The organism is Hyphomonas sp. UBA4505, assembly GCF_002388685.1.
GTDB lineage: Bacteria > Pseudomonadota > Alphaproteobacteria > Caulobacterales > Hyphomonadaceae > Hyphomonas.
In genome coordinates, this window is record NZ_DGMZ01000001.1 from 56,842 (window position 1) to 168,273 (window position 111,432).

Annotated in this window: 79 protein-coding genes and 3 pseudogenes (1 of these 82 only partly in view); 29 read left to right on the forward strand and 53 right to left on the reverse strand. The window is 56.0% G+C overall.

Features of this window, described 5'->3' with window-relative positions; translation table 11 throughout:
- The 4 genes from B3527_RS00285 to B3527_RS00300 all read left to right on the forward strand — a co-directional run.
- Positions 1-135: the end of a helix-turn-helix domain-containing protein gene (locus B3527_RS00285; RefSeq protein ID WP_290479432.1), read on the forward strand. It extends 924 nt beyond the left edge of the window; the window shows 135 of its 1,059 coding nt (coding positions 925-1,059); the start codon falls outside the window, past its left edge; it ends in the stop codon at positions 133-135.
- A gap of 122 nt (positions 136-257) precedes the next feature.
- The gene (locus tag B3527_RS00290; protein ID WP_290479431.1) at positions 258-2,540 is read left to right on the forward strand and encodes a TonB-dependent receptor; all 2,283 of its coding nucleotides are present in this window, start codon (positions 258-260) and stop codon (positions 2,538-2,540) included.
- 104 nt (positions 2,541-2,644) lie between these two features.
- Positions 2,645-3,940, forward strand: a complete 1,296-nt coding sequence (locus B3527_RS00295; protein ID WP_290479430.1) for a spinster family MFS transporter — start codon at positions 2,645-2,647, stop codon at positions 3,938-3,940.
- An 8-nt stretch (positions 3,941-3,948) separates the two neighbouring features.
- Positions 3,949-4,812: an alpha/beta fold hydrolase gene (locus tag B3527_RS00300; protein ID WP_290479429.1), complete on the forward strand. Its 864-nt coding sequence runs from the start codon at positions 3,949-3,951 to the stop codon at positions 4,810-4,812.
- A gap of 19 nt (positions 4,813-4,831) precedes the next feature.
- Here B3527_RS00300 and mdoH read toward each other — a convergent pair whose 3' ends face one another.
- From mdoH to B3527_RS00330, 6 genes are all read right to left on the reverse strand, one after another.
- Positions 4,832-7,024 (reverse strand): glucans biosynthesis glucosyltransferase MdoH, encoded by a 2,193-nt coding sequence (mdoH, locus tag B3527_RS00305; protein WP_290479428.1) that lies wholly within the window; start codon positions 7,022-7,024, stop codon positions 4,832-4,834.
- On the reverse strand, positions 7,021-8,622 hold the full coding sequence (locus B3527_RS00310; RefSeq protein ID WP_290479427.1) for a glucan biosynthesis protein: 1,602 nt from the start codon (positions 8,620-8,622) through the stop codon (positions 7,021-7,023). The genes mdoH and B3527_RS00310 overlap by 4 nt, the downstream gene beginning before the upstream one ends.
- 263 nt (positions 8,623-8,885) lie before the next feature.
- Complete coding sequence (mmsB, locus tag B3527_RS00315) at positions 8,886-9,779, reverse strand: 3-hydroxyisobutyrate dehydrogenase (RefSeq protein WP_290479426.1); 894 nt, start codon at positions 9,777-9,779, stop codon at positions 8,886-8,888.
- 59 nt (positions 9,780-9,838) lie between these two features.
- Positions 9,839-10,615, reverse strand: a complete 777-nt coding sequence (locus tag B3527_RS00320; protein WP_290479464.1) for an enoyl-CoA hydratase-related protein — start codon at positions 10,613-10,615, stop codon at positions 9,839-9,841.
- On the reverse strand, positions 10,615-10,866 hold the full coding sequence (locus tag B3527_RS00325; RefSeq protein ID WP_290479425.1) for a hypothetical protein: 252 nt from the start codon (positions 10,864-10,866) through the stop codon (positions 10,615-10,617). The genes B3527_RS00320 and B3527_RS00325 overlap by 1 nt, the downstream gene beginning before the upstream one ends.
- 4 nt (positions 10,867-10,870) lie before the next feature.
- The gene (locus B3527_RS00330) at positions 10,871-12,367 is read right to left on the reverse strand and encodes a CoA-acylating methylmalonate-semialdehyde dehydrogenase (RefSeq protein WP_290479424.1); all 1,497 of its coding nucleotides are present in this window, start codon (positions 12,365-12,367) and stop codon (positions 10,871-10,873) included.
- 101 nt (positions 12,368-12,468) lie between these two features.
- Between B3527_RS00330 and B3527_RS00335 the strand changes: the two genes are divergently transcribed.
- Positions 12,469-13,362: a LysR family transcriptional regulator gene (locus tag B3527_RS00335; RefSeq protein ID WP_290479423.1), complete on the forward strand. Its 894-nt coding sequence runs from the start codon at positions 12,469-12,471 to the stop codon at positions 13,360-13,362.
- A gap of 1 nt (position 13,363) precedes the next feature.
- Here the strand turns inward: B3527_RS00335 and B3527_RS00340 are convergent, their stop codons facing one another.
- The 4 genes from B3527_RS00340 to proC form a co-directional block, all read right to left on the reverse strand.
- Entirely contained in the window at positions 13,364-15,517 is a 2,154-nt protein-coding gene (locus B3527_RS00340) for an alpha-glucuronidase family glycosyl hydrolase (RefSeq protein ID WP_349677872.1), read from the reverse strand.
- A 144-nt stretch (positions 15,518-15,661) separates the two neighbouring features.
- On the reverse strand, positions 15,662-17,224 hold the full coding sequence (putP, locus tag B3527_RS00345; protein ID WP_034811400.1) for a sodium/proline symporter PutP: 1,563 nt from the start codon (positions 17,222-17,224) through the stop codon (positions 15,662-15,664).
- 67 nt (positions 17,225-17,291) lie between these two features.
- Entirely contained in the window at positions 17,292-18,545 is a 1,254-nt protein-coding gene (locus B3527_RS00350) for a glutamate-5-semialdehyde dehydrogenase (RefSeq protein WP_349677871.1), read from the reverse strand.
- A gap of 40 nt (positions 18,546-18,585) precedes the next feature.
- On the reverse strand, positions 18,586-19,365 hold the full coding sequence (proC, locus tag B3527_RS00355; RefSeq protein ID WP_290479420.1) for a pyrroline-5-carboxylate reductase: 780 nt from the start codon (positions 19,363-19,365) through the stop codon (positions 18,586-18,588).
- Positions 19,366-19,610: 245 nt separating this feature from the next.
- Between proC and proB the strand changes: the two genes are divergently transcribed.
- On the forward strand, positions 19,611-20,774 hold the full coding sequence (gene proB / locus B3527_RS00360) for a glutamate 5-kinase (protein ID WP_290479419.1): 1,164 nt from the start codon (positions 19,611-19,613) through the stop codon (positions 20,772-20,774).
- Here proB and B3527_RS00365 read toward each other — a convergent pair whose 3' ends face one another.
- Complete coding sequence (locus B3527_RS00365) at positions 20,775-21,251, reverse strand: MarR family winged helix-turn-helix transcriptional regulator (protein ID WP_034811382.1); 477 nt, start codon at positions 21,249-21,251, stop codon at positions 20,775-20,777.
- Positions 21,252-21,382: 131 nt separating this feature from the next.
- On the opposite strand from B3527_RS00365, the gene B3527_RS00370 reads away from it, so the two are divergent.
- Positions 21,383-22,168 (forward strand): enoyl-CoA hydratase/isomerase family protein, encoded by a 786-nt coding sequence (locus B3527_RS00370; protein WP_290479418.1) that lies wholly within the window; start codon positions 21,383-21,385, stop codon positions 22,166-22,168.
- A 5-nt stretch (positions 22,169-22,173) separates the two neighbouring features.
- On the opposite strand, the gene B3527_RS00375 is transcribed toward B3527_RS00370, so the two are convergent.
- Genes B3527_RS00375 through B3527_RS00385 form a run of 3 tightly spaced genes read right to left on the reverse strand, consistent with a single transcriptional unit; the run spans position 22,174 to position 26,773 of the window.
- On the reverse strand, positions 22,174-23,520 hold the full coding sequence (locus B3527_RS00375) for an efflux transporter outer membrane subunit (RefSeq protein WP_290479417.1): 1,347 nt from the start codon (positions 23,518-23,520) through the stop codon (positions 22,174-22,176).
- Positions 23,521-23,522: 2 nt separating this feature from the next.
- Complete coding sequence (locus tag B3527_RS00380; RefSeq protein WP_290479416.1) at positions 23,523-25,460, reverse strand: MacB family efflux pump subunit; 1,938 nt, start codon at positions 25,458-25,460, stop codon at positions 23,523-23,525.
- A gap of 11 nt (positions 25,461-25,471) precedes the next feature.
- Positions 25,472-26,773 (reverse strand): efflux RND transporter periplasmic adaptor subunit, encoded by a 1,302-nt coding sequence (locus tag B3527_RS00385; protein ID WP_290479415.1) that lies wholly within the window; start codon positions 26,771-26,773, stop codon positions 25,472-25,474.
- A 425-nt stretch (positions 26,774-27,198) separates the two neighbouring features.
- Between B3527_RS00385 and B3527_RS00390 the strand changes: the two genes are divergently transcribed.
- Both B3527_RS00390 and bamA read left to right on the forward strand, forming a co-directional pair.
- Positions 27,199-30,633 carry an autotransporter outer membrane beta-barrel domain-containing protein gene (locus tag B3527_RS00390; RefSeq protein WP_290479414.1) on the forward strand — a complete coding sequence of 1,145 codons (3,435 nt, stop codon included), beginning with the start codon at positions 27,199-27,201 and terminating at the stop codon, positions 30,631-30,633.
- A 39-nt stretch (positions 30,634-30,672) separates the two neighbouring features.
- Positions 30,673-33,270, forward strand: a complete 2,598-nt coding sequence (bamA, locus tag B3527_RS00395; RefSeq protein ID WP_290479413.1) for an outer membrane protein assembly factor BamA — start codon at positions 30,673-30,675, stop codon at positions 33,268-33,270.
- A 7-nt stretch (positions 33,271-33,277) separates the two neighbouring features.
- Here bamA and B3527_RS00400 read toward each other — a convergent pair whose 3' ends face one another.
- Positions 33,278-34,690: a sensor histidine kinase gene (locus B3527_RS00400; RefSeq protein ID WP_290479412.1), complete on the reverse strand. Its 1,413-nt coding sequence runs from the start codon at positions 34,688-34,690 to the stop codon at positions 33,278-33,280.
- Positions 34,690-35,424, reverse strand: coding sequence for a response regulator (locus B3527_RS00405; protein WP_206990910.1), 735 nt, complete (start codon positions 35,422-35,424; stop codon positions 34,690-34,692). Before B3527_RS00405 ends, B3527_RS00400 begins: the two co-directional genes overlap by 1 nt.
- Positions 35,425-35,969: 545 nt before the next feature.
- On the opposite strand from B3527_RS00405, the gene B3527_RS00410 reads away from it, so the two are divergent.
- The 3 genes and pseudogenes from B3527_RS00410 to B3527_RS00415 all read left to right on the forward strand — a co-directional run bounded on the left by B3527_RS00410 (position 35,970) and on the right by B3527_RS00415 (position 37,208).
- Positions 35,970-36,509: an EF-hand domain-containing protein gene (locus B3527_RS00410; RefSeq protein ID WP_290479411.1), complete on the forward strand. Its 540-nt coding sequence runs from the start codon at positions 35,970-35,972 to the stop codon at positions 36,507-36,509.
- Between the two features lie 93 nt (positions 36,510-36,602).
- Positions 36,603-36,911, forward strand: a pseudogene (locus tag B3527_RS16880) (3,4-dioxygenase subunit beta); the annotation flags it as partial.
- A gap of 63 nt (positions 36,912-36,974) precedes the next feature.
- Positions 36,975-37,208: a hypothetical protein gene (locus B3527_RS00415; RefSeq protein WP_290479410.1), complete on the forward strand. Its 234-nt coding sequence runs from the start codon at positions 36,975-36,977 to the stop codon at positions 37,206-37,208.
- 25 nt (positions 37,209-37,233) lie between these two features.
- On the opposite strand, the gene B3527_RS00420 is transcribed toward B3527_RS00415, so the two are convergent.
- Positions 37,234-37,842, reverse strand: a complete 609-nt coding sequence (locus tag B3527_RS00420) for a TetR/AcrR family transcriptional regulator (RefSeq protein WP_290481555.1) — start codon at positions 37,840-37,842, stop codon at positions 37,234-37,236.
- 119 nt (positions 37,843-37,961) lie between these two features.
- Here B3527_RS00420 and B3527_RS00425 point away from each other — a divergent pair, with 119 nt between their 5' ends.
- The 4 genes from B3527_RS00425 (at position 37,962) to ald (ending at position 44,979) form a co-directional block, all read left to right on the forward strand.
- A complete protein-coding gene (locus tag B3527_RS00425; RefSeq protein WP_206990914.1) occupies positions 37,962-39,143 on the forward strand; it encodes an efflux RND transporter periplasmic adaptor subunit in 1,182 nt (393 codons plus the stop codon).
- 19 nt (positions 39,144-39,162) lie between these two features.
- On the forward strand, positions 39,163-42,300 hold the full coding sequence (locus B3527_RS00430) for an efflux RND transporter permease subunit (RefSeq protein WP_290479409.1): 3,138 nt from the start codon (positions 39,163-39,165) through the stop codon (positions 42,298-42,300).
- Positions 42,297-43,715, forward strand: coding sequence for an efflux transporter outer membrane subunit (locus tag B3527_RS00435; protein ID WP_290479408.1), 1,419 nt, complete (start codon positions 42,297-42,299; stop codon positions 43,713-43,715). Before B3527_RS00430 ends, B3527_RS00435 begins: the two co-directional genes overlap by 4 nt.
- A gap of 148 nt (positions 43,716-43,863) precedes the next feature.
- Complete coding sequence (ald, locus tag B3527_RS00440) at positions 43,864-44,979, forward strand: alanine dehydrogenase (protein WP_206993236.1); 1,116 nt, start codon at positions 43,864-43,866, stop codon at positions 44,977-44,979.
- Positions 44,980-44,997: 18 nt separating this feature from the next.
- On the opposite strand, the gene B3527_RS00445 is transcribed toward ald, so the two are convergent.
- From B3527_RS00445 to B3527_RS00455, 3 genes are read right to left on the reverse strand one after another with little or no spacing between them, the layout of a single operon-like run.
- Entirely contained in the window at positions 44,998-45,810 is an 813-nt protein-coding gene (locus B3527_RS00445; RefSeq protein ID WP_290479407.1) for an aminotransferase class IV, read from the reverse strand.
- Entirely contained in the window at positions 45,807-46,391 is a 585-nt protein-coding gene (locus tag B3527_RS00450) for an anthranilate synthase component II (RefSeq protein WP_206990918.1), read from the reverse strand. The genes B3527_RS00445 and B3527_RS00450 overlap by 4 nt, the downstream gene beginning before the upstream one ends.
- Entirely contained in the window at positions 46,388-47,770 is a 1,383-nt protein-coding gene (locus B3527_RS00455) for an anthranilate synthase component I family protein (protein ID WP_290479406.1), read from the reverse strand. Before B3527_RS00455 ends, B3527_RS00450 begins: the two co-directional genes overlap by 4 nt.
- Positions 47,771-47,950: 180 nt before the next feature.
- On the opposite strand from B3527_RS00455, the gene B3527_RS00460 reads away from it, so the two are divergent.
- The 4 genes from B3527_RS00460 (at position 47,951) to B3527_RS00475 (ending at position 54,393) form a co-directional block, all read left to right on the forward strand.
- Entirely contained in the window at positions 47,951-48,598 is a 648-nt protein-coding gene (locus B3527_RS00460; RefSeq protein WP_290481636.1) for a PepSY-associated TM helix domain-containing protein, read from the forward strand.
- Between the two features lie 191 nt (positions 48,599-48,789).
- Complete coding sequence (locus B3527_RS00465) at positions 48,790-49,530, forward strand: ImuA family protein (RefSeq protein ID WP_290479404.1); 741 nt, start codon at positions 48,790-48,792, stop codon at positions 49,528-49,530.
- A complete protein-coding gene (locus tag B3527_RS00470; RefSeq protein ID WP_290479403.1) occupies positions 49,418-51,142 on the forward strand; it encodes a Y-family DNA polymerase in 1,725 nt (574 codons plus the stop codon). Before B3527_RS00465 ends, B3527_RS00470 begins: the two co-directional genes overlap by 113 nt.
- Positions 51,139-54,393 (forward strand): error-prone DNA polymerase, encoded by a 3,255-nt coding sequence (locus tag B3527_RS00475; RefSeq protein WP_290479402.1) that lies wholly within the window; start codon positions 51,139-51,141, stop codon positions 54,391-54,393. The genes B3527_RS00470 and B3527_RS00475 overlap by 4 nt, the downstream gene beginning before the upstream one ends.
- Positions 54,394-54,411: 18 nt before the next feature.
- Here the strand turns inward: B3527_RS00475 and B3527_RS00480 are convergent, their stop codons facing one another.
- The 6 genes from B3527_RS00480 to B3527_RS00505 form a co-directional block, all read right to left on the reverse strand.
- Positions 54,412-55,899: a PepSY-associated TM helix domain-containing protein gene (locus B3527_RS00480; protein ID WP_290479401.1), complete on the reverse strand. Its 1,488-nt coding sequence runs from the start codon at positions 55,897-55,899 to the stop codon at positions 54,412-54,414.
- An 18-nt stretch (positions 55,900-55,917) separates the two neighbouring features.
- The gene (locus tag B3527_RS00485) at positions 55,918-56,499 is read right to left on the reverse strand and encodes a hypothetical protein (protein WP_290479400.1); all 582 of its coding nucleotides are present in this window, start codon (positions 56,497-56,499) and stop codon (positions 55,918-55,920) included.
- A gap of 12 nt (positions 56,500-56,511) precedes the next feature.
- A complete protein-coding gene (locus B3527_RS00490) occupies positions 56,512-58,689 on the reverse strand; it encodes a TonB-dependent siderophore receptor (protein WP_206990924.1) in 2,178 nt (725 codons plus the stop codon).
- 191 nt (positions 58,690-58,880) lie between these two features.
- Complete coding sequence (locus B3527_RS00495) at positions 58,881-60,008, reverse strand: Sb-PDE family phosphodiesterase (RefSeq protein WP_206990925.1); 1,128 nt, start codon at positions 60,006-60,008, stop codon at positions 58,881-58,883.
- Positions 60,009-60,066: 58 nt separating this feature from the next.
- On the reverse strand, positions 60,067-61,644 hold the full coding sequence (locus tag B3527_RS00500) for an alkaline phosphatase D family protein (RefSeq protein WP_290939892.1): 1,578 nt from the start codon (positions 61,642-61,644) through the stop codon (positions 60,067-60,069).
- Between the two features lie 81 nt (positions 61,645-61,725).
- Positions 61,726-64,395: a TonB-dependent receptor plug domain-containing protein gene (locus B3527_RS00505; protein ID WP_290479398.1), complete on the reverse strand. Its 2,670-nt coding sequence runs from the start codon at positions 64,393-64,395 to the stop codon at positions 61,726-61,728.
- 211 nt (positions 64,396-64,606) lie between these two features.
- On the opposite strand from B3527_RS00505, the gene B3527_RS00510 reads away from it, so the two are divergent.
- Entirely contained in the window at positions 64,607-65,377 is a 771-nt protein-coding gene (locus tag B3527_RS00510; RefSeq protein ID WP_206990928.1) for an HAD-IIA family hydrolase, read from the forward strand.
- Here the strand turns inward: B3527_RS00510 and B3527_RS00515 are convergent.
- Entirely contained in the window at positions 65,363-66,265 is a 903-nt protein-coding gene (locus B3527_RS00515) for a MurR/RpiR family transcriptional regulator (protein ID WP_290479397.1), read from the reverse strand. The genes B3527_RS00510 and B3527_RS00515 overlap by 15 nt on opposite strands.
- Before the next feature lie 167 nt (positions 66,266-66,432).
- On the opposite strand from B3527_RS00515, the gene B3527_RS00520 reads away from it, so the two are divergent.
- The 7 genes from B3527_RS00520 (at position 66,433) to B3527_RS00550 (ending at position 75,250) form a co-directional block, all read left to right on the forward strand.
- Complete coding sequence (locus tag B3527_RS00520) at positions 66,433-67,365, forward strand: phosphate/phosphite/phosphonate ABC transporter substrate-binding protein (protein ID WP_290479396.1); 933 nt, start codon at positions 66,433-66,435, stop codon at positions 67,363-67,365.
- A 29-nt stretch (positions 67,366-67,394) separates the two neighbouring features.
- Positions 67,395-68,183 (forward strand): phosphonate ABC transporter ATP-binding protein, encoded by a 789-nt coding sequence (locus B3527_RS00525; protein WP_290479395.1) that lies wholly within the window; start codon positions 67,395-67,397, stop codon positions 68,181-68,183.
- Positions 68,184-68,304: 121 nt separating this feature from the next.
- Entirely contained in the window at positions 68,305-69,198 is an 894-nt protein-coding gene (phnE, locus tag B3527_RS00530; RefSeq protein ID WP_290482212.1) for a phosphonate ABC transporter, permease protein PhnE, read from the forward strand.
- A gap of 320 nt (positions 69,199-69,518) precedes the next feature.
- Positions 69,519-70,118: an ANTAR domain-containing response regulator gene (locus tag B3527_RS00535; RefSeq protein ID WP_290479463.1), complete on the forward strand. Its 600-nt coding sequence runs from the start codon at positions 69,519-69,521 to the stop codon at positions 70,116-70,118.
- A 356-nt stretch (positions 70,119-70,474) separates the two neighbouring features.
- Positions 70,475-73,096, forward strand: a complete 2,622-nt coding sequence (locus B3527_RS00540; protein WP_206990934.1) for a TonB-dependent receptor plug domain-containing protein — start codon at positions 70,475-70,477, stop codon at positions 73,094-73,096.
- A gap of 112 nt (positions 73,097-73,208) precedes the next feature.
- On the forward strand, positions 73,209-74,045 hold the full coding sequence (locus tag B3527_RS00545) for a sulfite exporter TauE/SafE family protein (protein ID WP_206990935.1): 837 nt from the start codon (positions 73,209-73,211) through the stop codon (positions 74,043-74,045).
- Between the two features lie 59 nt (positions 74,046-74,104).
- Positions 74,105-75,250, forward strand: coding sequence for a pyridoxal phosphate-dependent aminotransferase (locus B3527_RS00550; protein ID WP_206990936.1), 1,146 nt, complete (start codon positions 74,105-74,107; stop codon positions 75,248-75,250).
- A gap of 168 nt (positions 75,251-75,418) precedes the next feature.
- Here B3527_RS00550 and B3527_RS00555 read toward each other — a convergent pair whose 3' ends face one another.
- From B3527_RS00555 to B3527_RS00625, 15 genes are all read right to left on the reverse strand, one after another.
- Positions 75,419-76,300, reverse strand: a complete 882-nt coding sequence (locus B3527_RS00555; RefSeq protein WP_290479394.1) for a TauD/TfdA dioxygenase family protein — start codon at positions 76,298-76,300, stop codon at positions 75,419-75,421.
- A gap of 38 nt (positions 76,301-76,338) precedes the next feature.
- The gene (locus B3527_RS00560; RefSeq protein WP_290480977.1) at positions 76,339-78,636 is read right to left on the reverse strand and encodes a TonB-dependent receptor; all 2,298 of its coding nucleotides are present in this window, start codon (positions 78,634-78,636) and stop codon (positions 76,339-76,341) included.
- Between the two features lie 212 nt (positions 78,637-78,848).
- The gene (locus tag B3527_RS00565) at positions 78,849-80,084 is read right to left on the reverse strand and encodes a CynX/NimT family MFS transporter (protein ID WP_290479392.1); all 1,236 of its coding nucleotides are present in this window, start codon (positions 80,082-80,084) and stop codon (positions 78,849-78,851) included.
- Between the two features lie 166 nt (positions 80,085-80,250).
- Complete coding sequence (locus B3527_RS00570; RefSeq protein WP_290479391.1) at positions 80,251-80,841, reverse strand: cysteine hydrolase family protein; 591 nt, start codon at positions 80,839-80,841, stop codon at positions 80,251-80,253.
- 87 nt (positions 80,842-80,928) lie between these two features.
- A complete protein-coding gene (locus B3527_RS00575; RefSeq protein WP_206990941.1) occupies positions 80,929-82,047 on the reverse strand; it encodes an LLM class flavin-dependent oxidoreductase in 1,119 nt (372 codons plus the stop codon).
- Positions 82,048-82,153: 106 nt separating this feature from the next.
- A complete protein-coding gene (locus B3527_RS00580; protein ID WP_034811307.1) occupies positions 82,154-82,474 on the reverse strand; it encodes a 2Fe-2S iron-sulfur cluster-binding protein in 321 nt (106 codons plus the stop codon).
- 56 nt (positions 82,475-82,530) lie between these two features.
- On the reverse strand, positions 82,531-83,610 hold the full coding sequence (locus B3527_RS00585) for a TauD/TfdA family dioxygenase (protein WP_290479390.1): 1,080 nt from the start codon (positions 83,608-83,610) through the stop codon (positions 82,531-82,533).
- A 121-nt stretch (positions 83,611-83,731) separates the two neighbouring features.
- Positions 83,732-84,565, reverse strand: coding sequence for an oxidoreductase (locus B3527_RS00590; RefSeq protein ID WP_290479389.1), 834 nt, complete (start codon positions 84,563-84,565; stop codon positions 83,732-83,734).
- Positions 84,562-85,494, reverse strand: a complete 933-nt coding sequence (locus tag B3527_RS00595) for a ribokinase (RefSeq protein WP_290479388.1) — start codon at positions 85,492-85,494, stop codon at positions 84,562-84,564. The genes B3527_RS00590 and B3527_RS00595 overlap by 4 nt, the downstream gene beginning before the upstream one ends.
- On the reverse strand, positions 85,491-86,786 hold the full coding sequence (locus tag B3527_RS00600) for an MFS transporter (protein ID WP_290479387.1): 1,296 nt from the start codon (positions 86,784-86,786) through the stop codon (positions 85,491-85,493). Before B3527_RS00600 ends, B3527_RS00595 begins: the two co-directional genes overlap by 4 nt.
- On the reverse strand, positions 86,783-87,274 hold the full coding sequence (locus B3527_RS00605; protein ID WP_290479386.1) for a VOC family protein: 492 nt from the start codon (positions 87,272-87,274) through the stop codon (positions 86,783-86,785). The genes B3527_RS00600 and B3527_RS00605 overlap by 4 nt, the downstream gene beginning before the upstream one ends.
- A gap of 60 nt (positions 87,275-87,334) precedes the next feature.
- Positions 87,335-88,285 carry a helix-turn-helix domain-containing protein gene (locus tag B3527_RS00610; RefSeq protein WP_290479385.1) on the reverse strand — a complete coding sequence of 317 codons (951 nt, stop codon included), beginning with the start codon at positions 88,283-88,285 and terminating at the stop codon, positions 87,335-87,337.
- Between the two features lie 101 nt (positions 88,286-88,386).
- Positions 88,387-89,592 carry an aromatic ring-hydroxylating oxygenase subunit alpha gene (locus tag B3527_RS00615; RefSeq protein ID WP_290479384.1) on the reverse strand — a complete coding sequence of 402 codons (1,206 nt, stop codon included), beginning with the start codon at positions 89,590-89,592 and terminating at the stop codon, positions 88,387-88,389.
- Positions 89,593-89,721: 129 nt separating this feature from the next.
- Positions 89,722-92,052, reverse strand: coding sequence for an acetamidase/formamidase family protein (locus B3527_RS00620; RefSeq protein ID WP_290479383.1), 2,331 nt, complete (start codon positions 92,050-92,052; stop codon positions 89,722-89,724).
- Between the two features lie 199 nt (positions 92,053-92,251).
- Positions 92,252-93,343, reverse strand: a complete 1,092-nt coding sequence (locus B3527_RS00625; protein WP_034811293.1) for an acetamidase/formamidase family protein — start codon at positions 93,341-93,343, stop codon at positions 92,252-92,254.
- Positions 93,344-93,558: 215 nt separating this feature from the next.
- Between B3527_RS00625 and B3527_RS00630 the strand changes: the two genes are divergently transcribed.
- Positions 93,559-94,380 (forward strand): DODA-type extradiol aromatic ring-opening family dioxygenase, encoded by an 822-nt coding sequence (locus tag B3527_RS00630; RefSeq protein WP_290479382.1) that lies wholly within the window; start codon positions 93,559-93,561, stop codon positions 94,378-94,380.
- Here B3527_RS00630 and B3527_RS00635 read toward each other — a convergent pair.
- From B3527_RS00635 to B3527_RS00685, 11 genes and pseudogenes are all read right to left on the reverse strand, one after another.
- Positions 94,377-95,444, reverse strand: a complete 1,068-nt coding sequence (locus tag B3527_RS00635; RefSeq protein WP_290480607.1) for a bile acid:sodium symporter family protein — start codon at positions 95,442-95,444, stop codon at positions 94,377-94,379. The two genes, B3527_RS00630 and B3527_RS00635, sit on opposite strands and share 4 nt — an antisense overlap.
- Positions 95,445-95,506: 62 nt before the next feature.
- The gene (locus tag B3527_RS00640) at positions 95,507-96,853 is read right to left on the reverse strand and encodes a CynX/NimT family MFS transporter (RefSeq protein WP_290479381.1); all 1,347 of its coding nucleotides are present in this window, start codon (positions 96,851-96,853) and stop codon (positions 95,507-95,509) included.
- A 3-nt stretch (positions 96,854-96,856) separates the two neighbouring features.
- Positions 96,857-98,251, reverse strand: coding sequence for a peptidase M20 (locus B3527_RS00645; protein WP_290479380.1), 1,395 nt, complete (start codon positions 98,249-98,251; stop codon positions 96,857-96,859).
- A 173-nt stretch (positions 98,252-98,424) separates the two neighbouring features.
- A complete protein-coding gene (locus B3527_RS00650) occupies positions 98,425-101,553 on the reverse strand; it encodes an efflux RND transporter permease subunit (protein WP_290479379.1) in 3,129 nt (1,042 codons plus the stop codon).
- A gap of 2 nt (positions 101,554-101,555) precedes the next feature.
- Positions 101,556-102,659 (reverse strand): efflux RND transporter periplasmic adaptor subunit, encoded by a 1,104-nt coding sequence (locus tag B3527_RS00655; protein WP_206990955.1) that lies wholly within the window; start codon positions 102,657-102,659, stop codon positions 101,556-101,558.
- 2 nt (positions 102,660-102,661) lie between these two features.
- On the reverse strand, positions 102,662-104,098 hold the full coding sequence (locus B3527_RS00660; protein WP_290479378.1) for an efflux transporter outer membrane subunit: 1,437 nt from the start codon (positions 104,096-104,098) through the stop codon (positions 102,662-102,664).
- A 515-nt stretch (positions 104,099-104,613) separates the two neighbouring features.
- Entirely contained in the window at positions 104,614-106,887 is a 2,274-nt protein-coding gene (locus B3527_RS00665; RefSeq protein WP_290479377.1) for an EAL domain-containing protein, read from the reverse strand.
- A 175-nt stretch (positions 106,888-107,062) separates the two neighbouring features.
- A pseudogene (locus B3527_RS00670) lies at positions 107,063-107,435 on the reverse strand (DDE-type integrase/transposase/recombinase).
- A 63-nt stretch (positions 107,436-107,498) separates the two neighbouring features.
- Positions 107,499-107,939: a hypothetical protein gene (locus B3527_RS00675; RefSeq protein WP_290479376.1), complete on the reverse strand. Its 441-nt coding sequence runs from the start codon at positions 107,937-107,939 to the stop codon at positions 107,499-107,501.
- Positions 107,936-110,536, reverse strand: a complete 2,601-nt coding sequence (locus B3527_RS00680) for an RHS repeat domain-containing protein (protein WP_290479375.1) — start codon at positions 110,534-110,536, stop codon at positions 107,936-107,938. Before B3527_RS00680 ends, B3527_RS00675 begins: the two co-directional genes overlap by 4 nt.
- A gap of 16 nt (positions 110,537-110,552) precedes the next feature.
- A pseudogene (locus B3527_RS00685) lies at positions 110,553-111,432 on the reverse strand (hypothetical protein); the annotation flags it as partial.

Sequence of the window (111,432 nt, forward strand, 5' to 3'; positions counted from 1 at the left end):
GGCACAAGCGTCGCCCAAGTTGCGGAATTTCTTGGCTATTCCGATGTGCGCGCCTTCAATCGGGCGTTCAAGAAGATGCGCGGTGTTTCGCCTGCCGTCTATGCCAGGTCCAGCATGGAAACTGCTCAAGCCTGACGCGCCTGAGCGAAAATGTTCACTTGTGTTGAGCCCTCAGGTCATCGCCCAAGCGCGCATGTTCTGGATAAATCCCGTCAAATACAAAGAATCCTCGGGAGGAAAAATTGGGAAATCACAAAATGAATACGCTGAGATTTGGTCTCGTGTCGGCGCTGGCGCTGACCGCGGGCCAGTACACTGCGCATGCGCAGGATGCGGATGATGAGGCCCCGGAAGAGGCCCGCACGCTAGGCCGGGTGACGGTTACCGCCCAACGCCGCGAAGAAGACCTGATCGATGTACCGCTGTCCGTTTCTGCGTTCAGCGCTGACCAGCTGGAAGCCACCGGCGCGGTCGATATCACGTCCATCCAACGTTCGACCCCGAACGCAACGATCGAAGTGGCACGCGGCTCCAACTCCACCCTGATCGCGTTCATTCGCGGCGTCGGCCAGCAGGACCCGCTCTGGGGCTTCGAGCCCGGCGTCGGTCTCTACGTTGATGATGTATATATTGCACGCCCACAAGGCGCGATCCTGGACATTTTCGACATCGAACGGATCGAAGTCCTGCGCGGACCGCAAGGCACGCTCTATGGCCGCAACACGATTGGCGGCGCGATTAAATACGTCACCGCCAAGATGGACGACGAGCCGGACCTGAAAGCCAAGGTCAATGTCGGCTCCTACAGCCAGCTCGACACGATCGTATCCGGTTCGGTACCGCTCAGCGACACATTCAAGGTCGGCGGCGCGATCGCCAACTACCAACGCGACGGTTACGGGGAGAACCTCTTCACCGGCGCAGACCATTACGACAAAGACGTCCTCGCCTATCGCGTAAGCGCCGAATGGGCACCGACCGACTCGCTGTTCTTCCGCTTTGCCTATGATAAATCTGAAGACGACTCCAACGCCAAGCATGGCCATCGCCTGATCCCGAGTGGCGACGGCACCCTGCCGGTCACGGATAATGTTTATGACACCCGCGCCGGTATCGGTGATGACAACTCTGTCGAAACCGAAGGCTACTCCCTCACCGGCGAGTGGGACGTCAATAACGAGATCACGCTAAAATCGATCACGGCCTATCGTGAAGGCGCAACAGTTACGCCGATCGACTTCGACGCCCTGCCCGGTCAGGATTTCGATGTCCCAGCTTACTATAATGACGACCAGTTCAGCCAGGAATTCCAGATGCTGTACAATGGCGACCGCCTGTCTGGCGTTGCTGGCATCTACTATCTTGATGGCAGTGCCGACGGCGCATTCGACCTGTTGCTCAGCGCGCTGGGCCTGACGGTCTATCAGGCTGGCAAGCAGGACAAGGAAAACTTCTCCGTCTACGGCGATTTCACCTATGATGTGACTGACCAGTGGAGCGTGTCCCTCGGTGGTCGCTTCACCAAGGATGAAACCACTGCAGACGTGACGCGTGAGCTGTGGCTCGGCATGGGCTCCGGCTCGTTCGACCCGACCAATACCAGCTCGATCTTCTTCGTCACCCAGACCGGCTATGAAGGCCTGAACCGGGAAGACGAGGAGTTCACTCCGCGCATTTCGGTTTCCTACAAGCCAACGGACGACCTGAACATCTACGCAACCTACGCTCAGGGCTTCAAGGCAGGCGGCTTCGACCCGCGGGCCCGTGCTGACCTCGATACGCTGGGACTTTCACAGGAAGGCTTCGGACCGGAGAAGGTCGACAGCTATGAACTCGGCATCAAAGGCAGCTTCTTCGATGATCGCCTTTTGCTGAACACAGCCGTCTTCTTTGCTGAATATACCGACCAGCAGATCACGGTTCAGAGCGGCGCGGATTCCGACAATGACGGCGTCAACGACACGTTTGTGTCGTCGGTCTTCAATGCGGGCTCCTCGGAATATACCGGCCTCGAGCTTGAGGGCAGCTGGTTCATCAATGACGAGTTCACCCTGATGGGGAACCTCGGCTATATCGACGCCGAAATTCAGGAAATCCTGTCCGCTGGCACCAATATCGCCGACCAGTTCGTGACGCAGAATACACCGGAACTGCAGGGCCAGCTCTCGCTGAATTACATGCGCGACTTCGGATCTGAATTCGGTGCGATCTCGATCACAGGATCGGCTTCCTATCGCGATGCCTATTATCTCTTCAACGTGGAGAACCCAGGCTTCGCTCCGGGCACGAACGTGCTGTTCCCGAATGGGGGTCCGGCGCTGGATCCGGACTCCTATACGTTGCTGGACCTCAGCTTCGTCTGGACATCGCCGTCCGAGCGCCTGCGCTTCGGTATCCACGGCCGGAACCTCACGGACGAGGAATACCGCGTCGCAGCCTACAACTTCGTGACGCCGAGCCAGCTTGGCTTCGACAGTGCGTATTCGGCCTTCTACGGCCCGCCGCGCACGCTTACCGCCTCAATCTCGGTCGACTTCTAGTCAACTGAGCGGACCGGCGACCTTTACCTCCGTGGGTCGCCGGTCCGTCCCTTCCAAACCTTGCAGATACCGGTAACCGCTTCGGCGTAGCCTGAAGGACAGCCATGACCGATCTCGCGGCCCCACCCTCTCCGACGTCCCGTAATGCATCTCGCGCCTATGTGCTGGCATTGCTTACGCTGGTCTACACATTCAACCATATCGACCGGCAGGTCCTCGTGATCCTGCTGGAGCCGATCAAGGCTGACCTGAAACTGGACGACGCTCAACTCGGCTTGCTGACAGGCCTCGCTTTCGCGGCTTTCTACGCAACGCTCGGCATTCCGATGGCAATGTGGGCCGACCGGGGCAATCGCCGCACGATCATTTCTCTCTCACTGGCCGTCTGGTCGGGCATGACCGCGGTCTCCGGCCTTGCTCAGAATTTCTGGCACTTGCTGGTCGCCCGCATGGGTGTTGGTGTGGGCGAAGCAGGCGGTACTCCGCCGGCCACATCCATCATTTCTGATCTCTACGCGCCTCACGAACGCGCCACCGCGCTCGGTATCTACACGACGGGGATTGGCTTCGGCATCCTTGGCGGTTTCGCACTGGGCGGTTTGGTGTATGAAGCGTTCGGCTGGCGCGCGGCATTCTTTATCGCGGGTATACCCGGCCTCATCCTGGCCCTGCTGGTTCGCTTCACACTGAAAGAGCCGAAACGCGGTGCCATTGAACAACGCGTCGATGATGGCGAAGCGCCATCGATTGGCGAAACCCTGAAATTCATTTCAGGCCAAACGTCATTCTTGTTGTTGTTGTTGGGCTGTTGCCTCATCTGTGTCTCGGCAAACGCCTTCCTTGTCTTCACGTCCAGCCACCTCCAGCGCACCTTCGATGTCGGCCCTGGGGATGTCTCCATTCCACTCGGCCTGTTGATTGGTGGCGTCGGCGGGGTCGGCGCAGTCGTCGTCGGCAAGATCTGTGACCGCATGTCTTCGAAGAACCTGGCCTGGCGCCCGTGGACAATTGCAGCCTGTGGCGCGCTTGCCCTGCCATTCGCGTGGCTGTTCCTTCAGGCAGACAGCATCGGTCTTGCCTATGCGTGGAACGTGGTGCCGAGCTTTGTCGGCCTGATCTATGCCAGCGTTGCCTATACAGCCTCTCAAGAATTGGTGGGTTTGCGCATGCGCTCCTTCGCATCTGCCTTCATGCTGCTCTGTCTGACCCTGATTGGCATTGGCGGCGGCCCGACCTTTGCTGGCTGGCTAAGTGTTCAGTTCTCTGATGCAGGTTCGACGACCCCGCTGAAATCGGCGCTGGAAATCATCCTCCTGCTGAACGCTGCGAGCATCCTCTTCCTGGTCCTGTCGGGACGCTATTATGCCCGCGACGCTGCCCGCGCGGCCAAGCTGGTCTGAGCCCCGCCATGGAAAAACGGGATATCTTCTACACCGCGCATGACGGACTGAAACTTTACGCCGCCGAATACGGCCCACATGACAGCGACATCACAGTGTTGTGCATGCATGGCCTGACCCGAAACCATAAGGATTTCGAGCCAATGATACGCGGTTTAGAATTACCCGCTCGGTACATCTCGGTCGATGTGCGCGGCCGCGGCCGGTCGGATCGCGATCCGAGTGGCGAGACCTATGCGCCGCCCGTTTATGTGCAAGACATGGCCACACTGATTGACCACCTGAAACTGGACAATCTGATCCTGGTCGGCACATCGATGGGAGGGCTGATGGCAATGCTGATGGCCAAGGCTTTCCCGGATAAAATCAAGAGCATCGTGATCAATGATGTCGGGCCCGAAGTAAATCCCGCGGGCCTCAAACGCATCGCCGGCTATGCTGGCGGGGATGAAACATTCGACAATCTGGACGATGCCGCTACAGCAATTGGCCGAACACAGGCGAGCGTCTACCCGGACTATAACGCAGACGACTGGCTCGAATTTGCCAAGCGAACTTGCACGGTACGCGATGATGGAAAGATTATATTCGACTATGATCCGGTAATTGTGCGGGGCATGGGCAGTACGAAGCCGAGCTGGCGCGTCAACTTCGCGATGTGGCGTATCTACTCGGCGCTCAAGGCCATCCCGCTACTGATTGTTCGCGGTGAAACCTCGGATATCCTCACAGAAAAAACCGCGAACCGCATGCTGAAACGGCATAAGGGCAGCCGATTGCTGACTGTGCCGAGGCGCGGCCATACGCCGTTCCTCAATGAGCTGGAATCGCTACATGCGATCAGGAAGTTCATCTCAACAGCGCTTAAATGACACTTCCAAAATAGAGAAGTCAGGTGCCACTTCGCTGTCCTCCGCTGGAGGTTGTCGTACGCCCGCCTGCTCGCTCGCTGGACATCAGTCTTTCATAAGCAGAGACATCCCCTGCGACCCGCCCGGCAACGGCGAACCTGAAACTGATGCTTTCAAGATCCTGTGAGGAATTCAGGATAGCCATCAATTCAGCTTTGGATATGGCCTTGATGTATTCTTCAAGCGTCAGCACGCGCGTTACACGCGCACGAGCGAGCGCCAATGGTTCGTGAACCTCATGTCGCTGCAGGGGCCAATATGGATCAATCAGCGTTCGCCGCTTCCGCTGGCTGACGCGATCACGCAACAGGGAAATCATATCGGTCTTTGGTAGCGTTGAAAAAGCCTGCACTTCCGCCCAGGACTGGCCGACGCTATCCGGTAAACGGACCTCGACAGGACTGACCAGCAGACCTGCCTGACGTGCCCGCTGCCCTGCCGACTCTTTCGCGGTCCAATAAGATAATGGAGCCGCAAGGACCATGCCGACCGTTGCCGGAGCCAGCCAAGCCGCGTAGACGGGTGAGATTGCGGTAGCCGCCATCATCAGCGCCGCACCCAGCAGCGTGGCTGGAATATTATGGCGCAGCGTCGCAAGGAAGCTGTACCCGCCCTGCGCGCGTTCCTGCGGCGACCATCCGCTATCCTTGCCCCGGAAGACATTGATAACTGCGCCCGTTTGCGTCGCCATGAGGATCGGGGCGATCAGGACCGACAATGCTGTCTCCGTCAGAGCGCCGAGAATCGTCTTGCCAACGCCCACGGACTGACGCCACTCGCGCGACACCAGTCCGTAGACCAACCCATACATCTTGGGGGCAAACAACAGTCCCATTGTGACGAAGAAGAGGGTCAGGGCACGCTCAGAGTCGATCACTGGCCAGGTTGGAAAGAGCGATGCCTCATCCCCAAAATACGCGGGTTGCATGAAGCTGTTCTGGAGCGACAACAGCATGCCAAGTGTGATGAAGACCAGCCAGAGCGGTGAGGCAAGGTAGGAAAAGATGCCAGTGATGAGGTGGAAGCGATTGGTCCAGCTGAGCCCGCCTGTTTTCAAGAGAACTGCCATGTGCTGCATATTGCCTTGGCACCAACGTCGGTCGCGCTTGACCAGTTCAATAATAGTGGGCGGCCCCTGCTCATAGGATCCGCCGATTTCGGGGCGAATTTCCACATTCCAACCAGCGCGGCGCAAGAAGGCGGCCTCGACGAAGTCATGGCTCAGGATCGAGCCGCCAAACGGCGCTTTGCCGGGCATCTCCGGCAGTCCAGCAGCCTCGGCCAGAGCTGAGATTCTGATGATGGCGTTGTGCCCCCAAAAATTGCCTTCATTCTGCGCCCACCAGGCCATCCCACCCCCAAGGATCGGACCGTAGAGCGCAGACGCAAATTGCTGACAACGTGCCAGCAGGGTGCGCCCACCGACAAGCTGAGGGATGGTCTGGATCAGCGCAGTATGAGGCGCGCGCTCCATCTCCTCCACAAGATGTACAATCGTGTCACGCTCCATATAGCTGTCAGCGTCGAAAACGATCATATGGTCGTAGCGCCCACCCCACCGCATAACGAAATCGCGAATGTTACCGGATTTGCGATGGTGATTGATGGTGCGCCGACGATAGCGAACAGGAACATTACCCCTGACCGTTTTTGACAATTCTGTATACGCCACCTCTTCCGCAAGCGCTATTTCGGGATCAGTCGTGTCGCTCAGGATGAAACACTCATAGATACCCGGCGCATCTTCGAGCATCCGCGCCGTAGCGGACACAGTTGCGAAGACATCTTCAACCGCCTCATTGTAGATTGGAAACGTAAGGACGGTGCGCACGTTTCGGATACAGACGGGGTCAGCCGAGCGCGCCGCATGCCTCGGCGTCACGGCACAGGCAAAGCCAATGGTTGCGTTCACGAAGGCAAAGCAAATCCAGCTGATATTGATTGCGAACACAAACAGCAGAACCCATTCCAGCAATGTCATTCCCGACACTGCCAGAACCTCGTACATCTCCCGCGTGGTCCAAAGGGTCAGAAGAACTGAAGCCCCCAGCACGAACAGCTTCCGCCAGACATGAGACGTGGTGCCAGCCCGCACCCTGGCAATCCGGGACTGCAAGGGCTGGTTGGGCATGGTAAGCGGAAATTCCGTCGGGCGCGGGCGAAGGTCCGTCATTTTGTGCTCCACCGATAAAGCCACGTCTCCGTCAGCGGGCGACTGCCCCGCATCACAACCGCACGCAGTTCCGCCATGTCCGCGCCTTCGGGATCGAGCTCGAAACTCATCCGGTAATTGTCACTGGAAGGGTGGCGCCGCATCACCGGATTGAGGATCTTTCCTGCTGATGTGCTGATCTCCAGTTCGGCATTCTCGAAGAACCCTTCCGGGACATCCTCGTAGTCGAGCACGAACATGCGCGCCTTGCCGCCTGGCTTACGGCCAGCACGCGTGTCCGACACGGACATGACTTCGGCCAGGGCACCCGGCCTGTGTCCCCAGTTCATCGTATAGGAAATCGAATGTGTGCCACCGGCTCGCCAACCGGATGCCGGGCGCCAGAATACGGCGATATTGTCATTGTACTCGTTCACCGTAGGAATCTCGACGAGCATCAACTGACCTTCGCCCCAGTCTCCATGTGGCTCCACCCAGACGTCCGGACGCTGATGATATGCGGCCTCAACATCCGAATAGTCATCAAATTTCCGATGCCGCTGCAGCAGGCCAAAGCCCATCGGCTGTGTTCCTGCCAGCACCGATACTTCCAGATCGGTAGGGTTCTGGAGAGGACGCCAAACCCATTCGCCGTTCGACATCTGGATCGCCAACCCCTCGGAGTCGTGCACGGCTGGGCGAAAATCATCGCCCTGCTTGATCACGTCATGTGGCGAAAAATAATACATGGAGGTGAGTGGTGACAGGCCGACACCATCGATTTCCTTTCGGGGGAAAAAAGTCGCCTCCACTTCGACTTGGGTGCGCGGACCCGCCGAAACCTCAAAGGCAAACGCGCCCGTTACGCTCGGGCTGTCCATGAGCGCATAAATGCTGACGCCCTGAGACGCAGGGTCTGGACGGACAACCCAGAATTCGCGAAACGCAGGAAATTCCTCCCCATCCGCAGATGCGGTTCCAATACCCAGCCCCCGCGCCGATGCGCCGTACACGCTGCCCGCTCCCAATGCCCGGAAGAAACTAGCGCCCTTGAAGCTGAGCACTTCATCGAACTTCCCGGCCTTGTTAATGGGCGCCAGCAATCGCAAACCTGCGAAGCCGAGTGTTTCCCGCGTCTCCTCGGAAAGGGGCAAATCCTTGAAATCAAATGCGTCGGCAGAATAAGTGTGGGGCGTGACTGTATCCCCGTCGATAATGTTAATGCGGACCTCTTGATCAAACAGGTAACCACGAGGATCGAACAAGACACGCGATCCTGTCGCAGGGTCGGACCACCCCATGTCGCCAGCAACCGGAAGGATGCGTCGGTACTGATCATAGTTCAAACGCTTCGCATCATCCGGAAGGGGTCGAGATGGCTCATATGGCTCTGCGGCCAGCCGCCGGGCCTTCTGACGTATCTCAGGCAAGCCAAATGCAGCAACGGTACTGGCTTCCGCCATATCTTCGGGCTGAGGCCGCACCGGCACAGATGCCGGCTCGGGCTGGACGCGTTCCAAGTTGTAGATAGATGAAGGTGCTGGCTGGCTCTTGGCTGGCGGCACCTGCTCGGATGGCTCTGATTCTGACGGGAGGATCGACGCCTCATCTATAGCCATCGGAGCTGATGTATCATCGGCGGGAGAACACGCAACGAGAAGCATCGCGAGTGTGAACACACGAATATATTTCGGCCGAAACAAAAATTGCCTGCTCAAGTCTCACCTATTCGCCAGCTCGCGCCCCCATGATCCCCATCATGAATGCTGCAGCGCAATACATTCCGAGACGAATGAATGAGCGAGCCTGCGAATGGTTGCAAAATGGGCCGCCCGATCCGGGATTGGTCGGATCGTGGGCGGCTCAACTTAGCCAATTGAGTCTAGTCTAGTCGTTGCTGGAGATCCTTCATGACACCTGAAAAATCGAGCCCGCCATGCCCTCTAGTGTCCAGATCCTGATAGATTTTTTCCGCCATTTCACCCAGCGTCACCTCTGCCCCTGCGGCCCTTGCTGCAGACGCCGCCAGATGAAGATCTTTTAACATCATCGCGACCGCAAAACCGGGCTGATAGTCCCGGTTTGCGGGCGAGGTGGGCACCGGCCCCGGCGCCGGGCAATAGCTCGTCATGCTCCAGCACTGGCCGGAGGCTGTGGAGGAGATATCAAAGAAGGTCTGCGCGTCGAGACCCAGCTTTTCCGCGAGATTGAACGCTTCACATGTGCCTATCATTGAGATGCCGAGCAGCATATTGTTGGCGATCTTGGCCGCCTGGCCGTTCCCGCTGCCGCCGGCATGGAAGATATTCTTGCCCATTACGTCGAGGATCGGCTTGGCCTTGGCATAGGCTTCATCGGGGCCGCCCACCATGAAAGTCAGCGTACCGGCATCTGCCGCAGCCGTCCCGCCGGACACGGGTGCATCCGCCATCAGGAAGCCTGCCGCTTCGGCCTTGGACGCCGCTTCGCGGGCATCCTCAACGGCGATGGTGGAGCAATCGAGGAACAACGTACCCGTGGCCGTATGAGACGCCACGCCATCTTCGCCGAAATAGACCGACAGGACATGCTTGCCGGCTGGTAGCATGGTGACCACAATTTCGGAGTCCTTCACCGCATCCGCAATTGTGGCCGCAGCAATTGCCCCATGGCCTTCAGCGGCCTTCACCACCTCGGCATTGAGGTCGAAGGCACGGACCTCATGGCCCGCCTTGCAGAGATTGGCACACATGCCCGAGCCCATGTTTCCGAGCCCGATAAATGCGATCTTCGTCATGCGATACTCCCTTGTCCCCGCGCTCTTGCGGCGCGGTGTTTATGCACTCCGGTGCAGGCCTATTTGTCCTTGAAGTCCGGCGCGCGTTTCTCTGTGAAGGCGGCCATGCCTTCCTTCTGGTCTGCGGTTCCAAACAGGCCCTGGAACAGGCGGCGCTCAAACTTCACGCCTTCTGCGGTCGAGACTTCCAGCGCGCGGCCAACCATTTCCTTGGCGGCCATGATGGACGGGATGGAATAGCCGGCGATTTCTTTCGCCGCGCCCATGGCCGTGTCCATCAGCGCGTCATGCTCCACAACGCGGGAGACGAGCCCGATCCGGTCTGCCTCTGCGGCGTCAATCATGCGGCCGGTGAGCACCATGTCCAAGGCTTTGGCTTTGCCGACGGCCTTGGTCAGGCGAATGGAGCCGCCCATGCCGGGCGTGACGCCCAGCTTGATTTCCGGCTGGCCGAACTTCGCCTTTTCGGACGCGATGATCATGTCGCACATCATGGCCAGCTCACAACCGCCGCCGAGCGCGAAACCATTCACCGCCGCAATCACCGGCTTGCGGCATGCTGCGAAACGATCCCAGAGGCCGAAGAAGTCCTCGACATACATGTCGGAAAAACTTTGCGGCTGCATTTCCTTGATGTCGGCACCGGCAGCAAAGGCGCGGCCCTCGCCGGTCAGCACGCTGACGGCAATGTCCTTGTCGCGGTCAATGCGCGCAAAGACGTCGGCAACTTCTGCCATGACCTGTTGGTTCAGCGCATTCAGGCTGTCCGGCCGGTTGATCGTGACCAGCGCGATGCGGTTCGAGTGTTCAAAAGTGATCGTGTCGTAAGTGCTCATCATTCAATCCAATCAGAAGCAGTGGGTTTCAGCTCGCATTCCATTCGGTGCGCCATCTGTTCCGGTGTCGGCGTATCGGCATACACACCGCGCTGGGAATAGGTACAAACACATTCCTTGGATGCCTTCAGCCATATGCCACCACCATCCGCGCAACTATCGCGTTCCATCCATCCCAGCACAAACACGGCAAAGCCAGCGACTGCCGCGATGATACCTAATCGGAAAACTAGCGAGGCGGCTTTCTTCAAATCTCTATCCCATCGTCGGAATGATAAACGCCTGGTCGCCAATGTCGCCTTCGGGCCAGCGCTGGGTGACCGTCTTGATCTTTGTCCAGAAGCGCACGCCCTCCGGGCCATGCTGATTGGTATCGCCAAAGGCCGACCGCTTCCAGCCCCCGAAAGTGTGATAGCTCACCGGCACCGGGATCGGCACGTTCACACCTACCATGCCGACAGTGACCCGCGCGGCAAACTCGCGCGCGGCGCGGCCATTTGAGGTAAAGATCGCAACACCGTTTCCGTATTGGTGATTGCTCGGCAGCGCGGCGGCCTCTTCCAGCGTCTCAGCGCGCACAACCTGCAACACCGGACCAAAAATCTCTTCCTTGTAGGATTGCATCGTAGGCTTCACATTGTCGAACAGGTTCGGGCCAATAAAATATCCGTTCTCATTGCCCTGCAACTTCAGGCCGCGACCGTCGAGCACAAGGTCTGCGCCCTCATCGACACCCATCTGGATGTAGCTTTCGACCTTGGCCTTGTGAGCGGCCGAGACCACCGGGCCATAATGCGCATCCGCATCGGTCGAGATGCCGACTTTCAGGTTGCGCGCGGCGTCCACCATGCGCTCCACGAACTCGTCGCCGGTCTTCTTGCCGACGGTGACGGCCACCGGCAGCGCCATGCAGCGTTCGCCCGCCGAGCCGTAGGCCGCGCCGACAATGTCCTTTACCGCCTGCTCCATGTTGCAGTCGGGCATGATGATGCCGTGGTTCTTTGCCCCGCCCATGGCCTGCACGCGTTTGCCGTGTGCTGTGCCAGTGGAATAGACATATTGTGCGATGTCGGAGGACCCGACGAAGCTGACGGCCTTGACGTCCGGATGCGTCAGGATGGCATCAACAGCCACCTTGTCGCCATTGACCACGTTCAGCACGCCTTCCGGTGCGCCGGCCTCGAGCAGCAATTCGCCCAGGCGCAACGGCACCGACGGGTCTTTCTCCGACGGCTTGAGGATGAAAGTGTTACCGCAAGCAATGGCCACAGCCGCCATCCAGCACGGGATCATGGCGGGAAAATTGAACGGCGTGATACCGGCCACGACGCCCAGAGGCTGACGCATGGAGTAGACATCAATGCCGGGGCCTGCGCCTTCAGTGTACTCGCCCTTCTGCAAATGAGGGATACCGCAAGCGAACTCGACCACGTCGATGCCGCGCTGAACATCACCGCGCGAATCCGCGACCACTTTGCCATGCTCGGCCGACAACAACTCAGCCAGCTCATCAATATTGGCTTCCAGCAGGCGCTTGAATTCGAACATCACTCGCGCGCGGCGCTGGGGGTTCATCATGGACCAGGCCGGGAACGCCTCTGACGCATTCATGATGGCCTGTGAAACTTCATTACTGGTCGCCAGCGCGACGCGGGCCTGAACCTCACCGGTGTTGGGATTGTAGATGTCGCCGAACCGGCTGGACGTACCGGTGACAGACTTTCCGCCAATGAAGTGGTGCACTTCGCGCATGAGAAACTCCCTTAGATTTTGACGGGACCGTAGCGCGCGTATAAATTCCGGTAAATGGACAATATCGCAGCTACGAGCTGCAAAATCGCAGGCAACAAGTAATGAACTGGGACGATCTCCGCCTCCTGCTCGATGTGAGCCGCCATCCGCGTCTCGCCGATGTGGCCACGCGCACAGGGCTTGACCCGACAACGATCAGTCGTCGCCTGAGACGGCTGGAGACCGAGTTGGGGCTCGAACTGTTCGAGCGGACACCCAAGGGCCATGTCCTGACGCCGGTTGGCCAGACCGTGGCCGACAAGGTAGAGGGGCTGGAGCATACGGCGTCAGAGATCGCCGCGCTGTCAGACAATGACGGCCCGCTCGCCGCAGGACGTGTCCGGCTCGGCGTGACCGAAGGGCTCGGCAGTCTCCTGATTGCGCCCGCCATGGCCGACTTCGCCGCGCAGAACCCGAATATCGGGCTCGACATCATTGCCGTCTCCGGCTTTGTCAGCGTGCCAAAGCGCGAAGCCGACATGTCGATCATGCTGACACGGCCAAAGACAGGCCGCGTGAAGGTGCGCAAGATGTCTGACTATGTGCTGCAGATGTACGCCCACCCGGATTACCTCGCCCGCACGCGCCCGGTCGAACACGTCAGCGACCTCAGCGAGCATGATCTCATCGGCTATGTCGACGACCTCATTTACTCAACCCAGCTGCGCTATCACGAAGACATCGCCCCCGGCCTGACGCCGCGCTTCTGCAGCCCGTCCATCGTGGCGCAATGGCAGATGGCCCGCGAAGGCGCCGGGATTGCCGTGCTGCCCCACTTCATCGCGGCTGGCGACCCGAACCTCGTCCATGTGTTGCCAGAGGAAGTCCGTATCGACCGCGCCTTCTGGCTTGCCGTCCATGAGGACGTACACGGAACAACCCGCGTGCGCGCCGTCAGCCGTTTTCTGGATGATCTGTTCGCCGCCTCAACCGAGCGGCTCACCGGCACCAGCTAACCTATTCACCCTGCCCCGGCGCATTCGGGAAAGACAGGCTCTTGTAATGGTCGAGATCATGCGCGGGCGGCTCAGCACCCTCAGGCAATGGCAGGCCGTTCACGCTCTGCCAGTAGGCGATGGAGGCGTCACGCCACCAGATAGCTTCCTGATGCTGGATTCCGAGGAAAGCCGACACCTGCGCGAAACGCTCGACATCGATCTCGTTCTCCAGGCTCGCCCACTGCGCCTGCATCACCCCCACCGCGCTGACACCTCGGTCATAGCGGTTCACGAGTTCCTGCCAGAGCGTCTGGCCGTTCGAAAGCTGGTAGTCCCACGGCACGCGATGGAACCAGAGCAGCAATTCATCCGGCACCGTGTCGAGACTCGCCCATTCCTGCGCCACCGGCCCGGCATACTGATCGACTGCGCCAGAGCCTGTTTCGGTCCGGTCAAAGCCGACCGCATCCTTTGTGGCCTTGTGATAATAATATGGGGTCCAGTCTGCCCGTCCGAGATCATCGACCCAAGGCGCGGGGCCATAATGGTGTCCGGTTCCCATGAGATGGGTGAGACCAAGCGGCGTCATATAGTTCACGACCGCCTCGCGTGAGCCCATCATCATGCCGGTAATTTCGTCGGCGACTTCTGGCGCGCGGCTGAGAGTCTGTTCCACCCAATCGCGCGCGATGGCCTCAGAGGAGGCGTCAGGATCCCAGGCAAGCCGCCCGAAAGCGTACCAGTTCGCCTGATCGAAGACTGAGCCTGACCAGTTCCGATCACTGCCGATATTGGCAACACCGGCCATGCCGGTAAGCTCGTACTCTTGCGCGACGCCATCGATCACGGAGGCAACGCTTGTGCCCTCACCCTCGGCGTGCGTATCGGCCGACAACACCTCTTCCCAGAGCGTGCCCAAATAGGCGAGATGGGTCGAGAAGCCGAGATACTCCTTGGTGATCTGGAGTTCCATCATCAACGGCGTTTCCGGCATCGCGCCGAACAGCGGATGGAAGGGCTCGCGCGGCTGGAAATCCAGCGGGCCGTTCTTGACCTGCACCAGCACATTGTCTGCAAACTGACCATCCAGAGGCACGAATTCGGTATAGGCCTGCTTCACGCGGTCTTCGGGTTCTTCGGCCGAATAGACGAAGGCGCGCCACATCACGATGCCTTCATGCGGGGCAAGCGCGGTGGCCAGCATGTTCGCGCCTTCGGCATGGCTGCGCTCATAATCCTGTGGGCCGGGCTGGCCTTCGGAGTTCGCTTTCACGAGGAAGCCGCCGAAATCCGGCACATGGGCATATATCTCGTCCACCTTAGCCTGCCACCAGGCCTGCACCTCGGCGTCGCGTGGATCGGCTGTGTCGAGCCCGCCCAATTCCATCGGCGCAGAGAAGCGCGCGGTCAGATAGATCCTGATCCCATAGGGCCGGAAAATATCTGCGAGGGCTGCGACCTTCTCTAGGTATGGCGCGGTCAGCACGGTCGCATCAGCGTTCACATTGGTCAGCGACACCCCATTGATGCCGATGGACGCATTCGCGCGGGCATAGTCGGTATACTTCGGATCGAGATAGTCTGGCAGGCGGTGCCAGTCCCAGATCGACTGACCCGCATAGCCGCGCTCGACATGGCGATCCAGATTGTCCCAATGATTGAGCAGGCGCAGCTTGGTCTTGGGACGTGAAATGACGTCGAGATCCGTGAGCGCCTCCCCGCGCGACATGCGCTGGAGATAGTCGAACGTGCCATAGAGGACGCCAAGGTCGGATTGTGCAGCGATCAGCGTTACGCGCTTCCCGTTCAGTTTCGTTGCTCGCAGGGCGAAGCCCTCGGCTCCAACGGCTTCAGTGGTTGGCAGGTCCGCCTCATCAATCGCGTCGGCGCAGTCCGCACTGGCGAGCACGAGTGTCCGGCTACGCAGCCTGTCCGTGGATTGGAGGGAATTTCCCAGCAGGGACTCCGTGGCCCGCTCGATTTCCGCAAGCGCGGCCTGAAGCGTCTCCGACGGCTCAGCGCAGGCGGCCATCACATGGCGCGGCGCGTCGGCGGGTCTGGCCTCAAGCTGTTCGTACCGAAGCCAGAGTTCGTAGCCATCCTCTGCAACAGCCGGCAACACGCCGAAACCAATTGAAATCGAAATGAACAAACTAGCGACGCGCTTCAGCAAATTCTTCACAACCCTTGACCCGTTTATGTATCGGGAAGCGACAGCCGTGCGACCTCCACCCCCCCCAAATGTTTGCGTTATCATTACTTAACGCGACAGGCAGGGTGTGTCACCGCCCCTCTTTGTCAGAGGAGCGGCACCAGATCAGGGGGCGTCGTTCATCACCTCGCTCATGTCATCAAACCCGGCGGCCACTTTCGGCTTCACCGAGCGGCCAATCACACTGACAAGATAGGCCGCGAGGCCTGACAGCAGGAAGCCGGGGATCATGGCATAGACAAGAGTTTCGAGCGGCACCGCACCGCCCTCAGCTGGCAGGAGCGGTACGTAGAGCCAGACCAGAACCGTAACCGCGCCAACAATCATACCAGCCAGCGCCCCATCACGCGTCAGATGGCGCCAGAACAGGCTAAGCAAAATGATCGGGCCAAAGGCCGAACCGAACCCGGCCCACGCATTTGATACAAGATCAAGAATGTTGCTGTTGGGATCGAAGGCGAGCGCGATGGCCACGAGGCTGACCACAACCGTCGCAATCCGGCCGATCATCACCAGCTCCGACTGCGAAGCCTCGCGCCGGAAGAAGGTCTTGTAGACATCTTCGGTGATCGAGCTGGAAGACACGAGCAGCTGCGAAGAGATCGTGCTCATGATCGCCGCGAGGATCGCCGCGAGCAGGAAGCCGGCGACGAGCGGATGGAAGATGATTTGCGAAAGCAGGATGAAGATGGCTTCAGAGTCGGTCAGCTGCGCGCCGAGGTCATGTTGCTGGACATAAGCGACGCCCACGGCGCCGACAAAGACGGCTCCGATGACCGTAACGAGCATCCAACTCATGCCGATAATGCGAGCGGTCTTGATGTCCTTGAGTGACCGGATGGCCATGAAGCGCACAATGATGTGCGGCTGACCGAAATAGCCAAGCCCCCAAGCGAGGAGGGAGACGAGGCCCACTACGGTCATACTCTCGGGCCACATGTCGAAAAACTGACTACGCGCCGGACCAACAGCTCCACTGTCAGCATCCACATACGAAGGCGCGCTTGTGATCGCACTTTCCATGCCGCTCCACCCACCAATCACGAAGTATGCGATAACGGGCACGAGGATGAGCGCGATGAACATGATGCAGCCTTGCACGAAGTCCGTCAGGCTGACCGCCAGAAAGCCCCCAACGACCGTATAGGCAAGCACGACGCCAGCGGTGACAAACAAGCCGAGCTGGTAGTTCAGGCCAAAGGCGGATTCAAAGAGCTTGCCGCCCGCGACGATGCCGGAAGAAGTATAGACGGTGAAGAAAACAATGATCACCAGCGCAGAGATGGTGCGCAAGGCGTGCGAGGAATCGTGAAAGCGCTTCTCGAAGAAGTCGGGAATGGTAATCGAGTCATCCGCCATTTCTGTATAGATACGCAAGCGTGGCGCGACAAATCGATAGTTGAGATACGCCCCGATTACCAAACCAACGGCAATCCAGGCTGCAGAAAAGCCGCTCACATAGATCGCACCGGGCAACCCCATCAACATCCAGCCACTCATATCAGAGGCCCCGGCAGACAAGGCACCGACAGCTGGGTGCAGATTGCGGCCGCCAAGCATGTATTCGGACACGTCGCTGGTAGACGTTTTGTAGGCATAAAGTCCGATGGCCATCATCAGGACGAAATACGTCCCAAGCGATATCAATTCGGGAACGCTGATTGTCATATATTTCTCGCTGTCCTCGTAAAATTACGGAAAAGCGCGCCCCCCGTGGCCGCGCGTATCATTTAGATCAAGGCCGGGTCTGGCCGTTGCCATGTACCAGATATTTGAAACTGGTCAGTTGCTCCAACCCCACCGGCCCACGCGCGTGCATCTTGCCCGTCGCAATGCCAATCTCGGCACCCATGCCAAACTCCCCGCCATCGGAGAATTGGGTTGAAGCATTGTGCATTACGACGGCGCTGTCGATGGAGGTCATGAAACGGCGGGCTGCATCGGCATTTTCGGTCAGGATGGCATCCGTGTGACCGGAGGAGTGCTCGCTCACAAAGTTGATCGCTTCCTGAAGTCCACCGACGATCTTCACCGATGCAATCGGGTCGAGATATTCGGTCGACCAATCTTCGTCGGTCGCTTCGACAAGATCGGGCGCAATACGACGTGCCTCAGTATCCCCGCGCAATTCGCAGCCTTCCATGATTTTGACCAAGCGCGGAATGACGATTTCGGCGATCGCCCGATCCACCACAATGCTCTCTGTCGCACCGCAGACGCCGGTGCGGCGCAGCTTGGCATTGCGAACAACGTCGAGGGACTTCTCGATATCCGCATCGGCATGGATGTAGCTGTGGCAGTTGCCATCAAGATGGAGCAGTGTCGGCACCTTGGCTTCGTCACGCACCAGCTCCACCAGACCGCGGCCGCCGCGCGGAATGACGAGATCTACATAGTCGACAGCATGCAGCAGCGCGGTTACGGCATTCCGGTCGGTGGTCTCAACCGTCTGAACGGCGCCTTTCGGCAGGCCAGCAGCTTCGAGCCCAGCCTGCATGCAGGCTACAATCTCGCGCGTTGAATTCTCGCTTTCCGAGCCGCCGCGCAGGATCACGGCATTGCCGGATTTCAGGCACAGCGCACTGGCATCGGCGCCGACGTTTGGACGAGATTCGTAGATCATCCCGATCACGCCAATTGGCACGGCCACGCGTTCAATGGTCAGGCCGTTGGGGCGCTCAGTGGTCGAGAGCAACCGCCCGACCGGGTCCGGCAACTCCGCAATCTGTTCCAGGGCGCTTGCCATCGCCTCGACCCGTTCGTCGGTAAGACGCAGTCGGTCGATGAAGGAGTCCGGTCGGCTGTCGCCGACACTGTCGACATCTTCCTTATTGGCGGCAAGAAGGTCCGCTTTTGCCTCACGCAATGCCTTGGCGGATGCGCGGAGAGCGTCATTTTTCTGCTCGGTCGTCGCCGTCAGCAATGCCTTTGCAGCGTCGCGGGCATTCTGGCCCAGACCGGAAATATATGCGTTCAAACGGGAATCCAATGTGGTCACGTTTCGTCCTTCATGGTTCTTGTTCAGGTGCCTAGCGCAGCTCGATTGCGCGCTTGTAGGCCGACTCGGTGGTGGCTTTCAGGAGATCTGACAACTTTCCGTCTCCATTCAGGGCCTTCAGGCCCGCTTCGGTCGTGCCATTCTTGCTGGTGACGGAATTGCGGAGATTTTCCGGATTGTCGCCGGTTTCAAGGATCATGCGGATCGAGCCATCCAGCGTGCCGAGCACAAGATCGCTGGCCTGTTCGTCACTGAAGCCTAGTTCCTTGGCCGCCTCGATATAGGCGCGGGCGATCTCGAAGACATATCCCGGACCGCTGCCAGCGACGGCGGTTACCCGGTCAATCTGGTCTTCATCATCTACCCAGACAGCCGTCCCGGCAGCCTGCATGAGGGTTTCGACAGTATCCCTTTGGTCGGCACTTGCCGCGCTGCTGGCGTAAAGGCCCGCAACGCCCGCCCCGATGGCAGATGGAAGGTTCGGCATGATCCGTATAACCGGATAGCCCGGCAGCGCAGTCTGCAGGCGCTGCACCGAACACCCCGCAGCGATCGACGCAACGGCCCCATCCGGATTGAGCACGTCCTTATAGGCCGGCAGTATCTCATCAACCATTTGCGGCTTGATCGCGACGATCAACAGATCAAACTTCTCGTCTCCAAGGGCGTTGATATCCTTGAATAGACGGGCACCTTCCACAGGTTGGTCCAAGAAAGGATCGACAATGGTGAATTCATCCTCCACCGCGCGCATCCACTGCGTCAGAAGCGCGCCGCCCATCTTTCCGCATCCAACGAGAAGTACCTTCATGCTATACTAGTCCTTTGCTCACCTGACCCGCGAGATAATGATATTTGTTTAGAATTCAAACCATCTATTACAGAAACTCAAGCTTTCGGCGGATGCCGCAAAATAGTCGAATTTCCCTGATTCGTGACTTTTCAGACTAGGTATTGAGACCTTGAAGAAAGTCTGAAGGTATTTTGTAAGCTAATTATTTGCATCGTAACCCAAACCTTCTTATGTCCGCCCCTAAGCAACCACCGGAGCCTAATTTGCCTTCCAAGAAACGCATCGTCGTGAAAATCGGATCGAGCCTACTTGCCAATCCAGACCTTCTCACACCGCGCTGGGCATTCATGCAACGGCTATTGGAAGACATCACCAAATTACGGAATGACGGCTACGAAGTTGTCCTGTGTTCGTCAGGTGCCGTGGCGCTCGGTTTGAACATGTTGAACGAGAAGCCGGAAACCGCCGGGCTGCGCGACAAACAGGCCGCTGCTGCGTGTGGCATGCCCCTGCTGCTGAACGCCTACAAACAAGTTGCCCATGAGTTTGGATTCGATATCGCACAGGTGCTCGTTACCCTTCAGGACATGGAAGAGCGCAAGCGTTTCTTGAACACCAAGAACACTGTTCACCGCCTGTTGCAGGGCGATATTCTGCCAATCGTGAACGAAAATGACTCGATCACGACCGAAGAAATCCGTGTGGGCGACAATGACCGCCTCGCCGCAAAAGTCGCCCAGATGATCCAGGCGGACCATCTGGTGATCCTCACCTGCATCGATGGCCTCTACGACAAGAACCCTGAAGAGCCAGGCGCCCAACTGGTCGAAGAAGTCCATGATGTCAGCGAGTATATCGCGGTTACGGAAGGCACCAGCAGTCTCGGTAGCGGCGGCATGCTCACCAAGATGCAGGCCGCAAACATGGCGCAGAATGCCGGATGCACGACCCTCATCGCGAATGGGGAACATGACGCGCCCGTGTCTTCAGTTCTCTATAATGAACGACCGCACACCAAATGCATCGCGCACACCAAGCCAGCTTCAGCTTGGGCGACGTGGCTGACTGATCGCCTTCAGATTGCCGGCAGTATCGTGATCCGTGACGAGTTGGCAAACACGCTGGCCGATAGCCCAGAACATGTCCTGCATGAAGACATCAAGTCAATTCAGGGTCAGTACCTCAAGGGTGACGTGATTCACGTTTATGACGAAAGCGGCGCGGAGATCGCGCGCGGCATGACCAACTTCTCGTCAGAAGAAACCATGGTACTCGCGCGTCATCCGGAAATTTCACCGAAAGAACTGCTCGGCTACCAAACTGGTGGCACGGTCATCAGTCGCGAAAATCTGATTGTCCTGGAAGATCGCCACCTCCTCTGGGACAAACCGGAAGAGGAAACAATGGTGGAAGTCTCCGAGAGCTGATCAGCCCTCTTTCTGCAAATCTCCAACCTCCAGGATTGGCGCCGCATCAAGGCTTCCCGCATTCATCATGGCAGCCAGCCGCTGCACCGATGAGATGAGCAGACTCTGCTCCCACAACTCCAGAGAGTCAAAACGCTTCAGGAACCCTTCCTGAAGCGCTTCCGGCGCATCTTCGAGGCTTCTGCGACCAGTCTCCGTAATCGAGACATCTACGGCGCGGCGGTCGGTTTCGTTCTTCTGCCGCTCGACGAGGCCCGCCGCCTCCAATCGATCCACGATGGAAGTGATCGTCGCTTGGGACAAATGCACTTCGCGGGCGATCTCCGATGGCTTGACCGATCCGGCACCGGACAAGGTCTGCAATACAATGAGTTGTGGCGCCGTGAGGCCGGTCGTTTTCGCCAATTGCTTGGAATTCAGATCGATCGCACGCGTAATCTGTCGAATTGCGGTCAGGAGGTCTTTGCGGTGGGCCATGCCCGCACCTAAAGAGACACTCGGCGCTGCGTCAATTCCCACAACTGTTCAGAAGGCCGGCTCGGGGTGGCCGAACAGCCAACGCTCGCATACAGAAATTGTGCAACAAGACTTATCTGAAGGATTAGAGCATGACTTCCCAACGCATCCGCATCGAGGTCAGTAATGGGATTGGCGAACTGATCCTGAACAAGCCCGAACGCCGCAACGCTCTGTCGAGTGATATGTGGGCAGCAATCCCCGGTATGGTGAAGCAGCTGGAGGCAGATCCCGAAGTGAAATGCGTCATCATTCATGGCGGAACAGCAGGCGCATTCGCGGCGGGCGCAGATATTTCGGAGTTCGAAACGATCTATGCCACGCCCGAAAGCGCAGAGCATTCGGCAAACCTGATTTCCGATGCGGTTACATGTCTCGCCCAATGCCCGAAGCCGATCATCGCTGCGATCACCGGCGCTTGCGTGGGTGGCGGCGTCGCACTTGCTCTGACGGCAGACATTCGCATCGCCAGCCCCGAAGCCAGGTTCGGTGTGCCTCCGGCGAAGCTGGGGCTTGTGTATCCAGTGAACGATACACGGCGCTTGATAGAAACCGTTGGTATTCCTGCCGCCAAGGACATCTTGCTGACAGGTCGTTTATTTGATTGCGACGAGGCCTATCGTATCGGTCTGGTTACACATATGGCAGAGTCCGAATCAGCCTTGGAATTGGCGCGAGAAACGGCGCGTCTGGTTTCAGCCAATTCACTCTGGTCACATAGCGCGATGAAGCGCACCTTCGATGCGATCAAGATGGGCTGGCGAGACGATAGTCCTGAAGCGAAAGCCCTGTTCCTGGAAAGCTTCGAGAATGAGGACTTCCAGGAAGGTTACAGGGCCTTCCTCGCAAAGCGCCCGGCCAAATTCAGCTGGCGCTGACGGGGTTAGAACCCGCCTCCCACTGCGACGTAGAGATCAATGGCCGCAGCCAACCGGTCCCGACGCGCCTCGAGGGCACTTTGCGTTGCAGAATAATAGTTCTGTTGTGCAGACAAGAGACTCGTCAAATCGTCCGTGCCGACACGATATCGCAGTTCAGCGGAATCCAGTGCGCGGCGACTGGCAACGAGTGCAATCTGGAGCTGTTCTTCACGTTGGGCGCTGGTATTGATGGCAGACAGCGCAACATCAACATCGCGTAACGCGCTGAGAATGGCCTGCTCATAATTCGACAGCAATGCCTCCCTTCGCGCTTTGGCACTGTCGAGCTGAGCCTCCAGCGCTCCCCCAGAAAACACAGTCTGCGCAAGTGACGCCGAAAGACTGGCGGTCGGATCAGACATAGAGGTCAGGAGTGTCGTCACACCCGCGCCAAGATCGACACTTGGCAGCATGGCTGCTCTCGCAATCTGAACATTGGCCTGCGCCGCCCGCAAATCAGCCTCGGCCTGCAACAAGTCCGGGCGCCGCACCAGAAGCTGAGATGGTAGGCCTGCTTCCGGTACTGGCAAGCCAGTCTCGTAAAGGTCTACGTCCGGCACTTCGAAATTTTGCGGCACCTGCCCTATAAGGATCGCAATCGCCGTCCGCAGAGAGAGTATCTGCTGCTCGATCTGCGGGAGTTGCGCACGCGAATTGGCCAATGCAGCTTCCTGGCTGGCAAAATCAAATCCGGAAATCTCGCCCGCATCGTACCTTACCCGCACGATTTCAAAGATACGCTCGGCAATTTCCAGATTGTCTTGCGCGACTTCAAACTGCTTACGCGCGACCTGAAGGTCAAAATAGTTCGCTGCCAGATCAGATGTAACACTCAGCTCAAGCGCTCTTTGCGCGAACTCAGCCGATTCGAGATTGGCCCCTGCCGCATCACGTGACGCTGCAACACTGCCAAACAGATCCAGCTGATAGCTAGCCGACAGGCGGGCACTGCGAGAAAAATCACTGAAGTCGGAATCACTGTCGGTGGAAACTGACGCCCCTGCTGAAACAGATGGCAAGGCGCTGGAATCGGCAACACGCAACGCAGCGCGTGCGGAGGTAACATTGGCAAGTCCAGCTTCAAGCGACTTGTTCCGCGTGAGTGCGGTGCTGACCAATGCGTTCAAGGATTCATCGCCGAAGGTTGACCACCAGAGCCCTGTGGCCGGCAATTCTGTTTCCGCTTGCATTGAGGTTTCATAGGACGCCGGAAGCTCAACCGAGGACAAAGGCGTATCGGACGATTGCGTTGCGGTACATCCTGCAAGGACGACAAGCAGACTGAGAGGAAGAAGAGGAATTCTGGTCATGATTACTCCGCCGCAAGGGCCCGGACCGGATCAAGCCGCGAGGCATTGCGCGCCGGCAGGAAGCCGAACACGAACCCGGTCAGGAAAGCTGTTGAAAAGGCGAGGATCGCGGGCATGGGCGTTACGGCGATGCTGGTGCCGAGATTGGCGAGGATTGCACAGATCGCGAAGCCCGTAAGGATACCGATCACACCGCCCAGCGCGCAGACCACGACGGCCTCCACAATGAATTGGACAAGAATATCAGACCGACGCGCCCCCGTCGCCATGCGCACACCGATCTCGCGCGTGCGTTCTGATACGCTGACAAGCATGATGTTCATCACACCGATACCGCCGACGAGCAATGAGATAGAGGCAACCGCGCCTAGCAGGATCGAGAACGAATTCTGTGTCTCCTGAACGGACTCCAGGATCGATGCCGTATTCCGTATCCGAAAATCCTGTGTTCCGTGTCGTTGAAGCAGCAGCTCGTTTGCTTCAGTCTCCGTCGTCGAGATTACGTCCGTGTCTTCCACAGCGATGGTTATACTCGACAGGTAGGAACTGCCGAACACGCGCATCATCCCGGTTGTGATGGGAATAAGCGCGATATCATCCTGGTCACGGCCGAACGAGCTGGCGCCTTCTTCTTCAAGCACGCCGGCGACCTCAAATGGTGCGCCCGCAAGAAAGACATACTCACCGACGGCTTCCGAGACATTGTCGAACAATTCCCCCGCGGTCGTTGTGCCCAGCACAACCACACCTACGCGTCGGTCGACATCTTCTGCCGTGAAGAAAGAGCCGTATTCAATATTGCGGGTGTTGGCGAGCAACCAGTCTTCCGAAACACCCTCCACGGAGCCACGATGGTCATTGCTTCCTCGCCGCAATGTTGCAGATCCGGACCGCGATGGCACCGCAGCCAGGACATTGTCCAATTCGCCCAATCTCTCAGCATCTTCGAGTGAAAGGGTTGCAATGGCGTCACCGCGCATTCGCGCGCCCCGGTCACCCCCCGGCTGAACGAAGAGCAGGTTCGCACCCATGTCCTCGAACCGGGCCATAACCTCGCGCTGGCTACCTTGCCCGACCGCCAGCATTGCGACCACCGCCGCAACGCCGATCACCACGCCCAGCAAGGTCAGTGCGGTGCGAAACAGGTTTGCTCGTAACGACCGGAAGGCCGTCTTGATGGATTCCGTAAGCTGAAGAAAGAAGGAGGGGGAGGATTTCACGGCGCGTTGCTCAAACGACTCCAGAGACCGTTCTACTGAACCGGAATCGGAAATGATTTTGCCGTCGCGAATTTCAATCGTGCGGTCTGCGCGTTCAGCGACTTCCTGGTCATGGGTAATCAGGATGACTGTGCGGCCGGAGCGATGCAGCTCTTCCAGCAATTCCAGAAGTTCTTCACTCGTGCCGGAATCGAGCGCTCCCGTCGGCTCATCCGCAAGGATGACTTCGGCATCATTCATCAGAGCTCGGGCAACAGCCACACGTTGCTGCTGTCCCCCGGACAATTGACCGGGGCGACTTTTCTCGCGCCCGCCAAGGCCAAGCCGACCGAGCAATTCCTGTGCGCGGGCCTTCCGTTCCGATTGGCGAACCCCGGCATAGACCGCAGGTATCTCCACGTTCTCCGATGCGCTGACATTGGCGAGGAGATTATAGCGCTGAAACACAAAGCCGAATGTCCGCCTGCGCAAGGAGGCCAGTGCATCGGCGTCCATATCGGACACATCCTGCCCATGAATGCGGTAGGTTCCGGAAGTCGGGTGGTCGAGACAACCAAGCAAGTTCATCAAAGTCGACTTACCGGAACCCGACTGTCCGACAATTGCAACGAACTCGCCTTCGCGAATGGTCAGGTCGACGCCATCAAGGGCGCGGACCTCTGCGTCACCCCATCCGTAGACGCGCTTTATGTCCTGCAAATGCAGCAAGGGTTCTGACATGATCTGGCGTCCTAAACCGGGGGTGGACCCATACGGCGTGGCCGGTCATTTCCGGCACGCTCGGTCGCCTGTTTCGGACGAATGCTCACTTGCCCGGTCACGACCTCATCACCCTCAGACAAGCCGAACAATATCTCGGCACTTGTACGCGTCTGAAGACCAACCACAACAGGCTGAGGGACAGCTTCGCCATTCGCATCCATTTTCAGAACCATACCCATTTCTGCGTCGGGATATTGCGCGCGTGCCTCACGGATAGCCTGGCCTCTGCCGTCGCCAACACGATCACCCTGGGCGGCTCCGCGTTCAGGTTGCGCAGGACGCCTGGCTTGTGCGCTCTCCGGGCGCTCGGGACGTGACTGCAAGGCCGTTACCGGGATCAGGACGGCATCTTCGGCCTGCCCCAGAATGAAGAAGACCTGAGCGGTCATATCACTTCGCAAAATTCCGTCGGGGTTCTCAATATCGAGCAGCGCCTTGTAGAGCACGACGTCATTGACAACTTCGGGCGTGGGAAGGACCTGACGAACTTCGGTTTGCCACTTGTGATCAGAATCGCCCAGCGTGGTGAACCAGGCTTGCTGCCCCTTTGATACGCGCAACACATCTGCTTCGGAGACATCGGCCTCCACCGTCATTATACCCAGATCCGCAATGGTCATGATGACGGGTGCGGTCTGGTTCGCATTGAGGGTCTGGCCCTCGGATGCACTGAGCGAGACGACTGTACCAGCCATCGGAGCGTAAATCTTTGTAAATTCCAGATTGGCTTCATCGGCACGGAGGCTGGAGGTCTGCTGCGCGATCTGCGCATTGATGGCGTCGAGCTTCCCTTCCGCGATCTCCAATTCCGATACCGTGGCCTCATAGTCAGCGCGCGCAATGGCATCGGCCTCAAACAGCATATGGGCGCGTTCAGACTCGGCCCTTGCAAGTTTCAGAGAAGCCGCCTGTTGACGTTTCGAGGCATATAGCGAGTTTAACTGAGCTTGTTGGGCTTCGACCGTGTTCTGTGCAATCGTGGCATCGATCTGCGCAAGGAGTTGGCCCTTCTCGACCTCGTCGCCGACATCAACGAACAACTCTTCCAATTGACCCGAGACCTGTGCGCCAACCTCAACCATCTCCTTTGGCACAAGAGTACCTGCTGCCGAGATCGTAACTTCAATATCACCCGTGCGTGCGGCCGATGTTTCATAAGTCGGCGTTGTGGAGTTCGCCAAGTTTGACTTCGCAAACCATACGGCACCGCCTGCTGCCAATACGACAATAATCGCGATGATCCAACGGGATCGTTTCCCAAAAACTCTCATTCTTGTCTCTTTCCAGCAATTCTGGCTGTGAACATGTTCCCGGGTTAAACGACCCAAGTTTCAAATTCCGTCGCGAAGATCGGCATTTTATTGTACTTTCCAGCAAACCCGGCTCAAGCCCGCTCCTTCACCACAGCTTTGTCACCAGAATGTTGCAGATCATTTGCTTGCGCATGAATCCTGAAAGCGGAAGACGACAGCAATGTCCCGCCAATTATGTCAGGCTGACAAACTCTCGCTGACAAGCCGCACATTTCGGCAAAGTTCAGACAAGACGCTCCCGTAACGCATTGGGACAGGACGATCTGGAGCGCGCCAACATGAACATTTTTTCATTAAATAACAATCTGTTAAGGATGCACGCTTCCGGTCCACAGGCATCCGCTCCTGAGGTGGTTGCACGTGGACTGATTATTGTTCTGGGTATGGCTACGGCCCTCCCTGCAGGGGCCGTCGAAATCGAGGAATCCACCGTCGCTCCCGTCGAGACCTCCACCGCGAATGACGGACAGCCCGACGACATTACAATCACTGAAGATGGGGAAATTGATCTCAGCGACCTGCCAGGTACCACCGCGATTACGGTCGACTCCGACAATACCATCACCAATGATGGCGAAATTCTCGCAGAAGACACCGACTACGTCACCGCTATTGCTGTCCGAACGGGTACGACGACAGGCATCACCCACACGGGTTCCATCGAATTGTCGGAAGACTATGACCGGGAAGACGAAGACGATGATGACGATGTGGACGGGCCACTCGCCATCGGGACGAACCGCGTGGGCATCGACGTCGAGAATGGTGGCACGATCACAGGTAATATCCTGCTCGATCATGGCTCCACGCTATACATAGAAGGCAATGATTCAGCGGGCGTACGCATCGGATCCGCGCTCGATGGCGATTACACGCAACAGGGCACAATTTCGGTTATCGGCGACAACGCCCTGGGTCTGAGCCTCGAAGATGACGTCGCCAGTGATGTATTGATCAGCGGCGCCATTACGGTTCAGGGTGAGAATGCGTCAGCTGTCACGATTGATGGGGATGTCTCCGGCAATGTGACGATTGAGAGTTCAATCAGCTCGACCGGCTTCACCAGCACCAGTTCTTCCAACTATATCGCGCCCGTCTATATCGACGACGATACTGAAGCGGTGGAGGATCGCCGCGATGCCGACGACCTTTACGACAATGCGAACGGCGTCCGCATCACGGGCAGTCTCGGACAAGGCCTGTTGATCAATGGCGCGGTCGACGACTTCACATCCGAAGAGGATGAGGATGACGAAACAAAGGATACGGTCGACGATTTCGATGAGAATCGAACTGCTGGAAGAATCTACAGTTATGGTTCAGCCCCGGCGCTCGCCATCGAAGCCAACGCTGGCGAAAACGTAGTCTTCTCGAGCGTCGTAGAAACCGTTCGCGATACCACCGATGATGATGATGACGATGACGTAGATGAAGTACTCGCCACGTTTTCTTTTGATCAGGGCCTCATCAATCGTGGGACGATTTATGCCAGTGGCGTGAATATCGGATTCGATGCGACGGCGCTCTCCATATCCGGATCAGAAGACGGAACCGGAACGGTTACAATTGATGGCGGCATCCTGAATTCCGGCACAATTCAAGGAACCGCCTACGAGGCTTCCGCCGTAGGCCTTCTGCTCGGCAACGGCACAGCAATCGGCACTCTCGAAAACTCCGGATCCATCGCCGCAACGACCTATACGTTAACGGACGACACCGCCAAAGCGTTGTTCATTTCCAACGGAAGTACGCTGGAAGCGATCCTGAATAGTGGATCCATCACCGCTTCATCAAATGGCTATGGTGGCGCAGCAACGGCGATCACCGATGAAAGTGATACGCTAAGATACATAACCAATACCGGCGCGATATCAGGCCTACTCATTTCAGACGGACGGGAAGATTCGGAAACAGGATCGTCCATCGCCATTGACCTGTCCGCACAAACGGCTGGCGCAACCATTATCCAGTATCAGGAAACTCCCACTGAAGATGTGAACGGCGATGACGAAATCGATGAAGACGATGTGACCGAACCTACAATCTATGGCGACGTCCGGTTCGGAACCGGCGATGACATACTGCAAATTCTGGACGGGGGTCTGGCAGGCGACATCTACTTTGGTGCCGGCGCCGCAACTTTCGACCTATCGGATGCCGAGTTTCTGGGAGACACCTATTTCGAGGGCGACACACTCAGCCTGTATATCGAGGAGAGTGAGATCGTGGGAGATTTCGACTTCGGCTCTGCGAGTGGAACGATCGACTTCCTGTCTTCAACGTTGCTCACGGGTAATCTGACGAGCGATGCTTACAGACTGGCCGCGACAATTTCAGATTCTGAAATTGTTCTGCTTGAAGACACGTCCTTGCAGCTTGCCTCCCTCTCCGTCACGGATGGTTCAACACTTGAATTCGAAATTGATCCTCAGAACCTGCGGACCACAGCCTTTCTGTCAGTTTCGGGAACCGCAGCACTGGGCAGCGATACTCTGGTACGCCCAACACTTACGTCATTCATCGACGGTGATTTTGCCGTCACACTGATCGAAGCGGGTACACTGATATACGACGAGGAAACCGCTGAGTTATCGACCGAAAACATTCCGTGGATATACAACGTATCACTGGAGACAGAGACGTCTGATACAGACAAACTCAATCTCGACTTTCGCCTCAAGACTGCCGAGGAACTCAGTCTCGACACGAACCAGTCCAGCGCCCTCTCCGCTATACTCAATGTTGCCACGAGTGACGATGATGTCGGATCTGCCATCACGCAGCTTTCGACCGAACATGACTTTCTAGAGGTCTACAATTTGCTGCTGCCTCAGCGCACTGAAGCCGCAACGCGCTATCTGGAATCCCAGTCGAACGCCGCTTTTGGCGCGTTGAGAAGCCATCTGGAGTTCACCCGTAGCTCCAGTGAATCCGGAAATGGAGCATGGGTGCAGGAAACCTATTCCCATGTCAGCTATGATGGGTCTGACGATGGGCCGGGATATGACGGCCGCGGTCTTGGCATCGCTCTGGGGTATGATCGCTCGCTGCTAGGCATAGATGCAATCGGCATCATGGGTACGATGAGCGACGGCAAGTTTGAGGAAAAAACTGGCGGCGAAAATCCTGTGACCATGAAAAGTCTGGGTGTCGGGGTGTATGCGACGGAGCAGATCGGGCGCGTAAACCTTCAGGCCGTTGGCCAGATCGCGAAGGTCGACCATTCCAGCTATAGAGAAATCGAGTTCGACGAGTATGTTTCAGAGGTCAGCGGCACATGGGACGGGATGACCACCGCGGCTTCACTCTTGGCATCAACCGAATTCGGGTCCGGGGCGTTCAGGATGACGCCATCAATTGGTCTGGACTACTTCAAACTTGATCAGGACGGATATTCAGAAACGGCATCAAACGGATTGAACCTATGGGTCAGCGACGCCAGCACAGACCGTGTCACCGCTGATGCCGGAATTGGCTTTGCCTATGTCTGGCGGGAAGGCGCAGACTCGTCTCGCACGGGTCCGGCCTATACCAGTTACAACAATTCCAATCGCTACCGTCCCATGGTTCGGGCTGGATTGGATATTGGCTATCGCTCCACGTTGTCTTCGACACCTTACGAAGTCGACGCTGGATTTGTCGGCTATGAGGACCGTTTTACACTCAGCGCCACCGAGGTGTTTGAAGATGCCGCCACGGTGGGACTCTCGCTACTGGCGGGGTCCGAACTCCTGAAAATTCGGTTTGGCGTGGATGGTGAGTTTTCAACCGACTCAACCGCCCTGACGGCCAACGCCGCCGTCAAACTCCGCTTCTGATCTCTCAGACACCATTTCTCTCTTCTGGATGCCGACTTCATGAGCCACAAAAACAAAACGCTCGCGCTCTCCCTGATCCTCTCTGCGCTCGCCGCTTCGCTGCAACCGACGGCGCTTGCGCAGGTGGGCGCAGAAGACAGCACAGGAAACATCGAAGCCATCATTATCAATGGCAACCAGCGGATCGAAGACCGAACCGTGATGTCCTACCTTCTAGTCGAACCTGGCTCACCTTTTGACGCGAACCGTATCGACCTTTCCCTCAAATCCCTCTTCGCAACCGGCCTCTTTGCTGATGCAAATTTTGACCGGGTCGGGAACCAGCTCATCATTACATTGGTCGAAAACCCAATTGTAAATCGGGTCATGATTGAAGGCAGCAAATCGCTCGGGGAAGAAAAGATCCGCGAAGAAATCCAGATATCGCCGCGCGGCGTATTCACCGCCGCTCGCGTGCAGGCAGACGTACAGCGCGTGATGGAACTCTACCGCCAATCCGGCCGGTTCGCGGCGAAAGTCACGCCCGAATATGTGCCGCTCGATCAGAACCGTGTGGATGTGGTCTTCTCGATTACAGAGGGACCTGTGTCTGGTGTACGAGCGATCAACTTCCTGGGAAATGAAACGTATTCAGACGACCGTCTTCGGTCGGAGATTGTCACCCGTCAATCACGTTGGTGGCAGTTCTTCTCATCAAACGACAATTATGACCCAGGTCGCTTGGAATATGACCGCGAATTGCTTCGTCAGTTTTACCAGAACAAGGGGTATTACGACTTCCGCGTAGAGTCAGCCGTGGCAGAACTAACGCCTGATCAGAAGGATTTCTACATTACCTATACAATCGACGAGGGCGAGATTTATCGCTTCGGCGAGATCAATGTCGAAACCGAGCTGGAAAAGCTCAACACGGACGCCTTGAAAGCGTCACTGGTAGCGCGATCCGGTGACCTGTTCCGAGGCGACACAATTGAAAACTCAATTGATGGCCTGACCTATGTCGCCGGGATCGGAGGTTATGCCTTTATTGATGTGCGCCCTGAAATCTCCGCCGATCTCGAAACGCATACGGTCAACGTGACCTTTCATGTCAATGAAGGTCCGCGTGTTTACATCAACCGCATCAATATTGTCGGTAATACCCAAACGCTCGATCGCGTGATCCGGCGGGAATTGCGCGTGACTGAAGGTGATGCCTTCAACCGCATCTTGCTGGATCGCTCGCGCAACCGCGCACGGGCCCTTGGCTACTTCAAAGACGTCGAAGTTACTGAGGTTCCCACCGCGGACCCTGACCAAATTGACGTGAATGTAAAAGTCACTGAGCAGCCCACTGGCGAGATGAGTTTCTCAGCTGGCTTCTCATCCTCAGAATCTTTCCTCGTAGATGTCAGCGTGGCACAGCGCAATGTGCTCGGGCGCGGGCAATCCGCGTCTGCTCGCCTGTCCACATCCAGCCTGCAGCAAATTGTGGACTTGCAGTATACGGAGCCACGTTTCCTAGACCGTGACATGTCCGCAGGTGTGAGTGCGTTTGCTACCCGCCTCGATTATTCTGACACCGATCTTGGCGGCTATACGACTGAATCTGTAGGTGTCAGCGGGCAGCTAGGTTTCCCCTTGTCAGACCGGCTGCAACTTGGCTTGAAATATACGTTGCAAAACGACAAAATCGACGTCGTCGATCAGAGCATCGTGATTGACTCGGACAGCGGCGAACGCCTGACAACCGAATACACTGTAGATGACAATGACACCCCGGGAGACACAAGCGATGATGTCGTGGGTGTCGCCTTTCTCACCGCTGATGACGTGCCATTGCCTGATGGCTCGCTGATCGTGGATGTATGCGATGCGCGCTATCTCAACAGATACTCGCTTTGCTCAAGTGAACGATCAGAAATCTCCTCGATCGTCGGGTACAATCTCCTCCTGGACATGAAGAATGACCCTATTGACCCCACTGGCGGGTTCGACCTGCTGTTTGGTCAAGACGTTGCTGGCCTGGGCGGGGACGTGAATTTCATTCGCACCAACGCATCGATGAATATCTATCAAGGCATCACGAAGGGCATAACGGCCAGTTTGCGTCTTTCGGGTGGATACATCGAACCCTATGGCACGAGCGACGCGGAATCCGAATACGGACAAACCACTCCCCAAGGCGTACGTATCAATAATCGCTTTTTCAAGGGCGGCAACAGCTTCCGCGGGTTTGATACGGCAGGTCTCGGGCCGCGCATTGTGCAAATCATCCAAAATGATGACGGCACAGAAACAGTGAAGCGTCTCAACGCCCTGGGCGGCAACGCGTTCTACCAATCCAGCCTCGACATCTCGATGCCAAACTATCTGCCGGAAGAATACGGCATCAAGACGGGGCTGTTCCTGGAAGCCGGCGCGGTTGGCTTGTTGAGCGACATGGACAAGAGCGACCCGGTCGAGTTCACGGATGCTTTTGGCCGTGTTGCCGTCCAGTTGATTGAAGACGACTTGTCCTTGCGCGCATCTACAGGCCTCAGCGTCTATTGGACATCCCCTTTCGGCCCAATCCGCTTCGACTTCAGCCATATCCTCAAGAGCGAAGAGTACGACCGCACGGAGTCCTTCCGTTTCAGCACTTCCACCCGGTTCTGATAGCGTGTCAGCCAGCGGCCTTCAGAGGCAAGGTCACCGTTACGAGCAGCCCCCCGGTTGGTGGGTTCGACAAATCGATGTGCCCACTATGGGCTTCAATCAGATTCTTCGCGATATGAAGTCCGAGCCCATGCCCGCCGGTCTCGCGGTTGCGTGACTGTTCCAATCGAACAAGGGGTTCGAACACACGCTCCAGAGCATCTTCCGGGATTCCCGGACCTGTGTCCTGGATCGTCACAATAGCCTTGCCGGCTTGTTCACTGAGACAAACGTGCGCCATGTCTCCATAACGCACCGCATTTTCAATCAAGTTGCGCAAGGCGCGTGTCAGTTCATCTGATCGACCCATGACAATCGGGCGTACATCGATTTCATTGAACGAGACAGAGAGGCCCAGATCCCGCAAGTCTTCGATAAGGCTGTCGACCAACGAATACATGTCCAGCGGCTGGAAAGGCTCATCTGACTGGCCAGCCGTCGCCGCAGCAAGTGCGGCTTCTGTGATACGCTCCAACTCTGCCAGAGCACGACTCATCCGCTCGCGCTCACTCGCATCTGATAGCATCTCAACCTTCAGTTTCAATGAGGTAATGGGTGTCCGCAAATCATGACCAATTGCTGCGAGCAGCTGGCGTTGGCCAGCCACTGTGGTCTCGAGGCGGCGGCCCATGCGATTGAAAGCACGCAGCGATTCGCGCACGTCATACGGACCTTGCTCGACCAGCGGCTCATGCTTGTAGTCGGACGCCAGCGTATTCGCGGCCTTCGCCATTTGCCTCAATGGATTGATCGCATTCAGGGCGGCCCATATGCCGATGCCAACCATCAGCACGATGAGCATGACGGCCGCCAGGAGAGGTGGACGCGGCTCTTTCACACTGATGTTCTCGGTTCTTATGTTTACCCAATTGCCATTCGCGATCTCGAGAGACACTCTTGCGCGCTGCTGGCTGGCAGATCTCCCACGCTCTGACGGCGGAGGCCTCAAACTCATTGGCCCGGGACGGCCCGGTTCTTCATCCATGAACCTGTCCGGTCGACCGGGAGGACCTGCGAGCCTGTCCCGATCACCCCACCCACTCAGGGAAATACCAATCGGCGTATCCTGCGCTAGCCCAAGATTTTCAAGAACACGTTCGGCTAGCCCCCAGGAGAAAGGCTCAATATAGGGATATTCTGACAGCGAGTAATCGGTTATTTGAAGACGCTCCAGCTCTTTGTCGGAGAGTGAATCGGGCCAATCCTTCGCCTGCAATTCCTCCAAGGCGACCGTCGCAACATGCAGCGCCGTACGTGGCTGGAGCCGTTGCGATGAAATGCTGAATTCCACAATGAAATACGCCAGTAGAAATGTAGACAGCAGAGCCGCTGTCACCAGGATTACAATCCGTGTAAGAAGCGTATCAAGCCTTGCCAGCATCACAGTTTCTTCACATCAGCTGCGAAGACATACCCCCCGCCCCAGACGGTCTGGACGATATCCGGATTCTTGGGGTCGCGTTCGACCTTTTTCCGAAATCGACTCACCTGACTGTCGACACTGCGGTCGAACACATCTGCGCCTTCGGCATGAGACAGTTCCACGATCCGTTCACGCGACAGCACGATCTGTGGTCGGGCTATAAAGATCATCAATAATTGGAATTCGCCGGTGCTTAAGGAGACGATCACGCCATCATCGCGGGTCATTGTGCGTTTCGCCGTGTCCAGCGTCCAACGGTCAAACTCAAAATAGCGCGTTTTCTCAGGCGTCATTTCTCTTTCGCGACCATTCGCGCGCCGCAGGACCGACCGCACACGCGCAAGCAGTTCCCGCGGGTTGAATGGCTTGCACACATAATCATCTGCGCCGACTTCCAAGCCGACAATCCGGTCGATCTCATCAGTTCTCGCGCTGATGAAAACGATCGGAATTGCGGTGAGCCGAACGATCGAGCGACAAAGACTGATCCCGTCCTCGCCCGGCATCATGACGTCCAACAGGATGAGGTCTGGTTCTTCAGAATGAATCGCCCGGCGCGCAGCGGGTGCATTTTCAGCCGTCGACACGCGATAGCCGTTTTCCGTGAGATAGGATTTCAAATCTTCCCGAATATCGCGGTCATCATCGATGACTAGAATGTGTTCGGGTGTCGTGGTCTCTGGATCAGGCATCTCCGCAGTCTCCTGAATATGTATCGTCGATCTGATGATTACAAATAGGATAAACTTGTTGCCAAGGTGTGTCGTGACTGCAGTTAAACTGCGCTTCGAACCCCACCGCTCCGGATCATCCCGAATTGCTGGTGTCGCCACCGAAAACCCATACCTTTCAAGTCGGTAATGTCATGTTGCAGACTGCCATATATTGCCATCACTTTCGTCCTAACCGGCATATCCTCTCAACATGGCTGAGGCATCTTGTTCTCATCGACGCAGGGAAACTTCCCGGCACTTCGTCCCCAGAGACTGCATTAAGAGCACTCAATATGCCTAGTTCCACCCCCTATTCCGGTCGCTCTGAAGAGAAAGTCTCGATCTCAATCACCGAAATCATCGCATCCACCAGGACAGTCCCCGTCCGCTCCTTGAACACCGAGCCTCCCTTTGGGTGCCAAGACCGATGCGATGAGAGGGAGGTGTCACACCCCCCCTACGTCTCACCCTGTGACACCTCCCTCACCCCCTTCTCTTCCCGTTGCAAACGACTGTCAGGAGCAATGAAAGTCACAGTCCTGATGATTGCTGGACTGTCCTTGGTGGCCGCATGCACATCCTCCCCGCGCAAGGGGCCAGGAGCCAGCGGTCGCGATGGCGGAGACCTCGCACGCCCGGCTCGGTCGCAAGGCCTGTCTGCCCCACCAGTGGCACTGCTTTTCGTCAGCATGGACAGTAATCACGATCACTTCGTATCACGCGAAGAAGTTGATAATGGTATTGATCTCGAATGGCGCGCCTTGGCGGGGCCTGATCGGGTACATCAATCTGCGGTGCAGATGTCAAATTGGGCAGCTGAGACCCTTGGCGACCTGAATGCACTCCCCAGCCCTATTGCCTTCGACAGCAATCTGGATGGAACCATCACGGCCTCGGAATTCCGAATACGGCTTATCGATATATTCGGTCGGATCGATAAAAACCGAGATGGGCTTCTATCACGCGCAGAATTTCTGACAGCGCCGCGCGCAGTCGATTCCAACGAACCCACCATGCCGCGAGATAGCCAGCGCCGCGGACCTCCTCCCGGACGACGGCAATAGATTCCGGTGTCTATCCCGAAATCCTCCGCGCTTGTCCGAGCACCAGTTTTCCCGCCAGCGGCCAACAAGCCCGGAGCGTATCCGAAAGAGCCAGTGTTCCAGCCTGGCCCCAGCCTGGCAAGTCTGTGGGCCAGCGCAGGTCTTATCCGAACCGAAATAACACGGGGTTTCAATGGCTTGTCAGGAGCGGCCGATGGCGCGCCTCTCGACTTGCACTTGCGCCTGCAATCTCTATCAACAGATCAACAGCCGCTTTCCCGTTATGCGGTGTATGTCTGGCACGCCGACGCAGCTGGCGAGTACTCTGTCTTCAATCGCCCGGATACAAACTATCTACGTGGTATAGGGATCACAGACCAACGAGGACGCGTAAACTTTCGGACCGTGTACCCAGGCACTTATCGGGGACGTCCGCCACATATCCATTTCGAGGTCTATCGCAGCCTGGATACTCTGGGGTTGGGAGTGGCGCCACTAATACGGTCCAGCATCCTGTTTCCCGACATGGTTTCCCGATCCGTCTATACTCGGAACCCGGCCTATGCCGATAGCTTGGACAAGTATGCGGCGCTAAGATTCCAGCTCCCGGTGCTGAACCCAACCGGTGACAAGCGCGCCGTGCAGCTGGCGAGTACGAGTGCCTCCAGCAACTCCACTCTCAGAGCCAGCTTGGACATATTCATTAATGCGGAAGAATGAACCGCGATATCGTTGTGGTTTCGCTCTACTCGACAGGAAGGTCATCACTTGCAAGAATCTTCGTGATGATCGGCTTCATCATTTCGATAAATTGCGGACGTTCATGCTCGGGATGCCTCAGCGTGCGGGCCGGAATGCCGCCAAACAAGGTAAACAACATCTCCGTCCGCAAAACAGGCGTTGTAATTCCGGCATTCTCCAGGACGCCACAAAACTCTTCCCGTATTTCACGATCATAGTTCTGCAAGATCTCGGCAACCGACGGATTTCTCTGCGCCTCGGCAAGAATCTCGAAATTCAAAACCGTTCGGAACGGATCCTGATGCTTGATAATAATGTCGATGACGAGTGGAGCGATTTGATCTCGGATTTCAGTGCCGCTCAGATTACGGAAGTCTTCCATTCTGTCTTTTTGGCGCAACAATTCGCGCTCCACCACAGCCTCTATCAACAAATCCTTGGACGCAAAGTAATGATACAGATGGCCAACACTGATGCCACATTCTTTGGCGATCCCGGAAATGCCCGCGCCATGGAATCCCTTCTCAACGAAGTGAATCTCAGCGCAGTCCAGAATTTCAGCAACGCGACTCTCACGTTTCGCGGCCGTCTTCGATTTGCTCATAACTGTCATGCAGAAAAACACCTAAATTCCACTATGCCCTCTCCTTGACATGCTGCACCGCAACACTAGATAGAGCGTTCACTCTAGAATTGTTATATTGAAGCCATTCGGCTCGTCAAGGAATCCTCATGGAAGTTCTAAGAAAAAGTATTTCGGCAGCGACCTTGTCCGTCGCCTTCCTGCTGACGGCCTGTGGTAACGAAGGCAGTACAGTAGAGGTTCCGCAACAGCCAGCTCCAGTTGTAAAGACTCTCACGACCGAACTCGTATCGGTCCCCAACGCCGTTGAGTTGACTGGACGCGCGCGGGCCCACGCCGAAGCGGAGATCCGCCCGCAGGTCACCGGCATCATCAAGGAGCGGCTGTTCAAGGAAGGCGACCTCGTCTCGCGTGGACAAGCGCTCTATCAGATTGATGCAGACGAGTATGCCGCAGATGTGCGAAGTGCCGAGGCCGCATTGGCGCGTGCCCAGGCTTCTGCAAATGTCGCAAAGGAAACCGCCAAGCGGTTCGCCGACCTCGCAAAGATCAACGCTGTCAGCCAGCAGGAATATGATCAGGCCGCGGCTACGGCCCAGGAAGCAGAAGCGGATATTGCGCTTCAAAAGGCTGCTCTGGACCGCGCACGCATCGATCTTGCCCGCACCAGGATTTCTTCCCCCATCGCCGGACGCATTGGTCGATCATCGGTCACACAAGGCGCGCTCGTCACTCAAAACCAGACTGAAACACTCGCCAACGTGCTTCAAATCGATCCGATCTATGTGGACCTTACCGTTTCCAGCAATCGCGTCCTCAACATGCGCCGCCAGATTGCGTCCGGGCGGGTTGCCTCCAAGGGAATCGACACGGTGCCAGTGAACATCATCCTCAGCGACGATACGACGTATCCCCTGCAAGGTGAGCTCGAATTCAGCGAAATCAATGTCGACGAAAGTGCCGGTACAGTAGCGGTACGTGCGCTCGTACCAAACCCTGATGGTATTATCCTGCCGGGCATGTTCGTCCGCGCAAACTTCGTTGCCGGCATGTACGAAAATGTCATTACGCTGCCGCAATCGGTCGTCTCGCGGACCCCAACGGGCGAAGCCTCCGTCATGGTCGTCAAAGATGACAACACAATTGAGCAGCGCGCCATCCAAGTCGAGCAATACAACGACAATTCATGGATTGTGCTGGACGGCTTGGAGGAAGGCGAAAGAGTCGCCGTTTCAAATCTTCAAAACCTGCGTGCAGGTGTGACAGTTGATCCGATTTCCAGCGCAGCACAAATATCCGCCGCCCGCGACTCGCGCAGCGAACTGAACTAGCGAACCCTGGACACTCGACATGGCTAAATTCTTTATCGACCGCCCGGTGTTTGCCTGGGTGATTGCAATCATCATCATGCTTGCAGGCGGCATGGCGCTGCGCGCGCTTCCAATCGCTCAGTATCCGGATATCGCGCCCACAACGGTCAGCATTTCAGCGAACTATCCGGGGGCATCCGCCGAAGCAGTCGAGAATGCGGTGACGCAAGTCATCGAACAGCAACTCACCGGCCTTGATGGACTCGACTATATATCGTCGTCCTCGAATTCCAACGGTTCAATGTCGATTACGTTATCCTTTGAGCCCGGCACAGATGCCGATATTGCCCAGGTTCAAACCCAAAACAAAATCTCGCTCGCGACACCGCTTCTGCCGGAAGAAGTGCAGCGTCAGGGCGTGACCGTGAGCAAGGCAAGCGGCAGCTTCCTGCTGGTAACAGCATTTTATTCTCCAAACAGCACACTCAACCAGATCGACATCGGCGACTTTGTTCGCTCCACCGTCTATGACACAATCAGCCGCATCGACGGTGTCGGTAGCGTTCAGGTGTTCGGATCGCAGTACGCAATGCGTATCTGGCTAGAGCCTGAAAAGCTGGCGCAATACCAACTTACTCCGTCTGACGTCACGCAAGCTATCCAGGCCCAGAACGCACAGGTCGCCACTGGCGCACTAGGCGGAACTCCTTCAGTGCCAGGCCAGGAGATCAACGTCACCGTGACGCTTCAATCCCTGTTGTCGACTCCAGAGCAATTCGAGAAGCTGCTGATCCGCACAACGCCTGCGGGTGGATCCGTCCGACTGGAAGATGTCGCACGGGTCGAACTCGGCGCCCAGGATTATTCAACCATCGCTCGCTTCAATGGCAAGCCGGCAACGGGTGTGGCGATCTCTTTGGCGACGGGCGCAAACGCGCTCGAAACAGCCGAGCGAGTCAAGGAAGCCGTCAGGAACATGTCGCCATCCTTTCCAGCCGATCTGGAGTACCAGTTCCCCGTTGACTCGACACCCTTCATCGAAACCTCGATCCATGAAGTTCAGAAAACGCTGTATGAAGCGATTGTCCTCGTATTTGTCGTTATCCTGATCTTCCTGCAAAGCTTCCGTGCGTCGTTGATCCCGATCATTGCGGTTCCAGTTGTCTTGCTCGGCACGTTCGCCGTGCTCCTCCTGTTCGGCATGTCCATCAACACACTTACCATGTTCGCCATGGTGCTGGCCATCGGTCTCCTCGTGGACGATGCCATCGTAGTGGTGGAGAATGTTGAACGGGTTATGCATGAAGACGGCCTCTCCCCCTATGATGCCACCGTTAAATCCATGCAGCAGATCACCGGAGCCCTGGTGGGTATTGCCGTGGTCCTATCCGCTGTCTTCGTGCCTATGGCCTTTTTCCCGGGTTCTGCCGGCATTATCTATCGCCAGTTTTCGGTTACGATCGTATCTGCCATGGCGCTGTCCGTGCTAATTGCGGTGGTCTTGTCACCGGCCTTGTGCGCCACACTATTAAAGCCATCCTCCGGGAACGGAAAGTCATGGCACATGACCCCGGCGCGCGCATTCAATTCCGGCTTTGACAAACTCACCAATGCATATGAAGGCGCGGTCACAAGGATCATTCGCCGCAGATGGATCATGCTTGCCACCTTCGCAGTAATCATGGCGGTCACCGGCCTATTGTTTGTACGCCTGCCCACGGCATTCCTGCCCGACGAAGACCAGGGCACATTGATGACCATTGTCCAGTTGCCTGAAAGCGCAACCCTGGAGCGGACTGCTGCCGTGATGGATGATGTGCGGAAGTATTATGCTGCGAATGAAGAAGACAATATCATGGGCCTGTTCACCGTCGCTGGCTTCAGCGTTGTCGGTCAGGGCCAGAACAATGGCATGGCCTTCGCGGCTATGAATGATTGGTCTGAACGGCCGGGTCCTGAAAACTCTGTCCAGTCTATCGCAGGCCGTGCCTTTGGCGGTCTGTCCCAAATAGACGAAGCCCGGATTTTCCCGATCGTTCCCCCGCCCATTCGGGAGATGGGCAATTCGAACGGCTTTGATCTCTACATTCAGAACACAGGCGGACTTACCCACGCTGAGTTTGTGGATGCCCGGAACCAACTTCTCGGCATGGCCTCTCAGGATCCGCGCCTGATGGGCGTCCGCCCGAATGGCAGCGAAGATGGTCCACAGTTCAAGATGAATCTCGACTACCAGAAAGCTCAAGCTCTCGGCGTGTCTGTTGCCGATGCCACAAGCGTCCTGTCCGTGGCCTTCGGGGGAAGCTATGTGAATGACTTCATCGACCGGGGTCGTATCAAGCGTGTCTATGTTCAGGGGGATGCCGAAGACCGTATGCAACCGGAAGACATTTCCAAGTGGCACGTGCGCACCTCGTCCGGCGAGATGACTCCGCTTGACGAGATCGTGTCCGGCGAATGGTCATATGGTTCTCCCCAGCTCCAGAGATTTGGCGGCGTACCCGCAATCAATATTCAGGGATCTCCGGCAGAGGGCGAAAGTTCCGGTGTAGCCATGCAGATCATGGAAGACATGGTCAGCCAGTTGCCTGGCAACATCTCTCTTGAATGGAGCGGGCTCAGCCGTCAGGAGCGCCAAGCTGGCAACCAGGCAACGATGCTATACATTCTGTCCCTTCTCTTTGTATTCCTCTGCCTAGCTGCTCTTTATGAAAGCTGGACAATTCCAGTCTCGGTCCTGCTGGTCGCCCCGCTTGGCGTTACGGGCGCTGTATCTGCGGCAAACCTCTTTGGTCTCGCTAATGACGTCTTCTTCCAGGTCGGCCTCTTGATGACTGTTGGTCTCGCCTCCAAGAACGCGATCCTGGTCGTCGAGTTCGCGCGGACCCTCGAAGATCAAGGCAAGGACGTTGTCACGGCGACCATCGAAGCCGTACGGCAGCGCATTCGCCCCGTCTTGATGACGTCGTTTGCTTTTGGCTTTGGTGTCTTGCCACTCGCCCTCAGTACCGGCGCAGGCTCAGAAAGCCGAAATGCAATGGGCTGGATCATGGTGGGTGGCGTTATAGCCGCCATGACCTTCAGCCTGCTGTTCGCCCCTCTCTTCTATGTTCTAGTTCGCCAGGTTACGACGCGCCTGCGCGGTCAACGCCCTGCCACGTCTGGAGATCAAGCATGAGCCGTCAAAAATACCTCGCCGCCCCGCTCAGTGCGCTTGTCCTGACCGGCTGTGTCAATCTGGCACCAGACTATGAGCGCCCGATAGCGCCCGTGCCGACAGAGCTTCCCATTTCGGAGCCTTCGGTGACTGGGGTCTCCACACTTGCATGGCAAGACATCGTTCAGTCGGATGAGTTGCGTGCACTGATCGATCTGTCGCTGGACCAGAACCGCGACCTGCGAACTGTCGCCGCCACTGTCGAAGTGGCACGTGCGAACCTCGTCACGTCTCGGTCAGGTTTCTGGCCGACCTTCACCGGGTCCGGTAGCGCGCAGAAGGGCGGCACCTTTCGGGATGACGCAACATATTCGTCTTCCTTCGGTGACAGCACTTCCGCGCAAATAGGAGTCTCTGCTTGGGAACTAGACTTCTTCGGGCGTATCCGGAACACGAACGACGCCGCCCTGCAGACCTATCTGGCGAGTGTCGAAGGCGAACGCGCCACCAAGATTTCCCTGGTGGCATCTGTCGCGGAAGCGTGGCTCAAACTCGCGGCAGACCAGGAATTGCTGAGACTGGCCGAACAGACGGCGAGCAGTCAGAATGAAAGCCTCGACCTCACACAGGCTCTGTTCGATGCGGGCACTGCCAGCGAGATCGACCTGCGTCGGGCCTCGGCGTCTGTTGCGTCAGCCCAGGCACAAGCGGCAGAGTTCCGGGCAACTGTCCGCCGAGACCTGAATACCCTGCGTTATCTGGTGGGAACAGACTTGCCACCGTCCATTGAAGCGCACGTCGAGCTGACCCCATCTCCCGTTGTGCTTGACCTGCCGGTTGGCCAGACTTCCTCAGTTCTGTTGCGCCGCCCGGATGTCATTCAGGCAGAACGCAATCTATTGGCGGCCAATGCCAATATAGGCGCTGCACGCGCTGCCTATTTCCCATCAGTCTCCCTGACCGGCGGTGCGGGCGTGGTCGGCGGCGAACTGGCGGATCTGTTCGAAGGCGACTATGCGGCGGGCTGGACTTTTGCGCCGAGTGTTTCGGTGCCGATCTTCGACTTCGGCACGAAACGCGGAAATCTGGACGCAGCCCGCGCGAATGCCGACGCGGCTCTCGCAGCCTATGAAGGCACCATTCAGCAGGCCTTCCGCGAAGTTGCAAACGCCCTCGCCGTATCCGAGACAATCTCCAGCAGACTGGATGCTCTGGAACAGCTTGCTGACGACACAGGCGTCACCTTCTATCTGTCGCAAGAGCGCTTCAAATCAGGCCTTGATGATTATCTGACGGTGCTGGATGCCCAGCGTGAAAACTACAATGCTCAGCAACAACTCATTCTCGCCAACTTGGATCGCGGCCTGAATAGTCTTGCCCTTTACCGCGCGCTGGCGGTCTGGGATGCTTCTCTGGATGAGGCTTCCGGGGATTAAACTCGCTCACGCCCCACGGGCACGAGAAAGATAATTCGACAAATATTTTGTATGTTGAAACAAAACATACAAAATCTCTGGACATGAAGGCATACAATATACGATATCCGCGAAATTCAGGTAACCTTACCCTCCGGGAGTCATGAGCATGCAGATCGGCGTTCCAAAAGAGATCAAGAACAATGAGTTTCGGGTCGGCCTTACGCCGGAGAGCGTCAGCGAATTCACCGCGCGCGGGCACAAGGTACTGGTGGAAACGCAAGCAGGCATGGGCATTGGCGCAACAGACGATGCGTATCGCGCCGTCGGCGCGGAGATCGCGGAGACAGCCGCAGATGTGTTCGCCACTTGCGAGATGATCATCAAAGTGAAGGAGCCGCTGGCACCCGAACGCACACAATTGCGACCCGGCCAGATCCTGTTCACCTATCTCCATCTGGCTCCAGATCCGGAACAGACGCAGGATCTGATGAAATCCGGCGCGACGTGTATCGCCTATGAAACCGTGACCGACCGCACCGGCGGCCTGCCCCTGCTCAAACCGATGAGCCAGGTTGCCGGACGTCTCGCCGTTCAGGCCGGGGCCTCGGCCCTGGAAAAAGCAAAGGGCGGCCGCGGCGTGCTGATTGGCGGCGTGCCGGGCGTACACGCCAGCCGGGTCGTGATCATTGGTGGCGGCGTGGTCGGCTTCAATGCGGCACAGATGGCCGTCGGCATGCATGCGGACGTTACCATCCTCGACCGCAATCCGGATGTGCTCGAACGCCTCGCCACGCATTTCGAGGCTGGCGCGAACACAGTTTACTCGACCCGGGCAACGCTGGAACAGGAAATTGCCCAGGCCGATCTCGTAATCGGCGCGGTGCTCGTCCCCGGTTCTGCAGCGCCGAAACTCATCACGCGCGAAATGTTGTCTATCATGCAGCCCGGCGCAGTGATGGTGGATGTCGCGATCGACCAGGGTGGTTGTTTCGAAACCTCCCATCCCACCACGCATGATGCTCCAACTTATGTGGTCGATGACATCGTCCACTATTGCGTGGCGAACATGCCCGGCGCCGTAGCACGCACATCCACCTACGCGCTCAACAATGCGACTTTGCCCCATGCTTTGCGAATCGCTGACAAGGGTTGGAAGGCCGCACTCAAGTCGGACCCGCACCTGGCAGCAGGCCTCAACGTCTGGGATGGCAAAGTTACGTGCGAAGCTGTCGCGGAAAGTCTGGAACTAGAGCTAACGCCATTGGCGGAAGCGCTCGCCTAGCGTTCCGGAAAAGTGGGGTCAATTGGTGAGTAGTTCTGCTCGCAATTCGGCGCAGCCCGCAGGCAGTTCAGCATTGAACATCCTGGTCTCAAACGCTGATACCGGTTGGAACAGGCGCAGGCTGTTGGTCAGGAAAACCCTGTCCGCGGATCGAAGATCATCAAGCGAGATCGACCGCTCCGAAACGGCGAAATCGCCAACACGCCCCCTACCCAAAATCCAGTTCCGCATCACACCGGGCAGAGCGCCATCCCCAACGGGCGGCGTGAAGATAGCTCCATCCATCTGCACGAACACATTCGCCACACTGGCACAGGCAAGATGCCCAGCGGGCGAGAAAAAGAACGCTTCATCAAAACCAGCTTGAACTGCCGCGCGCAATGCAACGATATTGTCTGTGTAGGACAAGGTCTTGTAGCGAGCCGTGATGGAAGTTGGATTGCGCAGGATCGTGCTTTTGTGCACTCGCACAGCATCTGGCGTCAGACTCACACTATATTCTGAAACACGCGCGATGAGGGTCGGCGAAGCCGCCATATCATCCGCGAGCCCGCGAACCCCAGCGCCGCGTGTGACCGTGATACGCAATGCACCCGACGCAGAGTCTTCAATCGCCGTATCCATGACACGAGCAACGGCCTTGCGCTCAAGATCAATGCCCAGTGCAGCAGCACCTTCGATCAAGCGGTCCAAGTGTGCATCGCGCAGAATGACGCGTCCATCGCTGACGAGCGACGTGTCGAACACGCCATCTGCCAACAACAAGCCGCGGTCCCGCAGGTCAAACAGTTCGGACTTGTCAGACAAGGCAGACGGCTGAGACAAGATCATTCCGGTTTCCAGTTCTTCGCGAGCTGTACAAAATTCCTGATCAGCTCAGCGCCATGCTCGGTAAGCACAGACTCTGGGTGAAACTGGACACTGAATAGCGGAAAGTATGTGTGTGACAGCGCCATAATGTCTCCCTCCGCAGATACCGCATCAATTTGAAATTGGTCCGGCAAATCATCAAATGTTGCCACGAGAGAATTGTACAGACCGACATCAAAAGCGCGGGGCAAGCCGGCAAACAAGGCTCCGCCCTGCACTGACAACGTTGTGGTGCGTCCATGGCGGGGAAAATTGGACCTGACAATCTTGCCCCCATAAACCTGCGCGATCGCCTGGTGCCCAAGACACACTCCGAGAACTGGCAGCTTCCCAGCGAAGTACTGAACTGCTTCCAAGCAGATCCCTGCCTCATTCGGTGTACATGGTCCCGGCGACAGGACGAGCGCTTGAGGCGCAAGATCGGTGATTTCATGGAGAGTAATCCGGTCACTATCAACGACCGTCACATCCGCGCCTTCGCATGTCAGATAGCGCGCGAGATTATGAACGAAACTGTCGCGATTGTTGAGCACGAGGATCATGCCTTCTTCCCCACCCGGAACAGGGACGGCGCGATTCGCTCTGCCTTCAGCTCTGACTCTGCCAGCTCGCCAACCGGGTCCGACATCAAAGTGATACCCCCGCCGGCCAACAGCGTGCTCTCTGTCGGCAAATGATCAATCGTACGGATCAGGATGTTGAAATCCAATGCACCATCAAAACCGACATACCCGATAGCTCCGCAATACGCGCCACGAGGACGTTGCTCCAGTTCGTCAATGATTTCCATCGCGCGCAATTTCGGCGCGCCTGTGATGGATCCACCGGGAAACACTGCCTTGAACAGGTCAATGCCATCCTTGTCGTCCGACAAGTCGCCCTCAATGGTCGAGACGAGGTGATGAAGATTGGAGAATGTCTCCAAGCGGCAAAGCGACGTCACTTCAACCGATTCAGGTTCGCACACGATGGACAAATCATTCCGCAGGAGGTCAGTTATCATGATATTCTCGGCGCGGTCCTTCTCAGAGGCCAACAGGCCTGCCTGCGCCAGATCGTCCTCGATCAGGTCAGCCTCACGTCTGACGGTTCCCTTGATCGGCTCCGCCACGACTCGCCCCGTAGCCGAAGCGGAGATCAAGCGCTCTGGCGATGCGCTTGCCAGAACACGCCCTTGAAAATGGCCGAACGCCGCGAAGGGCGCAGGCGTCCGCTCGCGCATCTGCAGGTAGTTGGAAAAAGCCGATGACACGTCGCAATGCGATGCCACCCAATTCTGCGCAATGTTGGCCTGATAAATGTCGCCATCCAGAATATAATCCTGTGTACGCTTTACGGCCGCAATATAATCAATAGCCTGATCCGGGCGTGACCAGCCCAATGGCACGTCGACATCCGGGGCGCGCCGCGTGTCGCCAAGACGGGTCAGCACCTCCGCAATCTTCGCATCTGCCAGCGCGTCATCCTCTTCTGCGTTCGCCGCCCTCAGCCCGGCCGACATGACCCAAGTCTTCTGACCCTCAAGATCGAATGCCAGCAACGTGTCGTATAAGTTGAATTCAATCAAATCAGAGCGCGGCATGTGTCGCGACTGGAATCGCTCAAGGAAGAGTGGCGCAGCGTCATAGGAAACATAGCCCGCCGCGCCGCCTTGGAACGGGGGACCTTCCGCAATGCGCTGCCGTTCGGTGCTGCGTATCCAGGCCCTTACTTCGTCCGCCCTGTCTGCGAAGCCATCCTCACCGCGTGACAGCTCCTCCGCACGAACCTGCAAAGTCGCGATTGGTGCAATGCAGAGATATGACCAGCGTGATGAAGGGTGATCGGTATCCGCGCTATCGAGCCAGAGGGTTGCCGCATCGCCATAGAAAAGTGTGGCGGCCCGGACGGGATCACATGAGTCTAGAAGAGCGTAGCGCATTCAGATGCCTGGTCAGGAAACGTATACGCCTTGGCTAGACCAACAGGCCCGCAGCAAGTCAATTGCACACACGCATTGAGAATGACTTGCAGACGCATATTCGCGCATGTTAGGAGGCGAAACTCCACCAGACCGCGCCGAACTTCAGACGGCGCATTACAGATAATGAGCCCTGACGGAATGAGCCTCTCCCAGACCGCCCCCGCAAAACGCGCATCCTTGAAAATGTTCATCAAGCGTCAGGTGCGAACCGTTCACTGGATGTCTGGCGCGCTCTGTCTTGTCGGCATGATGCTGTTCGCGGCGACTGGCATTACGCTCAATCATGCCAGCGATCTTACCTCAAAGCCAAAAACCATCGAAGGCGAGAGCATCCTGCCAGGCGAGCTGGTCACGCTACTTGATGAACATGCGAAGACTGGCGCCGAGTCCGTCCTGCCCGCCGAGGTCGCGACCTATCTCAAATCTGAGACGAGCTTTGATACAACAGGCCACCCGGTCGAATGGACCGATTTTGACGCGTATATCACCCTGCCCCGGCCCGGTGGAGATGCCTGGATCAGCATTGACCGTGAGACCGGCGAAGTCATGTTCGAAAAAACCAGTCGCGGCGCGGTCGCCTATCTCAACGACCTGCACAAGGGCCGAAATACTGGCTTCGCCTGGACATTGTTTCTCGACCTGTTCGCCATTGCAGTTGTCTTGTTCTGTGCGTCTGGGCTCTGGTTGCTGCAGATGCATTCCACGCGCCGCCCCAGCACATGGCCACTTACGATTGCGGGCTTTGCCTTGCCGATCCTGCTGCTTCTTGTTTTCACACATACCTGATGGCCGACACGCGGGCATTTGTCGCCAGCGTCAGCACTGCTCCACAGATCTTTCTGCTACGGCTTGGCCAACCTCGTCCTGAATAATCCATTACAGGACAAGTCCGTCAGAAACCGCCACTGTACCTGTTGAAATCCTTTCTGCTCGACGGAGTCAGTTGACTCAATGTGATAAGAACAAATAATGAACAAATGGCCTCAATCCCATCTTCCCTGAAGGACGCGTTTCATAGCTTCCCGCCTCAGCAGCAGCCGAGCCTGTCTTTTCCACTCGGTCTGGGAGAGGCAGGTGTCCATGAGATCTGCGAGACCTCACACGGGGACTTTCCGGCGATGACCGGCTTTGCGCTCGCGGCACGCACACGTCGCAAGGGCCCTGTTATCTGGATCCGCCAGTCCAGCCTGAAACAGGCCCATGGCGGCCTCCTTCAGGCTGGCTGCCGAGAAGTCGCCCCGGACCTGCCCCCAAGCCTGAACATCACCCCGCGCAAGCCTGCAGAAGCTCTCTGGGCCACCGAAGAAGCCATCCGCTCCGGTGTGGCCTCACTGGTGATTGCAGAATTGGAGGATGCCAGTTTCACCGCCTCGCGCCGTCTCGCACTTGTATCCGGGCGGCATGGCACGCCGGTCATCCTGTTGATGCCCTATACGCGGGACGGCGCCACCGCTGCCAGTGCCCGGTGGCGTCTTTCCCCCCGTCCCTCATCCCCCAACCGTTATGACACGCATGCCCCCGGAGCGCTCCGCTGGAAGGCTGTGCTCGAACGGTCCCGCCAGGCCCCGCACATGGCAGGACAATCCTTTGATCTGGAGCTTGACGATGAAACGCTATCTTTGCGTGTGGTTTCCGGACTGGCCGCTGACCCGGCTCCGGCGCGCTCGCCGCGGCCTCAGGACCGGATCGGCCCGCCCGGCCTCCGGCAAACCGCCTGATCCCCACCTGCCCTTTGCCCTGCTTGAAAACAGCACCAAGGGTCTGCGCATCGCCGCTGCCAATGACCCTGCCCGTCAGCTTGGCATAACAGAGGGGTTGGTCTTCACCGATGCACGGGCCCGCGTGCCCAACCTTGTTACCGAGGACATGGACCCGGTCGCCGACATCCGTGCCCTGTCCGCACTTGGCGACTGGATGATCCGGTTTACGCCGCTGATCGCGATTGATGGCACTGACGGCCTCATCCTGGAGACCACGGGGTGCGAACACCTCTATGGCGGCGAACTGGCCATGATGGAGACACTATCCGATCTGCTGGAGCGCAATGCCATCCCGCACAGGCTGGGCCTTGCCGGCACGCCGGGCGCAGCCTCCGCTCTGTCCCGTGCCGCGCCGGGCACCTGCCTGAAAGAAGGCGAAGAACAGGCTGGCCTTGCCGAACTTCCCGTCGCAGCCCTGCGCCTGTCGCCTGACACCGAAACCCTGCTGCGCCGCTTCGGCCTCACGCGGATCGGCCAGCTTTACGGCATCGATCGTAAAGCTCTGGGGCGGCGCTTCCAGTCAAGATCCGCCGCCGATGCAGTACTCCTAAGGCTCGACCAGGCCCTGGGCCTGCGCCATGAACCACTGGCGCCCCTGCGCCCCCTGCCGATCCGATCCGCCCGGTTGAACTGTCCGGAACCGATTGCCACCAGCGAAGCCATCGGAATTGGCCTCGAACAACTGGCGCAGGATCTGTGTGAGGCCCTCGGTGCGGCTGGTCTCGGCGCGCGGCACTTTCTGCTCATGGCTTTCAAGTCTGACGGTACACGCGCTGAACTGGAAGTGAAGACCGCCCGCCCTGCGCGTGAGCCGAAACACATTCTCCGCCTGTTTCGTGAACGGATCGATTCGATTGACCCCGGCTTTGGTATCGACCTGCTTTTGCTCGAAGCCCATCGCACGGACAGGATGGAGACCAGCCCTATGGCGCTGTCGGGCGACCTCGCCTCGACGGACATGAACACTGCCGCCCTGTCCGCGCTGGCCGACCGGATCATGGCCCGGCTGGGCGAACACACCGTAAGCCTTGTCCAACCACGAGAGAGTCATGTGCCGGAACGCGCCGAACGGCAAGTGCAGTTCATCGGCGATGTCCCGGTCCTCGCCACCCACAGCACGGCTGCCGGACCGCGCCCCATTCGCCTCCTGTCCTCACCGGAACGCATCACAGTCATGGCCGAAGTGCCGGACGGCCCGCCGCTGCGCTTCATCTGGCGTCGCGTGCCGCGTACAGTGACGCGAGCCGACGGACCTGAACGGATCGCTCCGGAATGGTGGACCCATATTGCCGTGCCACAGCCCCCACCAGCGCTGAGAGGCCAGGCCCGCCAATGGCTCACCCCCAAAATGGACCCGCGTGCCGATGCTGCCCAGATCGCGCATGTGCGCGCAGATCTCGAGGCCATGCTGGATGCCCCATCCGGACCGGTAAAGCTCCTCCCGCGCGCGCGGGACTATTACCGTGTAGAGGACGCGGCGGGGCGGCGTTATTGGCTGTTCCGCGAAGGACTTTATGGCGATGGGCGTGGCGGCGCGCCCGAATGGTATGTACACGGCCTCTTCGCATGACCGACTATGCCGAACTCTCCGTTACGACGAATTTTTCTTTTTTGCACGGTGCCTCACATGCAGAAGAACTCGTCCTGACCGCCAAACAATTGGGGCATGTCGCCATCGGTGTTGCAGACCATAATACGCTTGCCGGTGTCGTGCGCGCCCATATCGCGGCAAAAGAAGCCGGCCTGCCTCTCCTCGTCGGTGCGCGCCTCGTGCCGACGGACGGCCCGGAAGTGATTTGCTATCCAAAGAACCGGACAGCTTATGGGCACCTTTCGTACCTTTTATCGGCCGGTAAATTGCAAGCGGAAAAAGGCGACTGCCTGATCACGCTGGAAAACATTCTTGCCCATGCCGAAGGACAGGTCTTCATTTTCCAGCCGCCGGACAAGTTAGACACGACCTTTGCCGAAGTCCTGGAACGGTTCGCGGCACGCGCGCCAGGCAACGTCTATGTGGCGGCCAGCTATGCCTATCATGGCCGTAATCGGGAACGGATTGCCCGCCTCGCCGATTTTTGCGCCTGGCAGGGTGTGCCGATCGTGGCGACAAATGACGTGCTCTACCATACCCCGGAACGCCGCCCGCTGCAGGACGTGCTCACCTGCATCCGCACGCACTGCACGATAGAGCAAGCAGGCTACCGACTGGAGGCCAATGCTGAACGTCATTTGAAATCACCAGACGAAATGGCTCGACTTTTCAAAGGGTTCGAGCCAGCCTTGCATCGAACCGTCGAGATCGCAGAGCGCTGCAACTTCAGCCTAGATGAGCTTTCCTACGAGTATCCCGACGAACCTGTCCCGGTGGGAAAGACACCGCAGGAACACCTTCATGACCTCACCTGGAAAGGCGCGCAATGGCGCTATCCGGATGGCATTCCAGGCAAAGTCAGCGCCGCCCTCAACAAGGAGCTCGCCCTGATCGAGGAGCTGGATTATGCGCGCTATTTCCTGACCGTGAACGATATCGTGGCTTGGGCACGCGAGCAGGACATCCTATGCCAGGGGCGTGGCTCCGCAGCGAATTCGGCAGTTTGCTATTGTATAGGAATCACCAATGTAGACCCGGCCCTGACCAGCCTCCTGTTCGAACGATTCCTGTCAAAGGAACGCAAAGAGCCACCGGATATCGATGTCGATTTTGAACATGAGCGCCGCGAGGAAGTCATTCAGTATGTCTACAATCGCTATGGCCGACACAAGGCGGCCCTGACCGCCACGGTGATTTCCTATCGACCGCGCTCGGCCGTGCGGGAGGTCTGCAAGGCGCTCGGCCTGACCGAAGATATATCCGCCGCCCTCGCCGGAACGGTCTGGGGTAGTTGGGGCAGCGCCATCAATCCAGATCAGATCCGCCAGGCCGGGCTCGACCCGGCCAATCCAATGATCCGCCGGGCCATTCTGCTCACCCAACAGCTGATTGGTTTCCCGCGGCACCTGTCACAGCATGTCGGCGGCTTTGTTCTGACGCGCGGACCCTTGGTCGAGACAGTCCCCATCGGCAATGCCGCCATGGACGAGCGCACTTTCATTGAATGGGACAAGGACGATATTAATGCCCTCGGTATCATGAAGGTGGATATTCTGGCCCTCGGCATGCTGACCTGTATCCGGAAGGCATTTGACCTGCTTCAGCTGCACAAGGGGTTGGAGTATACACTCGCCACCATCCCACAGGATGATGAGGCCACGTATGAGATGCTCTGCGAAGGTGACAGCCTCGGTGTATTTCAGGTGGAAAGCCGGGCACAGATGAACATGCTGCCGCGCCTGCGGCCACGTACTTTCTATGACCTTGTAATCGAGGTCGCGATCGTCCGGCCCGGCCCCATTCAGGGTGATATGGTGCATCCCTATCTGCGTCGCCGGAAAGGCCTTGAAACCATAACTTATCCTTCACCGGCACCTGAGCATGGACCGCCAGATGAACTCGAACGCATCCTCAGTCGCACGCTGGGCGTGCCCTTGTTTCAGGAGCAGGCGATGCAGATTGCCATGGATGCTGCAAAGTTCTCAGCCGATGAAGCCAATGGTCTGCGCCGGGCGATGGCCACTTTCCGCAAAATGGGGACGATTGGCAACTATCAGGACATGATGGTCGAGCGTATGATCGCGCGCGGCTATGATGCGACCTTCGCGGCACGATGCTTCGACCAGGTGAAGGGCTTCGGCGAGTATGGATTTCCAGAAAGCCATGCCGCTTCCTTTGCCCACCTTGTTTACGTCTCGAGCTGGCTAAAGCGGCATCATCCGGATGTTTTCTGCGCAGCGCTGCTGAACAGCCAGCCCATGGGCTTCTATGCGCCCGCGCAGATTGTGCGGGATGCCCGCGAGCATGGCGTGGAAATCCGTCCCGTGGATGTGAATCTTTCGGATTGGAACAATACGCTGGAACCAACGGACGGGACATATTGTGCTGTTCGTCTCGGTTTCAGACAGGTGGACGGTCTGCGCGAAGACGAGATGGAAGCGATGATGATTGCCCGGGGCAATGCCTACGACCACCCAGAAGATATTCGCCGACGAGCAAGAGTCAGCCGCCGGTCGCTTGAACTACTCGCCGCAGCAGATGCATTCGGCTCAATGCAGCTTAGCCGGCGCGAGGCCCTATGGAGCGTACGTGGCGAAACCAGCGGCAACACGCTGCCCCTGTTCGCTGCAGCTGATGCGGCAGAACAGGGAGCCGAACAGGTGCCAATACTCCCCCTCATGCCGCGCTCAGAACAAGTCCTGCAGGATTACCAAACGACCCGCCTCTCATTGAAGGACCATCCGGTCTCCTTTCTGAGAGCGGGCTATAACAGGATGGGCGTCGTCTCAACGCAGGAGGCGTGCCATTTGCCAAATGGTGCACGGGTTCAAACGGCAGGTGTCGTACTGGTGCGTCAACGCCCGGGTTCGGCCAGCGGGGTCTGTTTCATCACCATTGAGGACGAGACCGGCATCGCCAATCTGGTTGTCTGGCCGAACGTGTTCGAACGCTTTCGGCCAGTCGTGATGGGTGCGCGTGTCTTGATGGTGAAGGGCCGCGTTCAAACCGCCGACAATGTTACCCACATCGTGGCGAACCAGTTGATAGACCGGACGGGAGACCTTGTTCACCTGTCAGAGGATATTGGAGATGATCCGTTGAAAAGGGTTCTCGACCGCGCCGACGAGGTCACACGCCCAATTCCCGAACGCAAGGGCCCAACACAACGGACAAGCGGTCAACACCCCCGCAATGTACGAGTGATCCCGCGAAGCAGGGATTTTCATTGAAGTCAGGCATAGTTTGCCTCAGCCAGCCTGAACAGTCGTCGCTGGCTCTGCACTGAACCGCTTGGACCAAAGCGCCCTCGCAACAAAAGCTCCCCCTGTGGCAAGCAGAGCCACGGAGATGGTCACCATGTAGGCATTGGTCCAATCCATGTCGCCGCGCAGCAGGTGAACCAGAGATGCAGAGAGCAAGGCCGCGCCAAAGATTGCGCGGAACATCAGGCCCGCCGACGCTGCACTCATCCATGCAGTTGCGACACCTGAAAACACGATTGATCCAAGCCAGAACATCGCGATCAGCCAACCGCCACTGACACCCAGAAGACTAACCGTCAGCGTAATCGGGAACATGGCCATACTGCCCCAGATCCAACCACTCCACATCGCTTCCAGACGCGGTGCCGCACGCCCCTTCTCGCGGCGCTTGAGGAAATAGATGTTCAAGCCGGTGGCAACGACAATACAGAGCATGATGCCCAACAGGAAATAGATCGACTTCATCAGCGCGCCGCCGAAATCACCGAAATGAAGCCGATACATCGACATGGCGACCTGTTGACCAACCGGCCCGTCGGAATTGTGCCCGGTCGCAAGCAACTTGCCATCCGTCGAATAGGTATAGGTTTCCCCATAAATCAGGCGATTGGTCTCGTCGCCATAGATCTCGATGTGCTGACTTTTGGTTCCAGGCTCATGAACGATCACAATGAAAGGGTTTGCCTCAGGTATATCGCGATCGAGATTGATGAGCGCCGTATCCACGCCGGTAATGGGTGCAGGCGTGGCGTCAGCTTCGAGGATTTCACCGCCGAAGATCGCCTCACTAAGCTTCTTCGTGTCGCCACCAAAATTGGTCTGTGCAAAAACGAATGCCACGACACCGAACAGTCCGATCATCGCACCAGTTCCCGCCACAGCAATGAGGAAAGGCGTCGTCCAGACGCTGAGACGATTATGAAGGTCGGCCTGAGCCAGCCGCGCCTGGCCGGTGCGCCGAAATCGGAAAGCATCCCGGAAGATACGCGGATGCGCGAGCAGTCCCGAGACTGCCATAGACACGAGCATGACACCAAATATGGCAACAATGATGATGCCGAGACTGTGCGGCATGGTGAGATAGTAATGTAGTTCAATAAGGAAATCGTTCCAAGGCGCCTCCAGTTGGCGCACGAATTCACCGGACTCATTCAACACGAATATGCCATTGTCCCCACCAGCCACAAACCGGGGCCAGTTTTCCCGCGGAGGATACATGTAGAGATGCGTCGTTTCGGGATCGCGCTTGAGCACTTCTTCGGCAGTCGCTTGCATCACGGATGGAGAAACTTCGTGCACCGTCGGAGTGCCCGCTTGCTCCCACCATTCCAGCTCGTCCTCAAACACGGCAATCGTGCCACTCACACAGATGACAAACAGCAAAGCGCTGATTACCAGCCCCATGACAGAGTGCGCCGACAGGGCGGAATCAACACGTTCACTTGAAGATTTTGGCCAGAGGGATTTTGCCATAGGAAGAGTCTCGACAAGCTAAATGAGAGCGGCGCAGAGCACGGCCGCCAAGGCGACCACCACATAGACGCTGCGACGTAATTTGCGTTTTTCCATGAGCACCAACGTGCTCAATACGGCCCATAGGGATAAGCTGAAGAGGAAGGCCACCACCACGGCATTCGTCGGATTGCCTATTTCCGGTTTGGTAAGGCGCAGGAGCGCCCCTCCAGCATATAGAGAGATCGCACCTGCAGCCGGTCCGGCCAGCAGAAACGTCCATATTCCGGAACCGATGTCGGCTGTCATCTGCAAGGGTGACCGGCGTGCGCGATCAGGTACCTCGCGATTTCGGACAGGCGCTTGCAGGCCGTTGGTTCCGCGCAGCCCCGGCAGAGTGATCGCCCCGGCCACGATCAGCATCAGGAGCGAGGCGACCTGTGCGACACCGCGATCAAAATTGACAACAAACCATACGACAAGACTTGCGGCCACCAGCGCCCATCCGAGCACCAGAAGGACCGGGCGCCCCGGCTTGCGCCACACTGCGAAGAGCAGCGCAAGACCGAATATGCCTCCGACCGAGGCAAGGATCGCCAGGATATAGTCAGCATGGCTCATATAGCGCCCGCCTTAGAATTTGTAGCGCAGGCTGGCTACGACCGTTCGGCGCTGGCCAGGAAAACAATCCCCCCGCGTCAAGCAACCCGTGAGATAGTCTTCGTCGGTCAGATTGCGTGCATTGACCTGAAAATCCCATGTGTCCCACTCGTAACCGACCATCAGGTCGCCTAGCGTATAGTCTGGCGTCACGTAGCGGACGGTTCCGTTCTCGGAAACGGTCTCGCCCACATAACGGATACCTGCGCCTGATTTGAAACCGGACCAACGACCGTCTGGACGCCATGTGGTCCACAGAGACGCCTGCGTTTCCGGTGCAGCCGCCAACTGGAATCCGTTCGGGTCTTCCGCATCGAGCGTGGAAATGGATGCCTGCAGATAGACTTCATCAATCTGAACGTGGCTCTCGAATTCGAAGCCTTTCAGCTTGCCAACGCCTTCCTGTTGCGAGGCGGCACCCGGCAGGGAGTTCGGGTTGGACAAATTGGAGATTTCGATGTCGAAATAGTTGAACGTGATCAATCCCGGTAAGGCTTCAGGTTCATACTTGATACCCACTTCATACTGACGGGCCTCCTGAGGTTTCAGCGGATTGTTGGTGAGCGTATCAGTTCCGACAACGGTCTCGAAGGATTCCGAATAGCTGGCATATGGCGCAAAACCGTTGTCGAATCGATAGAGTACGCCAACGCTGGTCGATATCGCGTCGTCATCCTGGACGGTCGTACCGCTGTCATTCTCGACACTATCGCTGCGCAGGCCCAGCGTGAAACGCCAGTTTTCGTAGGATATCTGGTCGGAAAGATAGATGCCGAAGTCTTCGACGTTCGAAGCGGGTGTGTCACTGTAGATCGCGTCAAATGTCGCCTGGTCTGGATAGTTTCCATAAACCGGGTTCGCCAGATCGAGAACATAACGGAAGTCGCCGGCCAGAACCCCGCCGCCGAAATAGTATGCAGAGTCACTGTCGGTTTCGACGTCTTGATACTGCATCCCGGCGAGGACATGGTGATCGAACTTGCCGGTGGAAAATTCTGCGCGGAGGCGCAAGTCGCCTGCCATCTGGTCGAACGTATTGTCACCTTGATAGAATGTACGGGGCACGGTCGTGTCGGTGAACGTCAGTCCCTGCAGGTCTGCCGCAGCCTGCAAGGCAGGTGTGGCATCGAGAATCTGGTTCAGATAGCGCGGACCGTAGAAGACCGGCCAAGCTTGTTGATAGTCGGCCTCGCCGGACCGCCAAAGCGCCGTGCCCTCCAGCTTGAACACATCATTGATGCGATGTTCACCCAACAAGGTAATTTGCTGTGAGTCCGTATTATAACGGTTGAAACCAGGCTCACCGGCATAGACATTGTTGTTCAGGTAGCCGCCTGAAGAACTGAGCGGATTGAGCGTACCTTCGACCGGAATGAACTGGGCGGCTGCATCGCTATCGGTATCCTGAAGAAGTCCGATCACTGTAAACTTGGTATCTGTCGTCGGCAACCAGCTGAGTGATGGCATGAAAACCGTCGTCGTCTCGTCAACCTGATCAATCTGCGTACCTGTGTCGCGATAGAGGCCAACCAGACGATACAGCAGCTTGCCATCTGAACCTGCGACTGGCCCGGTTACGTCACCTGCAATCTGGTAGTGATCATTGTTTCCCACTTGTGCCGCGATCTCGCCGCCAAAGTCTTCCAACGGCGTTTTCGAAACATAGTTGACGATACCGCCCGGTGACCCCTGACCATAGAGTACCGAAGCTGGACCTTTGAGCACTTCAACTTGCTCAATCGTGTATACGTCGGCACGAGTGGAGTTGTAGCTACCGAAGAGTTCCTGAATGGAGTCACGATAACGCGGTATGCTTAGACCACGGGAGAATGGGAAATCACCGCGGGTTGAGAAGCCATAGGGCTCGGCAGTCACACCCGCCACATAGGTCAGCGTATCGACCAGCCGCAAGGCGCCCTTGTCTATGAACATGTCGGATGTTTCGACGGAGAGCGAGCGTGCCGTCTCGACGATCGGTGTTTCGTTCTTGGTCGCACCAAAAGATCCGGTCGTACCGGTCACGATCACCGTTTCCTGACGGCTCTCTTCGGCCCGGTCCGTGTCCGAAGTCTGCGCCCAGACCGGAGCGGCAGATGCCACACCTATAAGAAGCGCAACAGTACTGACAGCGCTGACCCGCGATACTCGCATCAAATTTACCCCTTGGATTTGCATTTATGAGAATGTGTCTCAGTATTAACTGCCGACTAGGGGAAATGTTATTGCAAGTCAATTGCATCTTGGGGTTTGAAATGAACTTTGCCGTCACGACGAGGAAAGCGCACATCCCATGGGGATGTGCGCTCTGACAGGAGATAGGAATTTCCGGAACGATCCGAGAGCTATTGAGCGGGAATCGCTGTCACAAGACGTGTCGTCAAGGCTTTGCGAAAGCCAATCTGGGCGTTCAGTACATCAACGGTCAGAACCATCTGACCTTTGCCGGTTTTGGTGCGCACAGCAACCGCCGTCTCGCCATCCCGTTTTACGTTCAGCACATCGCCGGTGTTCTGGAACGTTTCCTCTCCCTGATTAAGCAGGGTGAAATTTACCGGGCAAGTATTGACGATTTTCGCGGAGATCACTGTGTAGTCACGCACGGCCGGTTCAGCCTCAAGAGTGAGACAGGCATCAACCACTGCCTTCACATGCTCTTCCCGGCCGAGCAGGTCGTCATAAGACCAGGCCACTGTACGGCCATCAAACAAAGCCCGTTTGAAGGCCGCTTCGCTACGATCCGAAGCCAATACGAGCGTCATCGGGCGATGCCCGCCAGCTCCGGCATTATGGGTCCAATCCACAAGGCCATGGATGTCAGACGTGCCCATTACGGTCAGATTATTGTCTAGGGCAATCTGGAGCGCATGTTCGGAGTGCCCATCCAAAGTTCCATTCACGACCTCGATGCCCTGAAGCAGGCCCTCCGCGATCAGATCCTTGTGATAGTCACTGAGACGCGCAATCCCATCCGACACATGCGGCAACCAATTCGGATGGTTCAAGAACACAAACGCCCCTTGGGCCTTCGCCGCCTTCATGGCCTGCTTTGGTTCTTCAGTCAGAAGCGCGTTCGCATCACTCAGGAAGATGGCGTTGATGTGCCCATAGGGCATATCGCGAGTGACCTCCGCGCCATTGATAACCATCAGGTCGAACTCCGAATCTGCCCGTACACCTTCAGCAATCTCATAAGATCTGTTCCGGTCCGGATGCGGCATGTCGGCCTTGTGTGGCTGATGCTCCAAATGCTCAGTTACCGCCAGAACTTCCAGTCCGTCCAGATGGGCCTCCTTGACCCGAATGGACGGCCAGACTTCGCCGTCTGAGAATACCGAATGAGTGTGCAGGTCGGCGGCCAAAACGACGCTGCCATCTTCCGTGTCAGGAAACTCTACCGCACGCTCATGCGCAACAGCGGTGGAGACATAAAGCGCTGTACACGTAGCAATCAGGCTGATCTTTGAAAACATGGGCTTGGTCCTCTTTAGGATAGGCACTTGGCTTGAGTGGTGCCGGGTTCGGGAAACATCAGATGTCTTTGGTTCGAATTTCAATATCGGTGAAAACAGGTGAATTGGCTCGGCCAGCATCCTCGACGACGCGGAACTCTCCATGACAATTGTCGGAGGTAAACGTGGCTCGCAGATAGCCCCGCTGCTGTCCATTCAAGTGGGAAACGTGAGGGTTCGCGCTCCGCATGACCTCCATATCCCGCGCCCAGGGGCACCCGGAGGAAATGGGACCACCCACGAGTTCATGGCCGATGCGCTTCGATGTTGGATCGAAGGGCTTTTCATACAGAGTCGATGCCATGGCGGTGTGCCAGTCCCCTGTAAGGAAAACGGGGCTCGACACGTCATTTGCCAAGACGGACGAGAGCCGGTTGCGCGCAGCCGGATAGCCGTCCCAGCTGTCCAGATTGGTGACCGGACCGTCAGGCGGCGCATTGTAGCGATAAGGAGTGAACCAGGTTTGCGTTGCGATGACATTGAAAGCGGAGCTGGACTGCTTGAGCTCACGGCTCAGCCAAGCTTCCTGTTCTGCACCCAACATGGTGCGAGCCGGATCTGTCGCATCTGAACAAAGCGGCTTGCGGCCATCGCCGCACGGCTGGTCCGACCGGAACTGACGCGTATCCAGCAAATGTATCTGAGCAGGCCCGAACACGTACTTGTTGTAGAGCTTCAGCGCAGGCCTCATATCTCGCAGAGTGGGCGGCTCTTCGATCGGCATATGCTCATAATAGGCCTTGAAAGCTGCATATTTACGAACCTGGAATTCGAGCTGCGTCTGCTTTTCCGGGTCCTGAGGCGTGTTTGAGGCCCAGTTATTATCGACCTCGTGATCATCCATCGCGACGATCCAGGGCGCAATAGCGTGTGCCGCCTGAAGGTGTGGATCGGAACGGTAGAGCGCATAACGATTTCGATACTCCCATAAGGTGGTAATTTCGTTGCTATTGTGCTGGCGCACGGTCTCAAACAAACGCCGCTCCCCGCCCCCCACATCGCGCATCCGCGCGCCAAGCGGACTGATGCCGCCCTCATAGATATAATCTCCGGTATGAACGACGCAGTCGGGCACCCATTCCGCAAGATCACGATAGGCCGCGTAGTGACCGGACTCGTAGTGTTGGCAATAGGCCAGCGCGATCCTGGCAGAGTCGTCATCGGGGCTTGATGTTCGTGTCCGCCCGACAGGACTTTCTTCGTCGCCATAATAAAATTGATAGAAATACTCCCGACCCGGCCGCAAGCCTTCGATACGAACATGCACCGAATGTGCCTTGTCTTCGGCTGTGGTGGCGATGCCATCCATCAACGTCTTTCGCATTTCCTCATCAGTGCACACACGATATCGCACTTGCGCCACGCCCGACGGCATACCGCCGCCTTGCAGCGGATTGGGGGCCAGTCGCGTCCACAAAATCACACTGCTGGGCCGGGGCGATCCTGATGCGACCCCCAACGTGAAGTGCTGCTTGCCGTTTTGAGCGTTTGCCAGTTTAGGCACCCAAAGAGCAGCGCCAGAAGACGCCAGAAACAATCGACGAGAAAACATTGAGAGTCCTTCCATCCACACGCGAAGAGGGGTGGCTGCCGACATGTGGGACAGACGCCGGCAGCCTTTAATCATCCAATCGGGGCGAGCCTGCCCCTGTTCACACAGGGTCAGACCATTGGATGACTAGAACGAGTACTCGTACTGGATCCAGAACGAACGCGGTTTGCCGTTCCACCCATACTGGCGGTAGTATGCACTGTCGTTCGGGCCCACTTCTCCGCGCACCACGGCACGGTCCCGGCTATAGCCCGAGCCACCGGAAGCTCGCTCGTAATATTCTTCATCCAGCAAGTTCACGCCGCGAATGAGGAAACGGTGCTGCTTCTCCTCGCCAAGGAAATACTGAACGGATCCATTGAGGACGAAATAGTCACCGAAGTTCAGATCTTCGACTACTCGGTTTCCGTTCTCATCCACCATGCGCGCCAGGCTGGTGCCCGCATATGCCCATTCCGGCCCTTGCAAGCGCGGGTTCAGTGCAAATGTCCAGCGGTCTGTTGGCGTGTAGGTGATGAGGCCGGACAGCGTCCACTCCGGACGTTCTGAAGATTGGCGATACTCCGCGCTTCCAGCCTTCCCCGGCACGACAAAGCCAAGGTCGGTAGTGGAACCATCCAGGCGCGCCATCGTTCCAAAGACTGGGTTCGGCTCCAGCGACTCCATATCAGTATAGCTGAAGTCTGCCTGCCACTGATCAAAGTCGAAAGCGACGTCAATCGTAAAACCTTCAATATCCTGCTGACGCAGCGCGTTCACCGCAACTGTTTCGCCAGGATCATTCAGGCCGGCTGCAGCCGTGGCGCAGAACTCGCTCGGCGGAATGATGTTCCGACGGTTCTGCTCAATCGCTGCGGTGTCATTGTTCAGATTGTTGAACAATGGGTTTGCAACATCATTGGCATATTCATAACAGACCGCACCAATAGCCCGGCTGGAGAAAAGGTTTTCGATTTCTGTTTCAAAGTACCCGATCTCGACATTGTAGGTTCCGCCAAAAATGTCACCATCGATACCGGCCCCGACGTTAAACGCGCTGACTTCCTGTGGTTCCAGACCAGGGTTGATGTTCGCGCCCGATCCGAATGCGCCGATTTCGTCGATCTTCGGCAGACTGTACGACGTGCCGCCAGACCCCCGCGCATAGATACCGTATCCTAGGTTCTGACGCAGCCCGACTTTCCAGATCGACTGATCATCGAAATTGTCGTTGAAGTCCTGACGAGCGGCAAATGACCCACTGAAACCATCCAGCACTGGCAGGGAGAGCCTTAGGTCGCCATAGACACCCGTACTCGTGAGCTTGACATCCTTGACGCCGAATGAGTCGTCAGAATTGTCTTTATAGGTAGTATTCTGGAGACCTGCGACGAGTTCGATATACTCATTGACCGTATAAGTGGCCCGTGCATTCAGACCGTAATCGACATAACCAGACTCCCTCTGATCAGTCGTCCCGAAACCTTTCGTCAGACCACCATCGCCGAAGCTGGCGGTAGATTGCACGACATATCCAATGGGTGCGCCGATTGAGAACGGATTCTGGTGCGTGCCGTAAGGCTGGCCGAAGTACGGGCTGTCTGGATCCTGATTGATGTAGAAATTGCTACCGCCATTCAGACGATCATCAGAAGCGCTGCCCGCGCTCCCGACAGGATTGGTGACACAACCCGCAGCGAGACCGGAAATACCCGCCGCGAAGCTTTCGAACTCAGTTGCTGTAGAAAAGCTTGAAATCCCCTGACCCGCAGCAATGGCTTGAATATCCTCCGGCAAATCCGAGAGGCGGGGGATCTGACAGATACGGGCATCAATCTCGTTATTCTTGAGCTGAGGGTCCTGATAGTGCGCCTCGATATTCAGCTTGAGCTTGTCATTGAAGCGATGCTTGAATTCGCCGGTGTAAATCGGGAACTCTGTGAAGTTCGGCTGAAATATAGTGCTTTGCGGGAAGGAATCTCTGAAATCGATCGTCGTGTACGAAGCACCGAGCAGAAGCTCTGTCTCAGGTGCAATATCCCACAAATATTTGATGCCCAGACTATTGAAGCTGTATGGGAATTCGTGACGTCCGCCGAGCGCAAGCACATTGTCACCATAGGCCGCCTCGTCGAAGAGTTCGTGCGCATCCGTCTCATAAGAGCGGCCATAGACCAGCACGGAGTGTTTGCCGGCCTTGTCCAGAGGGAACGACATGTTGCCATAATACTCGCGGGTTTTGAATGAACCGGCATAGACACCGAATTCGCCTTTCTGAGTACCGTCAGGGCGTTTTGTTTTCACACTGACAACGCCCAGGCCGCCATTGGATCCGAAATAGAGGCTGTTGCCACCACGATAGACTTCAACACCGTCGATCATGCGCGGATCAATGGCTGTCGCGGGCCACAGATCTTCCAATGGAGACGAGCGATCAAAGTAAGGGACGCCATCGACCAGCAACAAGGTATCGCGATCAGTGCCGCCATCAATGCGAATGGTGAACTCGCCTTCGTCCGGCGAATAGCCAATGTTCGCACCGCGGATCAGGCCTGAGGCCAATTCGCCAAAATTCGTGAACCCGCCCGTTTCAATTTCTTCCGAACTGATCAACTGAACTTGTGTGCCGTATTCAGCGAAGTCCACAGCGATGTCGGATGCGGACGCATCGACAGTCTGGCCTTCGACGCGAATAGTCTCAAGGCGGCGGGAATCTTCCTTGCTGTCTCCCTGCTGTGCCAAAGCAGCCGGGATCGCCGCACTTGCCATCAGGACACTCAAACCGAATTTCAAACTTCTGTTCTTATCAAGTCTCATCGCTGGTCTCTCCATCTAACCCCAACACCCGCCAACCATCAGCGGGCTGTGGCCGAGCGCGATTGACGCCGCTTGCCACGAGGCTGCTCTAGAGGCGGAACGCGACACTTAGATGAAGATTCGAAAAACATTGCGTGAATGATATTTACTTCAACGAAGATTTGTAATTGAGCATTTCTCAATAACAAATTGTCCTTCATCGGAGTGGAATATGCCCTACGCGTTCGCTACGCCGCGATCTGAAGAAATAGCCAACATGGGCCGGTCGGCCAAAGGGTTTCTCGTAGACTGGGATGGCTGCTGCGCACTCGGCAATACGTTGGTGCCCGAGGCTGCAGACTTCCTGCGCGCCAATCAAACACGCACCGCGATTGTCTCGAACAACTCCACATGCACGCCGGACGACTTCTTGCACATACTGGCCTGTAACGAAATTCAATTGGAACGCAACCAAGTCATCCTGGCGGGGATGGAGGCGCTCAAACGCGCAACAGGTTTTGCTGGCGCAAAGGTTATGGTGCTTGGTGATCCGCACATGCGCGGAACCGCCAAGAAAATGGGGATAGACCTGGCTCAGGAAGCCGCAGACGTGGTCGTACTGCTCCGCGATGTGCGCTTCACCTATCGCCGCCTGGAACGCGCGGTAAACTCCTTGAGCAATGGGGGACACCTCATCGTGGCCAATCCAGACCAAACCCACCCCGGGAAAGACGGGGGAATCAAACCCGAAACGGGCGCCCTGCTTGCGGCCATCAGAGCATGCGTGAAACTGGATGAAACAAAAATAGACGTCGTGGGAAAACCCTCCCCACATCTGTTCCAGATGGGATGCCAGGCGCTTGACCTGTCACCGGATCAGGTTGTCATGCTGGGTGACAACCCCGCAACGGATCTCGCTGGCGCAAACGCGTTGGGGATCAAGGCGGTCCTGACCTCCGCCAAATCACCGGATGTGTTTGAGATACTGCTAGAAGCGCTTTAGCGACAGCACATCGAAGGTCTTGCGAAGCGTTTCGGTTGCCCGGTCATAATTGGCCAGCGCGAGTGCTGCAATCAGCGCATCCAGTACGCATAGCTGGGCGATCCGGCTGGTCATGGCCTCGGTCCGGAACTTGGTTTCCCGAGCCATGGTGAAAAGTTTCACATCCGCGTAGGCCTGCAGCGGCGAACTCGAAAAATTGGTCACGATGATCGTCTTCGCGCCCGCATCCTTGGCCAATCTGGTTGCGGCCAGTGTCTCATGCGTTGCACCAGAGTGCGAAATGGTCAGCACCGCCACATCAGGGCCCGTTTGCGACGCGCTGATGGCCTGGACATGACTGTCCACCACCACCCGCGCATCAAGACCTATTCGCAGCATGCGATACTGCGCATCTTCCGCAATGGGCGCGGACGAACCTATTCCGTAAATTTCAACTCGCTTGGCTGCCCGAATAATATCCACCGCTGCGGATACGGCGTCGGCGTCCAAAATCGATAGCGTGTCCTTCAGCGCCTGAACCCCAGCATGGAAGGTCTTCCGACACACAGTCGGCGTGTCATCTGTCGGCTGCAGATCTTCATGAATGAACTGAACCGGTTGCACCACTTCCTGGGCGAGGCTGAGCTTCAGTTGCTGAAAACCGGAAAGATCCAATTGGCGGCAGAAATTGATAACACTTCCATCACTGGCACCGGTCGCTTCAGCCAGTTCGGTAACCGACATCCCAACCACTTGTCGGGGATTGGAGAGAACGAAGTCGGCAATCGAACGCGTACTCGGCCCAAGCGAGGGATGCCGCACTCGAATGCGCGTCATGACATTGTCGACTATCGCCACATCAGACCGTCGCTTCGGCGCCACTTTCCGCTTCGATTTGCTCTCAGACATACACGCCCCTCTGGATTTCACACTCTTATAATTGAATTCTACTCAATTATTATCAAGGATATATGAATTGCGTAACACCAATGTCACAAGCAGATGCTACGTCTCTCACTATCGATGCTGCGGCGCACCAAGCTCATACGCAGCGAGGTGAATTTGGGAACTCGGATATGCGCATTCTGTCGACCATAACGCTTCTCCTGCTAACCGCCATGCTCGCGTTTACAACGCACGCTCAGGAAGCCGGCAGCCCGCAAAAGCCTCTTCGCGTCATGCTTATCCCCGCAGATGGTGGTACGGAAGACGGTACGAAAGCCGATTTTCAGCCATTGTTTGATGCCATTACACGATCCAGTGACTTGCATTTTACCGTCAGTACCGGGCAAAGCTATGCCGCCGTGATAGAAGCCATGTGCGCTGGCCTGACAGACGTCGTCTGGTATGGTCCGGCCTCCTATATAGAGGCGCGAGACCGCGGATGCGCGCAATTGTTGGCTGTCGAAGAACGCAATGGTTCATCCACTTATTATGCTGGTCTGTTTGTCGCGGCAGATTCCGACGTAAATTCTGTATTCGATCTTTCCGGCGGGTCGCTCGCACTGGGATCAAGTCACTCCGCCAGCAGCTTTGCGTATCCGCTTGTCATGTTGAGAGAGGACGGGCTCGATCCGCTAAAGGATCTATCAGCCTTGCGGATCACGGGAAGCCACACCAACAGCCTGTTGGCATTGAAGAACGGGTTGGTAGATGCTGCAGGCGCGTCTTTCGTGTCGTTCGAACGTGCGGTGAACCAAGGTAGCCTGGATCCACGCGCATTCCGGGTGCTCACCAAATCGAAACCAATCCCGAATCCACCCATAGCGATGAACACCGCATTGCCAGCAGACATCAAAGCAAAGCTCAAGCGCGCCATGGCAAATGTACATGAGGCTGAAGGCATTGGTCCGGCCGCCATTCGGGGATATGGCGGCAAGCTTGTGGATCGCTACAATACCGAAGTTGACGAAACCCTGTTTGATAGCGTGATCTCCGCGACATCTTTTCTGGATGACGACTATATGGCCGCGATCCTGCGCAAGGCTGACGCAGCTCAACGCGGCTGATATCTTTTCACCACGGCACAATTTCCAATATGACAGACCAACCCACTTCTGCGTCCACACTCCCGGCGCTGAAACTCTCCAACGTGTTCAAGTCGTACAAGGACGGTCCGAGAGTCCTCACTGATTTTTCGCTGGACCTCAGACCCGGTTGCTTTTGCGTTCTGCTTGGGTCATCGGGGTCAGGAAAGTCTACCTTGCTGAGGTGTATTGTTGGGCTGGCGCCTGTAGACTCCGGAGACATTCGGCTTCACGGGGTGCGCCTTACGAAAAAGCAACGACGTCACGTCGGAATGGTGCATCAGGATTTTGGCCTGACCGACAGACTGACGACAGCGCAAAATGTGATGTCAGGCAGCATTGCGGCGCTTTCCTGGTGGCGCGTCGCGCTTCAATTGTATCCCCACTTGATTCAAGAAAAAGCGTGTGCCCTGCTTTCGCGTGTCGGCTTGTCGGAAGATCATGCCAATCGGCGTACTGGCCAACTGTCTGGCGGCCAGAAACAACGCGTGGGCATCGCGCGCGCATTGATGTGCGATCCGAGTCTCATTCTCGCCGATGAACCCGTCGCCAGCCTTGATCCCAGATCGTCTGCGGATGTAATGGACCTACTGAAGAGCGCGGCCCTGGAACGTGATGCAGCTGTTCTCTGCTCGCTGCATCAAATCGATCTTGCTCGCGAATATGCGGACCGGATCATCGGTCTCAACAATGGCACTATCGTTTTCGATGGACCACCAGCTGCTCTTACTAGCGACGCAGTTCAGGCTATCTTTGAAATCGACGATACTTCACCCACCCTGCGAAGGGAGGTCGCGTGAGATGATGGATGCTGAGCACGACTCGCTACCTCACATTTGGTATCTAAAACAGCCTTTCGGGTGGAAATCACTACTTGTATTGCTCCTCATAATCATTGCCTCGAGCATCTCCGCAGAGCGTATGCAATTGGATCGCATGGCCAGCCAGATTGGAGACTTTGCGCTTGAGGCGGTCGGTCTGCGCGAAAGTTCGCAAATCGGCCGGGGAATGGGGAGTGTGACCCGCGACATGTTCCCTATAGCCATCTCCGACCGTCGCCCCATTGACTTGATGGACGGACTGGATGAATCCAGATTGCCCTTCCTGGCGCACATAGAGACGGTGGAAGTCCAAACAACCGAGCTTGATCCGGATACATTGCAAATGACCACGAAAGTGTCCGAGCGGCAGTTTCTCGTCGAGCCAATTGGATATCTTCTCTTCGTGCTCGGCAAGATGGTTGAAACAATCGAAATTGCAATCTGGGCCAGCCTGATTGCCATACTGGTAAGCCTACCGCTGGCGTGGCTATGCGCCAGTAATTACTCGCCCCATCCCCTCATCTACGGCGTGGCACGATCACTCGTGTCCCTGCTTCGCTCAATTCCCGAACTGATCAGCGCACTGTTCCTCGTGCTTGCTTTTGGGTTCGGTCCGATTGCAGGTATATTGGCCCTGTCATTTCACAGCATAGGCTTTCTGGGAAAATTCTACGCCGAAGATATTGAAGCGGCGAACAAAAGCCCTCAACAGGCGCTCAAGGCCACCGGGGCCAGCGATTTCGCCATCCTCAGGATCGCCGTCCTCCCCCAAGTTCTGCCGAGCTATACTGGTCTCTCCCTCTACATTCTCGATCGAAACATACGCATGGCCACGGTGATCGGCCTTGTAGGCGCAGGGGGCATCGGACAGGAATTGAAAGGCCGGTTCGACATGTTCCAGTATGATCGCGTCGGCACCATGTTGCTGGTAATCTTTTTGACCGTAATGGCGCTCGACCTCATCTCCGCCCGCTTCCGAAAAAGGCTTGTCTGAGCCAGCTTCTCAAAAGGGAACCGAACTCTTCGGCGCAAGCGCGGGACAGCGCAGAATTCTCTGCGATTTGGCTGACCACGCGCTGGAGTTTGAGGGCAAGTCAGTTGACACTTTCCGCATCACACCGCGGGCCTGTGCGGTCATGCTTCTTAGATACACTGTATCAAAACGACTTCCTGAGGACATCAAACAACAGGCAGACTTGTCCTTTTCTTGCTCAAAGGCGCGGAAAATGCAGCTTTGATTGCTATTCAAACTAAGAGATTTGGAAAAACAGTCCCTTTCTATCATGTGAGATTAGGAGGGAGACTGTATTGAACATGCCGGACCGAGCCGATTTATCAGCACTGTCTGTGCTTGTTGTCGCCAACGCACAGGACGACGTCGCAAATATACTGGAGGGTTTACCAGAAAGCTTCACGATAAGATTGCTTGATGAATTCTCTTTCGTAAGCATAGCCACCGAGCTTGAAGGAATCAGAGCCGACCTGCTAATTCTTTCGTCAGAGTCAGCAGACACCGAGCAGATATCGATCAGCGAGCGCCTGGCTGCATCAACTCAGCTTCCTATCCTCTGGTTCGTGAAGCGTGACGAAGAAAACCTTGCACCGCAGGCCATTCGGGGTGGGGTGACGTCGTTCGTGGTAGATGGACTTAATGCTTCGCGAATAGGTCCCTTGATCACAATCGCCGTGGAACGCCACAAACTCGTGTCGACGCTACAGGGTGAATTGCAGAAATCCAAAGACAACCTCGCTGCGCGAAAGACTGTGGAACGCGCAAAAGGCCTTCTGATGCAAACTCGCGGCATGAGCGAGCAGGAAGCCTATCAGTCACTCCGATCCACGGCCATGCGCCAAGGCAAATCTCTGAAGAGCGTCTGCGATGCTGTGATCTCACTATCGGACTTGTTGCCTTGATGTGACGATGTCAGCCTGGCTGGCTTGAACCGACCTCACTGCTCGAAGTTTCACCTAAGCTGAGCGAGGGTGCGTGAAAATCTGGCAAATTGTATTCATTCATCATCACAGAATACGTTCCGCTACCCAGCTTTTTTTTGACCTGAAAAGATTTTTCCAAGCCCAAAGACGGGCTTCAGTTCTGAAGGCACAAGGGGGTGTCTTCTGCAGCAGATAGCTGTCCTGGCCCAAAGGCGGGCCTCTCGAAACCGACTCGATCACCAGTGCCTTTGCTGTGCCCTGGCATTCGATTTCCAGTCCGTCCTTAGGCGGTCAAATTGTATTCGTCGTGCGGCGAATAGAGGGGTCAATACACTATGAGAGCATCCAAACTACGAACACAACTACTGTCGTGTGCCTTCGCCACAGTCAGTCTTTCCATGATCACAGCCGCGCAAGCCCAAGAGGGAGAGACAGATGACGTCTCGGTTCAGGAAGCGGTCACGGTAACGGGGTCTCGCGGGAAACCTCGCTCCATCCAAGATTCGCCAGTTCCAATTGATGTTCTTGGTGAAGATGAACTCAATGCGGTTCCATTCACGGACACGAATGATGTTCTGAAAACACTCATTCCATCCTATTCTCTTTCTCGCCAGCCAATTTCTGATGGTAGCTCATTTGTTCGCCCTGCTGAGATGCGAGGCCTGCCGACCGACAAGACGCTTGTACTGGTAAACTCGAAACGGCGCCACCGCGCCGCACTCGTGACAATTGGCGGATCCGGAACTCAAGGCCCGGACGTGGCCACCATTCCGGCTTCTGCCCTCAAAAGCATCGAAGTCCTCCGGGATGGTGCCGCGGCGCAATACGGGTCGGATGCTATTGCTGGCGTCATTAACTTCCTGCTCAAGGATAATTCTGAAGGCGGTTCGGTCAGCGTCGACATCGGCCAGTATTATGAAGGTGACGGCTTCCAATACACGGTATCGGGCAATTACGGCTTCGATCTGGGCGGAAAGGGCTTCCTGAGCGTTTCCGGCGAAGTCAGCAAGGCGGACGCGACCAGTCGAAGCGAACAATATTGTGAGTCCTGGTTCTGTCTCGACCCGAGCAATCCGGACTTCGACCCCACAGCTGGTTACGCAGCCAGCCTGACGCCCGAGTTCATCGAAGGTGTCCCGTCTGCATCGCTGGGTGACTTCGGCGTCGTTCAACCCTGGGGCCAGCCCACCAGCGAAGCCTTTCGCCTATTCTACAACTCCGCGTACACGATCAACGACAATGCCGAACTTTACTCCTTCGGCAACTATTCCAGCAGTAAATCCGATGGCAGCTTCTTCTATCGCTATCCCGGCAACGGCACGATTGAAGACTTGCGACTCGAAGATGGATCGATTTATTCGCCGCTGGAGATTTTCCCGGGTGGTTTCACCCCGCGCTTCTTCGGTGATGTCACCGACTATTCATTTGTGGGTGGCTTGCGAGGCCTCTTTGCAGGGTTCGACTACGATCTGAGCGCGCGTTACGGACATAACGAAATCGAGTATACGCTGGCAAATACGATCAACCCGTCCATGGGCCCCGACACGCCAACCGTGTTCCGTCCTGGAGACCTGATCAACGAAGAGGCACAAATTCAGGCTGACTTCTCGAAGGAATTCGAAGTCGGGCTTGCGAGCCCGCTCCTGTTCGCAATGGGCCTTAGTTATCTGGACGAGTCCTATGAACTGGTCGAGGGTGACAAGGCGTCTTATGAAGATGGTCCGTTTGCTGGCGCAGACCCGTTTGGCTTCTGCGATTCCATGGCTCCGACTGCGGCCGGTGTGGCGGTCATGGCCGCAGGCTCCACGCTCGACTGCTCTGATCCGGATGACCCAGTCTACCAGGTCGTCGGTGTAGGATCGAATGGCTTTCCTGGCTATTCACCGGCCTTTTCAGAAGACTATACGCGGGACTCCCATTCGATCTATGCGGATCTGAGTGCGGATGTCACCGAGAAACTCTTCTTGCAAGGCGCTCTGCGTTACGAAAGCTACTCAGACTTTGATGCTGAAACCGTCTGGAAAATTGCCGGTCGTTACGAGATCAATGATATTCTGGCGCTTCGCAGTTCGATCGGCACCGGTTTCCGCGCGCCGACGCCGGGACAGCAGGGTACCACAAACGTCTCTACCCGACTGCCAAATGGCTTCCCGGTAGCGACTGGTCTCTTCCCGGCCAGTGGACCAGTGGCGCAGGCACTGGGAGCGACACCTCTCGAACCTGAGACATCCACAAACTACACACTCGGCATGACCTCGAACTTCGAGAACATGAGTTTGACAGTCGACTTCTACCAGATCGATCTGGCGGATCGAGTCAATGCAATCTCCACTCAGGACGTTTCAAGCGATCCGGCTTCAGGGACAGCGTATGACAACTATCTCGCGCTCGTCGCTGCCGGTGTCACCGGAGCTGAGTCGATTGGCGGTGTGTTCTATTTCACCAATGCTTTCGACACGACCACATCTGGCGTCGACATCGTGGCAACATACACCATGCCATGGGCGAATGGCCAAAACACAAGCTTCACTGGATCGGTCAACTATAACAAGACTGAATTCGACAGCGATGTGGACGCACTCTTCAATGACGAAAGCCAATTCGACTTCCTGAATGGCACACCCAACTGGCGGGGCGTGTTCACCGTACTCCATCAGGCTGGTCCGATCAGCCTCCTTGGTCGCGCCAACTATTATGGTGGATATGAAAATGCGGCCTCATCCACCCTCGCCGATATCCAGGAATGGGACGGAGAAATCCTGTTTGATTTCGAAGCATCCTATGAAATCGACGATGCTCTCACCCTCTCCGCTGGTGTCAGAAACGCATTCGACAACTATCCAGATGCGGGCGATGCGGCGATTGGCGAAACCTGCTGTGGACGGATCTATCGATCTGACTCCGTCGTCGACTGGCAAGGCGGCTACTACTACGTCAAGGCATCAGCGACGTTCTGATGTTCACCAACCGAGCCACCGTGCAAGTTGATTTGGAATTGGGGGGCGTTCCCGGACGCCCCCCACACCTTCTTCTTCATCAGAACTCATTCTTTTCAGAATTGGACCTTTAATGCTGGGACTTGAATACGATCCAATGCAATTGACACAGCTAATCAGCGTTTTGATGGTCGCTGGCTTGATCGCCGGCTTTGTCGCAGGATTGTTTGGGATTGGCGGCGGATTCGTCGTGGTACCTGCTTTGCTTCTGGTATTCAGTTTTTTCGGCGTAGATGGTGAAGTGCTGACACATGTGGCCATTGGCACTTCTCTGGCAACCATCATCGTAACCTCATCCCGATCCGTTCACGCCCACAACAAACGGGGTGCCGTCGACCTTCAGATAATAAGGGACTGGGCGCCCTGGCTACTCGTGGGCGTCGTAGGGGGCATCATACTGGCCCAGTTCATGGATGGCAGATCCCTGAAGTGGGTTTTCTCGATTGGTGTTTTCCTGATGGGCTTGCACTTCATCATGCCCGTTCTGAAAGATGTAAAACTGTCTAACGAAATGCCCAAAGGGGTCGCTCTGGCCGGTCTTGCTTCCTTTCTCGGGGGATTTTCGGCTCTGTTGGGCATAGGTGGCGGAACGATTGCCATCCTTACCATGACCATGTGTGGCCGCCCCATACACCAGGCTGTTGGGACAGCCTCCGGGTTTGGCGTAATCATCGCAGTGCCCGGCGCAATCGGATTTGCGCTTCTGGGGTTGGGCGCCAGCCAGCTGCCCATTGGGTCTTTTGGATATGTGAACGTTCTCGCTGTCGTAGCCATCACGGCAATGTCGTTCATTACCGCGCCGCTAGGTGCGCGGGCTGCCCACGCACTGAACGGGCCTGCCTTGAAGCGGGTGTTCGGAGTATACTTGGTCGCAACCTCCGCGATCGTTCTATGGAATTCGTTCACCTGATTTCGGGTGACAAAGGATCAAACGCGTTGAGTAAAAAATGAATCAGGAAGGAAATGAAAATGGCATTTGACGTATCAAGACGGTTCTTGATGGCGGGTGGCCTCGCCACGGCGAGCCTTGCCGGTTGCGCAACCACAGCAGCCGAAACACAAGGCGCCTTTCCCGTAACTGCAACGCCGGATCCATATCTGCTGGGGCCTAAGGAAGGCGTGGCCCTGCTCTCCCGCAACGAGAATCCATACGGACCCTCCAAAGCTGCATTGAAAATGGTAGAGTACGCTGCCAACAAGGGCGCGTACTACACATCACCTGAGGCCATTCAGATGCTTGCACAGCTCATCGCGGACAAGCATGGTGTTGCGCCTGAACAAGTCGTTCTGACAACCGGGTCGGGCGAGGTGCTCAGCGCTATCGCGATGATCTACGGTAAGACGGGCCCAATTGTCGCCCCCCGCCTTTTCTGGGACACGACCGCTCTGTATGCAGTCAACCAGGGCGTTGGCAGTATCGATCGGGTACCACTTGCAGCTGATATGAGCGTAGACCTCGCGGCGATCGAGACAAAAGTGACATCAGACACAGGCATCGTACAGCTGTGTAATCCAAACAATCCTACGGGCATGGTATCAGACGCGGCAACGCTGAAATCGGCCGTGAAGCGCATGGCTGCAAAAACCACCGTTCTGGTCGATGAAGCCTATATGGAGCTCGCCGATGATCCTGAAGGCAATACCTGTATCGGGCTGATCGATGAAGGCCACGATGTCATTGTGACACGCACCTTCTCGAAGATTTTTGGCATGGCTGGATTGCGCATGGGATATTCAATTTCATCCGTTGAAACGGCGGAAAAAATCAGAGGTGTCGTCATGTCATGGTCTCCCTGCACTTCTTATGCTGCCGCTATAGGTGCCTACCAGGATGAGGCGTTCATAGCCTATTCCAAACAGAAAATTGTTGAAGCTCGTGAGATGGTGAACATGACAGTCGACACGCTCGGTCTTGAGCGGCTACCGTCCCAGACCAATTTCGTTTACTTCAAGTCTGGTAAAGAAGCGAATGATGTTCAGAAGGCCATGGCGGCAAAGCTCATATCCGTTCGCGGACAATACATGGACTATAATGAATGGACGCGAGTTTCGATGGGAAAGATCGAAGATGTAGAGCGGTTCTGCAAGGCTCTTCCAGCAGTGGTCGGCGCGTAGTTGGTGCGACTCGCTCACGTCAATCCACATCAGACAGACCCAGCATAGGAACCTGTTGGCCCCTGCTGGGTCTGGGCTGCATGGTGTGGACTGAGTCGCATTGAGCAGTTTCACGGTGGTTTTGACCGGTCTTCAAATCTCATTCGCACTACCGCGATGAGTCAGAGGTCAAACAGTTGAAGCAACTGTCTCCAGTTTTTGACTTTGAAGTGCGCCGCTGAATGGCTTGTCGCCGGCTATTGTCACCCTGTAGCCGGACCGAACCTCTGGAAAATAGTCCCACACCGCCAGATGCTGAACGGCACGATTGTCCCAGAAAGCGATCGAGTGTGGTTGCCACTGAAACCGAACCTGAAAGTTCGGGTTCTTGACATGGTCAAACAGAAACTTGAGAAGCGCGTCACTTTCCTCTGAAGGAATTCCCTCAATCCGGGTCGTGTAAGACGAATTGACGAAAATACACTTCTTTCCGGTGACAGGGTGGGTGCGGATAACCGGATGCGTCGCAACCGGGTACCTCTTATCATAGTCCTTGAACAGAGCATGATAAACCGGATTGGCATCATGTACCGCTTCAAGCCCATCGAGATAAGCCTTCATCCGATCAGACAGCGCATCATAGGCCTTGTACATGCTGGAGAACATTGTGTCTCCGCCCGTTTCCGGGATCGTATGCAAGTAGAGAATGCTTCCCAGAGGCGGCGCCTCATCAGCGCTCAGGTCAGAATGCCACCCTTCGCCGGCAACATATTTGGAATCCGCATCCGCATGAATGGCGACGATCTCCGGGTGCCCGTCAATCCCTGCAACGGCCGAATGGATAGCCAACGGTCCAAACAGCCGCCCCAGATCCTTATGGGCATCATGGCTGATGGGCTGGTCCCGGAAAAATATCACCTGAAACCGGGCCAGCGCATCGCGTAGTTCATCAGCCTGAATCGGTGACAAGGGCTTCGTCAGGTCTATGCCCTCAAGGTCTGCGCCAAGATAGGGTGTCACCCGTTTGGCCGTAAAACTACTATAGTCCTTGTCACCGTCAAAGTCTGACACGTCAGTTACCTTTCGTTTCGATTAGCACAGTGTCTGGATCAGAATTCGAAGCCAAACGTAACGAGCAGCTGGCGCGGTGGCACATACTCATTACTAACCGTTCCGCTGGAGTATGGATCCACAAACCGGCCAGACACCCCTTCTTCATCCGCGATGTTTGTCACAGAAGCAGAAACGTACCACGGACCCTCATTCGGCTTGTATTGGAAATAGGCATTCCAGAGGCTGTAGGAAGATACATCATCGGCTCCGTCCGTATTAAAGATACGAGCTTCGTATTCACCCACATACACATTCTCGATCCGAGACGTGAGCTCTCCATGATCGCCAATCGGCTGGAACCAAGCGGCATACAGATTATACGTCAAGTCAGCCAGATTTGGTGGCGTGTTGCCATTGACTTGCACCGCAGCGGATTGGCGCGCCAGGAACCAATCGAAGGTCCAAGGATAAATCGTACCGGTCGCCTCGGCCGACGCAGCAGCGATATCGGCCAAACGACGATCCAACGCTTCGTAGTCCGCTGTAACTTCGCCGTCCAGCAAAGCCATATTACCGCCAAGCATCAGCTGGTCATCAAATGCCAGATAGCTACCTTCGAGTTCCAGACCATAAGTCTCCGCTTCAGGAATATTCCCGATGCCACCCGAATAAGGGATCGGATCCTCTTCAATGAACTGCATGTTTTCATACTGGTTGAAGAAGATGGAAGCGTTCAGTGTCGCGCGCCCATCCAGGAAAGTATTCTTCGAACCGAACTCAATCGCCTCGACGACTTCCTCATCATAGGTCGTGGACACGGTCAATGCACCAGAAGAGCCGCCGTTCAGGCCGCCCGGTTTGTACCCTCGCGACCAGCTCGCATACAGCATGGAGTCTTCGGAAAGATCATAGTCCAGCCCGACTTTCCCAGTCCAAGTCTGGGTATCGAAAGAGCTCTGAGTGGGAGTTGAGTAATAGGAAGCGCCTTCGCCCTCATATTTATCATCATTGTAGCGAGCGCCGATGGTGGCGTTCAGATTTGTCATGATTGGCACCGTCGCCTGAAAGAATGGGGCGATGGATTCCCGGTTCACCGAGGAGATGTTTTCATAAGCCAGATTACCCGGGATTGCCGATTGAGGCGTATCCTTCGGAAGTACAGGTAGAGGCGGAATGGAGGTGACCCCCAACTCACGATACTCGACCACGTATTGAGCGGAATCTGTGTTGGAGTAAAAAACACCCGCGATCCAGTCAATTGGGGCCTCCGGCAGTGAGCTGATCGTCAACTCTTCCATGAAGGTCTCGGCATCTGTCGCCCAAGTCGCAACATGGTCATATCCACCATATGTCGCAATATCCAACCGATCAGCATCGAATGACTGGTCGTGCGTCAGATCTTGATAGCTTGTCACCGACTTGAGTGTCGCGAACGGCAGTTCATAAGCAACGTTCAACGTCGCCAACTCTGAACGCAGTTTGAACTTGGCGGGGAAGTCCTGTGTTAGCTCTCGAATGTCGGGGTTTGGATCCTCGAGATTCTTCAAGGCACCACCGTTATGCTTGTCATTGTAGAGCGTATAGGAAAGCGTCGTGGACAGCTTGTCTGTCGGCTCCCAAAGCCCCGCGATGCGATAGTGCTCATTGTCGGCATCATCGAGCTCATATCCGCCATCTACACTGGTGGCAGTCGCATAGCCATCATGGGACGTTTGCTGAATGGAGCCACGAATAGCTGCCGTTTCACCTATGGGGACGTTGTAAGACGCAAACCCTTGAACGTAATTGTAGTCGCCGAGCGTTGCCTTGAAGGTGCCCTTGTACTCATCAAGGGTTGGCTGCTTGGTGATAATGTTGATTGATCCGCCCGTTGAGCTTTGCCCGAACACAGTGCCTTGCGGACCTCTCAGAACCTCAATGCGGTCAACGTCGAAAAAGCCCATATTCAACGCGATTGAATTCGGCAGGAACGCACCATCTACGTGAAAGGAGACGCCCGGAATAGTTGCAAAGTTTTCTGGCGTCTGCTGACCCACTCCCCGGATTGTCACGATGCGCTCGGACCCACCACTCTTGGTGATCATCAAGCCAGGCACATAGCCATTCAATTGGCTGGGGTCCGTAATGCCAGCCTGGTCAAGAATATCACTCGTGATCGCGCTCAATGCGATTGGCGCATCCTGGAGAGTAGTTTCGCGCTTTTCTCCGTAAACGGTAATTTGGTTCATATTGCGAACCGAATCGTCATCACCAGCAGCATCGTCCGCAAACGCGCCTCCACCCTGAATAAGGGCCAAACTCATTGCCGCACATGCGACGCTATACTTCAAAATGATTTTTTTGTTCCGACCCATGACATTATCCCTCAAGCTGCAGAAATCACAGAATTTGCGATACCCTACGCTATGTCCGGGTTTTGGGTCTGACTTGATTTCCAGCGCCAAAATAATTGAAAACTCTTTAAAATTGGCACTTAACACCTATTCTCTACACCCACAAACACAGCCCACCACCTCGCTGGACAGGCCGTGCAAAATGATCGAACAATGGTTATTCTTGCCGCATTCTAAACCGGTCGAGTGAACGCCTGAGAAGGCTTCAACATTCCAGGGTCGCGAAGAACCTGCATAATCAAAGCCAGCACACCAAGGGCCACCGCGAACGCAAAGAAGACGGGCGCGAACGAGCCGATTTTGTCAGCTGCCATTCCAGCTGCCAACGGGCCAAAGGCAGCAATAGACGAAATCTGGTGAGCCGCGCCTAGCAATTGTGCACCAATTACCCGCCCAAAGCAGTCCACAAGCAGAACCATGGTTGCGACAACAGTGATACCCCAGCCAGCGCCAAACATTAGTGATGACACCAGAACAAGGGCCGGGTTGGTCGCGACAGCAAACATGACGACCCCGACAGCCTGCAGCGCCATACTCAATGCCAACATGTGGCGGGACGAGAACCGCTCACAGAGCGGACCTGCCAGTCCTTTGAACGCGAGCGATACGAACGCCATGAAGCTGAGCCCCAAGGCCCCGACAGCTGGAGACAGGCCAAGAAGCTTCAAGTGGCTCACAGCAATGGAATGCACCGTCGTAACGCAGGCGAGATTGAACGTGATGGCGGCCGCTATGATCAGAAACAGAGGCCGTCCGATAGCCACTCTCCAGGATGGAATAGCCCCGTCGACTTCCTTTGCATCGTCGGGCCCGCGCGAGTTGTCAGTCCTCGCCTCGCCTCCGGATACGTCTCGGCGCTCTGTGATGAATGCTCCACCAACAAGGATGAGAACGCCGCAGATGACAGCCAGCAGCATCCAATTGAAACGCCAATTTGTCCATTCCATCATGTAGTGGCTGAGGCTGGGACCCATAATGTCTCCAATTCCTCCGAGCATGAGATAGAGACCAATCATGCGGCCAGTATGCTCCGGAAACCATTCACCGATCAGCCAGACGGCCGTGACGTTCCCGGCCAGAGAGAATCCGGCACCCGCAAGGCACATTGCCGCGAAGAACATGCCAAGCCCCTGGCTGGCGCTGGCCAGCCCAAAACCCAAGGCGACGCAGAAAAACCCGAAACAGAAAGTCAGGCGCGCGCCGATCCGCTGCAACAGGATGGCTGGCAGGAAGCTGGTCAATCCCACGGCCAACCCCAGAATCGTGAAACTCAAACCAGCGGACGTGTAAGACCAACCGAGGTCATCCGCCATGACGAACAAAACGACCCCAAGAGAAGCAAATGTACTCGCATTCAAGACAAAAAAGCCGGCAACGACAACCGCAAAGATTATCCATTTTCGATACATGCCCGCTTCCCTTCAAAAAGGTGCGAGACGTCGATCAGATACGGCCTGATGCCGGACGTCCACCACGACCATACAATCGCACATGTTGGCGGCGCATTATTGACGGCATGCGAACTGATTTTTTAATCTTCGAGCAGAATGCAAAGTTGTCTCAGCAGCTGCTTTGTCAGGCCTCGTCCGAAATACCGCTCCAAGCAGAAAGAACCGACTTAGTATCTGCCAGCAAAGCGCAGTTCTTTTCGAGCGCCAACAACCCCCCGGCGTGCAGCGCATCTTCATAAGCCGCGCATGCATCAGACACCACTATCACGTTGAAATTTCGATGGAACGCCGATCGCGCGGTCTGGTCTACGCAGCAATCAGTCGTCACGCCCGCGACCAATACTGTGTCGATTTCACGTGCGCGCAATTGCTCCTCCAGATCCGTTCCATGGAAGCCATCAAACAAGACTTTCTCAATCTCGATGTCTCCGTCCTCCGGGAACAGTCGATAATAGTCGGAACCTGGCTCGTCTGCACGGCAGATTGCATGCTGGCCAGGACGTCCGCGCCGGGCATATAGATTCTTGAGGGCGGTGGAATCTGTTTCCTCCCGCGTAACCACTCGGACGAAAGCTACAGCTGCTCCTTGCACCTTGGCTACAGCACGCAATGTTTCCATCTTGTCGATGGCAGAGTTGATACCGGACATATCAACGCCCGCCATTCCGATCACGCCATCCGGCGATACGAAGTCAACCTGCACATCAATCAGCAAAAGAACTGTTCGCGCTGGCACAATGATCCCCTTCAAGAGGGTTGGATCGACATGCGGAAGCGCATCAACAGAAAGCGACGACGTCATCTACGCGGCCCCGGCAAGCGCAGGAAACTTCGCCCGCAATTTCGGCATAACGTGTTCAGCAAACAGAGGCATGGCAGAAATATAGTCCGGGAAGATCAGCATGAGCCCATCAATTCCCGAAACTTCCAGCAACTCACCGATTTTCTGGATAACAGTGTCTGGTGAGCCAGCCACATGAGGTGCCATAAAGGATGAGCGTGCCTTTTTCACGAAAGCATTCTCCTCGCCAATCTCTGCGTCGAGAAAGCCGTAAGCACGCATCATTCCGCGTAAGGCTTCTTCATCCAAGCCTTCCCGGTAATGCAGGGCGGTCGCCTCGGCTTCCGCGTCGGTCTCGCCCAGCACGATAGTCTGCATGGCATATGTGCGGATGTAACGCCCCATATCAGCCGCTATGCCCTTTACCTTGTTACTCGACTGCGCCAGCTTTTCAGGTACATCGCCGGAGAGAAAAATGGCGTCCATTTCATTGGCGCTGAAGCGCATGCCCACTTCCGACGAACCGGCACAAACCAAGAAAGGCTTGGTCGATGGTTTGGGGTTGGACACACAGTCCTCCAATTGAAAATAATCCCCCTGCATCGTCACCGATGGCTGGGTCCAAAGGGCCTTGATCGCCTGAATCCATTCCTTGGCGAGATCGTACCGGGCGTCGTGATCGACACCTTCCGGCCACATACCCATTTGCGAGAACTCGCCCTTGTAGGCACCGGTCACAACATTCAGGCCGGCTCGGCCTTTGGTGACCTGGTCCAACGTTGCAATCATCTTGGCCACGGTGCCCGGATTCTGAAGAATGGTATGAACCGTCGTCCAGACCTTTACCCGCTCAGTCACCTCCGCGAGTGCAGCCATTGTCACGGTCGCATCAAGCGTTGAATTCCAGTGCTCGGTTTCACCACCATAGCCGCGATACTTTGCCATAGACATTATGAAATCATATCCATGCTTCTCTGCAAGAACCGCCACCTGGCGATTGTAGGCATACGACCCATCAAGCTCTGGCTTGTTCTTCGACAAAATCCATCCGCCATTCGCAATTGGCATAAAGATGCCAAGATCCTTGCCTCCAACGTCGGACGGCAGATCGAATTTTGTTGGCACCAGTTGCTGAGACATGCTTCACTTCCCTCATTTCCTGACTGGAATATCACCCGACATTTACCCAGCATTCTTGACTATTCGCGCCTCAACTATTGATCGGCTCGCTTCAGAGCGCATTTGCTCAATCTTCTTCCGGCGCCACTTCCACTCGCAAACCTGCCAAGGCCTCGGTGATGATGATCTGGCAAGATAGCCGCGATTGCGGGCGTGCATTATCTGAAAAGTCCAGCAATTCTCGCTCGGATTCCGAAGCGGCACCGGCAAGCTCGCCATATTCTTCCGCCACATACACGTGACAGGTCGCGCACGCGCATGCTCCTCCGCAAATCGCAGCAATGTCCTCTACGCCCGAATTGGTGATGGCTTCCATCACACTATGTCCAGCGGTTGCGTCGATGATTGCTTCTTCTCCGGATCTTTTGACGATGCGTAGTTGCGGCATTCAGGTCATCCTCTGTTTTTAACGGCTACGCGCGGCGTTCCGATTGCTCGGATACCTCAGGATATCATTCGTGGAACAGCGGCGTCCGCAATCTTGAATTTCCCCGCATTGTCATCGTCTGCACCCTCGCGCGGCTTTTCGCGAACCTGGACAACTCCATTCTTTCCAAATCCTTCGACGACAGGTCGTCCTGCATCCCGGCTCAGCCAGAGCCGCAAAAGGTGACGCTTGCGTTGTGGTTCCGGGAAATCGAAAAATTCGGTTCGAGAATGCAAAGCGCCATAGTTGGAGAGCCACTGAATATCACCGGGGCGGAAATCCATCTCGATGGCCATGCCAGGTTCATATGTGATCTCGTCAAACAGCTCCAGCACCTCTTTCTGCGCGTCGCTCAACTGCGGGACGCCGGGATAATCCTGAGCCGTCAGAATGTACAACGAGCCCGCATACATGCTGAACACGCCTTCTTCGATGCTGATGATCGGCGAGGTATAAGTGTTCGCTGGCGCATTGTGGTCTTGCCGGCGCCAGTCCCAGTGGAAAGGCTCAAGCAGAAGCGGCGCCAGGTCTGGCCGGCGTCGCAAGATCTCATTATAAATTTCGGCGCCCGAAACGAGGCAGGATGCCCCCCCGGCTTTTGCAGGCCTCAAGCACATCAGGGCCACGACATCCGAGCTGTCGGAGTGGAAGACCAGCTTGTCACGAACCTTGGACGACAGCGCGGTTGGGTCATCCATCGTCTTGTCGGAGGTTGCATAAATGTGATCCAGCAGGTCGCCCATCTCGTTCTGTCGGATCGGATCACCCATATGCAGGCCGAGAATGTAATAGATCGCAGATGAAAGTGCGTCCGAGTAGAGATGTGTTCTCAATCCACGAACGAGCACAAACCCGCGACCTGTATCTACATCACTTCCCCATTCCGCGATCGCGTCGGCACATGCTTTCAGCGGATATTCGGAGGCTTGAACGAACCGCAAGTCTGGGTCGTCTTCGACGAACTTTGCACCCAGATCCTCAAGCTCTGCGATCTGAACCGGAGACAAATGGTAGATCCAATCTTCGCCCGCCTTGATCTGGTCCCCCCTCCACGCAGCGGCGCTGGTGACAGGCTCACATGTTTCCATCGTGCTCATGATGATCTCCAAACTCGGTTTACGGGGTTTTGCATCCTGGAGATGCTAGAATGAAAGAGTGAAGCGGTCTTGCCCGGTGTCACACAAATTCTTTCCGACAGTAGTGAAGGCATCGGAATTCTCACATGCCGTCTGCAGAGACGGCCAAGCTGACATTTTTGAACGCTTCGATGCCGTCACTCAAATTCGCCAAGTGACCTATAGCGTACTTATAGGCATCACTCCCCAAGACGAGCAGCGTGGGTGGAACATCCATTTCTGTCATCTCGCATATCGCGTGCGCAATCTTCGTGGGGGAACTCGGTTCCTTTCCTTTGCCTTCCGTCAGAACTTCATGAGCCAAATGCGCCGTGCCATCATAGTCCGATATACTCGGCGGGGCCGAATCCAGCGATCCACCTGAAAAATCGGTGCGCATGCCACCCGGCGCCACATTGGTCACATGGATACCCAGGGGCTGGACCTCATCAGCGAGTGTCTGCCCAATACACTCCATCGCATATTTGCTGGCTCCATATATTCCAGTTCCCGCCCAGGGTGCCAGACCACTCACCGACGTGATGTTAATTATATGGCCGCTTCGATGTTGGCGCATGCCCGGCAGCACCGCCTGAATCATGGCAACCGCGCCGAGCACGTTGACCTCGAACAAGGCCTTGATCTTGTCCAGCGGCGTCTCCTCGATCGCACCGGTGAGCCCATAGCCCGCATTGTTCACGAGCACGTCGATTTGGCCAAAACGCTTCTCGACCTCGTTGATCGTTTCACGGATGTCGTCAAAATGTGTGACGTCCAGAAAAATCGGCACGGCAAGTTGCGGATCAGTCTCCGCGAAGATTTGCGCATCGCGTTCGGACCGCACTGTGCCGACAACCCGATCTCCGCGTTGCAGGACCGTTTCAGCCAGGTCTTTTCCCAAACCTTTTCCCACGCCTGTTATTAGCCAAGTTTTCATCCTGATACCTCCGCTGCGGTCATTTCAAAAATCGCAAGCTCAACGTCTTCCAGACTTGGCATTGATGCAGCTGCGCCGTTCTTTTCCACAGACAAGGACGCTGCAACCGAGGCGAAGTAAATCGCTTGGTCAAGTTCAACCCCCGTTGCCAATCGCGCACAGAGCGCGCCACAAAAGCAATCGCCCGACCCCGTTGTGTCGCGAACCTTCGTGAGGCGAGCCGGTGTGAAGTCGAGCCGATCTTTGGTGATAGCCAAAGCACCGGCAGCACCACAGGTGAGAACAATGACCTGGTTTTCGTGAGCAATAAGCTCTCTCGCAAGCATTGTAATATCCTCGACATCTTCTGGCAGGACCTCTCTTCCGGCGTAGAAGGCCAACTCGGATTCATTCAGGATAAGGATGTCTGTTAGCGCGAAAAGGGAATCCCGGGCTTCAGCCACGGCTGGAGCGGCGTTTAGTACTGTAATTGTTCCCCGGTCCCGGTGTGTCCGGAAAAAGTCTACGGTCGAAGCGATAGGCGTTTCCAGTTGGGCAAGCGCAACTCGGCTTGGCTCAACTGGTTCAGTCGTTAGGCTTAAACGATCATTTGCGCCAGCATGTACGATGATGAGATTTTCGCCAGCCTGATCAACGCATACATAGGCGCGTCCACTCGCTTCACCGGCAATTACTTCTATGTCTGCTGGCGTCACCGCGTGTGCAGCTAATTGCGCAGTAAGCCAATTGCCCTCCTCGTCGTCGCCCACACAGGCGCGAAACCTCAAATCGGCGCCCGTTCGGGCGGCGCTCACCGCTTGGTTGGCGCCCTTGCCGCCAAGATACCGCTCAGATTGTGTCGCGTGCACAGTTTCACCTGGTCGCGGAAGGTCATGCAATCGCAAAACTATGTCCAAATTCACGCTTCCAAGAATGTCGAGTTTGCTCATGACGCAGATGCCTCCAGTGATGCGGAGGGTCGCTGTATCTCAAACGCAGGCAGTAAAAGGATAAGCGCGGCCCCGATGGCCAACAGAACAGACAGCACCCACACCGACGCCTCGTAACTGCCCGTCACGTCGAATCCCACATCCATAAGGACTGGTGCGCCACCCTGAAATATAATGACCACGGAGTAGTACACGCCGATGATCATACCGAAGGCTTTGAGACCAAAGTATCGAGACACAAAATAGGACAGACATCCGAACTCTGCGCCAAGCCCAACTCCCATCAAGGCCGCGCCGAAATACATCACAACCATGGACTGGCTATACTGAAAGCATAATAGACCCAATATCGCAGCCGCGAACATGGGTACCGCGACAATCGGCGTGTAAAATTTATCGAGCAAATATCCCGTCACCACCTGCCATCCCGCTGTGACCAGCGCGAAGATGCTGATTGCAAGTGTGGCCTGCTGGATAACGATACCTCGATCCATGAGCATCGGAACCACATGGGTGAAGATGGCAGTCATACAGCCCGCTCCGAGCGCGACTGCCGCCATCAAAATCCAGAATGTCCGAGTTGAAGTTGCCTCTGCGAGATTGACGCCGGGCAGAGGAGCCGCAGGGATGTCCGGCACATCAAGCTGTCGCTCGCGGAGCTTGATTTCCTCGACCCTCCCAGGCGCATCCCTCAGCAAGGCGAGAAGCGTTGGAAAGCCCAGGCAGAATACGATCAAACCGATGCCAATGTATGCGCCGCGCCACCCGAACTGGACCAGCATCAGACCAGCCGCAATGGGCATGAAAGTTGATCCGATGCCGTTGCCGAATCCCGCGGCTACGCCGAGCATCAGCCCCCGCTTCTCATCGAACCATTCGGATATGACTTTGGAATAGGCTGGTGTGGATGGGATTGCTCCAGCCGCTCCTACGATGGCGAACAACAAGTAGAACTGGACCACTGAACCATCGGCCAGAGCCAAACCCGCAATCGCCGGAGCGAAAAGCGCGTTTCCAACAAGAATAACTCGGCGAGATCCCCAACGATCCGACAGCCGACCAGCCAAGGGGTAGATAATAGCGGACATCACCGCAGTTAGAAGCAGCACGCCCGACACCACTGCCCGTGGCCATCCGAATTCTGTTGAAATAGGGATCAGGAACAGGCTGAAGACGGCACTGATGGCGGGAGTGGTGCTGACAATGTTGCCGACAGTTGCAGCTACAACCACACCTGCCCGGCCAGCACTTTCCGGTTTCCCGGCCACATCCGCTCCCATCACTTCGGTCACTCGCTCGTATAGCCTTCCGGAATAACGGGATCGACGCCACCTTTCCTCCACAGGATGATTTCGTTCCCCCAAGGATCACGGAATGCGTCATTGAAACCATTAAACTCTTTCCAGTAATGGTTCCGCCACAGAACTTCCGCTCCATGCTCAACTGCGGCGGTCATGATCCTGTCGACGGAGTCGTCTTCGCTCACTAACACCCACAGGCGGGATGACCTCGCAAACGGAGACAAGGTGCGCGGATCCACGCCAGCGGGGTCAGGATTCGGGCGCAAGTTTGCGACATCCCCAATTCCGATATGCAGGTTCCCGATCTCGCTGTCAGATCCGTCGGGGTTTTTGAAGTTCCCGCCTGGCACCATGCGGCAGAACTGGCCATCCATTCGAACATCGTCTTCCCAGCCCATGACAGCTGCATAGAATTTTCCGGCCTTGACCGGATCGTCAGACATGAGGTCGACGAAAATCAGAGTGTTCGGATAAGTCATATATAATCCCTATACTTACTTTCACGCGCCCTTTCGGGACGCCATCTGCTGAAGCCAAACTTAAAGGCGGTCTTTCGACAGCTCTTGATACTGCCCCCACAATTTGTTGACCTTCATTTCATCCTCGATCTGGTTCGCCAGACCGGAACGGCGATGTTCTCGTGGCGACAGCCCGAAATGGTCGCGGAAGCTCCGGCTGAAATGTGCCGAACTGCTGAACCCCCAGCGGTATGCAACTTCCGAAATGGATTCCTGCGCATGCAGCGGGCTGATCAGGTCGGCATGACAGCGCTCCAGTCGCCTCTTCTTGAGGTAGCCGCTAAAGCTCCGATTATCAGCGGCAAACAGACGCTGCAGATACCGTGGTGAAACGCCGACTTCGTCTGCCGCCTTTGCGATTGTCAGATCGGGGTCCCATATTAACGTTTCCAACGTCTGTTGGATTCTGTGCAAATGGGCAGCGCGTGCACCTTCCGCACCACCCAACGAACGTTTTCCGGCAACACCGAGTAGTTTGCTGGACAACATCTCGATCAGGGAAAGCTCGACCGGTCGAAGATCTTGCGTGGAGATATCTCCAATCTCATCGGCCAGTATGTGAAGTATGCTGATCAGCATACGTCCAACTCCGGAGTTGCCGTCGAGCGTGCCAGCTTGATAATGGGTCGGTGCAATCAATCGTCCGCCCAGCGCCACGGCGGGAATTCGGACGAATAGTATCGCGTTGTTTTCACTCACTTCCAGGCGGGAATCATGACGTGTCGCGCCAAAGACGATCATCTTGTTGTCAACATTCACCGAGAACTTGTCTGCGCTGAACCTTGCATCCCCCTTCAAAAGGACGAGCAGCCAGAGGCCCTCGCCCTGCTCAAGTTCCCGACCATCAATCACCTGACGACCAGACTCAATCCAGGCGAACTGCAGACCCATGGTGGAGGTCTGAATAATCATCTGTCCGTCAACGGGCTGGCCAGCGGGATCAGACACAAATGGCAACCGCAATCTACGCATTGCATTCGCCCAAGCTGAATTTCTGTCAGCTGGCGGAACCGACCGCGTATTGAATCTCCAGGTGGTTGGATGCTCGGGCGGCCTCACGTGATCGGCCTACTCTACTCTGCCGCAATGCTGGCATCATCCGTCGGCTCAGCGCGGCGGTTCCATTCCGAAACATACCGGTCAACGAGCCATTCATTGAATTGCGCTTGCGCTCCTTCCTGCCAGGAATAGCGCCCCCGTTTGGCAAAGCGCGACCGCAGTCCGAGCTGGACCATTTCGTCAACATGCCAATCCTGAGCAATAATATGGGATGTCGAATTCATGATCATCTCCATCTTGTGCTCATAGGCTTCGTCTTCCATGGCCCCAGGCGCAACAAGCACGCCCGTGTCCATGTAATGCGTTTCCGGGCTGTCAGGACGAATGATCAGATAGATCACCATGTCGCTTGTCATCACGAGCGACAGGCTCGGTGGGATGTTCGCAAACGTCATCCGCTGGCGCGCCTCGTCAGAGAGGCCAGGGAATACGGGCAGCACAGCCTTCTGAGTCGGATTGAAGCTCGCATCCGGATGGAGCGTACCATTGAACCTCAGATAACCTGCCGCTCCCTCCGGTGCGTCCGGAAAGCTTGCACGCTCGGAAGGTACAAAGTCATGCAGGGGTCCATGATGCAACCGGCTGGCGTGGTAACCGTCATTGTTATTCTCGAACATGACTTTCCAATTCCACATCAGGCGTGGTGCCGGATCCGGGCGCGGACCTTCAGCACTGGCAAGGTCATATCCCTTGATTGCCTCCTGCACGTGGACCAATCGAGGGGCCAACGGCGCTGCATCCTGATCAAAATTGATAAAGATGAAACCTTCCCAGACCTCAACTTTGAAGTTCGGGAGCCCATTCGCCTTGCGATCAAACTCGCACGTCTTGTTCATTGCAGGGGCGCCCACAAGGTCACCGTCAAGCGAATAGCTCCAATGGTGATAAGGACACACGAACCCGCGCGCATTCCCGCTCCCCTCGGCCACGAGCATGGCGCGGTGCTGGCATACCGATGACATGGCCTTCAACTCACCCTTGCGATTCCGCGCAACAACGATCGGCTCATTCACGGTCGAAGTCGTGAAATAGTCACCGGGCTCCGAAACCCACTCTTCCCGACCAACACACAGCCAATCGTGAGTGAAGAGCGCCTCCTTCTCGAATTCGTAGAAATTGGCGTCGGTGTAGCATTCAGGTGGCAATGTTTCGGCTTCCAGCACGTCCTGTTTGGATGTCGCCAGGGACTGGATGAATTGCTCGGTGATGGTGATCGGCATTGTCCGGTCCTTCCTGCTTCTGTCAGCCTCAATCTGTCATTCACAGCGTGCACATTCTTGTCTCTGCGCGCACAACATGTTTCCCGGCAGCCTTTTTAAGGGAAACATCGGGAGAACATCGCGCTCAAATCACGCAGTGAACAACTCTTTCCGGATGATCGCGTGAACGCCCCAGTTTCCGTTGACGACTTGTGTGATACCGAAATCGACACCAACAGAGAGCAGCGAGATCGCTTCGTCCTCGTCGAGGTCGCGAGCCGTCATCAGAAACCGCCGTGCCTTGCGGAAGGCGTCCCTCATCGCGAGGTCGATCGAGGACTTTTTATAGATATCGCTCTGCGCCGAAGAACCGAGTTCCTTCAGATAATTCGGATGGCTGAACCCGAAGATCACCCATGCCTCGGAAGTTTCCAACAATGGATAATCAAGATCGCGGATATGCCCCATCTTCTCGCTCGCGCGATGCAGGATCGGCTGTATCAAGGCAGTCATCGAACACTCAATTGCCGTACCGCAAAGTTCTGAGTCACCTTGCGATGCATGCGGGTCGCCAAGCGAAAGAAGCGCACCAGGCACACCAACGGGCAGGAACAGGCTGGATCCCGGAGCAATTCGCCAATTGTCGAGATTTCCGCCAAAATTTCCTGGCGGGATCGAATCCACGAGCTTCGTCTGCGGCGGTGCCAAACCGATTACCCCGAAATGAGGACGTACCGGTATTTCGATGTTCCGTAATACATCATAGTTCTTTTCGATCGTGCTGGTGTCCACCGGCAGGCCTGGGTAGTCATACAATTCGTGCACTACCCCGAAGGGATCAGTCTGAGGGGTCCAGCGATAATTATAGACCGCGCGAGCGCACGAACGGCCCATCTCACTTTCGACTTCATAAATTGTGATCACTTCTCGCTGTTTTGGCTCGGTCAGCAGGTCATTGTACTGAAATCCCCAATACGCCGCCGCGTTGCTCCCGAAAGACTGCCCGGAATATTTCGGATTGGCACTCGTTCTCGGCTTCAGCTCCAGGATACGGATTTCAACAATGTCGTTGGGTTCTGCGCCGGCAATCTCGATTGGACCGGTACAGATATGGACGCCAAACCCCTCACCAGCACCGCGGCCTGTCGACGAAGAGGAGTCGAGTGCGCCAGCGCCCCGACGATTGACGGTTTTGCCCTCCGCAGTCCAGCGATAGATGTCCTCAACCGCCTGATCACCCTTCACCATGCGATCATGATCATCATTGGCGTGATGCGTGAGTGTCTCGACCGTCACATAGTCACCGGATTCCACCGTGAGGACCGGCTTGAGCGAGCTGCTGAAATGGCCCCAATGGATCGTATCCGGTGTAACGGGCAGATAATGGTGTCGCGCGCCGCGCTTTACGGGCACAGGCGCAACAGTCCCTATCTCACCAGCATCATCGGCATCGCGAAAGTCATCTGTTTGTTCCGGCTCTTCGGGCTCAATCACCTGATCCTTCGCCGTAGGGGGCCGCCCGCGCTGCAGCACTTCGGATTCTGATTCGTCGCCCGGCGGCATCCGGCGATACTCCCGCGGACTCATACCGTACTGTTCGCGGAATGCCCGACTGAATGAGGCACTGTCATTGAAGCCCCATTGGAACAGGATATCTGAAATCGATCTCTGCGCGTGCAAAGGGCTTCTGAGGTCGAGTCGGCATCTCTCCAATCGCCGCAATTTTACGAAATGCCCGAAACTGTCTCCAACGGATTCAAACAGCTTTTGTAGATAACGTGGGGAGATATTGTGCTCTTTGGCAATCTGATGAAGGTTCAACTCAGGATCGCTCAATCTCATCTCGATGGTTTGGAATATACGCTCCAGCAAAGCTGCCCGAACACCAGCAGCCCCGCCAAGTTCCTTGGTCGAGGCCTCGCTCATCAAGGCCGTAGAAATGAACTCTGGCAGCGCAACCTCAGTCGGACGCATCTGGTCGTCATCAACATCCGTGATCGTATCCGCAACAGAGCGCAACAGGCCTGACAGCATGCGGCCAACTCCAGCTTCGGATACCAAATTCGAAATATCTGCTTGAGGCTTGGACCTTATCCTCAGCGCCGGATGAGAGACCGGGATCTGTACCATCAAAAACCGGTTGTCACGCTTGAAATCGAGCGACACGTCCAAATCACCGACCCCATACACAACATCGCCCTCGGAGACTTCAATCGTTGTGGTGTCAGTCTTGGCGACGAGATCGCCCTCCAGCAGCATTATGAGCCAGAACTGGGATGGGCCTTGCGATAGATCGAGCCTTATCCGGTGCTGGGTGGAGGTGATCCTGACAAATGTAAAATCCTGGGCACTACGAAAGCTTACCAGTTCACCGTAGAGCTCACCCTCATGCGCAAGCAACTCCATCGAAAATCGCTGTAGCGCGAAGTGCCAGGCATCCTTTCTCTGCTCTTTTGGATATGCGTTGGTTGTAAACTGCACAGATTGGCTCCGATCGGATTATGGCACCCAGCCATCAACATCTTTGATCCTCAGTTTGCCGTACCGTCGGTCAACGCATCCCGCCCATGCCGATCCGGTTGACGACTGCGACTGCCTAAAAGTCGAGCAGTCCTGATCAAGCCTCGCCTGAATACTGCGTTCAACTGGATAAAATCGTCATAAATCAATGACGTCCAATCTAGTCGATATCTTTGACAACACCTTTTTCAGGGAAGATGCCACGGTCAATCTTGACGTGAATTCCTTGCGTGCCGTCCACGACTTGGGTGACCCCAAAATCGGTCGCGACACTCATCAGAGAATAGGCATCATTTCGACTAAGCTCCTGATGCTCAGTGAGCAGATGAAGCATGTCCAATGAGGCATTCTTCATTGCCTGGTTCAGGTCTTCGTCAAACCCATGGACAATCCAGTGATCCGGGGTTTCAAGAAGCGGCGAAGGAAACTTGAAGTCCTTTCGGAGTACGATCTGGAACAGCACGTCGAGGGAGGCTTCAATTGCCGTGCCGCTGATCTCACCATCGCCCTGGCTGACATGGGGGTCACCGATCGAAAACAGCCCGCCCTTCACCTGCACAGGATAATACATCGTGGCGCCGGCTCCGATGCGCCAGTTGTCGATGTTTCCCCCATGCAGGCCCGGTGGAATTGTGCTGACACGCTCGTCAATGGCGGGCGCGACTCCCGCAGTTCCCAAATGCGGCCTTGCCGGCACGCGGACGCCAACCAAAGCAGGTTCGCGGTCACACTCAGGACAATGCGTAATGGTCCCGGGGATCAGATATTTTCCTTCGAAATCATAGGCATAGAGCGCGTGAGCCGTGTTCGCATTCGGATCAAGCTCATAGATTGTCACGCGCTCCTTCTCATCGAACTCCTGATAGAGGTGGCCCCAGTTCGCAGCGAGGTTGGATCCGTAATTGCAGCGGGGAACCATACGGAAGTAGCGCACTTCCAGCATGTCACCTGGTTCGGCACCTTCTACATAGATCGGACCGGTCATGATATGGACACCCGGCGCACGATCTTCGGGTTGAACACCCTCCCAGATTGCCTTGACAGTTTCATCCATCATCAGTTCCGGAGCATCCCCGGCATGGTGCGTGATCGCTTCAGCCTGAATGAGATCGCCACTTTTAACGCGGAGCGCTGGCTTGATGTTGGGGTGGAAGTATCCCCAGTGCACGGTTTCCGGTGTCGCTTTCAAATGGTGCAGATTTTCCGGCTGAACCTTGATCTTGCTTGTTCGTGTCTCTTCCACCAACGCCATAACTTACTCCTTGAACCAAATCGCCTACCGGTTGGATCAGAGTTCAAGCCCGCTATTTGGTCTTGTTCATATGCGCCCAACTAGTTGCGGCACTGGTTTCGGGTTCACACATAATCGGCCCCGGCGCGGACAAGTTTGCGGACGCGAGAAAGCAAGACACCCGGCAGCCACATGCACTAAAGACACCATGTATCGATCAGCATCGGGAATAGAAAATGACTGCTTCCTCCACGAAAATGCCCACCCTGTTCATTCCACATGGAGGTGGCCCATGCTTTTTCATGGACTGGACGCTGATGGGCGGTCCGGTCGATACGTGGGACAAGACAGCCGAATGGCTGAAAAGCATACCATCCAGCCTGCCCGAGAAACCAAAAGCCCTTTTGGTTGTATCAGCCCATTGGGAGGAACAGGAGTTCACCGTCTCCACGGCCGCCTCGCCAGACATGATTTACGACTATTCCGGGTTTCCGGCTCACACTTATGAGCTCAACTATCCTGCTCCGGGCGCACCGGATCTCGCAAATCGCGTTCAGGAATTGATGGTGGAGCAAGGCCTTGATGCGCCCTTGAAAAGTTCCCGGGGCTATGATCATGGCGTGTTCGTGCCGCTATTGGTTGCATTCCCTGATGCCGACATTCCGATATTGACCCTGTCACTCACCCGCGACCTCTCTCCGGAAAAACATCTGAAGGTCGGCAAGGCAATCAGCCAATTGAGAGAAGAAGGCGTCCTCATCATCGGCAGCGGCATGAGCTATCATAATATGCGCGCCTTCCGGACACCCATGGCCACCGCACCGTCTGCTGAATTCGACGCATGGCTGACAGATGTACTCGAAACAGGTGATCTTGAAGACCGCTGGGTCAAGCTCAGCCGATGGCTGGACGCACCTCAGGGCCGGAACTCGCATCCTCGGGAAGAGCACTTGCTTCCACTCATGGTCGCAGCTGGTGCGGGCCATGACGAGACAGGCCGGAAAGTCTTTTCAGACAATGTCATGAACTCGACCGTATCGGCTTTTCAGTTCGGCTAGGCGCTCGCCTCGCCGAGCACCTCTGTCTCTTCGGGTATTTCAGTCCGCTCGCCATAGCTCCGCGCGATCATGGCGCATACGATCAACTGCATCTGATGGAATATCATCAAGGGCAGTATGATGACGCCAACTTGGGCTGGGGCAAACAATGCCGCAGCCATCGGTACACCGCTTGCGAGACTCTTCTTCGATCCGCACATGACCAAGGTGATCTCGTCCGACTTGTTCAGCCTGGCCACTTGCGCCGCCTTGCGCGTGAGGAACAATACCACTGAGAGCACCAGTGCGCTCAGGAAGAGGATCGTAACAATATCAAATCCCGATACGCGCAACCAAATTCCATCTACGACGGCCGCGCTGAATGCAGTGTAGACAACGAGCAGGATCGCGCCACGATCGAGCTTTGAAAGAACGCCCTTGTTCCGGTCAATCCATGCGCCGATGAGGGGCCTGCTGAGATGGCCGACAAGGAAGGGGGCCAGCAGGGTCAATATGATGGACTGCATCACCCCCAACAGATCTCCCCCACCCGACTGAAGCTCAGACCGCATCAGGAGGCCCGCCAGAAGCGGCGTGATGAACACGCCAAGCATGTTCGACAGTGATGCCGTGCAAACTGCTGCTGCTACATTTCCTCTGGCCATGGAGGTGAATGCGATCGAGGACTGGACCGTGGAGGGCAATATGGTGAGGAACAGGAAACCCATCTTGACTGTAGGGCTCACCAGAGAATTAGGCAGTGTGCTCACTAGCAGACCGAGCGCCGGAAACAGAAGAAAGGTGCTCATCAGAACGAGCGTGTGGAGTCTCCAGGCACCAATACCCCCGAAGATGGCTGCGCGAGACAGCTTTGCACCGTGCATGAAGAACAACAGGAATATGGCTACTTTGGTCAACCACTCGAAGCCGACCGCTGCATCTCCACGACATGGCAAAACGCTCGCCGTAACTACCACGGACAGCAGCACAAGTGCGTACGGATCTGGCCTCAGCCACTTAGTCCAGGTTGTTTCCGGCGAAGCTGACTTTTGACTGGCCAAATTGGGTACGCGATCTGACGGCATGGCAGACTCCATCGGAGGAAATTGAAATCGAGGCTTGATCGAAGCTGGTCAGCTTATTGAGATTACTCAGCCATCTGCCCGTACTTGATGTCAGCGTCGCCAACTGGGTCGCCTTCAGTAGAGGACAGATCCTCAAGATAAGGCGGCTTCATGAAAAGCACGACCATGAAGACGCCGGCTGACAGAACTGACAGCAATATGAAGATGAGAGAGAAGCTTCCCGAAACGTCGCGGATTACGCCACCGATCAGAGGTCCGAGCGCCGAGATCGCGCCGGTGACACACATGGCGGAGAACAGTTCAAGATTGTACTTGCGACCAAAGTAGTTGAGCAGCAGCACCGTGCATGCGAGTTGCGTCGTGCCAAAACCAATACCTGTTCCCACCGCGTAGAACAGCAGCATGACATGATCTGTTGTGAGTGCGAGCACAGCGCAACCAATCATCGTCGCAAATAACGCAAAGCTCACAAGATGCTTGGGATCGAAGATATCCCCCAGAACACCGGAAAATGCCCGGATCAAAACCGCGATCAACGCCTCGATGCTCAACATGCCTCCGGCAACCGTCTCGGAAACACCGCGCTCAACCAAATGGCCCACCGAGAGGCTGGTTACCGTCACCAAGCACATCATGTTCAGGCAATATGCGGCGGCAAGAATCTTGAACTGCGTCGTCCGCATCGCAGCTTTAGTCGTCCAGTCCACAGTCGTCCGGTAAATATGGCGACTGCTCCGTGTCGGAGGCAGTTCGACTTGGTCAGGCATGACGGTCGGTGCCGCCGCTTCAGCCTCTGCTGCGACGAGTTCCTCACGTGCGGGCCGAGTGAATCTGCGCTCCAAACCAACGATGATCGCGCACAAAACAGCCGCAGCCAGTAGTGCGATTGCCTGATATTCCCAATAATTCCGCCACGTCTGACCTTCAAGAGCCAATACGCCAAGTACCATCAATGGCCCGACCACCGTCCCTATTCCGCTGATCGTCGCCGCCACGCCGAGCGCGGTCGATTGCCGCTGGAACAGTCGGCTCACAAGGAAGGTTGTCGGGATGGACGCCATCATGGGGTAGGCCAAACCGCAGATTGCTGCCGCAATATAGTACTGAGGCAGGCTCTCCACTCCATGCAGAAGGTACAAACCGATGCAGGCCAGAACACCACCAATCAGGATTGTGTTCCGCACCCCCACCTGGCGGATGAGAAATGGCGGCACAGATGACGCGACGCCGGTAACTGCACCGAGCACCGTAAATCCAAACCCAGCCTGCGCCCAGCTCCATTCCAGATCCATCACCATAAATGGGAGGACCACGCCGAGTGAAGAATATGTCGCCGCGGCCAGCAAAAGCTCAAGCGAACTCATTGCCAGCAATTGGCTGCCTGCCTTGAAAGGAATTCTTGCATTCATGGGTCAGGATACTCCAGCGGACGAAAATGGGTTGTCGCCATAGACATCGGAACCGCTCAGCGGCTTTTTATTTTCGGATGTGGGCGCACGCCCACAAATCGACAGCGCGGTCAGCGCATAGATCAAAGTGCTTTTGACCATGTCTTCTGGCGTCGGACGCCAGCGTGGAAAGCCGGTTGTGACGGCGGGAATGCGGTTCATGTTGAAGACGTTGTGGTCGCGCCACATGCTCGAATAAACAGGATGCGCGAGCTTCAGAGGCTCGCCCAGTGTATGCCGGGTCGCAGCATCAACAGCCGAAACGAGCGGGGACACGCGTTCTTCATCGGCAGCAAATCCGTGCCGGACCACGACTGGCTCCAGGCCGAACTCACCTATGCCTTGGCGTCTCAAATGACTCTCAAGGCTTCTATGGACCTGCCCGATTTCTACATGCGGCGGCAAACCGACTTCAAGATAGAGTGAGCAAATTTCCGTTCCGGCCCCGAACGCATATGGAACGCCACCACGGACAGATGAGATTTGCGTCTTGGGTTTGGCCACACCGCCAGACGACGTGTAGATGTTCTCCTGCTCATAAGTGCGCCCCCAGTCCAAAATCGACTGGATGGTATCACCGAGACGATAGATCGGGTTGGGGTGATCAGCGGCCTTTTCTGGGCTTTCGAGAAGTGGTGTGAACACGCCTTCGCCAAATAGCTGGATGCGGAATACGGCATAACCGCATGCAACCCACGTCAACCCGAAGTCACACCCCTCGGCCGCGATCGCATAATCGGGTGACACACCGCCATGATAGAACGCGTAGTGCGTGCCGATTTCCTTGCCCATATACTGTACGCCGCGAGCCTCCTCGATCGGCTCAGGACCGATCTCGCCGGGAGATGCGGTAAGGTACAGCCGTCCCGACAGATCAATACCGCAGGATTTCAGCGCCTTTGCGGCCATAAGGAAGCACACCATCGGCCCGCGATCATTCGAGATTGGGTAGCCGTGGAATGCCCCATCCTGCAGCCAGCACTGGTTCCATTCCGGGTTCGCCAGCGTTTCAGGACGGAACTTGTGGGCGTCCAGATCCGCATTCCAGGTCGGACTTTCAGTATCAAGGTGGGCTGTGTAGAGGAGGCTCTTTCCGTCACCCTTGCCGCCATAAGTCGCGATAACATTCGGCCGTTCAGGCGTTGCGCCAACTTTTCGCGGTGCAAAACCTTCTGTTTGCAACCAATCAAACACAAACTCTGCAGCTGATGCCTCGCTCATGGATGGGCTATCAATGTTCCCAAGGGCAAGTGCGGTCTGGGTTAGCTCTTCGATATCAATAGCTGCGGATAGTGCGGCGCACTCTTCTTCGCTGACCACGTAGTTTACGGGCGGAAGATTGTCGAATGTTTCACTCAAGGCCGGCCCAACTGTTCATGATCTGCTTTCGAATTGTCACTAGCTGAGCATTCAAGGGAGCATTCTTGCGCCTCACAAGTCTTGATTACCGCCGCACGGATTGTTGCAGCAGACACGCAAGAAAAGCGAGCACTGGCTATTACGCTTGAACTCAGAGTAACAACGAGCAAAAGCTATTCTGCTGGAATGACGGCCTTGTCCGCCCCCTGGCTCTCCGACTCCAACTTGCGCGCAACATCGCCTGGAGACCCGGACCCTCGAGCGATCAGAGCATAGGCTGTCGGCACGAACAACACGGTCACCAGCGCAGCGGCGATCACTCCAAACAGGATCAGGATACCAATCGCCGATCGGGTTTCGGCGCCTGCACCGCTGGACAGGATAAGTGGGAGAGCACCGGCAGCTGTGGTCAAACTCGTCATCACGATTGGCCTGAAGCGAGCGAGCGACGCTTCCTTGATGGCCTCGTAAAAGGGGCGGCCTTCGTCGCGCAACTGGTTCGCGAACTCCACGATCAAAATGCCGTTCTTCGCTGCAAGGCCAATCAACATAATCAAGCCAATCTGCGTGTAGATGTTCAGCGAATTTCCGGTCAGCCAGATACCAAGCATCCCTCCAGCCAATGTCGCAGGCACGCACAGCATGATGATGACCGGGTGGCGGTAGCTCTCAAATTGCGCTGCAAGCACAAGGAATACGATCACCAGACCCGTGATGAATACGAATATGAGGGACTGGCCAGACGTCTTGAAGTCGAGCGACTGCCCTTTGAAGTCCAATGTGGCCTCTTGCGGCAACACTTCACGAGCCTTGGCCTGCATGGCGTCGAGCACAGTGCCCAGCGACGCACCCTCCGCCAACCCCGCTTCGATCGTGATTGCGCGCACGCGATTATACCGGTTCAAAGTCGGGCTATCCGCAATCGGACGAATTGTGACCAGATTGGAGAGGGGGATCAATTCACCTGACCGTGTGGATCGCACATAGATATTCTGAACATCGTTGGGCGTATTTTGCTCAGACCTCAGGCCTTCCAGGATGACATCATATTCTTCGCCATCATCGATATAGGTCGTAACGCGTCGCGAGCCCAGCATGGTTTGAAGCGTGACGCCAATATCGGTCACCGTCACACCAAGATCAGCCGCGCGATCATAGTCGACCTGAACCCTGTATTGCGGTTGGGTTTCCTTGTAATCCCAGTCAATATCGACCAGTCCTGGATTGTCATCTTCTAACGCGGTGACCAACAAGTCTCGCCACTCCGTCAGCACTTCGTAGGATGGTCCACCCAACACGAATTGGACAGGCTTGCCAGTGCCACCACCAAGTCCCTGCCGCATGATTGCGAAAGCTCTAATGCCCGGCAGGTTGGATAACTTGCCGTTCACTTCCGCTATGATTTCGTCCGCCGGACGCCGCCTGGACCAGTCATCCAACACCACAACCACAAAACCCTGATTGAATGACGAACTGCCAAATCCGGGCGCCCGCAGCAACAGGCGACTCACCTCGCCGCTCTCTGCATAAGGGATCAATCGCCGTTCAATTTCGTCCATATAGCGTTCCATATACTCAAAGGACGCGCCTTCAGGACCCCGTATACTGACGAAAAATGCCCCGCGATCTTCAACGGGAACATATTCCTGCTCAATCGTTTGCGACAGGCTGTATGCGCCCGCAAACAAGCCGACCAGAACGACACCAACTGCTATCGGCCTCATGATCAGTCGGTCCAATACCCAGCCATATCCTGTTCGAAGGCGGCCGAATGCGCCGTCTATCGCGTTCGGGATAACCGCAAGCCATCCCGCACTCTTTTCACGTTTCAGGAGTTTTGAGGCCAGCATGGGCGCTAGTGTCAGGGCCAGAATGCTGGAGAATGCGACGGCCGCAGCCATCGTCAGGGCGAACTCGGTGAATAGTCGCCCAACATCACCCTGCATAAAGGTGATCGGCACGAAGACCGCGATCAGGACAAGCGTCGTGGCCACCACCGCAAAACCAACCTGCCGGGTACCGCGGAACGCGGCAACCAGCGGCGTCTCACCTTCTTCTTCCATGCGGCGAACGATGTTCTCCAACACAACAATGGCGTCATCCACGACCAGTCCGATTGCAAGAACAAGCGCCAGCAGTGTCAGCAGGTTGACTGACAGGCCCAGTGCGTAGAGCACAATGAAAGTGGCGATGATCGAGACCGGAACAGTGATTGCCGGGATAATGGTTGCCCGGACGCTGCCGAGAAACATGAATATCACCAGTGTCACCAGCGCCACTGCGATGGCAAGCGTGGTGTAAACTTCTCGAATCGAGGCGTCGATGAAGACTGAACTGTCGAAACTACGCGCGATCACCATGCCTTCTGGAAGCGTCTCGTTCAGTCGGTCAGCAAGTTCCCGCGCTCCAGCCGCAACCTCGACTGTATTCGCAGTCGACTGCTTGATGATGCCCAGCCCCACCATCGGAACGCCGTTGCCTCTGAACATGTTGCGGTCCTCGACCGTCCCACGCTCAACCCGCGCCACGTCTCCCAGTCGCACCAGATATCCGTCCTCGCCTTCGGCGATCACGAGCGCGGAGAACTCTTCCGGCGTCTTGAAAGTGCGATCAATTCGGACCGTGAAAGTTCGCTTTTCCGATTCCAGACTGCCGGCTGGTGCTTCGATATTCTCACTGCGCAATGCTTGCTCAATCTCGGCCACGGTCAGATTGCGTGCCGCCAAGGCTCTACGATCTATCCAGACGCGAAGGGCATAGTCTCTGGAGCCACCAACTCGTACGCGTGCCACCCCATCCAGGGCGGAGAACCGGTCGACAAGATAGCGCTGAGCATAATCTGACAATTCCGGCGTGGTCATTGCCTCGCTGGCAAGGTTCAGCCAGATAATGACATCATCATTGGAGTCGGCTTTTTCGACCTCTGGCGGGTCGGTATCCTCAGGAAGATTGTCCAGCACACCAGAAATCCGGTCGCGGATATCGTTCGCGGCCACATCAATGTCCTGGTCTATGCCAAACTCCACGCTTATACGCGAGCGGCCATCGCTCGAATTGGAATCGATGTAGCGAATGCCCTCAACACCAGCGATGCGATCTTCGATAATTTGGGTGATCCGTGTTTCTACAACACTGGCAGACGCCCCTGGATAGTTCGTATCGATGGAGACGATTGGCGCATCGATGTCAGGGTATTCTCTCAGGGGCAACCGATCAAACGCTACCATGCCAAAAATCACGAGTATAAGCGCAAGCACCGACGCGAATACGGGCCGCTTGATCGAGGTATCCGACAGCAACATCGTCAGCGACCTGTAGAAGCAGGAGACCCGGCTGCACCCCCGCTACGATTCTTGCCGCTGATGGCCTTGGGAAGGAGCATTGACTGGTCCTGAATTTCCACGGCGGCACCCTCGCGAACACGGATGATACCTTCGGTAATCACGTCTTCGCCAGCCGTTAGACCTGACATCACTTCCACATACCCCGCCTGGCGTAGCCCGAGTTCGACTTCCTTACGCCGCGCGATGAGTTGTCCACCTTCGTTTTCAACGACGAATACAAATGTGCGCGGCCCTACCGGCTGTATTGCTTCTTCAGGTACAGCCAGAGCTTGTCGTGGATCCGCCACCAAGGTTACCTGCACAAACATGCCAGAGATCAGCAGACGCTCCGGGTTGGGCAAAGTGGCACGCACACGAACGGAACGCGTCACAGGATCAATTGCGTTGTCAATTGACGCAATCACTCCATTGAAAGTTTCCCCGGGAAGATCCGCTGTTCTTGCTTCAATTTCCGTACCTTTGGCCAAGGTTCTCAAGAATGTCGACGGCACGGAAAAGTCCAGATTCATTTCGCTGTCATCTATCAGCCGCGCAACGATATCCCCTGGCTGAACATATGATCCAACACTGACCATCCGGAAGCCTAGCACGCCATCAAATGGAGCAACGAGAACGCGATCCTGTTGGCGAGATTGCACCGCACGCAACTGTGCCGCAGCGCTATCAAGATTACGATTTGCCTGATCGAGTTCTGACTGGGATACAGCCTGCTGATCTGCCAGGCGCGCGAGCCGTTCCTGCTGGCGCCGCGCTTCATCGAGCGTTGCTTCAGCAGCTTCTACAAGTGCTGCCTGTTCGCGCTGCGCAAGCGAGAGCAAGGTCTTGCCCTGCTTCACGCGATCACCATCGTCAAAATAAATCGCCCGCACTCGGTCAGCCGCATTCAGGGTCAGATCGACTTGCTCGTTGGGTTCTAGCGTGCCCAACGCCTCAATCCTCATCGCAAAACTGCGTTCCTGTACCGGCTCAACGAAAACACTCGCGGGACCACCCCGCTGCGCCTGAGCTGATAGCGACGATACAAACACGGCAGCTAAAATGAAAAGCAGGTTTCTGGTAAACATATCTATTCCAACGCGATTGCGGGTTCTGTCCCATATTGATTCGGCATTTCTATACCTCCCAATGCTCGATACGCGGCAATCGCCCGGCTAGATGACTGAAGTCGGCTTTCAGCCAACTGATCTTCCGCCGTCAACAATGTTCGCTGCGCTTCCAGCACATCCAGATAATCGTCGAGACCTTCTTCGAACCGTAGACGCGCAAGTTCTATCGCCCGCTGCGCTGATGCCGCCGCTCTCTTTAGATCGTCGCGGCGCTTCAACTCATTCGTGTATTCCGAGAGAGCGGATTCGACTTCGCTCAAAGCATTCAATACGGTCTGTTCATATTGCGCAATCGCCGCGTCTGTTCGTGCGTCGGTCGCATCTATGTTTGCCCGCACCCGCCTGAGATCAGGCCACGCCCAACTTATCGAAGGGCCAACGCCAAATCCGAAGCTCGTCATATCGCCGATATCATTGGCATCATCAAACAAAGCCAGAACGTTCGCATTGACGGTTATCGTCGGAAACAAGTCCGCACGTGCAGCGTCGCCCAATGCCAGTTGGCGCGCGATCACCACTTCTGCGCTGCGAATATCCGGACGTCGGCGGACCAGATCTTCAACCGACCCTGCCATGATCGCGCCGCGGTGCTCTGGAATATCATCCGCGCTGGTCACCAATTCCATCACCAGACTCGATCGAGAATTTGCCGGCTGTCCAGTCAACGCGGCGAGCGCGCTCTTGGCTGATTCTATGGCCGCCTCGTAGCGAGGAAGCGACGCGAGCGTCGTACGATACTGAGCCTCTGCTCGCTCCATATCCAGTCGGGTTGCCCGGCCATTGTCTAAAAGTGTCTGTAACAGGTCCAATCCTTCAGACTGGGTGTCGGCATTCTTGCGCGCAACCGCAAGTCGTCTTTGCGCACCGCGCAATTGCACATAATTCAGAGCCGTCTCACTGGCGACGATCACCGCAACATCTCGGCGAGCCTGCCGAGCCGCTTCGACATCAAATTCTGCGGCGGCGATTTGGGCTTCAATGCGACCGAATGCATCGTACTCCCAACTCGCTCCAAGCGCCCCTTGAATCGAGGCCCTCACGTCTTGGCCTGGCTGAGCGGACCGCCCAACATCTCCATCAAATGACGTAGAAGCGGAGTAGCTGCGATCAAGCCGAGCTCCAGATGCAATCGCTTCAGCAACTCTTACATTTGCAGCGGCTTGGTCGAGAGACTTGTTTGCGGATAGCGACTGGGCGATGAGGCTATCGAGAACCGGATCTCCAAACTGTTTCCACCACGCCAACTCAAGGCTCAAATCAGCAGCTTCTGACAGATATGTTCCTTGAACCGGCACATCCGGCATTGTCGGACCAGCGGGCGCACTGACACACCCCGCCAGCATTATGGCAGTGGCACCTATGGACGCGTGGCAGGAGACGTATCTCATAGCGCTCATGTACCCTAACTGACCTTAGTATCCAGTTACATTCGGGCGCCAAAGTCCTCACATCTTCGTTAGCTCCGAATACCGGGCAGTATTCGTCACGTATGCTCAGGCAAGTCAGCGCCTGCCTCGATTAGCGCTGAAGGCTCCTTCGAATGTTCGACCATTTGCTTGCCCAGCTGTCGAACCATGGTTTCCAGCATCGAATCTCTCATCCACTCGCTGGTGGTTATTTGCCATGACGCTCGCGCAGAGTCCGAACATAAAAAAACCACCGAACGACTGACCTTACACAGGGCTGCCGTTTGGTGGCGATGTTTGCACCAGCTGCGCTGGTAAGTGCTTATCTTAAAAGCACTTCTACCCCTATGGGCGCTTTCCGAAAATCCAGTCCCAGATGTCGCGCTGTGTTGGTTTTGTTTGCTTCTGCATGATGTAACCTTTGACATGTTAAGGAGCAGTCCATCTGCCCCAGACGTCAAAGGTTAACTGAATTTTGCAAATTTCAAAGTAATTTTATGGAAATGTTAAGCTTGCGCTACAGCTTGCACACTACTTGAGCTTTCTAGAATAGACAGGATTTCTTCCGCACCGACGGGCTGTCCGATAAAGTATCCTTGCGCCAGATTGCATTCCAATGTGCGAAGAATTGCCAACGTATCCGGGTCTTCCACACCCTCGGCCACAACATGCATTCCCAGTGATTGGGCCACGCTGATGGTAGACTGGATCAAGAGCTGGCTACGCTCATTGTACCGAAGCGTGCTAATAAGCGTTCGATCAAGTTTGACCTCGTTGGCGGGCACCTTCAACAGATAGGTCAGCGTGGACAGGCCAGCTCCGTAATCATCAATGGATATCCCAAAACCGGCGTCCCTGAGCCGCCCCATAGCATCCTGGGCTCCGGAATTGTTCAGTAACTGCTCGTTTTCAGTGATCTCAAGCATGATGCTGCTAGCCTTGACCCCATACACACGTAAGGCAGCGTGCAGCATGAACTCAAATTCCGCGCTACCGATCAGGCTGGGCGAGATATTCACTGCGATGTTGAATCCGGGATCAATTTTTTGAGCGTCTCGCAGAAACTGAAATGATGACTGAATGACATATTGTGTAAGTTGGTCGATGCGCTTTCCCCGTTCAGCCATCTGGACGAATTCGGCCGGCGAGATGACGCCCATTTCCGGGTGTGTCCAGCGTACCAATACCTCGGCGCTTGAAATCCTTCCGGAACGGATATTCAACTGGGGTTGAAGCGCTATATAGATCTCGCGGTTACGAAGCGCCTCATCCATTTCAAAAAGGACCCGGCTCTGCCACAGCAGCGCGTCTTGGGCATCCTGATCATGCAGCTTGTACGTTTTTCTCTGTCGGGCGGCAGCCTGGGCAGCGGATTCCGCCGTTTTCAGCCGCGACGCCAAAGAGGCAGAGGCGATGCGTTCAACACCAAAGGCAACCTGAACTATCAGAGTTCTCTCGCCAACAATGACCCCCTTGTTGAGTTGGTTCGCCGTGGCTTCGAACAGGTCTTCCATTGCTGCTTCGTCAAAATCGGTTTGCAGCCAATAGAATTGACCGAGGTCGCCTTGATATACGGCTCCAGAACTCGGTAAAGCATTCGCTATCGTATTCGCGGTGATCCCTTCTTGTTCGGGAGTGAGGCCAGTCGAAATAGCCGCATAGTTTGTCACCACAGCTGCCACCATGACACGCTGGTCTTGGCCGACATGAGCGCTCAAGCATTGCGCACTGGGAAGATGGGAAAGATTGTGCGTGAACGCTTTGTTCGCAGTTTCCCGCTTTTTCAAACGCATCCACGCGATCAATGTCCCGAACGAAATCATTCCGATCGCATGGCCGCTACTCGTGCGAATGGAAAACATGTCCATGACAATGGGGAACACAATCATGCATGCCAGCGCGACTGGTGCCCAACGCAGCGCCATGGAGCCAAAACGTCGACTGAGCATCAAGCCCACTACGCCTACAGAAAACAGCCAGGCAGGAAGAAATCCAGCGTTAAGGGGACGTTCTTCGCCCAGAGTCATCGCCGCCATCAGGATGACTTCTGCCAGCGAGCCGTTTCCCTGCGAGGGCATCAAATAGGGATGGTTGTCGCCTTGACTGGCTTGCGCCACGACAAGCCGTTTCCCGCGGACAAGCGCCGCGTCGAAATCTGGTGCCAGCACAGTGCTCAAATCAAGCCGCTGAAACGCCTCAACGTCAAAAGCATAGTCAATTTCGAATGAAGGGCCGATATTGTCGGCTTTGTCAGAGAGCTTACTCTCCGGAGACTGCAGGAAAACATCGCCGTACTCGGCACCAAAAGACCCAAATTCGACGCCGCCCCAGTATCGTTTGAAATAGTTTGAGGACGTTAGGTGGTCTCGTAATCCCTCTGATGGAGACTCCAGTTTGAGATTTGGAGCGGCGGACACCGACACGGTATTCGTGGGCTGTTCCAGCGCCCTTGTCAGCAAGGGAAATTGAGATGTCGACGTGAAAACGGGCTCGACAATAACTGCCGACTCCACATCGAGCGTATTCAGAAATGACACAAGCTCGCTAGTGAACATATCCGACCAGGTATCGCCTGCCGCGACGTGTTCGAATCCATCATTCACTTCGAGGATGACAAACCGGTCGTCGACCGCCGGAGACCTGAGCCCGTTGGATATTCCGTTGAACACCAGATCCAATGGGGAGAACAGATTCACCAAGCCCGCGAAGCCGAAAAACAACGCGGCAATCACAAACGTGCGTGCACGGCGTGGGGCAGCTGGTGGTCCATAGTCTTGCATGTCTGACACCTGTAGTGGAATCTACAGTTATCAGCGCGTAGTTTAGATCTGTGAAAGCGCAGCCGTTGAAATGACCACTCCGTATTCAACAATTGTTAAAGGGTACTGTCAGACTAACTCGAACCAGTCTCCTTTATTCGCGGACCAACAGGTCTCAGGCAACGATCAGCTCGCGTCATTCGAAAAGAGCGACGTCACGTAGCGATTTGAACCCGGCCCTGCTCTCGATAATCTTTTGATGATTGAAGTGATTGTACACTGAGGAGTGAATTGAAACGAACTTCTGAAGACTTCGCAAGCGCCGGAAGCGAGACATCGCCCGCTCTCGCCTTCGGAATGGCAAGTGTGAGTTTTCGGCGCGGATATTGAGATGGTGCCCCGAGCCGATCCACCCAGAGCCTCACACTTTCGTGGCAGATGTTGATGCCGCGCTCATGGAGAAGGTCTTTGACATTCCGAAGCGAGAGCGGGAAGCGAACATACATCAGTACGCCGAGCTGAATGATCTCAGGAGAGGTTTTGAAGTAGCGGAACGGGTTTTTGCTCATTTGCCGAGGCTAATCGCCCCTCCCCTGCGCCTCTAGGGCGTTTGCCCTGACAATGTCCTCATCTTAGTTCGGAACGTCATAATAGCCGTCACAGAACACCACAACGCTTCTCACCATAGCATCTTCGCCCTCATTTTTGATATCTGGAACCCAAAAACTTACGCCCAAACACTCCGCCACTATAGAGTCAAAACTCTCAGTAAACGTCGAACCAAATTCCTGAATCAGCGATTTCGCACTTCTTGCGGTCAATCCTGAAATACTTTTCGTGTTCAAAACAACATTCAGTTTATCATCAAATTCAACTGCCTCAACCTTACCGTCTGCGTCATAGTTGACAAATATTCCCAGTTGTTCAAAGAAATCAGTTGGATGAGACGAGAAAGTAGTTCGATTAAAAGATCGGGGTGTTTCGGAGAACAATGCCCTAACGGCTGAGATATTCATGCCGAACTTGATAGGCCCGACACCTTCCTTTGGAGAAACTTTAAAATTCAAAATCATGGATCTATTTCTTCTGTGTAGTCAAGCATTTGATCTACCGCTTTATCGTACTTGTCACCGAATTTGCTTTGAATGTCGTTAACATCCATCTGCTGAGCACCCTTGAAATCTCCGTCCTTTATCATTTCTGATTGGCGGGTTCGATATGCATGAGCGTCTTTCGAACTACCCCAACTCGCAGTCATTTGGTGATCGCCTTTTTCCATTTGAATAGCAGGACCATCACTTTTGGAGAGGGGTGAAACCGAATTTGCAGGACAATGATGACACTCTAAGCCTTTAGCGCTATTGCCGGTCAGGTTTTTGTAAGCACCACCTGCAAAATCGGCGCTCTTATTGCCCCAACTGCCGAGAAAACCTCGCGCAGCACCAACAAACTTCGGTCCGACTTTCATGCTTGTTTGACCAATTTTCGACCCCAAGTAGAAGCCGATCGCGACATCTTCAGGGCCGGGCACAATTAGCAGGGGCAGCGAACCCACTGCGACCGCTATGTCTTCCCACGTTTTGCAGTCAAAGCAGGCCTCTCGTGCAAAGTAGTAATTGTCGTAGCAACCCTGCCCATAGCAATCCATCCCGGTAGGGTCTGTAGCATTCAACGGATCGTTCCCGACATAAGCATAGAGGTTCATCTGGTCCTCATAACCGATCGGGTCTGTCTGCAAGAACCGGCCGAGGGCGGGGTCATAGATGCGGGCTTTGTAGTAGTAGAGGTCCAGCCCCGTCAGCTCGATCTGGCCGGTATAGGCAAACCTGCCAAACGCCGTGTCGGAGGGCACGCCGAACGGACTGTAGGTGCTTGACCAAACCTGATCCCCCGCCGCATTCGATACCGCAATGATCGACCCCTGATGATCCGCATGGAAATAGTGCGCATCATTTGCTGCGCTCCCATCATACCAGACCAAAGGGCTGTCCACCCGCGACCCATGCACATAGCGCCGCAGCAGTGTGCCGGCCGCATCATATTCCGCGATGAGCGCGTCACCGTCATAAAGGAAGCGGGTAACAACGCCATTGACCGTATTGCTCTGCAAACGCCCCAAGGGATCATAGGTCAGCGTTGCGCTGTTGCCTGGCCCGCTCACCGATATCAGACGGTTCTCAACATCATATAGATAAGTGGTCTCACCATCCGATGTCAGATTACCGTTTGCATCATGCGTATAGTTACTCCCCGCAATACTCTCGTATTGATTGAGGCCATTTACTTCATACGCGCCAGAAATCGCCCGAGGGCCGGTATGGACATAGTCGACATTGCTCAGTCCTTTCTCAACAATCTGGCTAACAGGATTGAACTCAAAGCCAGTCGTCACATCATCAGATGACAAGCTGAAATCATGCGTATAGGACTTGAGTCTGGAGAGACTGTCATAGCTCAGGCCTGTGATCGAGCCAGAACCGCCGCGCTGAACTTCGGATATCAGGCCACGCGCATTGTATGTCGCCTCGGCCTGAAGAACAGACCCGTTAGCCGAAATAGAATCCAGGCGATTGAGACCATCATAACCATAGGCGAAGAACACACCGTCAGGATGCTCGACATAAGTGCGATTGCCATCATTGTCGTAATCATATTTTATCGTCTTGTTCAGGAAGGCGTTGCTCGTGTCCTTGAGACGTCCAAAACCGTCATACTCATTTGAAATCCCCGCACCCGCGGACGAAGCGAACCGGGCATACTTCCGTAATCCCTGGAGATTGTAGTCGTAATAGACATCATCCTGCGAACTGCCAGGAATGTCCTTCCGTGTTACGCGATTAAGATCATCATACTGATAGCCGATTATCTGGCCATCGCGCTTACGCAGTGATGTTCTGTTTCCCTTGTCATCGTACCCGTACATTTCATAGTCACTTGAATTGACTGAGCCGGTATTGGTCTTGGATGGAAATACGGTTTTTTCCAGTCGATGGAAGTCGTCATATTCGTACTCGGTACGGTTGCCGTTTGCATCGGTGACGGAAGCCAGCTCGTGGAAGTCTTTGTAGGTGTAAGATTGATACGTCTGCTGGAGCGGCGTGCCAACAGCACGCTCGACCGATGTTATACGGTCGAATTCGTCATAATTGGTGCGCGTGATTCGATCCGGACCGAAACTACCTTCCGTCCCGAGTGCACACGCATCGCCGGGCAATGACTGGAAACTGTTTGGGTTCATTCTCTGCGCAGTACAGACAACACGTCCGAATGCATCGTAATTCGACTGTGAGGCAGTCTTTATGGATGTTCCGCCATAGGCGACTTCTTTGGTCTGCCGTCCCCAAGCGTCATATTCATAGTTTATCTTTGTAAATATTGTGAACCCGCTCCAGTTTGCAGGCGCTATATCAGGCGCTTGCCAGGCACTGAGCTCACCGTTCTCAACCCAGGCAACCTGCCCCAGCGAGTTATAAATTGTTCGCATTGCCGGAAACCCCAACGGACCGACACCATCAGGATCCGGCGCAATCGTACCCACGAGGCGTTTCGCATCATCATAGCGCATATGGATTGTATAAGGCGATGTGCCGTCAGGAGTCTGAGGTTGCGCAATCCCCGCCAGCAAAAATAGCCCACCAATCGACAGGAAGGTTCTCATGAAACTTAGCATTGGTATATTCCCCCGCTTAAGGACACGACGTCAAATTGGCGTTTGGTGTGGTCTCGGTATGCTGGTTTCCGAACACATCATATGTATAGCAAGTGCGTAATGAGACGCCCTCTGACGTGACCGTCTTCCCGCGCAACCAAAGATTGTTTGGGCCTGAATCCGGGCCATAATCATAGGTCGTCACAACTTCATCCGCGGAACCTGCGGAACATCCGTTTCCAGAAGCGGCCGAAGTACGGCAGTATTCCTCCTGCGTCAGGACCCATATCGGAGTGCCAGACGCAACATAGCCGCCATTAGAGGATTTAAGCCAAGGCGACCTCTGCTCATAGTAATAGCGAATTTGGGGGCGGACACCGTGGTCATCTGCAGGAGCCGTGATCTTGGTAACACTTCCATGCACGGGATTATACTCATAGTCTGTCTGGTTGCCCTCAGGATCGATAACCCAATTAGGCTGGTTGCATGTGAGCTGATTGGCACACACGGCATCATAGTTTGCAGACTGAGGAATGCTGTCCGAACCGGCGTTATTGAAGCGCTCAAGAAGCGTGACATTTCCGCGATCATCATATGAAACTTCAGAATATCCACCACCAACATGGTCTATCTGTTTTACAATCTGGGACCTGTAATTGTATGGACCGGGGACTGGGAAAAAATGAAACTTGTCCCCAGTCTTGTCAGTAAATCCTGCGATAAACGATGGGTATTCGAACTGTATGTCAGATGGATAGTCTGGATGTGTGTAAACCCTGACGTATTCGCTGCCTATCACACTGTAACCACGTCCGTCCACCACACTGGAATCATATTCCCACGCACCAGGAAGGCGCTGCAGCCCACCTATGCCCTCATCAATTTCAGCGTCATACTGTCCGTCGTCAGGTAATTTG

Bases quoted from the DNA above. Each gene is read 5' to 3' on its own strand.
- B3527_RS00290 (WP_290479431.1), top strand. From the start codon at position 258: ATGAATACGCTGAGATTTGGTCTCGTGTCGGCGCTGGCGCTGACCGCG.
- B3527_RS00295 (WP_290479430.1), top strand. From the start codon at position 2,645: ATGACCGATCTCGCGGCCCCACCCTCTCCGACGTCCCGTAATGCATCT.
- B3527_RS00300 (WP_290479429.1), top strand. From the start codon at position 3,949: ATGGAAAAACGGGATATCTTCTACACCGCGCATGACGGACTGAAACTT.
- mdoH (WP_290479428.1), bottom strand. From the start codon at position 7,024: ATGACGGACCTTCGCCCGCGCCCGACGGAATTTCCGCTTACCATGCCC.
- B3527_RS00310 (WP_290479427.1), bottom strand. From the start codon at position 8,622: ATGGCTATAGATGAGGCGTCGATCCTCCCGTCAGAATCAGAGCCATCC.
- mmsB (WP_290479426.1), bottom strand. From the start codon at position 9,779: ATGACGAAGATCGCATTTATCGGGCTCGGAAACATGGGCTCGGGCATG.
- B3527_RS00320 (WP_290479464.1), bottom strand. From the start codon at position 10,615: ATGAGCACTTACGACACGATCACTTTTGAACACTCGAACCGCATCGCG.
- B3527_RS00330 (WP_290479424.1), bottom strand. From the start codon at position 12,367: ATGCGCGAAGTGCACCACTTCATTGGCGGAAAGTCTGTCACCGGTACG.
- B3527_RS00335 (WP_290479423.1), top strand. From the start codon at position 12,469: ATGAACTGGGACGATCTCCGCCTCCTGCTCGATGTGAGCCGCCATCCG.
- putP (WP_034811400.1), bottom strand. From the start codon at position 17,224: ATGACAATCAGCGTTCCCGAATTGATATCGCTTGGGACGTATTTCGTC.
- proC (WP_290479420.1), bottom strand. From the start codon at position 19,365: ATGAAGGTACTTCTCGTTGGATGCGGAAAGATGGGCGGCGCGCTTCTG.
- B3527_RS00365 (WP_034811382.1), bottom strand. From the start codon at position 21,251: ATGGCCCACCGCAAAGACCTCCTGACCGCAATTCGACAGATTACGCGT.
- B3527_RS00370 (WP_290479418.1), top strand. From the start codon at position 21,383: ATGACTTCCCAACGCATCCGCATCGAGGTCAGTAATGGGATTGGCGAA.
- B3527_RS00375 (WP_290479417.1), bottom strand. From the start codon at position 23,520: ATGACCAGAATTCCTCTTCTTCCTCTCAGTCTGCTTGTCGTCCTTGCA.
- B3527_RS00380 (WP_290479416.1), bottom strand. From the start codon at position 25,460: ATGTCAGAACCCTTGCTGCATTTGCAGGACATAAAGCGCGTCTACGGA.
- B3527_RS00385 (WP_290479415.1), bottom strand. From the start codon at position 26,773: ATGAGAGTTTTTGGGAAACGATCCCGTTGGATCATCGCGATTATTGTC.
- B3527_RS00390 (WP_290479414.1), top strand. From the start codon at position 27,199: ATGGCTACGGCCCTCCCTGCAGGGGCCGTCGAAATCGAGGAATCCACC.
- bamA (WP_290479413.1), top strand. From the start codon at position 30,673: ATGAGCCACAAAAACAAAACGCTCGCGCTCTCCCTGATCCTCTCTGCG.
- B3527_RS00400 (WP_290479412.1), bottom strand. From the start codon at position 34,690: ATGCTGGCAAGGCTTGATACGCTTCTTACACGGATTGTAATCCTGGTG.
- B3527_RS00405 (WP_206990910.1), bottom strand. From the start codon at position 35,424: ATGCCTGATCCAGAGACCACGACACCCGAACACATTCTAGTCATCGAT.
- B3527_RS00410 (WP_290479411.1), top strand. From the start codon at position 35,970: ATGAAAGTCACAGTCCTGATGATTGCTGGACTGTCCTTGGTGGCCGCA.
- B3527_RS00420 (WP_290481555.1), bottom strand. From the start codon at position 37,842: ATGACAGTTATGAGCAAATCGAAGACGGCCGCGAAACGTGAGAGTCGC.
- B3527_RS00425 (WP_206990914.1), top strand. From the start codon at position 37,962: ATGGAAGTTCTAAGAAAAAGTATTTCGGCAGCGACCTTGTCCGTCGCC.
- B3527_RS00430 (WP_290479409.1), top strand. From the start codon at position 39,163: ATGGCTAAATTCTTTATCGACCGCCCGGTGTTTGCCTGGGTGATTGCA.
- B3527_RS00435 (WP_290479408.1), top strand. From the start codon at position 42,297: ATGAGCCGTCAAAAATACCTCGCCGCCCCGCTCAGTGCGCTTGTCCTG.
- ald (WP_206993236.1), top strand. From the start codon at position 43,864: ATGCAGATCGGCGTTCCAAAAGAGATCAAGAACAATGAGTTTCGGGTC.
- B3527_RS00445 (WP_290479407.1), bottom strand. From the start codon at position 45,810: ATGATCTTGTCTCAGCCGTCTGCCTTGTCTGACAAGTCCGAACTGTTT.
- B3527_RS00450 (WP_206990918.1), bottom strand. From the start codon at position 46,391: ATGATCCTCGTGCTCAACAATCGCGACAGTTTCGTTCATAATCTCGCG.
- B3527_RS00455 (WP_290479406.1), bottom strand. From the start codon at position 47,770: ATGCGCTACGCTCTTCTAGACTCATGTGATCCCGTCCGGGCCGCCACA.
- B3527_RS00460 (WP_290481636.1), top strand. From the start codon at position 47,951: ATGAGCCTCTCCCAGACCGCCCCCGCAAAACGCGCATCCTTGAAAATG.
- B3527_RS00465 (WP_290479404.1), top strand. From the start codon at position 48,790: ATGGCCTCAATCCCATCTTCCCTGAAGGACGCGTTTCATAGCTTCCCG.
- B3527_RS00470 (WP_290479403.1), top strand. From the start codon at position 49,418: ATGAAACGCTATCTTTGCGTGTGGTTTCCGGACTGGCCGCTGACCCGG.
- B3527_RS00475 (WP_290479402.1), top strand. From the start codon at position 51,139: ATGACCGACTATGCCGAACTCTCCGTTACGACGAATTTTTCTTTTTTG.
- B3527_RS00480 (WP_290479401.1), bottom strand. From the start codon at position 55,899: ATGGCAAAATCCCTCTGGCCAAAATCTTCAAGTGAACGTGTTGATTCC.
- B3527_RS00485 (WP_290479400.1), bottom strand. From the start codon at position 56,499: ATGAGCCATGCTGACTATATCCTGGCGATCCTTGCCTCGGTCGGAGGC.
- B3527_RS00490 (WP_206990924.1), bottom strand. From the start codon at position 58,689: ATGCGAGTATCGCGGGTCAGCGCTGTCAGTACTGTTGCGCTTCTTATA.
- B3527_RS00495 (WP_206990925.1), bottom strand. From the start codon at position 60,008: ATGTTTTCAAAGATCAGCCTGATTGCTACGTGTACAGCGCTTTATGTC.
- B3527_RS00500 (WP_290939892.1), bottom strand. From the start codon at position 61,644: ATGTCGGCAGCCACCCCTCTTCGCGTGTGGATGGAAGGACTCTCAATG.
- B3527_RS00505 (WP_290479398.1), bottom strand. From the start codon at position 64,395: ATGAGACTTGATAAGAACAGAAGTTTGAAATTCGGTTTGAGTGTCCTG.
- B3527_RS00510 (WP_206990928.1), top strand. From the start codon at position 64,607: ATGCCCTACGCGTTCGCTACGCCGCGATCTGAAGAAATAGCCAACATG.
- B3527_RS00515 (WP_290479397.1), bottom strand. From the start codon at position 66,265: ATGTCTGAGAGCAAATCGAAGCGGAAAGTGGCGCCGAAGCGACGGTCT.
- B3527_RS00520 (WP_290479396.1), top strand. From the start codon at position 66,433: ATGCGCATTCTGTCGACCATAACGCTTCTCCTGCTAACCGCCATGCTC.
- B3527_RS00525 (WP_290479395.1), top strand. From the start codon at position 67,395: ATGACAGACCAACCCACTTCTGCGTCCACACTCCCGGCGCTGAAACTC.
- phnE (WP_290482212.1), top strand. From the start codon at position 68,305: ATGCAATTGGATCGCATGGCCAGCCAGATTGGAGACTTTGCGCTTGAG.
- B3527_RS00535 (WP_290479463.1), top strand. From the start codon at position 69,519: ATGCCGGACCGAGCCGATTTATCAGCACTGTCTGTGCTTGTTGTCGCC.
- B3527_RS00540 (WP_206990934.1), top strand. From the start codon at position 70,475: ATGAGAGCATCCAAACTACGAACACAACTACTGTCGTGTGCCTTCGCC.
- B3527_RS00545 (WP_206990935.1), top strand. From the start codon at position 73,209: ATGCTGGGACTTGAATACGATCCAATGCAATTGACACAGCTAATCAGC.
- B3527_RS00550 (WP_206990936.1), top strand. From the start codon at position 74,105: ATGGCATTTGACGTATCAAGACGGTTCTTGATGGCGGGTGGCCTCGCC.
- B3527_RS00560 (WP_290480977.1), bottom strand. From the start codon at position 78,636: ATGGGTCGGAACAAAAAAATCATTTTGAAGTATAGCGTCGCATGTGCG.
- B3527_RS00565 (WP_290479392.1), bottom strand. From the start codon at position 80,084: ATGTATCGAAAATGGATAATCTTTGCGGTTGTCGTTGCCGGCTTTTTT.
- B3527_RS00575 (WP_206990941.1), bottom strand. From the start codon at position 82,047: ATGTCTCAGCAACTGGTGCCAACAAAATTCGATCTGCCGTCCGACGTT.
- B3527_RS00580 (WP_034811307.1), bottom strand. From the start codon at position 82,474: ATGCCGCAACTACGCATCGTCAAAAGATCCGGAGAAGAAGCAATCATC.
- B3527_RS00585 (WP_290479390.1), bottom strand. From the start codon at position 83,610: ATGAGCACGATGGAAACATGTGAGCCTGTCACCAGCGCCGCTGCGTGG.
- B3527_RS00590 (WP_290479389.1), bottom strand. From the start codon at position 84,565: ATGAAAACTTGGCTAATAACAGGCGTGGGAAAAGGTTTGGGAAAAGAC.
- B3527_RS00595 (WP_290479388.1), bottom strand. From the start codon at position 85,494: ATGAGCAAACTCGACATTCTTGGAAGCGTGAATTTGGACATAGTTTTG.
- B3527_RS00605 (WP_290479386.1), bottom strand. From the start codon at position 87,274: ATGACTTATCCGAACACTCTGATTTTCGTCGACCTCATGTCTGACGAT.
- B3527_RS00610 (WP_290479385.1), bottom strand. From the start codon at position 88,285: ATGCGTAGATTGCGGTTGCCATTTGTGTCTGATCCCGCTGGCCAGCCC.
- B3527_RS00615 (WP_290479384.1), bottom strand. From the start codon at position 89,592: ATGCCGATCACCATCACCGAGCAATTCATCCAGTCCCTGGCGACATCC.
- B3527_RS00625 (WP_034811293.1), bottom strand. From the start codon at position 93,343: ATGGCGTTGGTGGAAGAGACACGAACAAGCAAGATCAAGGTTCAGCCG.
- B3527_RS00630 (WP_290479382.1), top strand. From the start codon at position 93,559: ATGACTGCTTCCTCCACGAAAATGCCCACCCTGTTCATTCCACATGGA.
- B3527_RS00635 (WP_290480607.1), bottom strand. From the start codon at position 95,444: ATGCCGTCAGATCGCGTACCCAATTTGGCCAGTCAAAAGTCAGCTTCG.
- B3527_RS00640 (WP_290479381.1), bottom strand. From the start codon at position 96,853: ATGAATGCAAGAATTCCTTTCAAGGCAGGCAGCCAATTGCTGGCAATG.
- B3527_RS00650 (WP_290479379.1), bottom strand. From the start codon at position 101,553: ATGTTGCTGTCGGATACCTCGATCAAGCGGCCCGTATTCGCGTCGGTG.
- B3527_RS00655 (WP_206990955.1), bottom strand. From the start codon at position 102,659: ATGTTTACCAGAAACCTGCTTTTCATTTTAGCTGCCGTGTTTGTATCG.
- B3527_RS00660 (WP_290479378.1), bottom strand. From the start codon at position 104,098: ATGAGCGCTATGAGATACGTCTCCTGCCACGCGTCCATAGGTGCCACT.
- B3527_RS00665 (WP_290479377.1), bottom strand. From the start codon at position 106,887: ATGCAAGACTATGGACCACCAGCTGCCCCACGCCGTGCACGCACGTTT.
- B3527_RS00675 (WP_290479376.1), bottom strand. From the start codon at position 107,939: ATGATTTTGAATTTTAAAGTTTCTCCAAAGGAAGGTGTCGGGCCTATC.
- B3527_RS00680 (WP_290479375.1), bottom strand. From the start codon at position 110,536: ATGCTAAGTTTCATGAGAACCTTCCTGTCGATTGGTGGGCTATTTTTG.